The organism is Prauserella oleivorans, from assembly GCF_042685745.1.
GTDB lineage: Bacteria > Actinomycetota > Actinomycetes > Mycobacteriales > Pseudonocardiaceae > Prauserella_A > Prauserella_A oleivorans.
On the sequence record NZ_JBHUNT010000001.1, the window covers coordinates 3208065 to 3320044 of the forward strand.

General features: G+C 67.7%; 112 protein-coding genes, 1 tRNA gene and 4 pseudogenes (2 of these 117 cut by a window edge). 73 read left to right on the forward strand and 44 right to left on the reverse strand.

Annotated features, from left to right (window positions below):
- Positions 1-540 (forward strand): IS5 family transposase gene (locus ACFSZT_RS15700; RefSeq protein WP_377478172.1). Its coding sequence is split into 2 segments (ribosomal slippage): positions 1-74 and positions 74-540, totalling 822 coding nucleotides (it extends 281 nt beyond the left edge of the window); the frame shifts between segments, so codons are not numbered across the junction.
- An 86-nt stretch (positions 541-626) separates the two neighbouring features.
- Here ACFSZT_RS15700 and ACFSZT_RS15705 read toward each other — a convergent pair.
- Both ACFSZT_RS15705 and ACFSZT_RS15710 read right to left on the reverse strand, forming a co-directional pair.
- Positions 627-1013 (reverse strand): BlaI/MecI/CopY family transcriptional regulator, encoded by a 387-nt coding sequence (locus ACFSZT_RS15705; protein WP_377394581.1) that lies wholly within the window; start codon positions 1011-1013, stop codon positions 627-629.
- Complete coding sequence (locus ACFSZT_RS15710; protein ID WP_377394583.1) at positions 1006-1257, reverse strand: SHOCT domain-containing protein; 252 nt, start codon at positions 1255-1257, stop codon at positions 1006-1008. Before ACFSZT_RS15710 ends, ACFSZT_RS15705 begins: the two co-directional genes overlap by 8 nt.
- 197 nt (positions 1258-1454) lie before the next feature.
- Here ACFSZT_RS15710 and ACFSZT_RS15715 point away from each other — a divergent pair, with 197 nt between their 5' ends.
- Entirely contained in the window at positions 1455-3056 is a 1602-nt protein-coding gene (locus ACFSZT_RS15715) for a multicopper oxidase family protein (protein ID WP_377394585.1), read from the forward strand.
- A 53-nt stretch (positions 3057-3109) separates the two neighbouring features.
- Positions 3110-4978, forward strand: coding sequence for a copper resistance CopC/CopD family protein (locus ACFSZT_RS15720; RefSeq protein WP_377394587.1), 1869 nt, complete (start codon positions 3110-3112; stop codon positions 4976-4978).
- Positions 4979-4993: 15 nt separating this feature from the next.
- Here the strand turns inward: ACFSZT_RS15720 and ACFSZT_RS15725 are convergent, their stop codons facing one another.
- The 3 genes from ACFSZT_RS15725 to ACFSZT_RS15735 form a co-directional block, all read right to left on the reverse strand.
- A complete protein-coding gene (locus ACFSZT_RS15725) occupies positions 4994-5317 on the reverse strand; it encodes a DUF1707 SHOCT-like domain-containing protein (protein WP_377394589.1) in 324 nt (107 codons plus the stop codon).
- 14 nt (positions 5318-5331) lie between these two features.
- Entirely contained in the window at positions 5332-5469 is a 138-nt protein-coding gene (locus tag ACFSZT_RS15730; protein WP_377394591.1) for a hypothetical protein, read from the reverse strand.
- A 98-nt stretch (positions 5470-5567) separates the two neighbouring features.
- Positions 5568-5765 carry a hypothetical protein gene (locus ACFSZT_RS15735; RefSeq protein ID WP_377394593.1) on the reverse strand — a complete coding sequence of 66 codons (198 nt, stop codon included), beginning with the start codon at positions 5763-5765 and terminating at the stop codon, positions 5568-5570.
- 119 nt (positions 5766-5884) lie between these two features.
- On the opposite strand from ACFSZT_RS15735, the gene ACFSZT_RS15740 reads away from it, so the two are divergent.
- Positions 5885-6340 (forward strand): hypothetical protein, encoded by a 456-nt coding sequence (locus ACFSZT_RS15740; protein WP_377394595.1) that lies wholly within the window; start codon positions 5885-5887, stop codon positions 6338-6340.
- A 42-nt stretch (positions 6341-6382) separates the two neighbouring features.
- Here ACFSZT_RS15740 and ACFSZT_RS15745 read toward each other — a convergent pair whose 3' ends face one another.
- Complete coding sequence (locus ACFSZT_RS15745; protein ID WP_377394597.1) at positions 6383-6721, reverse strand: four-helix bundle copper-binding protein; 339 nt, start codon at positions 6719-6721, stop codon at positions 6383-6385.
- 297 nt (positions 6722-7018) lie between these two features.
- Here ACFSZT_RS15745 and ACFSZT_RS15750 point away from each other — a divergent pair, with 297 nt between their 5' ends.
- On the forward strand, positions 7019-8188 hold the full coding sequence (locus ACFSZT_RS15750; protein WP_377394599.1) for a prolipoprotein diacylglyceryl transferase family protein: 1170 nt from the start codon (positions 7019-7021) through the stop codon (positions 8186-8188).
- Between the two features lie 12 nt (positions 8189-8200).
- Here the strand turns inward: ACFSZT_RS15750 and ACFSZT_RS15755 are convergent, their stop codons facing one another.
- Together ACFSZT_RS15755 and ACFSZT_RS15760 are read right to left on the reverse strand one after the other, a co-directional pair.
- Complete coding sequence (locus ACFSZT_RS15755; RefSeq protein WP_377478286.1) at positions 8201-8404, reverse strand: hypothetical protein; 204 nt, start codon at positions 8402-8404, stop codon at positions 8201-8203.
- A gap of 71 nt (positions 8405-8475) precedes the next feature.
- Entirely contained in the window at positions 8476-9774 is a 1299-nt protein-coding gene (locus tag ACFSZT_RS15760; RefSeq protein WP_377394601.1) for a M23 family metallopeptidase, read from the reverse strand.
- Between the two features lie 250 nt (positions 9775-10024).
- Between ACFSZT_RS15760 and ACFSZT_RS15765 the strand changes: the two genes are divergently transcribed.
- The gene (locus ACFSZT_RS15765; RefSeq protein ID WP_377478288.1) at positions 10025-10342 is read left to right on the forward strand and encodes a rhodanese-like domain-containing protein; all 318 of its coding nucleotides are present in this window, start codon (positions 10025-10027) and stop codon (positions 10340-10342) included.
- Positions 10343-10643: 301 nt separating this feature from the next.
- Positions 10644-12377 (forward strand): choice-of-anchor B family protein, encoded by a 1734-nt coding sequence (locus ACFSZT_RS15770; protein ID WP_377394652.1) that lies wholly within the window; start codon positions 10644-10646, stop codon positions 12375-12377.
- A gap of 12 nt (positions 12378-12389) precedes the next feature.
- On the opposite strand, the gene ACFSZT_RS15775 is transcribed toward ACFSZT_RS15770, so the two are convergent.
- The 3 genes from ACFSZT_RS15775 to ACFSZT_RS15785 form a co-directional block, all read right to left on the reverse strand.
- Entirely contained in the window at positions 12390-13319 is a 930-nt protein-coding gene (locus tag ACFSZT_RS15775) for a C40 family peptidase (RefSeq protein ID WP_377394604.1), read from the reverse strand.
- 246 nt (positions 13320-13565) lie between these two features.
- On the reverse strand, positions 13566-14813 hold the full coding sequence (locus ACFSZT_RS15780) for an MDR family MFS transporter (protein ID WP_377394606.1): 1248 nt from the start codon (positions 14811-14813) through the stop codon (positions 13566-13568).
- Positions 14810-15901, reverse strand: a complete 1092-nt coding sequence (locus tag ACFSZT_RS15785) for a PLP-dependent cysteine synthase family protein (protein ID WP_377394608.1) — start codon at positions 15899-15901, stop codon at positions 14810-14812. The genes ACFSZT_RS15780 and ACFSZT_RS15785 overlap by 4 nt, the downstream gene beginning before the upstream one ends.
- Before the next feature lie 283 nt (positions 15902-16184).
- Here ACFSZT_RS15785 and ACFSZT_RS15790 point away from each other — a divergent pair, with 283 nt between their 5' ends.
- Positions 16185-16328 carry a hypothetical protein gene (locus ACFSZT_RS15790; protein WP_377394610.1) on the forward strand — a complete coding sequence of 48 codons (144 nt, stop codon included), beginning with the start codon at positions 16185-16187 and terminating at the stop codon, positions 16326-16328.
- A 715-nt stretch (positions 16329-17043) separates the two neighbouring features.
- Here the strand turns inward: ACFSZT_RS15790 and ACFSZT_RS15795 are convergent.
- From ACFSZT_RS15795 to ACFSZT_RS15840, 10 genes and pseudogenes are all read right to left on the reverse strand, one after another.
- Positions 17044-18198 carry a protein-L-isoaspartate O-methyltransferase family protein gene (locus ACFSZT_RS15795; protein WP_377394612.1) on the reverse strand — a complete coding sequence of 385 codons (1155 nt, stop codon included), beginning with the start codon at positions 18196-18198 and terminating at the stop codon, positions 17044-17046.
- 126 nt (positions 18199-18324) lie between these two features.
- Complete coding sequence (locus ACFSZT_RS15800; RefSeq protein WP_377394614.1) at positions 18325-18717, reverse strand: DUF6907 domain-containing protein; 393 nt, start codon at positions 18715-18717, stop codon at positions 18325-18327.
- 107 nt (positions 18718-18824) lie between these two features.
- Positions 18825-19328 (reverse strand): hypothetical protein, encoded by a 504-nt coding sequence (locus ACFSZT_RS15805; protein ID WP_377394616.1) that lies wholly within the window; start codon positions 19326-19328, stop codon positions 18825-18827.
- A 223-nt stretch (positions 19329-19551) separates the two neighbouring features.
- Positions 19552-20247, reverse strand: coding sequence for a DNA alkylation repair protein (locus tag ACFSZT_RS15810; RefSeq protein ID WP_377394618.1), 696 nt, complete (start codon positions 20245-20247; stop codon positions 19552-19554).
- 166 nt (positions 20248-20413) lie between these two features.
- Positions 20414-20842 carry a hypothetical protein gene (locus ACFSZT_RS15815; RefSeq protein ID WP_377394620.1) on the reverse strand — a complete coding sequence of 143 codons (429 nt, stop codon included), beginning with the start codon at positions 20840-20842 and terminating at the stop codon, positions 20414-20416.
- A gap of 382 nt (positions 20843-21224) precedes the next feature.
- Positions 21225-21836, reverse strand: a complete 612-nt coding sequence (locus ACFSZT_RS15820; protein ID WP_112282536.1) for a bifunctional DNA primase/polymerase — start codon at positions 21834-21836, stop codon at positions 21225-21227.
- Between the two features lie 361 nt (positions 21837-22197).
- Positions 22198-22749 carry a DUF5753 domain-containing protein gene (locus tag ACFSZT_RS15825; RefSeq protein ID WP_377394623.1) on the reverse strand — a complete coding sequence of 184 codons (552 nt, stop codon included), beginning with the start codon at positions 22747-22749 and terminating at the stop codon, positions 22198-22200.
- A gap of 163 nt (positions 22750-22912) precedes the next feature.
- Positions 22913-22978 (reverse strand): annotated as a pseudogene (locus tag ACFSZT_RS15830) (hypothetical protein); the annotation flags it as partial.
- Between the two features lie 88 nt (positions 22979-23066).
- Positions 23067-23288 carry a DUF6879 family protein gene (locus ACFSZT_RS15835; RefSeq protein WP_377394654.1) on the reverse strand — a complete coding sequence of 74 codons (222 nt, stop codon included), beginning with the start codon at positions 23286-23288 and terminating at the stop codon, positions 23067-23069.
- Positions 23289-23556: 268 nt separating this feature from the next.
- Entirely contained in the window at positions 23557-23937 is a 381-nt protein-coding gene (locus ACFSZT_RS15840) for a winged helix-turn-helix transcriptional regulator (RefSeq protein WP_377394625.1), read from the reverse strand.
- A 202-nt stretch (positions 23938-24139) separates the two neighbouring features.
- Between ACFSZT_RS15840 and ACFSZT_RS15845 the strand changes: the two genes are divergently transcribed.
- The 14 genes from ACFSZT_RS15845 to ACFSZT_RS15910 all read left to right on the forward strand — a co-directional run bounded on the left by ACFSZT_RS15845 (position 24140) and on the right by ACFSZT_RS15910 (position 38478).
- Positions 24140-24769 (forward strand): prepilin peptidase, encoded by a 630-nt coding sequence (locus tag ACFSZT_RS15845; RefSeq protein WP_377394656.1) that lies wholly within the window; start codon positions 24140-24142, stop codon positions 24767-24769.
- 177 nt (positions 24770-24946) lie between these two features.
- Positions 24947-25471, forward strand: coding sequence for a hypothetical protein (locus ACFSZT_RS15850; protein WP_377394627.1), 525 nt, complete (start codon positions 24947-24949; stop codon positions 25469-25471).
- 113 nt (positions 25472-25584) lie between these two features.
- The gene (locus ACFSZT_RS15855; RefSeq protein ID WP_377394629.1) at positions 25585-26460 is read left to right on the forward strand and encodes a hypothetical protein; all 876 of its coding nucleotides are present in this window, start codon (positions 25585-25587) and stop codon (positions 26458-26460) included.
- A 154-nt stretch (positions 26461-26614) separates the two neighbouring features.
- Positions 26615-27220: an SAF domain-containing protein gene (locus ACFSZT_RS15860; RefSeq protein ID WP_377394631.1), complete on the forward strand. Its 606-nt coding sequence runs from the start codon at positions 26615-26617 to the stop codon at positions 27218-27220.
- A gap of 15 nt (positions 27221-27235) precedes the next feature.
- Positions 27236-28048 carry a hypothetical protein gene (locus tag ACFSZT_RS15865; RefSeq protein ID WP_377394633.1) on the forward strand — a complete coding sequence of 271 codons (813 nt, stop codon included), beginning with the start codon at positions 27236-27238 and terminating at the stop codon, positions 28046-28048.
- Entirely contained in the window at positions 28045-29454 is a 1410-nt protein-coding gene (locus tag ACFSZT_RS15870) for a CpaF family protein (protein WP_377394635.1), read from the forward strand. Before ACFSZT_RS15865 ends, ACFSZT_RS15870 begins: the two co-directional genes overlap by 4 nt.
- A complete protein-coding gene (locus tag ACFSZT_RS15875; protein ID WP_377394636.1) occupies positions 29451-30308 on the forward strand; it encodes a type II secretion system F family protein in 858 nt (285 codons plus the stop codon). Before ACFSZT_RS15870 ends, ACFSZT_RS15875 begins: the two co-directional genes overlap by 4 nt.
- Positions 30305-31198 carry a type II secretion system F family protein gene (locus ACFSZT_RS15880; protein WP_112282543.1) on the forward strand — a complete coding sequence of 298 codons (894 nt, stop codon included), beginning with the start codon at positions 30305-30307 and terminating at the stop codon, positions 31196-31198. Before ACFSZT_RS15875 ends, ACFSZT_RS15880 begins: the two co-directional genes overlap by 4 nt.
- A 31-nt stretch (positions 31199-31229) precedes the next feature.
- Positions 31230-31472 (forward strand): hypothetical protein, encoded by a 243-nt coding sequence (locus ACFSZT_RS15885; RefSeq protein ID WP_112282544.1) that lies wholly within the window; start codon positions 31230-31232, stop codon positions 31470-31472.
- Between the two features lie 22 nt (positions 31473-31494).
- Entirely contained in the window at positions 31495-31905 is a 411-nt protein-coding gene (locus ACFSZT_RS15890; RefSeq protein WP_377478290.1) for a TadE/TadG family type IV pilus assembly protein, read from the forward strand.
- The gene (locus ACFSZT_RS15895; protein ID WP_112282546.1) at positions 31902-32342 is read left to right on the forward strand and encodes a TadE family protein; all 441 of its coding nucleotides are present in this window, start codon (positions 31902-31904) and stop codon (positions 32340-32342) included. Before ACFSZT_RS15890 ends, ACFSZT_RS15895 begins: the two co-directional genes overlap by 4 nt.
- A gap of 56 nt (positions 32343-32398) precedes the next feature.
- Positions 32399-32770, forward strand: a complete 372-nt coding sequence (locus tag ACFSZT_RS15900; RefSeq protein ID WP_245992694.1) for a hypothetical protein — start codon at positions 32399-32401, stop codon at positions 32768-32770.
- Positions 32767-35853, forward strand: coding sequence for a LysM peptidoglycan-binding domain-containing protein (locus ACFSZT_RS15905; protein ID WP_377394641.1), 3087 nt, complete (start codon positions 32767-32769; stop codon positions 35851-35853). Before ACFSZT_RS15900 ends, ACFSZT_RS15905 begins: the two co-directional genes overlap by 4 nt.
- A gap of 2229 nt (positions 35854-38082) precedes the next feature.
- Positions 38083-38478, forward strand: a complete 396-nt coding sequence (locus ACFSZT_RS15910; protein WP_377394643.1) for a hypothetical protein — start codon at positions 38083-38085, stop codon at positions 38476-38478.
- Between the two features lie 8 nt (positions 38479-38486).
- On the opposite strand, the gene ACFSZT_RS15915 is transcribed toward ACFSZT_RS15910, so the two are convergent.
- Entirely contained in the window at positions 38487-38627 is a 141-nt protein-coding gene (locus ACFSZT_RS15915; protein WP_377394645.1) for a hypothetical protein, read from the reverse strand.
- A 65-nt stretch (positions 38628-38692) separates the two neighbouring features.
- Here ACFSZT_RS15915 and ACFSZT_RS15920 point away from each other — a divergent pair, with 65 nt between their 5' ends.
- From ACFSZT_RS15920 to ACFSZT_RS16065, 30 genes and pseudogenes are all read left to right on the forward strand, one after another.
- Positions 38693-38944, forward strand: coding sequence for a hypothetical protein (locus tag ACFSZT_RS15920; protein ID WP_146771046.1), 252 nt, complete (start codon positions 38693-38695; stop codon positions 38942-38944).
- A gap of 48 nt (positions 38945-38992) precedes the next feature.
- Complete coding sequence (locus tag ACFSZT_RS15925) at positions 38993-39331, forward strand: hypothetical protein (protein WP_377394647.1); 339 nt, start codon at positions 38993-38995, stop codon at positions 39329-39331.
- Between the two features lie 343 nt (positions 39332-39674).
- Entirely contained in the window at positions 39675-39971 is a 297-nt protein-coding gene (locus ACFSZT_RS15930) for a hypothetical protein (RefSeq protein ID WP_377394649.1), read from the forward strand.
- 152 nt (positions 39972-40123) lie between these two features.
- A complete protein-coding gene (locus ACFSZT_RS15935) occupies positions 40124-40519 on the forward strand; it encodes a hypothetical protein (protein ID WP_377394650.1) in 396 nt (131 codons plus the stop codon).
- A gap of 27 nt (positions 40520-40546) precedes the next feature.
- A complete protein-coding gene (locus ACFSZT_RS15940; RefSeq protein WP_377478261.1) occupies positions 40547-41761 on the forward strand; it encodes an IS30 family transposase in 1215 nt (404 codons plus the stop codon).
- A 249-nt stretch (positions 41762-42010) separates the two neighbouring features.
- The gene (locus ACFSZT_RS15945) at positions 42011-42388 is read left to right on the forward strand and encodes a hypothetical protein (protein WP_112282552.1); all 378 of its coding nucleotides are present in this window, start codon (positions 42011-42013) and stop codon (positions 42386-42388) included.
- Positions 42389-42733: 345 nt separating this feature from the next.
- Positions 42734-43030: a hypothetical protein gene (locus ACFSZT_RS15950; RefSeq protein WP_377393690.1), complete on the forward strand. Its 297-nt coding sequence runs from the start codon at positions 42734-42736 to the stop codon at positions 43028-43030.
- 213 nt (positions 43031-43243) lie between these two features.
- Entirely contained in the window at positions 43244-44248 is a 1005-nt protein-coding gene (locus ACFSZT_RS15955; RefSeq protein WP_377393687.1) for a DUF4192 domain-containing protein, read from the forward strand.
- A 183-nt stretch (positions 44249-44431) separates the two neighbouring features.
- A complete protein-coding gene (locus ACFSZT_RS15960) occupies positions 44432-44992 on the forward strand; it encodes a hypothetical protein (protein WP_377393684.1) in 561 nt (186 codons plus the stop codon).
- Positions 44989-45849: an ArdC family protein gene (locus tag ACFSZT_RS15965; protein ID WP_377393681.1), complete on the forward strand. Its 861-nt coding sequence runs from the start codon at positions 44989-44991 to the stop codon at positions 45847-45849. The genes ACFSZT_RS15960 and ACFSZT_RS15965 overlap by 4 nt, the downstream gene beginning before the upstream one ends.
- A 110-nt stretch (positions 45850-45959) precedes the next feature.
- The gene (locus ACFSZT_RS15970) at positions 45960-46487 is read left to right on the forward strand and encodes a hypothetical protein (RefSeq protein WP_112282556.1); all 528 of its coding nucleotides are present in this window, start codon (positions 45960-45962) and stop codon (positions 46485-46487) included.
- 87 nt (positions 46488-46574) lie between these two features.
- Positions 46575-47084: a hypothetical protein gene (locus ACFSZT_RS15975; protein ID WP_377393677.1), complete on the forward strand. Its 510-nt coding sequence runs from the start codon at positions 46575-46577 to the stop codon at positions 47082-47084.
- A gap of 267 nt (positions 47085-47351) precedes the next feature.
- Positions 47352-48236 carry a hypothetical protein gene (locus ACFSZT_RS15980; protein WP_377393674.1) on the forward strand — a complete coding sequence of 295 codons (885 nt, stop codon included), beginning with the start codon at positions 47352-47354 and terminating at the stop codon, positions 48234-48236.
- Between the two features lie 94 nt (positions 48237-48330).
- Positions 48331-48609, forward strand: a complete 279-nt coding sequence (locus ACFSZT_RS15985; RefSeq protein ID WP_112282559.1) for a hypothetical protein — start codon at positions 48331-48333, stop codon at positions 48607-48609.
- A 72-nt stretch (positions 48610-48681) separates the two neighbouring features.
- Positions 48682-48972: a hypothetical protein gene (locus ACFSZT_RS15990; protein ID WP_377393671.1), complete on the forward strand. Its 291-nt coding sequence runs from the start codon at positions 48682-48684 to the stop codon at positions 48970-48972.
- Positions 48973-49100: 128 nt separating this feature from the next.
- Positions 49101-49991: pseudogene (gene dprA, locus ACFSZT_RS15995) on the forward strand (DNA-processing protein DprA); the annotation flags it as partial.
- Between the two features lie 134 nt (positions 49992-50125).
- Positions 50126-50452 carry a hypothetical protein gene (locus tag ACFSZT_RS16000; protein ID WP_112282562.1) on the forward strand — a complete coding sequence of 109 codons (327 nt, stop codon included), beginning with the start codon at positions 50126-50128 and terminating at the stop codon, positions 50450-50452.
- A 19-nt stretch (positions 50453-50471) separates the two neighbouring features.
- The gene (locus ACFSZT_RS16005) at positions 50472-51215 is read left to right on the forward strand and encodes a hypothetical protein (RefSeq protein WP_377393668.1); all 744 of its coding nucleotides are present in this window, start codon (positions 50472-50474) and stop codon (positions 51213-51215) included.
- A 311-nt stretch (positions 51216-51526) separates the two neighbouring features.
- Positions 51527-51799, forward strand: coding sequence for a hypothetical protein (locus ACFSZT_RS16010; protein WP_112282564.1), 273 nt, complete (start codon positions 51527-51529; stop codon positions 51797-51799).
- 73 nt (positions 51800-51872) lie between these two features.
- Positions 51873-52693, forward strand: a protein-coding gene (locus tag ACFSZT_RS16015) for an IS5 family transposase (RefSeq protein WP_377478172.1) whose coding sequence is annotated in 2 segments (ribosomal slippage) — positions 51873-52227 and positions 52227-52693 — 822 coding nt in all. Because the reading frame shifts where the segments join, the coding sequence is not laid out codon by codon here.
- Between the two features lie 444 nt (positions 52694-53137).
- Positions 53138-53737 carry a hypothetical protein gene (locus ACFSZT_RS16020; RefSeq protein ID WP_377396396.1) on the forward strand — a complete coding sequence of 200 codons (600 nt, stop codon included), beginning with the start codon at positions 53138-53140 and terminating at the stop codon, positions 53735-53737.
- A 56-nt stretch (positions 53738-53793) separates the two neighbouring features.
- The gene (locus ACFSZT_RS16025; RefSeq protein ID WP_377396393.1) at positions 53794-54372 is read left to right on the forward strand and encodes a hypothetical protein; all 579 of its coding nucleotides are present in this window, start codon (positions 53794-53796) and stop codon (positions 54370-54372) included.
- A gap of 140 nt (positions 54373-54512) precedes the next feature.
- Positions 54513-55004 (forward strand): hypothetical protein, encoded by a 492-nt coding sequence (locus ACFSZT_RS16030; RefSeq protein ID WP_377396390.1) that lies wholly within the window; start codon positions 54513-54515, stop codon positions 55002-55004.
- Positions 55005-55168: 164 nt separating this feature from the next.
- Positions 55169-55396 (forward strand): annotated as a pseudogene (locus ACFSZT_RS16035) (GntR family transcriptional regulator); the annotation flags it as partial.
- A 24-nt stretch (positions 55397-55420) separates the two neighbouring features.
- A complete protein-coding gene (locus ACFSZT_RS16040) occupies positions 55421-55771 on the forward strand; it encodes a hypothetical protein (protein ID WP_377478292.1) in 351 nt (116 codons plus the stop codon).
- Positions 55768-56040, forward strand: a complete 273-nt coding sequence (locus ACFSZT_RS16045; RefSeq protein ID WP_377478399.1) for an AraC-like ligand-binding domain-containing protein — start codon at positions 55768-55770, stop codon at positions 56038-56040. The genes ACFSZT_RS16040 and ACFSZT_RS16045 overlap by 4 nt, the downstream gene beginning before the upstream one ends.
- A 949-nt stretch (positions 56041-56989) precedes the next feature.
- On the forward strand, positions 56990-57148 hold the full coding sequence (locus ACFSZT_RS16050) for a hypothetical protein (protein ID WP_377396382.1): 159 nt from the start codon (positions 56990-56992) through the stop codon (positions 57146-57148).
- A gap of 530 nt (positions 57149-57678) precedes the next feature.
- Positions 57679-58323, forward strand: coding sequence for a hypothetical protein (locus ACFSZT_RS16055; protein WP_377396379.1), 645 nt, complete (start codon positions 57679-57681; stop codon positions 58321-58323).
- Positions 58324-59099: 776 nt separating this feature from the next.
- Positions 59100-59573 (forward strand): hypothetical protein, encoded by a 474-nt coding sequence (locus ACFSZT_RS16060; RefSeq protein ID WP_377396376.1) that lies wholly within the window; start codon positions 59100-59102, stop codon positions 59571-59573.
- 244 nt (positions 59574-59817) lie between these two features.
- Complete coding sequence (locus ACFSZT_RS16065; protein WP_377396373.1) at positions 59818-60804, forward strand: hypothetical protein; 987 nt, start codon at positions 59818-59820, stop codon at positions 60802-60804.
- A gap of 670 nt (positions 60805-61474) precedes the next feature.
- On the opposite strand, the gene ACFSZT_RS16070 is transcribed toward ACFSZT_RS16065, so the two are convergent.
- Positions 61475-62343, reverse strand: a protein-coding gene (locus ACFSZT_RS16070) for an IS5 family transposase (RefSeq protein ID WP_377478175.1) whose coding sequence is annotated in 2 segments (ribosomal slippage) — positions 61475-61975 and positions 61978-62343 — 867 coding nt in all. Because the reading frame shifts where the segments join, the coding sequence is not laid out codon by codon here.
- Between the two features lie 482 nt (positions 62344-62825).
- On the opposite strand from ACFSZT_RS16070, the gene ACFSZT_RS16075 reads away from it, so the two are divergent.
- The 3 genes from ACFSZT_RS16075 to ACFSZT_RS16085 all read left to right on the forward strand — a co-directional run bounded on the left by ACFSZT_RS16075 (position 62826) and on the right by ACFSZT_RS16085 (position 66138).
- Complete coding sequence (locus ACFSZT_RS16075; RefSeq protein ID WP_377390418.1) at positions 62826-63836, forward strand: ImmA/IrrE family metallo-endopeptidase; 1011 nt, start codon at positions 62826-62828, stop codon at positions 63834-63836.
- A 144-nt stretch (positions 63837-63980) separates the two neighbouring features.
- Positions 63981-65006 (forward strand): hypothetical protein, encoded by a 1026-nt coding sequence (locus ACFSZT_RS16080; RefSeq protein ID WP_377390416.1) that lies wholly within the window; start codon positions 63981-63983, stop codon positions 65004-65006.
- A gap of 625 nt (positions 65007-65631) precedes the next feature.
- On the forward strand, positions 65632-66138 hold the full coding sequence (locus ACFSZT_RS16085) for a hypothetical protein (protein ID WP_377390414.1): 507 nt from the start codon (positions 65632-65634) through the stop codon (positions 66136-66138).
- Positions 66139-66470: 332 nt separating this feature from the next.
- Here the strand turns inward: ACFSZT_RS16085 and ACFSZT_RS16090 are convergent.
- From ACFSZT_RS16090 to ACFSZT_RS16105, 4 genes are all read right to left on the reverse strand, one after another.
- Positions 66471-67267 (reverse strand): IS5 family transposase gene (locus ACFSZT_RS16090; protein WP_377478383.1). Its coding sequence is split into 2 segments (ribosomal slippage): positions 66471-66937 and positions 66937-67267, totalling 798 coding nucleotides; the frame shifts between segments, so codons are not numbered across the junction.
- A gap of 578 nt (positions 67268-67845) precedes the next feature.
- Positions 67846-69381: a hypothetical protein gene (locus ACFSZT_RS16095; protein ID WP_377393983.1), complete on the reverse strand. Its 1536-nt coding sequence runs from the start codon at positions 69379-69381 to the stop codon at positions 67846-67848.
- 255 nt (positions 69382-69636) lie between these two features.
- Positions 69637-69984 (reverse strand): helix-turn-helix domain-containing protein, encoded by a 348-nt coding sequence (locus tag ACFSZT_RS16100; RefSeq protein ID WP_377393981.1) that lies wholly within the window; start codon positions 69982-69984, stop codon positions 69637-69639.
- Entirely contained in the window at positions 69981-71087 is a 1107-nt protein-coding gene (locus tag ACFSZT_RS16105; protein ID WP_377393979.1) for a tyrosine-type recombinase/integrase, read from the reverse strand. The genes ACFSZT_RS16100 and ACFSZT_RS16105 overlap by 4 nt, the downstream gene beginning before the upstream one ends.
- A gap of 289 nt (positions 71088-71376) precedes the next feature.
- Between ACFSZT_RS16105 and ACFSZT_RS16110 the strand changes: the two genes are divergently transcribed.
- Positions 71377-72621 carry an IS256 family transposase gene (locus ACFSZT_RS16110; protein WP_110341587.1) on the forward strand — a complete coding sequence of 415 codons (1245 nt, stop codon included), beginning with the start codon at positions 71377-71379 and terminating at the stop codon, positions 72619-72621.
- A 64-nt stretch (positions 72622-72685) separates the two neighbouring features.
- Here the strand turns inward: ACFSZT_RS16110 and ACFSZT_RS16115 are convergent, their stop codons facing one another.
- The 8 genes from ACFSZT_RS16115 to ACFSZT_RS16150 form a co-directional block, all read right to left on the reverse strand.
- Entirely contained in the window at positions 72686-73609 is a 924-nt protein-coding gene (locus ACFSZT_RS16115) for a lytic transglycosylase domain-containing protein (RefSeq protein WP_377390244.1), read from the reverse strand.
- 47 nt (positions 73610-73656) lie between these two features.
- Positions 73657-74700, reverse strand: a complete 1044-nt coding sequence (locus tag ACFSZT_RS16120; RefSeq protein WP_377390246.1) for a replication-relaxation family protein — start codon at positions 74698-74700, stop codon at positions 73657-73659.
- Positions 74701-74737: 37 nt separating this feature from the next.
- Positions 74738-77248, reverse strand: coding sequence for a type IV secretory system conjugative DNA transfer family protein (locus ACFSZT_RS16125; protein ID WP_377390247.1), 2511 nt, complete (start codon positions 77246-77248; stop codon positions 74738-74740).
- 81 nt (positions 77249-77329) lie between these two features.
- On the reverse strand, positions 77330-79213 hold the full coding sequence (locus ACFSZT_RS16130; RefSeq protein ID WP_377390401.1) for a VirB4 family type IV secretion system protein: 1884 nt from the start codon (positions 79211-79213) through the stop codon (positions 77330-77332).
- An 8-nt stretch (positions 79214-79221) separates the two neighbouring features.
- Positions 79222-80331, reverse strand: a complete 1110-nt coding sequence (locus ACFSZT_RS16135; RefSeq protein ID WP_377390249.1) for a PrgI family protein — start codon at positions 80329-80331, stop codon at positions 79222-79224.
- Positions 80328-81815 carry a hypothetical protein gene (locus ACFSZT_RS16140; protein ID WP_377390251.1) on the reverse strand — a complete coding sequence of 496 codons (1488 nt, stop codon included), beginning with the start codon at positions 81813-81815 and terminating at the stop codon, positions 80328-80330. Before ACFSZT_RS16140 ends, ACFSZT_RS16135 begins: the two co-directional genes overlap by 4 nt.
- Before the next feature lie 592 nt (positions 81816-82407).
- A complete protein-coding gene (locus tag ACFSZT_RS16145; RefSeq protein ID WP_377390253.1) occupies positions 82408-82824 on the reverse strand; it encodes a pilin in 417 nt (138 codons plus the stop codon).
- Positions 82825-82945: 121 nt separating this feature from the next.
- On the reverse strand, positions 82946-83854 hold the full coding sequence (locus tag ACFSZT_RS16150) for a hypothetical protein (RefSeq protein ID WP_377478294.1): 909 nt from the start codon (positions 83852-83854) through the stop codon (positions 82946-82948).
- A gap of 1462 nt (positions 83855-85316) precedes the next feature.
- Between ACFSZT_RS16150 and ACFSZT_RS16155 the strand changes: the two genes are divergently transcribed.
- The 6 genes and pseudogenes from ACFSZT_RS16155 to ACFSZT_RS16180 form a co-directional block, all read left to right on the forward strand.
- Positions 85317-86231 (forward strand): DNA methyltransferase, encoded by a 915-nt coding sequence (locus tag ACFSZT_RS16155; protein WP_112282578.1) that lies wholly within the window; start codon positions 85317-85319, stop codon positions 86229-86231.
- Positions 86232-86271: 40 nt separating this feature from the next.
- Entirely contained in the window at positions 86272-86973 is a 702-nt protein-coding gene (locus ACFSZT_RS16160; protein WP_377390258.1) for a recombinase family protein, read from the forward strand.
- A gap of 65 nt (positions 86974-87038) precedes the next feature.
- Entirely contained in the window at positions 87039-88295 is a 1257-nt protein-coding gene (locus ACFSZT_RS16165) for a DNA-methyltransferase (protein ID WP_377390260.1), read from the forward strand.
- Between the two features lie 35 nt (positions 88296-88330).
- A complete protein-coding gene (locus ACFSZT_RS16170) occupies positions 88331-89356 on the forward strand; it encodes a DNA-methyltransferase (protein ID WP_377390262.1) in 1026 nt (341 codons plus the stop codon).
- Between the two features lie 145 nt (positions 89357-89501).
- Positions 89502-89843, forward strand: coding sequence for a hypothetical protein (locus ACFSZT_RS16175; protein WP_377390264.1), 342 nt, complete (start codon positions 89502-89504; stop codon positions 89841-89843).
- A gap of 575 nt (positions 89844-90418) precedes the next feature.
- Positions 90419-91153, forward strand: a pseudogene (locus ACFSZT_RS16180) (recombinase family protein); the annotation flags it as partial.
- Between the two features lie 54 nt (positions 91154-91207).
- On the opposite strand, the gene ACFSZT_RS16185 reads toward ACFSZT_RS16180, so the two are convergent.
- On the reverse strand, positions 91208-91582 hold the full coding sequence (locus tag ACFSZT_RS16185) for a hypothetical protein (RefSeq protein ID WP_377390266.1): 375 nt from the start codon (positions 91580-91582) through the stop codon (positions 91208-91210).
- 158 nt (positions 91583-91740) lie between these two features.
- Positions 91741-91814: transfer RNA gene (locus ACFSZT_RS16190), tRNA-Leu, on the reverse strand.
- 196 nt (positions 91815-92010) lie between these two features.
- On the opposite strand from ACFSZT_RS16190, the gene ACFSZT_RS16195 reads away from it, so the two are divergent.
- The 6 genes from ACFSZT_RS16195 (at position 92011) to ACFSZT_RS16220 (ending at position 98079) form a co-directional block, all read left to right on the forward strand.
- Entirely contained in the window at positions 92011-92625 is a 615-nt protein-coding gene (locus tag ACFSZT_RS16195; protein ID WP_377390268.1) for an ANTAR domain-containing response regulator, read from the forward strand.
- A 398-nt stretch (positions 92626-93023) separates the two neighbouring features.
- The gene (locus tag ACFSZT_RS16200) at positions 93024-94214 is read left to right on the forward strand and encodes a branched-chain amino acid ABC transporter substrate-binding protein (RefSeq protein WP_377390403.1); all 1191 of its coding nucleotides are present in this window, start codon (positions 93024-93026) and stop codon (positions 94212-94214) included.
- A 104-nt stretch (positions 94215-94318) separates the two neighbouring features.
- Positions 94319-95317: a branched-chain amino acid ABC transporter permease gene (locus ACFSZT_RS16205; protein ID WP_377390405.1), complete on the forward strand. Its 999-nt coding sequence runs from the start codon at positions 94319-94321 to the stop codon at positions 95315-95317.
- Positions 95314-96459, forward strand: coding sequence for a branched-chain amino acid ABC transporter permease (locus ACFSZT_RS16210; protein ID WP_377390270.1), 1146 nt, complete (start codon positions 95314-95316; stop codon positions 96457-96459). The genes ACFSZT_RS16205 and ACFSZT_RS16210 overlap by 4 nt, the downstream gene beginning before the upstream one ends.
- On the forward strand, positions 96456-97379 hold the full coding sequence (locus ACFSZT_RS16215) for an ABC transporter ATP-binding protein (RefSeq protein WP_377390272.1): 924 nt from the start codon (positions 96456-96458) through the stop codon (positions 97377-97379). Before ACFSZT_RS16210 ends, ACFSZT_RS16215 begins: the two co-directional genes overlap by 4 nt.
- A complete protein-coding gene (locus tag ACFSZT_RS16220; protein ID WP_377390274.1) occupies positions 97366-98079 on the forward strand; it encodes an ABC transporter ATP-binding protein in 714 nt (237 codons plus the stop codon). Before ACFSZT_RS16215 ends, ACFSZT_RS16220 begins: the two co-directional genes overlap by 14 nt.
- Before the next feature lie 46 nt (positions 98080-98125).
- On the opposite strand, the gene ACFSZT_RS16225 is transcribed toward ACFSZT_RS16220, so the two are convergent.
- Positions 98126-99766, reverse strand: a complete 1641-nt coding sequence (locus tag ACFSZT_RS16225) for a hypothetical protein (protein WP_377390276.1) — start codon at positions 99764-99766, stop codon at positions 98126-98128.
- Positions 99767-99925: 159 nt separating this feature from the next.
- On the opposite strand from ACFSZT_RS16225, the gene ACFSZT_RS16230 reads away from it, so the two are divergent.
- On the forward strand, positions 99926-100735 hold the full coding sequence (locus ACFSZT_RS16230) for an alpha/beta hydrolase family protein (protein ID WP_377390278.1): 810 nt from the start codon (positions 99926-99928) through the stop codon (positions 100733-100735).
- Here the strand turns inward: ACFSZT_RS16230 and ACFSZT_RS16235 are convergent.
- Together ACFSZT_RS16235 and ACFSZT_RS16240 are read right to left on the reverse strand one after the other, a co-directional pair.
- Positions 100704-101666, reverse strand: a complete 963-nt coding sequence (locus ACFSZT_RS16235) for a LysR family transcriptional regulator (protein WP_377390280.1) — start codon at positions 101664-101666, stop codon at positions 100704-100706. The two genes, ACFSZT_RS16230 and ACFSZT_RS16235, sit on opposite strands and share 32 nt — an antisense overlap.
- A 39-nt stretch (positions 101667-101705) precedes the next feature.
- Positions 101706-102149: a PaaI family thioesterase gene (locus tag ACFSZT_RS16240; protein WP_377390282.1), complete on the reverse strand. Its 444-nt coding sequence runs from the start codon at positions 102147-102149 to the stop codon at positions 101706-101708.
- 62 nt (positions 102150-102211) lie between these two features.
- Between ACFSZT_RS16240 and polA the strand changes: the two genes are divergently transcribed.
- Both polA and ACFSZT_RS16250 read left to right on the forward strand, forming a co-directional pair.
- Positions 102212-104935, forward strand: coding sequence for a DNA polymerase I (gene polA, locus ACFSZT_RS16245; protein ID WP_377390284.1), 2724 nt, complete (start codon positions 102212-102214; stop codon positions 104933-104935).
- A 123-nt stretch (positions 104936-105058) separates the two neighbouring features.
- On the forward strand, positions 105059-105652 hold the full coding sequence (locus tag ACFSZT_RS16250) for a hypothetical protein (RefSeq protein WP_377390286.1): 594 nt from the start codon (positions 105059-105061) through the stop codon (positions 105650-105652).
- A 5-nt stretch (positions 105653-105657) separates the two neighbouring features.
- On the opposite strand, the gene ACFSZT_RS16255 is transcribed toward ACFSZT_RS16250, so the two are convergent.
- From ACFSZT_RS16255 to ACFSZT_RS16265, 3 genes are read right to left on the reverse strand one after another with little or no spacing between them, the layout of a single operon-like run.
- The gene (locus ACFSZT_RS16255) at positions 105658-106584 is read right to left on the reverse strand and encodes a GNAT family N-acetyltransferase (RefSeq protein ID WP_377390288.1); all 927 of its coding nucleotides are present in this window, start codon (positions 106582-106584) and stop codon (positions 105658-105660) included.
- 31 nt (positions 106585-106615) lie between these two features.
- A complete protein-coding gene (locus tag ACFSZT_RS16260; RefSeq protein WP_377390290.1) occupies positions 106616-107491 on the reverse strand; it encodes a GNAT family N-acetyltransferase in 876 nt (291 codons plus the stop codon).
- Positions 107488-108345 (reverse strand): class I SAM-dependent methyltransferase, encoded by an 858-nt coding sequence (locus tag ACFSZT_RS16265; RefSeq protein ID WP_377390292.1) that lies wholly within the window; start codon positions 108343-108345, stop codon positions 107488-107490. Before ACFSZT_RS16265 ends, ACFSZT_RS16260 begins: the two co-directional genes overlap by 4 nt.
- Positions 108346-108618: 273 nt before the next feature.
- Between ACFSZT_RS16265 and rpsA the strand changes: the two genes are divergently transcribed.
- Complete coding sequence (gene rpsA / locus ACFSZT_RS16270) at positions 108619-110115, forward strand: 30S ribosomal protein S1 (protein WP_377390294.1); 1497 nt, start codon at positions 108619-108621, stop codon at positions 110113-110115.
- 484 nt (positions 110116-110599) lie between these two features.
- Here the strand turns inward: rpsA and ACFSZT_RS16275 are convergent, their stop codons facing one another.
- Positions 110600-110812: a hypothetical protein gene (locus ACFSZT_RS16275; protein ID WP_377390296.1), complete on the reverse strand. Its 213-nt coding sequence runs from the start codon at positions 110810-110812 to the stop codon at positions 110600-110602.
- Positions 110813-110966: 154 nt separating this feature from the next.
- On the opposite strand from ACFSZT_RS16275, the gene coaE reads away from it, so the two are divergent.
- Positions 110967-111980: the 5' portion of a dephospho-CoA kinase gene (gene coaE / locus ACFSZT_RS16280; protein WP_377390298.1), read on the forward strand. The gene runs 180 nt beyond the window's last position; the window shows 1014 of its 1194 coding nt (coding positions 1-1014); its start codon is at positions 110967-110969; the stop codon falls past the right edge of the window.

Sequence of the window (111980 nt, forward strand, 5' to 3'; positions counted from 1 at the left end):
GCACGCGGCGAACCGGCTGGATTGGTCACGGGCGGCGGTCGATGGATCGCATGTAAGGGCGTTAAAAGGGGGCCGAAAACCGGTCCCAGCCCGGTAGACCGAGCCCGCACTGGGTCCAAGCACCACGTGATCACCGACGGTACCGGCATCCCCTTGGCAGCCACTCTGACCGGTGGGAACCGGCACGACGTCACCCAGCTGATGCCGTTGATCCAGGCGATCCCGCCGGTGCGGGGCCGTCGTGGACGGCCCCGCCGACGACCACGACGGATCTACGCCGACCGCGCCTACGACCACGACAAGTACCGCAAACTCGTCCGTGCCGAGGGAATCACGCCAGTCATCGCCCGCCGCGGCGAGGAACACGGCTCTGGCCTCGGCGTGTACCGGTGGGTCGTCGAGGGCGCGTTCGCCCTGCTGCACTGGTTCCGGCGCCTGCGCATCCGATGGGAGATCCGCGACGACCTCCACGAAGCCTTCCTCACCCTCGGCTGCGCCATCATCTGCTGGCGCCGCCTCAAAGCCCACTCATTGTGTTAGGACCCCTAAGCAACTAAGTTGATTAGTAGCATAGGTCACGAAATCGGCCGCGGCCACCCGGAGGGGAGGAGCTCAGCCGCGATGGGTCAGGACTCGCGCCCTGCGGTTGGTCCGCCGAGTGCCTGGCGCAGTTTGGCGGCCTCCGCGGGGTCCATCTCGGAGAAGAACCTTGCCAGCACGGCCGTGCGGTCGGGCGTCTCGGACAGGATGTCGTCGATGAGCCGTGCGGCGTACTCCTCGCGCGACGCGAGCGGCCAGTACTCGTAGGCGCGGCCGTTCTTCTCGCGCGCGAGCCAGCCCTTGCGGTGGAGGATCTCCATCACCGTCTGCACGGTCGTATAGGCCGATGACCGCGTCGGGCGCAGTGCCTCGACGACGTCGCGGACAGGAGCTGGGCTGTCGCGCGCCCAGAGTACCTCCATGATCGCGGCCTCGAGCTCGCCGAACTGTCGTGTCGTCCGCCGATCAGCCACGAGCGCTCCGTCCCTGCGTCAGGTCGTCGCGTCGCTCGAAGTACTCATCGCGATCGATCTCGCCCGCGGCGTAACGCCGCCGCAGGTCGAGCTCAGCGGCGTCCTCCGTCGGCGCGGACCGCGTCCGGTCCGTGAGCGCACGAACGAGCCACCCGATGCCTACCGCCAACAGAACGAGGACAGCCAGCACGACCAGCACCCAGAGCAACATCCACCAGCCCATGCCCATCATGCCGTCCACCACGCGGACCACCTCCCTTCGACTAATTCACATAGTAGTCCGGTCTCGCCGGCTGTCAGGGCTTCGCCAGCGATCGCGTGCCGGAATGTCGACATTCAATCCACGGGTGGCGCGGCAGGTACGTCTACCGCTACTACTAAGCTGCTACGTAGCTGGTGATGCCGAATTCGGGAGATGGACCGACAATGCCGGAGTTTCCTGTGTCCCGCCGAAGCCTGCTCACGGCGCTCGGCGGCGCGGCGGCCGCCGTGACGGCCGGCGGGGCAGGGCTCGCGCTGCGCGGCGAGGACATGCCGGAGACCGGGCGCGTGCTGGCGACGTCGGACGCCGTGCGGCGCACCGAGCAGGCCAGGCGGAGCCGCGGCTCCGGCCGTGCTGTTCGGTCGGCGCTGACCGCCGAGCAGGCGGATGTCGATCTCGGTGGCTACGTGGCGCGAACCTGGGCGTACAACGGCCGCGTTCCCGGCCCCGCGATCCGCTGTAGCGCGGGCGACCAACTCGAGATCGATGTCGCCAACCGGCTGCCGGAACCGACCACCGTGCATTGGCACGGCCTGCGGCTGCGCAACGACATGGACGGGGTCCCGAACCTCACCCAGGCGCCGATCCGTGCCGGAGACAGCATGCGCTACTCCTTCGTCGCGCCCGATCCCGGCACCTACTGGCTGCATCCGCACGTCGGCTTACAGCGGGAGCGCGGTCTGTACGCCCCGCTGATCGTCGACGATCCGCAGGAACCCGGTGACTACGACGTCGAGTTCATCGTCGTGCTCGACGATTGGATCGACGGTGTCACCGCGACTCCCGACGACGTACTCAGGGCCTTGCGCGCTGGTGGCATGCAGGCGCGATACCGAACGCCGGTACGGGTAGGGCGGATCGCGGACGCGTCTGCTTCGTGGCAGTACCACGTGCCCGCGGCACTGGCCGACCCGCCACCCGGAATCGCCCCCGTGTCGGCGGCGTCGCGGCTGGCGAGCCACGTCGAGTTCCCGTTCTATGTACTCAACGGGCGGCTGCCGACGGCGCCCCACGTGTTCCGGGCCAAGCCGGGCCAGCGTGCTCGCATCAGGCTGATCAACGCCGCCGGGGCGACGGTGTTCCGGCTCGCGCTCGGGGACCACCGGCTGGTCGTCACGCACACCGACGGATTCCCAGTCGAACCGGTCGAAGTCGATACCCTCCAGATTGCCTCCGGCGAACGCTACGACGTGGTCGTCACCCTCGGCGAGGGAGTCTTCCCGCTCGTGGCCGTCGCCGAAGGCAAGGGCGCGCAGGCACTCGGAGTGATCCGCACCGCGGCCGGGCCGATCCCGCCGCCCACTGCGGCGCCCGCCGGGTTGTCCGGCCGACTGCTTGCCCTCACGGACCTGCGAGCGACGCCCGCGGCGCGTATCGGCGACCAGCCCCCCGACGTCAGCCACACCGTGTACCTCACCGGTGACATGACGACGTTCGAATGGCGCATCAACGCCGAGACCTTCAACCATCGGCGCCCCTTCGACGGGATCACACCGATGCCCCTCCACGACGGCGAACGGGTCCGGCTCGTGCTGGTCAACCAGACACCCATGTATCACCCGATGCACCTGCACGGGCACACGTTCACGGTACGTGCCCCTGCCGACAACCCCGGCCGGGGCGGCCCCCGCAAGGACACCGTTCTGGTCGGGCCTGGCGAGCGGTTCAGCGTCGACTTCACTGCGGACAACCCCGGCCAGTGGCTCATCCACTGCCACAACGCCTACCACATGGCGACCGGCATGGCCGGCATGCTGTCCTACCTGCGACGAGACCGATGAGCGACGCTCGCGGCCGCCGGCGCGGTAGGTGTGTCCGCTTCGCCTTTTCCCTGATGATCGCGCTGGCAGTCGTCCTGGGCGGGACGGCTCCTGCCAGTGCCCACCCGACACTGTTGTTCTCCGACCCGCCTGCGGGGACCGCGGTACCCGACTCGCCGCCGGTCATCAACCTGGTGTTCAACGAGTCGGTCACCGTCGGCGGTGGTGCCATCAGCGTGACCGGCGACGGCGGCGACGTCGCGCTGTCGGCGGCGAGCACCGCGCAGGACGGGCGGATGGTCACGGCTCGCACCGAGGAAGAGCTTGGCCGCGGCACTTACGTGGTGCGATGGCGGGTGACCGGGGCCGACGGTGACCTGATGGAGGACGAGTTCCGGTTCGCGGTCGGCGCGGCGCTGTCCGGGGCGAGCGTGGTCGGCGACGGCGGGTCCGGGATCGCCTGGATCGATGCGCTGCTGCGGTGGCTGATGTTCGCCGGACTCGCCGTGGCGCTTGGCGGGGTTGCCGCTGAGCGGTTCACGGCGTCGGCGCGCGCCGAGAAGCCCGCGCTGTGCCCGTTGACCCCGTGGACTCTGCCTGGGGCGCTCGTCGGTCTGGGTGCCGTGGCGGGGCTTGCTGCCCGGCTGGTCACCGACGCGGGCGCGGCGAGTGCGCTGTGGCAGGGCCGGGTTGGTCAGCTGCTCCTCACGGAGGTCGCCGCGTTCACGCTGGCGCTCGGGCTCGTGGTCATCGGGCGGCGCGGGTGGACGGTGGTGCCGCTGCTCGTGGTGGCGGCCGCGGAGGGGCTGCGATCGCATGTGAACGTTGCCGCACCGGGGTGGGGCGCGCTGCTGACCGGTGTGCACGTGGCGGCCGTGGCGGTGTGGCTTGGAGCCCTGCTGCACATGGCTCGTGCCGCACACGCCTGGCGGCGGGAGCGCCTCGCGGTGCTGTGGGTCTTCCTCGGCTATGTCCGGCTCGCGGCGTGGGTGTTCGTCCTGGTCATCGGCACAGGAGCCGTGTCGGCGCTGCTGCTGGTCCCGCTCTCGGCCGTGTTCAGCACCACCTACGGGCAGGTGCTGCTGGTCAAGCTCGGTCTCGTCGTCCTCGCGGCCGGGGTGGCCTTGACTGCGCGCGTGACCGTATGGCGCCGCGAACGGCTGGCCAGGGCGCACACGCTCGTCCGCCTGGAGAGCGCGGTGCTCGTCGTGGTGCTTGCCGCCAGCGCCGTGCTCGTATCGACCCCACCGGTCGGCAGTCAGGCGGCAGCGCCTCCACCCGCTCGCGGTCTTGAGATCCCGTTGGGCGCTTTGGCCGGTCAGGTCGGCGTGACGGCCGCTGCGAGCGAGGGCCAGCTGGTGGTGCGGCTGTCCACACCCCGCCGCGGCGACTACTACGCGCCCGAGGAGCAGCAGGACTACACCCTGTGGGGTGTGGTCGCGGCCGGTGCCGAAGACTTTCCGCTGGCGTTTCGCGGGTGCGGCGAAAGCTGTTTCGTCGCACCGGCGGACTGGCGTGCCGGCGAGAACGTGGTGACCTTGCGGGCCGGGGCCGAAGGATGGCGCGGCGGCGCGGTGGGTCTGCTGGTGCCCTGGCCCGTCCAGCCCGGCGGCGGGGAACTCGAGCGGGTCGTCACCGCGATGCGTGCCCTCGACAGGCTCACGGTTTACGAGGCGGTCACCAGCGACACCTCGGAGCGCCTGCCGACTCCCCAGCGGCTTGACCTCGCCGGTACGTTTTTCCTAGCTCAGGAGCCATACGCTTCCGGCGTGGCACCGATCGCAGTCCGGATCTCCCGGGATGATGAGCCCATGCAGCTCGCGCTCGGGTTCCCCGCCGCGTCGACCACTGTCCGGCTCACGCTCGATGATCAGGGGCGGATCAGCGAGGAAACCCTGACCGACGGCAGCCACCTCATCCACCGCCGGTTCGTCTATCCGTAGCAGAGCTCGGAGCGCTCACTGGCACATCGCGCCCATCATCTGGCCCATCGCCGTGATGTCGGCCGCTGTGAGTAACGCCGCGCCCAGTAGCGCAGCCAAGAAGATCCAGATCAGCATGGGCATCCGCCGAAGCGGCATGCTCCTCGGCGCCGGTGGATCCAGCGGCGGTAGGTCACGCATCAGCTCGTTGAGCTCGTCGCGGGTGCGTGCGCGGTAGGCGGACGCTGCCCGCTCGGAGAACTCGTCCAAGCTCAGGCGTCCGTCCCCGACGTGCCGCCGCAGCGTTGCCACGACGCGGTCGCGGTCCGCGTCGGACGCCCGGATCCACGGTTGGTCCATGAGAGCTCGCGGGATCAGCCGTCGACCGGTGGTGTCGTGGGCTTGTGGCCAGCCACCCGGCCGCTGGCGAGGGCGTCCTGTGCGCGCAGCACGCGAACCTCTTCCCGGAGCTCAGCGATCTGCCGGTCGAGCTCGGGGTCTTTGTGGGACACGCGGCAATGGCCCTGACCTCGTAACGTCGGCCGGATGCAGAAGAAGTACGCGAAAGCCATTGCGGCGACAACAACGAATGCGGTCAACCAGAGAGGCATCAGGACTCACTCCGGGTGCGGTCGGCGGCACGCTCGGCCTTGAGCTGATCGATCTCGGCCCGCAACAGGGCGATCTGCTGCTCCTTCTCCGAGCCCTGGCCGCCGCCCTGACGATGACCACGTCCCATCATCCACATCATGATGCCCATCCCGGCCGGGCAGGCCAACACAGCGAGACCCAGCAACAGCGACTCCATGCTTCCTCCAACGCCGACGCACAGTCGTCTACTATCTTTATTCGTAGATAGTAGCACTGCTGGACCACGGGGAGCCTTCAGCGGATGCTGGCGATACGAACCACGGTTGGAGGCTTGCCATGTCGAGGAAGCGTGTTTTCCGGCGTGATGCAGTAGGAGCTGCGCTCGGGATCGCCGGCCTGGTCCTGGCTGGCTGTGGAGGGCCCGATGGTGCGGACGATGCGGCGTCACAGCCCGCCGGGGACCAGCCGGCAGGGAAACGGGCGACGGTCACGCTGACGGACTTCCGGATCGAACTGTCCCAGAAAACCTTCACGCCCGGGACGTACACGTTCGTCGTGACCAACGACGGGAAGGCACCGCATGCGCTGGACATCGAAGGCCCAGGCTTCGATGAGAACAGCACCGAGACGCTCGACGCGGGCGAGTCAGCGAACCTCACCGCCACGCTGGGCGCCGAAACCTACGACTTCTACTGTCCCGTCAGCAACCACAGGGAAATCGGCATGGAGACCAAAGTCGCTGTTGGCGGCAAGGAAGCCCCGACGACCGACGGCGGAACCAACGGCTACTAGCAGCGAGGGCGCTGAGCAGGCGCGGCGCGGCCCCGCGAAGCCTCATGCCTGCACCCCCGCCATGCGTCGGCAGGCCTGCGCGCAGCGTCGACACACTTCGGCGCACTGCGGCATGAAATTGTCGTCGCTGAGCTGATCGCACGATGTCGCGCAGTGCTCACACGCCGCCGCGCACGCGTCACACACCGTCGTATGAAGGTCGGAGGCGCGCAATATGAATCCGGCCGCCGCCTTGCAGATCTCCGCGCAGTCCAGCAGCGCCTTCAGATGTGCCGGCTCGATGTGCTGCCCACCTCGGTCGGCGCAGTACGCGACGCCCTCGGTGCAGATGTCATAGCACTCGAGCGTCGTCTGGATTCCGTCGCGCATGTCCTCACTCATCGGTCGATGTGTCACCAAATCCTCCTATTGGTCGTAGTTGATACGGGGCGAATGTCGTGTACCCGCGGACGGTCACGGCTGATCGTCGCTAAGGCAACACCTACTATGTGTCATAGTTGGATTGCTCGTACTCGACTGACGGGAAGGACCGCGACGGTGGGGAAGAAGCCACGCAAGAAGGCGGCTGGCAATCGGTCGGCGCGCAAGACGGGGGCCAAAACCTCGGCTTCCCACGCTGGCCGGCAGCAGAACAGCCCTGATGTGCCGCCGGCGCTCGCGCGCCGTGCAGCTCCCGCTATGTCCGCCAGTGCGGCTCCGGCTGTTGCCACCGTTCCCAAGAGCGCACCCGCCGCTCGGGCGACGGTCAAGCCGGCGGGAAACGGTGGCGCGGTCCTGCGGGTGGACGAGGAGCAGCGGGCGGCCAAGGGCTGCCTGCCTGCCGCGCTCGCCGACGTCGAACCGCAGGGACTCGCGGCGACGTACTCGTTCGACGTGCCCGAATCCGGAGAGCCGTACTCGGTGGCGATCCGGTTCGTCGGAACGCGCGTCGGCGTGCGGGGAAAGGCCGAGGCTCGTGACCGGTTCGAGCGCGTCGAGAGGGTTGACCGGCTCGAACCAGGCAGTGGCCGGGTCGCGATCACCACCCGTGCGCAGGGCATCAACGCGGGCGAGTGGCGGGTGACCGCGGAGCCCGTCGAGGAAACGGGCGTGCCGGCGAGGAAGCGTTTGCCTCGACGGGTGATCGCCACGACGACGACTTTCGGCCAGCTGACGCACGGACCCGCGGTGCGGCTCGTGGCATGGCCCGTGCTGGTCGGGTTGGGGGCGCTCGTCGCCATTGTGCTCCAAGCGCTGCTGGCCGGCCGCGCGGGTATCAATGCGGGGGCCGTGCTCGCGGTGTCGCTCATCGGCTGTCTGCTGGGATTCGTGGGCGGGAAGGTCTACTACCTCGTCTTGCATCGCAAGCATCCCCGGCAGTTCCTCACCGCCGGCGCCTGCATTCAAGGCTTCCTCCTGGTCGCCCTCGGCGTCGTCGCGGCCGGCGCGGCGGTGCTGCGGATACCGATCGGAGTGCTGCTGGACGCCACCGCGCCGGGGGTGTTCCTCGGCATGGCGGTCGGCCGCCCCGGATGCTGGCTGACTGGCTGCTGCGCGGGCCGCCCGACCAGTTCACGGTGGGGCCTGTGGTCCTCGGACCGTCGACTGGCCACCCGTCGGTTCCCGGTGCAACTGGTCGAAGCCGCAGTGGCGTTGATGATCGGCATAGTCTCACTGATCGTCGTGCTCACCGTCCGGCCGCCGATCCCGGGGGCGATCTTCGTCGGCGCGACCGCAGCCTACACCTTCGGCAGGCAACTGCTGTTCCCGCTGCGAACGGAGTCACGCACGCGGATCGGACGGTTGGTCACCATGGCGATCTGCGGACTCGTGCTCATTGCCGCAGTGGGCGCGCCGATCTTCGCGTGACGGCCGAGCGCCTCACTGCCCGCGCGCGTCTTGCTGTGCCTTCGCGAGGCCGAGCAGTCGTACGACCGGCAAGAGCTCTCGGATCTCACGCCGGCAGCGGGCACATCTACGTGAGTGCTTGGCGAACTCCGCATGCTCCCGCTCGTCGAGTGTGCCAAGCACATAGCTGGCGGCGGTGATCGTGTAGGGACACTCGGTGGTTGTACGCCCGCGCATGGCCCGCTCCCTTACGACCATGACAGCATAACCTACTATGCTTCTACGTAGACAGTATCGATGTTGGGCACTCAGATCGCGACGCCGTTGGTGCGCAGCCAGACCAGCGGATCGATCTTGTAACCATTCTTGTGCACCTCGAAATGGAGATGCGGGCCCGTGGACTGGCCGCGGTTGCCGATCGTGGCGATCTGCTCACCGGCGGCAACGCGCTGGCCGACATAGACCAGGGTTTCGTTGATGTGACCGTACACCGTGATGATCCCGTTGTCGTGGCGCACGCGAACCCACAATCCGAACCCGCTCGCGGGACCGGACGAGATGACCACTCCGTCCATCACGGACACGATCGGCGTACCGATGCTATTGGCGATGTCGAGTCCGTAGTGGATGCTTCCCCAGCGTGGCCCGTAGGTGGAGGTGATCACTCCCGTCGTCGGGGCCACCACTCCGCTGGAGCCGGGGCGTACCGGGTGATCGTGGGAAGCTGGGCGCGGAGCCGGTGGGCTGGCTGTCGGCGGACGGCTTCGCGCCGCCGCGGCCTCCTCGGCCGCCCGCCGATTCGCCTGCCAATTAGCGTACTCCTGCCGTTGGCCCTGGAGCTCGGCGAAGGTGCGCTGCGCTCGCGCGAGCCGCGTCTCGAGGGATTCCTTACGGTTCAGAAGCTCGGCGGTGCGCCGCTGGGCGGCCGTCTCGCTGGCCGCCGCGGCCTCGTACGCTTGCGTCGCCGCAGTCTTGGCCTGTTCGGCCGCCTCGGCCCTCGCCGTAGCTTCCTGTGTTGCTGCCCGGGCGGCGGCATCGGCGTTGGCCTTGGTGGACATGGCTTGCCGCACGGAGTCGAGCGCGTCCAGCCGTGAGCTGCCAACCGCGTTGAGCATTGACGCGCGGGTCAGCAGGTCTCGCGGACTGTCAGAGCCCAGATAGGCGCCGAGTGAGCCGATGGTGCTGCCCTGCCGAAAGCTGGCCGCGGCGAACTGGTCGAGTTGCCGCCGCGCCTGCTGGAGCTGGGTGATGGCCGCGTCGACCTCCGCGCGAGCGTTGTCGGCGGCCGCCTGGGCGGCTTGAGCCACGGCGCGGGTGGAGTGCACTCGCTGTTGGGCGGCGGTGACCTCGTCATAGCTGGTCGCCAGTTCGAGCTGGGCGGCGGTCAGTGCCGCGCTCGCTTCGGCGACCTGGTTGGCCAGGCTGCTGACTCGCTCAGCGATACCGCGTGCTTCGTCACCGCTCGCCTGAAGCTCCTTATCGCTGGGATTCGGCGGGGGAGGCGGCACGGCCACGGCGTCGGGGACCGTCGCCAGGGTGAATGCGGCGACGAAGGCCACGACGGCGCCGCGAGCCGTGAGGCCGCGCCCGAGCATGTCGTCTCCCATCGACAGAACTATGCAACATAGTACTCACATGGATACTGCGGCAACATCGCTCTCTTTCGCAACACGAATCACTCGAATCGCATCCAGGGACCGCCGACCGCGAGGGCGAGCGGCTATGCTCGGAGGCGTGCGATTCGGCGGGATTCGACTGTCCACCGTGGCCGCTGCGGTGCTGCTCGGAGTTGCCGGGTGCGGCTCGCCAGGAGTGGATACCGAACCTCCGCCGACGTCAGCACCTGCATCGAGCAGGTTGCTGGCGCCCGGCGAGTTCGCCGAGGCGATCGCCGACCCCGCACGGACCACCATCAACGTCCACGTCCCCTTCGAAGGGGCACTGCCCGGCACTGACCTGATGATTCCGTTCGACCAAATCGAACGGCAGGTTTCCGAGTTGCCGCCAGATCGGGCGACACCCATCGCGGTCTACTGCCTGAGCGGCCGGATGAGCGCCGAGGCAGCGCAGACTCTGGAGAACCTCGGCTACACCGACATCGCCGATCTGAAGGGCGGCATGCGGGCATGGCAGGCCAGCGGTCGCACGCTCGCGCACTCCCAGTCTGACGGTTGACGATCCCCGTGATCTCAGGCTGGCGTCGCACGAGCTGGTCAGCTACGATCCGCGCTAGTAGCGGTTGGTCTCGCTCCCCCTCACGCCACCGCTGCTCGCGCGAGGCCCTCCGCCGGAGGTCCCCTTTCCGTGCGCTGGCCCGCGCCTTGCCGCCGGGCGGAGCCTGACCCCCAGGAGCTCCGCCCGGCGGCGATGCCCGCCGTGGCACATCATCCGTAACCCCGGTCACCCATAAGCGTTAACGACTTGTCGGAGCCGGAGAACGCCGGCGGACGGGACCAGGGAGGTTGTCGTGGGCAGGATGATGTCGCCGCACCGAGTCGCCATCGCATCCCGTGAATCCGGCCGATGGCGCCGGCGCGTCACTCCGCTGGCGGTGGGTGTGCTGCTGGTGGGGTTGCTGGGGTCGCCACCGGCGAGCGTCGCGGCGACGCCCTCCGAAGGCACCGTATCCCTCGCGCAGCGCGCCGTGGCGTGGGACGGCCAGCACTATGCGGCGGGTTCCGCGGTGTTTCCCGGTGCGACCTGCGCGGTCCCCACGGGGAGCGCGGTGTGCGACCGCTTCGAGTTGACCGTCGATGTGGACTCCGCGCATTGGGACGCCAACCGGGGCGGCGTAGAGATCAGCATCTCCTGGCCGGACCCGGCAGATGACTTCGACCTGCACGTCTTCAAACAGGACAGTGGCGAGCAGGTCGGACAGTCGATCGGCGACAATCCTTCCTCGGGAGTAGCTGAGGAGCGGGTCTTCATCAGCGCGGCCAGCGGCGTGTACGACGTGCTCGTCAACCCCTACAGCGTGACCGACTCCGCCTACGACGGCCGAGCGGCCCTGCACAGCTTCAAGAAGACCGGCAAGCCGGGTGGACCCGGCGGCGAGGTGCCGGACGACCCGCTGTTCGATGTCGGCTGCGAGCGGGGACTAGCCGGGCCGTTCCCATGCCGGAACGTGGACCTGGCCGCGTACCTGCCGCTCTCGGCGATCGGCGACGCAGGCGCGGGTAACGACATCTGGGGCTGGACCGATCCACAAACCGGCCGGGAGTACGCGCTGATGGGCACCACCAGCGGCACCGCCTTCGTCGACGTCACCGAGCCGACAAAGCCTGCCTATCTCGGGATGCTGCCCTCGCACCAACCGGTGGAAACCCTGTTCGCCTCCTGGCGCGACGTCAAGGTCTATCGCGACCATGCCTACGTAGTCAGTGAGGAACCGTTGCACGGTATGCAGGTGTTCGACCTCACGCGGTTGCGCGGTGTCACCGAGCCGCGTAGCTGGACGGAGGACGCCCACTATCCGCTGTTTGGGGGCGCGCACAACGTCGCCGTCAACGAAGCCACCGGGTTCGCCTACGCGGTGGGCACGGCCACCTGCGATGGCGGGCCGCACATGGTTGACATCCGAGACCCGCGCAACCCGGCCTTTGCCGGGTGCGTGGGCGAGGACGGCTACACCCACGACACCCAGGCCGTGGTGTACGACGGCCCGGACACCCGCTTCACCGGCCGGGAGATCCTGTTCAACTCCAATGAGGACACGCTGACCATCGTCGATGTCACCGACAAGGCCAATCCGGTGCAGCTGTCCCGCGCCACCTACGGGGCGGCTTCCTACACCCACCACGGCTCGCTGACCGAAGACGGCCGGTACTTCCTGTTGAACGATGAGCTCGACGAGCAGACGTTCGGCTTCAACACCTCCACCTACATTCTCGACGTTTCGAGCCTGACGGACCCGGAACTGCGCGGCACCCACGTGGCGGATACCCCGGCGATCGACCACAACCTCTACGTCAAGGGCTCGAGAGTCTACGAAGCCAACTACCGGGCCGGCCTGCGGATCCTGGACACCGCACCCATCAAGTCCGGCAAGCTACACGAGGTCGGCTTCTTCGACGTCTACCCGGCCGATGACGCCGCCGAGTTCAACGGTGCCTGGAGCAACTACCCGTTCTTTGCCTCCGGCACGGTGGTCGTGTCCGGCATCGAACAGGGCTTGTTCGTGCTGCGACCCAGCGGCGCGGCCGTCGGCTGACCCTTATCGAGGTCAGCCGACGATGCGCCGGGCGCCGATCAGGTGCCCGTCGCCCTCCATCGACCGCACGTCGACGAGCTGTCCCTCGGTCGGCGCGTCCACCATCTTGCCCTCGCCGACGTACATGCCGACGTGGTGGATGTTGCTGGGGTTACCGGTGCCGTCGTCGTAGAACAGCAGGTCGCCGGGGAGCAGCGCGTCGAGGGAGACCGGCTTGCCCGCGCCCCATTGCTGGCGGCTGGTGCGGGGGATGGTGACGCCCGCCTGCGCGTAGGACCACGAGGTGAGCCCCGAGCAGTCGAACTCGGTCGGCCCGGTGGCGCCCCACTCGTACTCGGAACCCCGCCGGGACAGCGCGGCCTGGAGCGCGTCGTTGGCCGCGCCAGGAGGGCCGAGGTAGCTGCCGGTGTCCTGAACCGTCTGGAGTTCGGCCTGCTCGGCAGAGCTGAGGTTGTCGAGCGCTGCCCGGACCTGCGCGATCTGCTCGTCGAGCTTGGCCTTGCGGTCCTCGAGGTTGCTCACCGCGCGTTCGGCTTCGGCTTCGGCCTTCCCTGCTCGTTGCTGCGCTTGCGCGGTGCTGGCACGGGCGGCGTTCGCTCGGTCCCTGATGCCGCTGAGTCGGTTCAGGGTCTCGGCGTTGTTGCTCGCGAGCACGCCCAGCGCCGACATCTGGTCCAGGAACTCCTGGCCGGAGTCGCTGGTGAGTATGGCGGACCATCGGGCGATGCGGCCGTTGCGGAAGCTCACGGAGGCGAGGGTGTCGACTTCGTCCCGGAACGCCGCTTCCGCGCGCTGCGCCTGCTGCAGTGCCTGGTTCGCCCTGGCGAGCGCGGTGTCGGCCTTGTCCAGCTCCTGCTGTCGGCGTGCGAGCTCGTCCTCGGCCTGGGACAGGTCTTCCTCGGCATCCGCCGCTTGTGCACCGAGTTCTTGATAGCGCTCCATGGCATCCGACGTATCGTCTTGCGGCTGAGCACTGGCAGGAACCGGGGTCAGCGCGATCGTCAGTGCCACTGCGGCGGCGGCGGTCTTGCTGGTGGCGAAACGACGTGGGTGCGCGGTCACGAGTGCTGCATCTCCTGGTGGTGTCGGCATTTCCTCGCAGGACCGCCCCGCCGGTCCGCGGTCACCGTAGAGTAACGCCGCCGATCTTGTCCACTAGGGGCCCTAGTACTAAACGGGATCAGAGAGTCAGCTCACGGTTACTGGGCGAGGTTCCAGCCGGTCGGAGCGGTTGAGCACATGCACGCCGACCGCGCACATCCCCCCGATCCCGACAAGCACGGCCCAGGGCACCCACGGCACGCCGTTACCTCGCGCGAGATCCAGCGCCGCACCGGTGGCGAGGTTACCCACTGCGATGCCAACACCACAGATCGTGTTGTAAAGGCCGTAGTGGGTCGCGACAAACCGATCGCCGGCCAGGGTGACGATGGTGTCCATCTCGAACGGGAACACCACCACCGTGCCCAGCGTGAGCAGTGCGACGGACACGGCCAGCGGCAGGAACGTCCAGGCCTGCCCCGGCGGGCTGGCAGCCGTCACCAGTGGCGTCGTGAAGGCCAGGCCCATCAGCGCGAGCCCGGCGGTGAGGCAGCGGCCGTGGTCCCACCGGCGCCGACACCAGGCGGTGACCCGTAGCTGCCCCACGATGGCAAGTATCCCGGAGATTCCAAACAGGACGGCCACCTCAATGGTGCCCACGGTCTCCGAAGCGGCGAGCCTCCGCGTCTCCAGCGGCAGTGCCAAGTACACCTGAAACGTCAGCACGTAGGAGCCGATCATGACGGCCGAGAACGCCAGGAACCGGCGGTTGGCCAGCGCGACGCGCCACCCATTGACCAGCGAATCGCGCGCCTCGCTCGAGCGGCGTTCTGGTAGCGACCGGATCTGCAAGATGGTCAGAACCAGGAACACGGCCGCGGCTACCAGGCAGGTGAGCTGGAACGCGATGCCGGTCAACGCCAGTCCGATCAGGGGACCCAGCAGAATACCGGACTGGTAGAACACGTTGAACAGGGCGAAGGCCTCGACGCGGCGAGGGCCGGCGTCCGCGGCGACGTAGGCCCGTACCGCGGGATTGAACAGCGCCCCCGCGAACCCGGTGGCCACCGATCCCACGAGCAGGCCGGGGACGGAGTCGACGAGACCGAGCATCGCGAATCCCGCGGTGCGCAGAGCGCAGCCGGCGACGATGAGGGGCTTGTAGCCGAAGCGGTCGGCCAGGCTGCCACCGAGCAGGAACATGCCCTGCTGGGAGAAGTTGCGGGCGCCGAGGATCAGGCCCACGAGCCAGCCGGCGAGCCCGAGCCCGAGTGACAGGTGCGCCGCCAGGTAGGGCATCAGCATGTAGAAGCCGATGTTGATGGTGAACTGGTTGAGGGCCAGCAGCTGCACCGGGCGGTCGAAGGAGCGGAACTGGCGGACGATGTCGGTCATCGGTCGGCTCCGGCGTGAGCGGCAAGCGGGTTGACGACGGTCGTGCACCGGGTCCAACGCTGGACCTCGCGTTCGCTGGGGTGCGCGATCGTGTCCGGTTCGTCCGGTGGCGGTGTGTCCAGCAATCCGTGTTCGGTGCAGAAGACGTCGTTGTAGACGGTGTCGAAATAGCGCTGCGGGCCGTCGGGGAAGATCGCCGCGATCCGGACGTCCGGGGATTGGGTTCGCGCGAGCCAGCCCGCCACGAGGGCGACGGCGCCGACGCTCCAGCCGCCGGTCGCGTACTGGGCGGCAGCCAAGCGGCGACAGGTTATGACGGACTCGACGGGGCTGACCCAGTGCACCTCGTCGAACGCGGGGTAGTCGACGTTGGCGGGGTAGATGCTCGATCCGAGGCCGCGCATCAGCCGGGTGCGTGCGGGCTGGCCGAAGATGGTCGAACCGACCGTGTCGACGCCGACGAGCCGCATGTTCGGATTGACCCTGCGCAGCTCTCGCGCCACCCCGGCCGAGTGCCCGCCCGTTCCCACCGAGCAGACCAGCGTGTCTATCCGGTCGAGCTGGGTGTTGAGCTCGGTCGCCAGGGACGCGTAGGCGGCGACGTTGTCCGGGTTGTGGTACTGGTCCGGGCAGAACGAGCCCGGGTTCTCGGCGAGCAGTTGCGCAACCCGGTCGCGGCGTGCTTGTTGCCACCCACCGGTCGGGTGCGGTCGGTCCACGATGTCGACTCGGGTGCCGTAGGCGAGCAGGAGCCGGTGCACGATGGGCTCCATGCCGGGGTCGCCGACGAGCGCGACGGGATGTCCGTACACGATGCCGGCAAGGGCCAATCCGAGGCCGAGCGTGCCGCTGGTCGATTCGACGATCAGCCCGCCGGGGCGTAGCTCGCCGCGCTCGCGTGCGCGAGCGACCATGTGCAGGGCGGGGCGGTCTTTCATGCCGCCGGGGTTCTGGCCTTCGAGCTTGGCCCAGAAGCCCCTGCCGTCCTGGGTGAACGGCTGATCGATCCACACCACCGGCGTATTGCCGACGGTTTCCGCGCGACGGGCGCGCGCCTGGACAGGACGAAGTAGGACGGGCGAACGCATGAGGTTCCATTTCTGTGTAGTGCTGAGTTGAGCTGGAGAGAGGCAGGGCGGGACCCTGCGATCAGCTCCTCAACACGCACAGAGCGTGCAGCACATCGCGCCCCGAACAGTGCCCGGGAGCGCGCGATCGGATTCCGCGGCGCGGCGTTCGCCAGATTCCGCCGCCCGCGCCGAGCCCGCCGAGCAGCACCAGCGGCATCGCGGCGGGCGCAAGGTAGGTACCGTCGTGTGCGCGCGATGGGGCGAGATATTGAGGATGTGCCGATGGCTGCGGCTCTGTCTCGTGGCTGCAGTCGTCCGTCTGCTGCTCGTGGTGGTCGTGCGTAGCGACAACAGCATGCGCTGGAACGACATGCTCGTGATCACCGATGCACGGCAACGCATGGAGCGCCAGGAACGCGATGAGCATACCGAGCGCCAACCCTAGATGGGCACACACGCGTGCACGCTTCGCGTTTTGCTGACATCTCACAGTTACTACAACGTACCGGCGACCGCGTCGGTTCAAGGGAGCCAGGCACGCTGTTCACCCGGTCGTGGGTTAGGCTCACCCTGTGTGGTGATGTAGCCGTTTTTCGTTGGAGGTAACGGTTTTTCCAGTTGACTATTCTACTAACCTAGATCGTAAGATCATCCAGAAGGAGTGTGCGCTGAGCATTGCTGCGGAGATGATCCGGGCAGCGGCGTCGGGAGCGCCGTTCATGAGCTGGTGCCCACTGCCGGGCACGAGCAGGTGTATGGAATCGGGGAGTAGGCGCATGGCTATGTCGATGTCGCGGCTCAGGTCCTTCGCGGGCCTGACGGAGACGGATCCGCAGGAACGCTGATTGCTTGCGCTCGAAAACCCGCCGAAGAGTCCCATGCCGTCTCGTCTACTGCCGTCCGACACGATGAGTGTTCTCGCGGGGGCCGCGGAGGGGTGCACGGTCGCCGTTTCGGCAGCGCGCCGGCTGGGGCCGGGGCGAGTGGTGGGCTACTCGATTCGGGTCAATCGTTGCTCGGTAGCACGGCCCGTTTTACTGCGGCCGGTGACGCCGAACTTGTTCTCGACGCGGTAGAGGTGACCTGTACCGGACCACTCGAAACCGGGTGGGAGATTACTCGGCATCCGCGGCTTGATCGAGACGGAGATTGCACTCCGGTCAGAGGGGTAGTCGCCACTGGTAGGGACTTCGTGGGTCGTCGCGCCAGATGATGTGTTCCTCTGGCGTTACCGTGAGTCCGAATCGCTTGAGGTTTCCTGGCGTGGTTTCGCACTGCGGTAGCTGCGGAATGAGGAACCATGGTGGCGGATGCTTCGACTCAATCACCGGTGTTGCCCCGGACAGTCTCGATCGGTCGGCTTGGTGGAAAGGCTGAGTGGCGGGGGTGAGGGCGGGTGCGAAGTGGCCTTGTGCGGTGTCGCCCTTACAGTGGAGCACCACGAGATGGCCGGGGCTGCCCAGCGGGGCGAACTCGGTGATGACTATGCCTTCGAGCGGCAGGATCCAATTGCGGGGGATGGCTGGCACGGCGAAGTGGGAGAGGAGTCGGTCGGCGCCACCATGGATGGTGTCGAGGGAGTCGACGAGTTCAACCAGGATAGGGGCGTAGCCTGCCAGGTCGAGGCGTTGCCGTGCGGCCTCGACGCGACGTGCGTCGATGTCGACGGTGTGGACGTGGGTGCAGCCGACCCGTTCGTGGAGCAGCGCGGTGCCGTAGCCGGTACCGGCGCCCACTTCGATGACGGTGTGATCGTCCTGGATATGCAGGTGTTCCAGCATGCCGAGCATGCGGTGGGGGTGTTCGTCGCCGATGATCGGGACCTGTTGGCCGTCGCTTTCGGTGAGGTCGGTGACGTGGTCGGTGTCGGAGTAGACCAACGCGAGCCACTGGTCCATGTCGTGGCCGGGCCTGGTGGGCTCGGTCCAGGTTCCGTCGGGGCGTGGGGCGAGTATGCGGGGAATGAAGTGGTGGCGTGGGGTGTATTCCACGACCTCCCACCAGGCGGTTGTGTGTAGGGCGCCGGATCGGCGGAGCCGGCGGGCGAGCCTGCGCGCGGCGGGTCTGCCACCGTGGCCGGCGGTATCTCGGCCTGTCGCGGTCGTGCGGGGGCGGGTGGTGAGCCACGTTGACAGCAGGGCGTTGAGTTCTTCGGCGCTCTGCTCGTCGAGGGTGAGGTTCAGGGAGGTGGCGGGGGTGGCGCCGAGGGAGATGCGTACGCCGTGCTGGACGCTGGCGATGTCGATCTGGCAGTAGCGGTGGTCGACGTGGACATCAACGTCGACTGTCATGCCGTCCGGGAACGCGTCCACCATGGGACCTCCTGAGTGACGCTGGGTCCAGTTGATGCCTGGGCACGCAGCAGGTGCGGGTCGGTGGCCTGCCTTGTCTGTGCCAGCCACGCTGCACTCGGCATCGACGCGATGAGCACACGAGCCCGTTCAGCCGTTGGTTTGACCGGTTCTCCCCATCGTGATGAGGCGAGTCAGTGTTGTCGCGACTTGTTCTGCCTCGTTCAAGGTCAAGGCGAACTCCCCGTTGCGGCAGAGATGTTCTTCCAGGTGCAGGCGCGGGGAATTCTCCCGGTATCCCTGGTCCATGCGCAGCTCGAGGCAGTGCGGTATGTGGTCGAACGTGTTATCGCCGTTGATGACTTTATCCGCGGGCATGGTGGATAATTCCACGTGCCCGACGAGATCGCTTTGGTGTCGACGGTCTTCTATGGGCTCCCAGTCGTGGTGGAGCCGGTCGCACCATGCCGGGCATGGCTCGGTCAACCAAAAAGGACGTTCGTCCTCATGCTGTTCGTCGTCGGCTGGTCCCGTCGTGGTCATCCGTGCTCCTCAGATGTCTAAGTCTGGTTGCGTTTCCTATTCGTTCGGTGTCCGTCAGGCGGGCGTCCGTTATCGGCCGGCGTGGGGTCGGCCTGTTTGCTCCGGGGTCATTGCCGCCCGCCATTGTGTTCGGATGCGCAACATTGCTTGGTCTTGTTCTCGACCGGCGCTCTTGTTCGGCACGCTGCCTGACTCTGGACTTTGAGTTGTGACGTGCACGTCCTCGTCGCCGGTGGCGACTGGCGAAGTCGTGACACGTTCGGGAGATCTGCGGTTGGCGCGAACAGGCCGAAGGTGGCGGAGGAGGTGTGGCGGCCGCAGAGATGGGCGACGTGCCAGGCCACGTGACTGACGCTGTCAGGCTTGGTGGGACGTCGTTCCCGGCCCACGAGGATGTAGCCGTCGGCGCTGTCGGCCACGACCTCAGGTATGCCTGCGAGAACAGCGAAGCCGAACACGATGACGTCCGCGCGCAAATCCTCGTCGAGGTTGTCGGCGAGCATGATTATTTGGCCGCTTTCGAGGTCTTTCTCGATGGTCAACACGGCCGCGCAGCCGCTCTCCTTCACCGACGGATGCTCGACGATGGCGATGCCGATTTCGGCGGCCACCCTGTGGAGACGGCCCGTGACTATCGCTGCGGGGGCGGGCGCGTCGGGGTCGCTGCTGGGGGACCAACGTGACGATGGCGGCTGGCAACGTCCGCAGATCGGGCAGGTACTTGACTGAGGGTCGTAGGTTAGTCGTTGCGCCATATGCGGTAGCTCGCTATTTCTTGTGATCGTAGCGGGTTGAACTTGGGAGCCGGGGGAGGCGTTGATCCTCGTTGAACCCTCACGATGGCCTCGCATCGAGGTGCTTGAGCGCTTCGGTGCGGGATAGCGGTGAGAGGGCGGGATTGCTCTTGACGAACGACCTCACCCAGCCCGGCTCGATCGTTGCGTGTTGCTGGAGTGCCCAGCCGATTGCCTTGCGCAGGAACGAGTCGGAGTCGTCGATGTTGGCCTCGATGCAGTAAGCCAGCAGGTTGCGGTTGGTGTCCGTTTTGGAGCTGTTCTGGCAGATGACCGCCGTTCGCCGCTTCCACCGGTCGGCGTCATACGCCCACGCGCGGATGACTGGTTCGACGGTGACGGGGTCGTGTCGGAGGATCGGGCCGACGCGGCGGATGGCGATCTCGTCGACGAAGTCCCACCAGGCTCCGGTGACGATCAGTTCCTCGCATAGCGGCAGCAGCTCCGCCGACTGCCAGTGGGCGTAGGGACCGTGGCCGGTGAGGTCGATGGCCAGGTACCGTTCCTCGCGGTAGGTGGCGTCGCGCCACAGCTCACGCACCGCAGCCAGCCACTCGTCCCTGTCGGCGAATGGGTGCTCGGCGAACACTTGGCGTGCGAGTCGTACTCTCGCGGGTTTCTGCACGCCGCGGAACGGCATGTCGGATTCCATGTACCGCTGCATGTCCAGCGCTTTGGCCGGATCAGCCAGGTCCGCGAGTCCGGCATGTACCGCTCGCGCCAATGGAGATGGCATGGCACAGCTCCTCTGTCTTGGTCTGGGTCGCATGTCGCATTGGCGGGACCTGCTCCGCCGTGCCCCTCGAACGGCGGAGCCGACTCACGATCGCCCCTGGTTTTCGGGGCGCAGTGTCTCGGTTACGCCGTGATCGGTCCCGTCGCCGTGTGTGCGATAGTCGTGTTCACCGTTGCTCCTCTTTTCCTCGCTGGTTCACGGTGTCGGTTTCGCGCTGATCGCTGAGGCGGAAGAGGTCAGTGATGACGAGCAGCAGCACCCGTGCAGCGAAGTCGAGTCGCGCGTGGTGGTAGGGGCGTTCGGCGTTCCGAAGCCGTTGCAAGGTGCCGATGCCCAGGTCACATCGTTGTGCGATCCAGGAGTCCTGGCAGGCTTCGCGGGCCGCTTTGATCGCGGCTGCTCGGTTCGACCAATCTCCGCTGGTGTCGCACGCCATCGCGGCATCGTGCATCCACTCGGGGCTCACCAGGGAGCCCAGCACGTCCCGCGCGGCCTGCCGATCGGCCTCGGGGTTGTCTAGTGCCTGCCACAGGAGCCACCAGTCCGCCATGCTCAGGGGCGAGTCGTCGCTGTCGCGGCTGAACGGACTGGTCACCGTGCTGCCCCCGACAGAGTTGCCGCACGGCGCAGCGTGGGCCGAGCAGTGGCGACCGTGTCTCCCGTGGCCGCGAGCCGATGGATGCTGCTCGTGTCGGCGCCGTGGCGATACCAGCCTGCCGGGGCCGCTCCGACCGGGCGCGGGGAGTCGATCGTGTCGCCGCGCCCGCGCCCTGGGCAGTGGTCGAGCGCTCGTGCTCGATGCGTGCGATGAGGTCCGCAACACCGACCCGGTCGGGGTTCCGTGGTTGTCATCGGCGGCCAGCCCAGGCCAGTAGAATCCCATAGAACGTCGGCGGACTCAGTACCAGCGCGCCGTACCAGACGAGTGCTGTCATGGTGTCTCGGCTCAGCGCAGCGGCGCGTGGTTCGCTTGTTGCTCACAGGGCCACCAGTGCGCGGGCGTGAATTTGGAGTGCTGCGGCGAGCATCTCGGCGTCGGCGGGTCGCCAGCGGCTCTCCTCGGGGGTGACCCACCACGTCGTCCGCAGGCTGTGCTCGAGTTGCGACGGTGGAGCCACGATCACCTCACCGTCGGGCACAAACCTCGCCGTGCGCGAGTCGCACCGGGTCACGACCAACCGGGCATCGTGCGGCTGCATCAGGAAGTAGGCGCGCCGTTCGTCTGGCCGATAGAGCACGGGCCCTGGGTGTTCCCGAAAGAGCAATGTCTGTAGCACGTCGACCGCGATCGTGCGCGGAAGGGACAGCGCGGAGAACGCGGTTCCCGCGCGCAGTAACGCCGACGGTCGGAGCGCGTAGTCGGCGTGCCACCAACGCAGGACCTGTGTGACATTCGTGGTCGCCGCGCCCAGCCCCAGATACGGTTCGATAGTGCTGGTTTTCCGGCGCGTGCCTGGGACAACCCATTTGCGGCCGTCCCACACCGAGCCCGGCAACACGGGCCAGCCATGTCGAGCGTAGGACACCACCTCGCGTTCCTCCACCGAGCACCCGTCATCGTCTTCATATGCGTCATCCACGACGGTCATTACGACTCCTTTGTGCGTACGGGAGAGATCGATGGTTGATCGAATGGGTGGTTGACGACCCTGTCCAGCTCGCCTTCGCTTGCCGGTGGAAGTCCGGTAGCCGCGGGGAGAGCGCGGTAACAGACGGGCGGCCTCAGGAGGAAGCGCCTGGCGCCGGAGCCCAACGTCGAACGCCCCAGTCTTGGGGCGTGGAAGCGAGCGACTCGTACCGTGCGGCGAAGCCTGATCGGAGTACTGGCCGCGCACGCAGCTTTGAAAGGTGGACCGTTCATGCCAGGCACAGTAAGCAGCCCACGCCAGGGCCTCCAGAAATATTCGCGAATCTTCTTAAAGAGGGATTAGGGTCTCGCGTGTGGGGAAACTACGAGCCAGTCTCTGGCTCGTGTGGAGCCAGATTGTCGATCACGCGGGTGATGATCGAGCGGGTCCGCCTGCCGTAGGTGGCCACCGTCGCGAGCGCTTCGAACACCTTGCCATACAGCTCGATCTCCTGGGATTGCGCCAGATTGAGTTCGGCTGAGTACGTTTCGATCGTTATGCACTCGCGATCCCGGATCCAGAAGGCGTGCCAAGGGCCGATGATGTACTCCGTGTCATCGCTGATGATGCCGAACTTGACGTTCGGTAGGGCGGAGAGCGACATCAGGCGGTCGAGCTGCGCCACCAGCACGTCGCGGGAGCACCGACGGCAGGGCAACGCCGCCTCGGTCAACACGAAATGGAAGCGCTTCTCGCGGTGGTAGAGGAGCTCCTGTCGCTGCATCCGGGCGTGTACTGCTTGGTCACGGTCATTGAGTGCCCCGAAGAGCGCAACCCCTTCTGCAACGTGTGCCCGGGCGTAGTTCGCCGTTTGTGACAGCCCGGGGATGGTGCTGGGCTCGAACACTTGAAACAAGCGGGTCTTGGCGTCCAACTCGCCGAGCTTGATCTGGTGCGGGCCGCAGGCCAGGTTTCAGCTGCGTTTGCCACTCGGCGTGCCGCTCTTCGAGGTTGTGGAGTGCGGTCAGGAACGCTTCCGCTTCCTGTTCCGCGCCGCACGCACGCGCCCAACCACGGACATCGTGCTCGGTCGGGATCTGGCGGCCAGTTTCGAGCTTGGAAACCTTGGACGGCGGCCATCCCAGTGCGTCCGCCAGCTGCACGCCGGTAAGGCCCGCTTGCTTGCACAGTCCACGAAGGCGCTCCCTGAGCGCAGCCTTCGTGTCCTGTTTGGCTGCTGCACCCGATGTCTTACCCGGCCGCAAATTGGTTCCGTCGCGTTGCGTAGTGCCACGCAGCGTCGCGCCAGTAGTTGGGCCGCACGACCTGGCTTGGGTCGTCGAGGATCTCCGCTCCAAGGAACCGGTCGTCGTTGGTGAAGCGCATCAGCACCAGCAACCGCGAGTCGAACAGCCAGCAGTCGTGATTTGGGAGCCCTGCCGTGTCTGCCTGCTCGCGCCTGAGGTAGCGGATGTCTTCCGATCGGTGCGGCCAGTAGCAAACAGCGTGGGTGAATCACCAACGTTGGACTGTGGAACTCGCGGCCGGTGTGATGTGGGGTTGTTGCGGCGACTACTGAAACGATCCAGTACCTGGATGCCACGACGTTCGGCCTGCTTGTGCTGTCCCGCCATCGTGGTGGCCGAGCTCGCGTGGCAGATCGAGCGTCGTCGTCGGCGGTTCTCCACACGCCGTGAACTTCAGTTCGGTGTGGACTGCATTGGCAAATACCAGCTTGGGGTCAGCTGAACTCCGTCTTGTGGGTTCGCCGGTTAGTCTTGGCTTTTTCGATCAGGTCGTGATGGTCGGCGACCCATTCGACGGCGGGACGCAGCGCGTTCAGCAGTTGCCGGGCGGTGGCGGTGAGTGCGTAGGTTGCGGCTGGCGGAATGGTGGAAGTGTCGCGTTGGTGGAGCACGAGCCCGTCGTCTTGCATGGCGCTGAGGGTTTCACCCAGCACCTTGTCGGTGAGCTTGCTGCCGGGCCTGCGGTACCACTCATCGCCGACGTTCATCTTCTGGATGGTGTCGCGCAGCTCCGTGTAACGCATGGGTTTCCGGGCCAGCACGGTGAGGATGACCGGCTCCCATTTTCGGTTGAGCCAGCGGTAGAGGTCCCGCATGTGCTGCAGGTACTCGTCACTTCCTGGTTTCACGCCACCTCCCCGTACCGTTTTGCAGGCGCGCACCGGTGTGACGTGCTTCCCTCGGCTTCGTGACTCATCGGTAGGGGATCTGTGCCCTTGTGGGTGACAACCGCTGGGCGGTGTCCGTCGAGTGGCTACAGACTGAGGCGGACCGGGGCCACGGAGAGCGGTGGGATCGATGCACGTCGGTGTCGTGACGGTAGCCGCGGCGGTCGGGTTGCTACTGGGGCCGCTGTTGTCGGCGTGGGTTGATCGTGCGGCGCCGCCGCACGGCGGTTCGCCAGTGCGGCGGAGTGTCGTCATCGGACTGCTGACGAGTGCGCTCTTCGCGCTGTGTGCCTACCGGTATGGGGGCAGCGCGACGTTGCCGGCGTGGTGTTGGCTGTCGGCGACGGGCATCGTGCTCGCCCTGGTGGATGTGCGGCAGCGGAGGCTGCCGTTTCGCATGACCGCAGCGATGACTGCAGGTGGCGTGGTCGCGCTCGCGGTGGCGGCTGCCGTGGAGGACCGATGGACGGACTTTGCCGCCGCGCTGATTGCCGGACTGGCCGGCTTGGTGATCGCGGGGGCCGTCCAGTTGGCTGTTCCCGCGCACACCGGCGGGGGTGATACGGCCCTGGCCGGAGCTTTGGTCTTCTACCTTGGTTGGCTCGGCTGGGCGGGTCTGGTTCAGGGCCTTTTACTCGCCACCGGGCTGACGGCCGTGGTTGGGGCCGCCGTGTTCGTGGCTCGGCGTTGCTGGACGGCCAGCTTTCCGGCAGGTCCGTCCCTGATCGCGGGCACGATCGCAGGCGTACTGCTCGCCTGATTTCACGCTTAGTGTCCGGCTACTTACTTTGCAGTAAGACAACCCCCTGGTGCTACAGTCAGATCACTTTCGGTCACGGTGTTGTCACTGTGGCGGTATACGCATTGCGCCGGACGTGTAGGAGGCGCCATGGGGGCTGGTGGCAGGCGCGCAACACACTTGCGAATAGGTGCGGTTGTGACGACGGCGGTCGTCGCAGTCTTTGTGGCTGGTTGCGAGACCGCGTCCACGGTCGACGAGGCCAACGACAGCGCCACTGTCACCGCTCCCACGACGTCTGCGCTGGCGGCACCATCGGGCGAGGATGAGCACGAGGCGGTGGTCGTCGCGTATGACGCGTTCTGGGCGCGGCATACGCAGATCCGCGACTGGCCAGAGTCCACGTGGGACAAGGAGCTGGGCGAGGTCGCGGTCGATCCCCAGTTGACTCGGACCTTGCAGGCGATGCGCTTCAACCGCAACAGCGGAATCACCACATACGGATCGGTGAGTTCGCGGATCACGGAAGTGGAAGTCGATGGTGATCGGGCCACGGTGACCGATTGCCAGGACGCGTCGAGGTCTGGGCAAGCCGACATGAAAACGGGGGAGAGGAAGACGGTTGGTGTCCCACGAAACCCTGTCACGGCGCGCATGGTTCGCGATGCGGCCGACGGTCGCTGGAAGGTGGCCGAGATCCGCTACCCAGGAGGCGAGTGCTGATGCGGCCGCGGCATGGTCTGCTGCTAGCGGCAACTGGAACGGCGGCTGGGCTCGCTACATTGTTGGCGTCGCCGGTCGCTGCGGACCCTGGTGATCAGGATGAGTCCGGCCAGGTGACCGTGGTGCCCGGGGACCAACTCGGCGAGATCGCGCAGCCCCGCGTGCGGATGGACGCGGCCTACTCGCAGAGAAGTTCGTCCGCGAGTAACTCAGACACCTCGCGCACGATCGGTGGTTCGGCGAACCGGCCGCGTTCGGGTCCTGTCTGCGTGTATGAGCCGTTGACCTGGGATGCGGCGGAAACCGAGGGGCCGGGAGCCGTCGAGGCGCTGCACGCGCTGTTCGGGTCGCAGTATGCCGGGTCGCGAGGCGGCGACGAGAGCCGGGCTTTCCGGCGGATCTGCGATGGCGTGGCCCAGGGATGGGTGACGGGCACGGGGATTCCCGGCGCGCCGGGCGGTACTGCGGTGGTCCTGCCCACGCCAGCCGAATTGGCCGCACGGGCACGCGAGGAGCTGGCGTTGCCGTTGCCCGTCCCGGGGAGGTCGCCGAACGTGCGGCTGGCTGATGGCCGGTCGGCGACGTTGGTCAACGAGCACACCTGGGTGTGGACCGATCCCGCGGCGTGGAGGCCGCAGCGGGAGCGGGTGCAGGTCGGCCCGGTGTGGGCCGAGGTGACGGCCACCCCGACACGGTTGACGGTCGATCCGGGGATGGGTTTGGCGGCAACGACCTGCGCTGGGCCGGGGACGCCGTATGACCGCGCGTACGGGATGCATGCGGCGAGCCCGGATTGTGGGGTGGTCTACGCGCGCTCGTCGTATGGCATGCCTGGCGGGGTGACGACGGCGGAATACGCGATCACCTGGTCGGTGAGCTGGGTGGGCTCGACCGGCGCGTCCGACGAGGGAGGTGAGCTGCCGGACATGATTTCGCGTGCCACGGAGCGGTTCGCGGTAGCCGAGGCCCAGTCGCTGCGTTCACGCTGAGGTTGGCCTGTCTCGGCTCGTAACTGAATCTGGACAACGATTTCTGAGGGAAAGGAATACCTCAGTGGGTACTCCTGTGTCATTTTCGGCTCCGCCCGGGGAAACGGAGCCTGAGCCCGGGCGCGGACCATTGTCAGCAAAGGCGGTTCCGCGGGTGCCGCTGCGGCGCCGGTGGTGGCTGCTGGCGCTGTCGGTGGCGCTGGCCGCGGCCGGGGCGTTGAGTGGGTATCTCGTGATCGCTGCCGCGGACGAGCGGGCCGAGGTGCTGGTCGCTGCGCGCGATGTGGCGTGGGGAGCGCGGCTGACCGATGCGGATCTCACCACGGCGATGCTCACCCCGGATGCCGCGGTGCCGATGATTCCTGCGGCGGAGCGCAGCCGGGTGGTGGGGCAGACGGTGATGGCTGCGCTCCCGGCGGGCAGCGTGTTGGCACCCGGGTACCTCGCCGAGCAGCCCGTTCCGGGGCCGGGGGAGCTGGTGGTTGGGCTGCGCGGTGAGCCGGGCGCGTTGCCCGCGCGCGGGCTGCGTGCCGGGGACTTGGTGGAGGTGGTCCCGGTGGCCGAGACATCGCCGGGCGCCTCCAGCGCCGAGGTGTCCACGTCGGAAGCGGGTTTCCAGGCTCGTGTGACCGGGGTGGGCGCTCCCGACGCGCAGGGCGCAGTGACCGTGGACGTCGTGGTGGCGGCGGCGATGGAGGAGCGCGCGGCGATCGCCGCGGCGGGGCGCGTCGTGTTCGTCCTGGTGGGTCCCGAGGGTTGAGGTGAGGAGCGTGTCATGGCAGTCATCGCGCTGATGTCGGCGAAGGCCGCGCCGGGCGTGACCACCGCGGTAGCCGCGCTGGCGTGGGTGTGGCCGACCGAGGTGCTGCTCGCCGACTGTGATCCGGCCGGTGGTGACCTCGCGGCCGGCTGGCTCGGGCGCTGGCTGCTCGCGGGCCAGCTGCGCGCGGATCGGGGAGTGCTGAGTTTCGCCACGGAGACCCGGCATGAGCGCGGCGGCAGCTGCGGCAGTCTCGATGGGCATGCGCAGCCGGTAGCGGTGGCACCGCATATTCGGCTGCTCGCCGGACTGGCGAGCCCCGCCCAGAACGCCTCGGTGGGCGCGGCGGGCTGGCACCGGCTCGCGCAGGCACTCACCACGACCGGGCCGGCCCGGGATGTGCTGGTCGATCTTGGCCGCTACAGCCCGGCCACACCGCACGCCTTGCTCCAGGCCGCTGACCTGGTGCTGCTGGCGGTGCGACCGCACGCTCGGCATGTGCTCGCCGCACGGCCAGCACTGGCTGAGCTGGCCCGGCAGCTCGAGCCGGATCGGCTGGGATTGGCCGTGTGCGCCACCACCGCGGCGGGCAGTCGTGACGTGAGGAACGCCTTGGGGTTTGCGGTGGGGCTGGAGCTGCCGCATGATCCGCGCGCCGCCGCCGTCCTCTCCGACGGCGAGTACGGCGGGCTACCGGCGGCACGCGCGCTGCTGCTGCGTGCCGCGCGACGCACGGCGCTGCGTCTGCATCGGACGCTGAACCTGCGGCCATCTCCGCCCTCCGCACCTGTCCCGCGAGTGCCGATCGTGACGGGAGGTCGGCCATGAGCTCGCCACTCGGGGCGCAGCGTTTCGAGGCGTCCACACCCCTATCGGGCAATGGGGCCAGCGGGGCACTGGATCCGCAGGTGGTGCGCGAGATCCGGGAGGCCGTGGCCGCCCGGCTCGAACACCCTGACGGCCCGCGGGCCTCGCAGCAAGACGAGCAGGCACGAACCCAACGAGTGGTGCTGGAGGAGGTCGCCGGCTGGATACGGCGCCGCGCCGAAGCGGGGTTCGCTCCACCGCCGGTGAGCGCGGAGCGCGCGCTGGCGCGCGCGGTGAGCGCCGCCCTGTCCGGGCTCGGCGTCATCGCCGACCTGCTGGATCGCACGGACGTGGAGAACATCCACATCCACGGACACGACGTGGTGTGGCTGGAGCGCCACGACGGGACCTTGGAGCGCTGGCCGTATCCGGTGGCCGACTCCGACGCCGCGCTCATCGACATGCTGGCCGAGATGTTCGCCCGGCTGGGCCAGACCTCGCGGAAATTCTCCCCCGCGCACCCCATCGCAAATCTGCGCCTGCCCGGCGGAGGGCCACTGGGCGCACGGCTGGACGCAGTCATCGAGGTCACCGACCGGCCCCGGGTCGCGATCCGCCGGCACCGGCTCGTCGGGACCCGCCTGACCGATCTCGTCGGCAACGGCACCCTGACGCAGATCCTGGCCGATTTCCTCGCCGCGGCAGTGCGCGCCGGCTGCAACATTCTCGTCACCGGTGGCCCCGCCGCGGGCAAGACCACGCTGCTGCGCGCCCTGTGCGCGGCGATCCCGACCCCGGAGCATGTGATCACCGTCGAAGAAGACTACGAGCTCGGCCTGCACATCGACGGCAATCGTCCGCTGGTCACCCCGCTGGAGGCGCGGCAGCCCAACGCCGAGGGCGTCGGCGAGATCACCCTGGACGACCTGCTGAAGCAGGCACTGCGCCATTCACCCCGCCGGGTCATCGTCGGCGAGGTGCGCGCCGGCGAGGTCGCGGCCATGCTGCGGGCGCTGGGCAACGGCGCCGCCGGAGGCATGTGCACGCTGCACGCCGGCAGCGCCGAGGCGGTCTTCGACCGCATCGCGTCGCTGGGCATGCTGGCCCACCCGCCTCTGAGCTCGGAGGCGGCGTTCGCGTGGACGGCCTCGGCGATCGACCTCATCGTGCACTTGACCAAAGTGGACGACCTTGACGCGTCCGGGCGAGAGCGCAGGCGGCGGTATGTCACCGAGGTCCTCGAAGTCGGTCCGGTGGGGGAATCCGGTCGTCCCGATGCGACCCGGCTCTTCTCGCGGGCGGGTTCCGGCGCGGCGCTGCCGGTGTTCGCGCCCACGCTGGCGCTCGCCGGTCGGCTCGCGCACCAGGGGTTCGCTCCCGCGCGGCTGCAGGATCCACCCGACTACCCGACGGAGGCGCCACGATGAGCACCCTTGCGATCCTGCTCCCGGGGCTGCTGATCGGCCTGGCGGTGGCGTGCGCGGTCGCCAGCGTGACAGCGCCCACTCGCGGGCCGCGCATCCGGCGCGCGAGGCGAGCGCGGGACTCCCGGATGTGGCGCCGTGCGGCCGGGGCGGTGGTGGCGGGCGTGGCTGCGGGCTTGCTGACCGGCTGGCCGGTCGCCGTCGTCGCGGCGGCGGCCGGGGCCGTGGCGCTGCCGCCGCTGTTGGCCCGCGACGATGCCCGCGCGGTCATCGACAAGTTGGACGCTCTCGCGGCCTGGGTCCGGCGGGTGGCGGACCGGCTGAACTCCGGCGCGGGCGGCCTGGAACAGGCCATCGCGGCGGCGGCACGCACCGCACCCAGCCCGCTGGCCGACGAGGTCCGCGCGCTCGCCGTGCGGGTCCGCACCCGGGGGCTGGAGCCCGCGCTGCGGTCGTTCGCCGACGACGTCGGCGACCCGGCCGCCGATGAGGTCGTGGGTGCGTTGATCGTGCGCGCTCGCGCCGGTGGACGTGGCCTGGTCGGTGTGCTGGAAGGCAAGGCCGACGCCCTGGCCGCCGCGGTGGGCGACCGGCGGGAGGTGGAGGCCGACCGAGCGAAGCCCCGGACCGACACGCGCATCATCATCACGATCACCGCCACTGTGCTGGCCGGGCTCGTCGTGCTGGCGGGCGAGTTCCTCGCCCCGTTCTCCGGCCTGCTGGGACAGCTGGTGATGGCCGCCAGCGTTGGGATCATGGCACTGGCCTGCTGGTGGATGCACCTGCTGTCCCGGGTCCAGCGGCGAGCCCGGCTATTCGCCAGCCACAGCGGTGCCAGCGGGGTGAGGAATCCATGACCGCGGTGTGGGTGGCGATCGTGCCGGGCGCTGCCGTCGGCGTGGCGGTCGCCTGCGTTGTCGCGGCACTGGCGCGACCGGCACCGATCCATCTGACTGCCGCCCTGACCAGACTCTCGCAGGACGACACCGCCGCGGGCGCGACCCGTCGGTCGCGGGCCGAGCAGGTCCTGGCCAGGCTGGCGGCACGGTCCGCGCGGTCCTCGAACCGGTGGTGGGGCATACCGGCTGCCGACCTCGCCGTCCTCGACGTGACCGCCGCCCGGTACCTGGCCCGGCGTGCCCGGTGGGCTGTGGGCGGTGCCGCATTCGGCGCCGCGTTGGCGATGCTCGCAACCGCCGCAGGGCTGGGCGTTCCACTCGGCTGGAGCGTCCCCGCGGCGCTCGCCGGGGCGGTCGCCGCGGCGATGGTGCCCCCGCTGGCGGTAGCCGATGATGCGGCGACCCGGCGCGAGGAGTTCCGCTCCGCCGTGATCGCCTACCTGGACCTGGTCGCCCAGGAACGGATGGCCGGGCGCGCAGCCGCGCAAGCCCTGAGCGAGGCCGCGGACGTGTTCGACGGATGGGCCTTCACCCGCATCCGTGGCACCCTCGCGCACGCGCAGCGGGCTGGACACCTCCCGTGGGAGGCCCTCACCCGGCTCGCCGACCGCATGAGCAGCCCCGAACTCGCCGACGTGGCCGACATCGCGTCGACCGCGGCCGACGGCGCCGCCGTCCACGCGACCCTGACGGCCAAGGCCACCGGGCTGCGCCGCGCGGCCCTCGCCACGGAAAAGGCCGCGGCCAACACCCGCAGCCAGCGGCTCACCCTGCCGGTCACGCTGCTGCTGCTCGGCTTCCTGCTGCTCGTGCTCTATCCCGCCGTCATCCGCCTGTTCACGACCTGAAGACACCCAGATAGGAACAAGGAGCACCACGATGAGTTTCCCCAACATCCAGCTCGGCAGCCTCACGCGTCGCGGCGTGGCCGCGCTCATCCTGTGGTCGGTCGCGACCGCCGACGTGCTCGCGGATCGGTGGCGTCGCGCGAGGGCCAGCGGCGACTCTGGGTCGGAGAACGTGGCCAAGGCCGTGCTCGTCGCGATCGTGCTGGCCACAGCGGTCGCGCTCGGGGCCGCGATCAAGGCTGTCGTCGCCCGCTACACCGCGCAGCTCCAGTAACGCGGACACGATCATGGGCGCCGTGCCTCGAGCCCGCGACCGACGTCTCCGGGACACCGGTTCGGAGACCGTGGGATTGGCGATCCTGTTCCCCCTGGCGCTGCTGCTGATCCTGACCATCGTGCAGGCGGGGCTACTGTGGCACGCGCGTAACGTCCTGTCCGGTGCCGCGCAATCCGGTGTGGACACTGGTCGAGTCCTCGGCGCTGGCACCGCCGACGCCCAGGATGCGGCGTCGTCGTTCGCCCGCCGTGCCGGTGCGGGAGTCGTGGACGATCCCGCGGCGGCTGCGGTCGTGAGCGCGGAGACGGTGCAGGTCAGCGTATCCGGCACGGCGCAGAAGGTCCTGCCGATCCCCGGTGTGCAGTTCCGCTTCTCGATGCGCGCCACGGCCGCGAAGGAACGGTTCACCGTCCCCGGAAGCGCACCATGACCTCATCTCGGCGGCGCGGCCACGACACGGGTTCGGTCAGCGTGGAGCTGGCCGTCCTGGCCCCGGCGGTCCTGCTGATAGGGCTGCTCGTGGTGGCCGCCGGGCGGATCAGCTCGGCCCAGCAAGCGGTCGACGACGCGGCTACCGCCGCCGCCCGCACCGCCTCCCTCACCCGGAGCGCCAGCGCGGCGAGCACGGCGGCGACGAACGCGGCCACCACCGTGCTCGGCGAACGACACCTGCGGTGCACCGACACGAGGGTGTCGGTCCATGCCGGAGGCTTCGCACCGCCACCGGGCCAGACCGGCGTCGCCCGTGTCGAGGTGCGCTGCCAGGTCGGGCTAGCCGACCTGGCCGGCGTCCCAGGGCTGCCTGGCAGCACGGTTGTCAGCAGCTCGTTCACCAGTCCCGTCGATCCCTATCGGACAAGCCCATGACACCCGTCACGACGCCGACACCGTCTCACGGTCGCGACGACCGGGGGACGGTCAGTGTGCTGATCGCCGTCCTCGTGCCGGCGTTGCTGTTCATGCTCGCCCTGGTGGTCGACGGGGCTGGGCAACTTCGTGCCACGGCCCGCGCTGACGCGATCGCAGCGGAGGCGGCCCGCGCGGCGCAAACCGCGCTCGACACCAGAGGCGCGACCGTTGTCGTCGACCCGGCCGCGGCGGTCGCGGCGGCACACAGCTATCTGTCCGCGGCGGGGGAGAACGGTGAGGTCAGCGTCATCGGGCCGCGGACCGTCCGCGTGACCGTCACCATCGCCGCCCCGGCCGCGATCGGCCTCATCCAGTCGACCCACCACGCCACCGGCACCGCCACCGCGGAGCTCGGCATCGGCACGGACGAGAGAGCCCAGCCATGACCAGCCGTCGCCTCGCGCGCGGGCTGCGGACCGTCAGCGCCGCCGGGACTCTCGCCGGCCTGACCGTGGGCTATCCAGCGGCGCTACTCGGGCTGGGAGCTGACCCCCGTAGCCTCCTGCCGACGACCTGGCCACCCGCCGAGGAGTTCCTGTCCTGGGCGTGGACGGAACTGCGGTGGGCATGGCGGACGGGCGAGCTCGTGCTCGACCTCCTGCTCGCCGCGGGCTGGCTGGCCTGGCTCGTCCTGGTCTACCTGATCGTCACGGAGCTGGCCGTCCAGCTACGACAGGGAACCATGGCGGTGCACCGTCTCCCGGCGGTGTCGGCGCGGCGCTGGATCGCCGGCCTGGTCGCCTCGGTGATCCTGCTCGGCGCTGCCACCCCGGCCAATGCCGCACCAGGTCCAGCCGCCACGGTCGTGGCCACCGGGCCGCAGCGGCCGGACGCACTACCGCAGGCCGGTTTCCCCACCGCACCCACGGCCACCACCGCGCAGCCGCCACCCGAGCCCACCACCGGGCTCGCGCGCTGCCCCCGGCTCACCGTGGTCCACGGCGACACCCTGTGGGGCCTGGCCGAAACCCACCTCGGCGACGGCCGCCGCTACCCCGAGATCGTGGCACTGAACCGCCCTCGACTCACCGCCGGAGCCGACGTCCTGGAACCGGGCTGGGAACTAGCGATGCCCCCGGATGCCGTCAACCTGCCCGATCGGTCCGCGGCACCGTGCGTGGAGCAGCGCACGGTCGAGGTCCACCCCGGAGACACCTTGTCCTCGATCGCCGCCCGCGAACTCGGCGACCCCGACCACTGGCCCGCGTTGTACGCAGCTAACTACCGCCACCCCCAACCGGACGGCCGCGCCCTGCTCGACCCCAACCTCATCCTGCCCGGCTGGATGCTGATCATCCCCACCACGCCCGACCGCACGACCCCCAATACACCCCAGGACGAGCAGAAACGCGCCGACAACGAACGTGTCGACCCCGGCGCCACGGAGCAGCAGGGCGATCACCACGGTCAACCCGGCGACCCGCACGAACCGTCCCGCGACGCCGCCTCGACATCGCCGGTGCCGGAGAGCGACCCTCGTGCTGCACCCGATCCGCATCCGGGAACGGGCATCAGCGTAGGCACCGGCGCGTTCGTCGGGCTGGGCCTGGCGGCACTGATCACCGCGGCGCTCATGACGGTGCTCCTGTGGCGGCGTCGTACCTACCGACCGGGCAGCGGGCTACGCGACGAGACCCCCGTAGCGCCGGTGGTGCGCGCCCTACGCCTCGCCCACGACCAGGCCACCCTGCCGCGCGATCAGGATGGTGAACTGCTCTCGTCGGCGCCCGCCGGCGCCGTCCCAGCAGAGGCCGCCACTCGTGCCCGCGCGCACGACACGGCCACCGCAGTCCTATCGGCCGGTAACGACACAGTCCTCGGGATCCGGGACGGGCAGGCGATCGCCGTGGATTTGGCCCGCACCCGCGGGCTCGGCCTGGCAGGACCGGGAGCCGCAGCAGCGGCGCGGGCGCTGGTCGTGAACCTGCTCGCAGCCAACGCCAACGCCGACGCCACCGCGGCCCGCGTCGTCATCCCCGCAGACGACATCAGGAGCCTGCTCGGTGAGCACGACACCGTCGAACACTCCCCAAGCCGGCTGCGGATCGTCGCCAGCCTCGACCACGCCCTCAACGAGCTGGAAACCGAGCTGCTGACCCGCACTCGGACCGGCGGCCCGACAGCAGCCGACCGTTCCCCAAGCACGGTAGTGCTGGTAGCGACACCGGAAGCTCACGCCCAGCAACGCCTGCAGGCCGTCCTCGAGCACGGCGCCGAACTCGGCCTCGCCACCGTCCTCATCGGAGAATGGCCTCCCGGCGGGACGGTCTGGCTACGCGCCGACGGCACCGTGGAGACCACCAGCCACAACCTCATCGACATGCTCGCCGGCACCCGGCTGTTCACCCTGCCCAGCGCCGACGCCCGAGACCTCCTCGACCTGCTCGGCACTGCCGACCGAACCCAGGAACCCTCCGGCACCGGCGCGGCTGACCCTGACCAGTTCGAATTCCTTGCCGACCCACCAGACCCGGCCACCGAGCACTCTGCCCGGCCCGATCCCGCCCCGACGGCACCCCTGCCGACGGTCGAGGTCACCGTGCCCGAAAGTCCGGCACACCCACACGCCGAACATGCCCCGCACACCCTCGGCGCACCTGCTAGCAACGCCACCGACCCGGGCTCAGACGAGACGGCCATGCGCGTGTCCCTGTGCGTGCTTGGCAGGCTCCACCTCTACTGGTGTAACGGTCAGGACACCACGGACCTGATCGACGCCATCGCCCCGAAACAGCGCGAAATCCTGACCTACCTTGCCCTGCATTCAGGCGGGGCGCGCTCCGACGCCGTGACCGCGGCGATCTGGCCCGACACCCGCGGGCGACGGCCACGCAACACCTTCCACGTCACCGTCTCGCAACTCCGCAAAGGCGTCCGCGCCGCCACCGACGACCCACCGCACGACCTCATCGTCGTCCACGACGGCTACTACACCCTCAACCCCGACCTCGTCACGGTCGACCTCTGGCACCTCCGTGACGCCCTGCGCAGCTACCGCGACGCCAGCGACGAAGCGCATCGACACCAGGCGCTCGAACGCGTCGTCGACCTCAATCACGGCCCCCTGGGCGCCGACATCACCGCGGAATGGATCGAAGCACCCCGCGAAGCCCTCCGCCGCGAGATCCTCGACGCCATCAGCGCGCTGATCCGCCTCCAGGGCAAGGGCCGCGACGAGCGCAAACTCGCCCTCCTCGAACTGGCCCGCGGACTCGACGAATACAACGAGGCCATCTACCGCGACATCGCTCGCACCCTGGCCCGGCTCGGCCAACCCGACGCGATCCCCCGGACCCAGAAACTCCTCACCGACACTCTCGACGAGATCGACGAACGCCCCACCCGCGACACTATCGCGCTCATGCAATCTCTCCAGCGCGCTGCCGAGCCCCAGCCACCGGCGAAACCGGCCCAAACACAAGCCGCCGCGAAACGCAAAGCGGCACCCACCGCCCGGTCAAGCGAATAGCGGAAGAACTGCGCTATAATAGCGTCGCTATTCCGCGATCAAGTTCTCTATTGAAGCGCAATCACATTGCTGGCGACATTTCTCAACGAATGCCATGGCCGTGCTTCAATGCCCTTTTAGGTCTCATTGCCACCGATATGACTGCGCGCCGATCTCCCTTCCGATCCCATTACCAATCCCCTTACGAATGGCCATACCTCCTAGACAAGTAGAGGCACGCCGACAGCCAGAGTGCAGGCCAGGGGAGCGCTGAACCCTACCAACGACACCCCGAACTTAAGTGCAAACAGGAAGGTGAACAGTACGGGATGGGTGCGGTGATAGAGGCGGGCAGGGGGGACGGTGGAGACGGTCGGAAGGTGTAAAACTGCTGGTAGATGACGTGCGTGCATCTGGAAGGCCGTACCTGAAGCCAGGCTTCAAGCCACCCAACTGACCGGCCAAGGACGTCGTTTCATCGGCCCGCTCTCCAGGCTGCCCTTCTTCCTTGCAAATATCCACAGTGGACATAACATCCGATCGTCCAAATGTCAGGTGCGCGTCCGGTTGTACCCATCGGTCGAACCAGGGCGAAAAAATCACAAACAGATAACGCTCTCTCAATAATAGTTGACGATAAAGCACAAAATGAGGGAGTATATAAGTACAGCGGAACACGGAGACGGGAGAGACCGGGGAGGCCCAGTCACCCGATAAATACACGATCCGCTTCTCGCGATCTTTGATAGCCGAATATGCTGAAACCTCGTGGTGAATATGTGCGAGATATGGCACGTGCCGACCGTCATGGTGCGTGACCGATAGCGTCTCACCGCGTGCCCTAGTGCCGATTGACGTCACGAGCGCGATGGCTGAGAAGCCATGCGCGCGTGGATAGATCGGGCGGATTGACAATCCGGACGACGCGTAGCCCAGCGAAATCGCCGCTACGCTTGCAGCGCTAGGGGGACAACCGGTGATGTAGGTACGGGGTAGAGGCATGGTCGGTAAAGAGTGGCCCAGCGGTAACGCTGGATAGCGGCGGCAGTAGCCGCCGCAAGCGGACGGTCCTAACCCGTCCCGCCCGAATATGAGACTCGCCGGAAGATACCGACACCCGATATACCGGGTAGGCGACTAACCGTCACAAGCGGGGCAGGGAACGGCAGGCGAGCGCGGGTATCTCATCACCCGTAATGAGACCAAACGAGAGCGCGTCACCGGTGCGCGTTGTGCGAGGACGACGTACGGCAGGCGACACATACCAACGTGAGACGGTCGGGCACGGTCGGCAGGTAGAGCATGCGAACACGGTTCGCCACTACCGGCCGACCGTGCCCGTGCCGTGTCCGTTGGGACAAAGACATGTCAACTCTGGTTAAGAAACGGGAGGGATTATGTGCGCCATATTCCGCAACCGTAGCGATGGCTGGTGGAAACTGGGCGCAATCCTTGCGCACGGCGACGAGTTCGCGAACACGTCGGGCACGCTACGCGGCACGCGTCGCCCGACGGGTACCGGCAGGCTCCCAGCGCCGTGGGTCAAGCGCTTTCGCCACGACCGCGACGGTCACGGCGTAGGCCCAGGTATCGACTATGTCGTCTACAGCTACGCAACCCCCATAGCGTGGCATATCCCCGGCCAGGGGTGGACTGTGCCCACCGAAACCTATTCAGTGACGACGACCCGTCATCAGCGCGCCGTGAATCTGGCGATTTATCACCGCGCGGACGCAATGGCGGACGCTGCCTAATCGTCGAGTGAGCGTGAGTAAGGGTGAGCACGCAAATACGTGTGCTCGCCCTTAGTGTCAGCTATACCGCATTTCCACGTGAATTGGAATTCGACCCACGGGTGAAGTCTGCCCAAAATCAGAAAGGAATGGTTCGCCGATATGTGCATCGATCCTTTCCAATATCCCGGTCCCCGCAAAGAATGCGAGGCCATTTCGTTCGCGAACGCCCACGGCTATGAGTGGGCTTACCTAGACACGATGCGCCGCGCTGGTCGCAATCCCCGACACGTGCCCGACGGCTGGCCATTCGCGTGGCTGCAATATTGCCGGTCCCGTCGCCGCAGCATGGCAATACGTGAGGCCTTTGACTATTGGCAGGAAAACGCAACATTACCGGGCTTGTCCTAGGGGTTTCGGTGACGCACGGCTAATCCGTGCGTTGGCCGTGACCACTGGGCCAAAAGAAACCGAAATGAAGTCATCGGAATTCAACGCAGGGGAGAGGTGTGCCCACATGCAGTGCGACGTGTCCATTCGATACAACCAACTTGCGGGCGCATTGAGCGTTCCCGACGGCGGCTTTTCGATCATCCCTTCCACGGGCGCGAACGTCACACGCGGGTACGCGGTGTCCGTACATCCCGAATGTGAGCGCGTACTCCCCGGGATCGTTCAGGCAAGCGATCTCGCACGATACGCCGACGAACACGCGGCGACGCTCGCATTGCCGGGCCGTGTGTTCGGTGGATGGCGAGATCCAGAAAGCGGCGCCGCGTTCCTGGACGTGTCCGTTGTCGTGCCAGAACTAGGCGACGCCCTGACGCTGGCGCATGCACACGGCCAACTCGCGGTTTTCGACTTCTTGGCACTGACGTCGGTCCCGGTGACCTCGGTTCCGGCGGCCGCCTGATGCCGCGATCACAGCCAGAGGGAGGAGACGCCATGGCGAAACACGACATGACGTGCGAGGAACGGCAGGTAGCCGAACGTGCACAACGGACGCTCGCGGAAGCGCAGCTCCGATACGGCGTGCGCCTCCCCCGCGAAGCGCTGGAACACCTACGCGCCATGGCTCACGTGAACGCCGACGGAGGCAACGGCGTGTCTGGAGACGGGAGAACGCAATGAGCAATGATCGTGATGCGGCATACCGTATCGGCTGGGTAGCGGGCTACGGGCTCGGTATGGCCACACAGTCAAGCGACGCCACGCCCTACCACGATATGCATACGCCTTGGTCCAACTATGTGCCCGCGTGGATCGACGAGGCGGATAGCAAGCACACGGGCGAACAGCGCAAGCCCTTCGAGGCCTTGTTCCGCGCCGGATTCAACGACGGACTCACGCGAGCGAAAGACCACGGGGGAGCTGCCTGACGGCGGCGCGGCTGAGTGAGCAGGCAACACGCGAGAGGAGATCAGAGCATGGACTACTACGCCGCGCAGGTCGCCCAGCTCGGCGAGTCGGAGAGCTACCGGCTCAAGATCACGAGCGACAACGGTGAGAGCAAGTGGCTGCGCATCACACCCGGCCAGCTCACGCGCATCGCGCGCATCCTGGCCGAGGGCGACGAGGAGGGCCACGAGACGACGGGTAGCGAGCTGACCGTTTACCTGGTCGGCGAGGACGACACAGCCGCCCGGGAAAGCATGGTGTTCGACGACCACGACACGGCGGAGCGCCACCGTGACGAGAACGAGCCCGGGGCAAAGGTCTACAGCGCAAGCGCAACGGTCGACTTCACCACGCTAGAACCCGCGTGATCGACGGAGCCGCACGTCCCGTACGTGCGGTTGGCGGGCTTACACGAACGAGAGGACAGGGCGATGCACAGTGTGCCCATGATTAACGGACGGTGCTGGGAATGGAAGGCGCCAAACGGCTGGGAATACCAGGCTATCTCCCTTAATGGTGTCGAATCGGTCCGGCTCTATTTCAAGACCCCGGGCACAAAGGATTGGTTGTTTGGGCACGAGCGGCCGACCGAGGGCCGTTCGGCGAAATCTGTCGCTGAGGACATGTTCCGGTCTACAACACGTTCGGGATAGCTGTGGGAGCGAGGAAACAACAATGTCGACGCTAGAAAGCAAACCTGCGATGCCAAGGGTGGACGTTGAAATTCACTACGCGCACGGTGGCTTCATCATGCGGGACGACACGTATGGCGAGCAGGACGCCGACAGTGCGGCCGTCTTTGCCGATGACGGCACCTGCATTGTCGCGGTGAACCGCGCTGCACGTGGCGGATGGGCCATTGACTGTAGCGACTTCGGGCACGTGCTGACGCAATCCGCCTACCGCCGCCGCTTCACCACCGTCACCGACGCCGCCGACTACGTGGCTGCGCGGATGGGTGTGATCTTCTGCCCTGTGGACGCGTACGAAGGATCGGCCACCGCGTAATCGTCAGTTGCGCTTAGCCACTAGCCACTGAGCAGGCGAGCGGTTCCAACGGTGGTGTCCGTTGCGCGTCGAGGAGACGCGCACGGACACCACCGTTGGAACCGGTCCACTCGGGCATACCCCGAGTCCTCTAAACACGAAGGGAAAGGCAGATGACGTCCAGCGACGTAACAACGGAGGACCTGACGCTCCAGGTTGAGGCCGCAGAACGAGAGTTGGCCAAGTACAAGTCTCGGGTTCGCGATCGCGTGATCAAGGCATACCTTGACCGTGACCTCAATTTCGAAGCAGCCAATGAGGAGCTTGAGGAATTAGGGCTGGAGCCGTTCGAGATCGAGGACGAGGCCTACGGGTGGGTCAAGGTTTCCTGGCCGGTGACGGTGCGGGGAGTTGCGGATCCCGACGAGGCGCGGCGCATAGTGTCCTCAGCGATCGGGGCGTGGCATCAGGCGGCGGATGAGGTGGCACGCACCGTTGCCGGAATGTCCTTCTCGGCCGGGGAGTCAGCCATAGAGGTCGAATACTTTTCGATTCGCCAGACGGCTTAGGTTCAGGGAGTCAGTGCAACACCCGTCATGACGAGGGGTTTTGTGTTGGGGCGTCCTGCGATATCAGTCGAGGTTCAGCGCTCGTTCTGGGAGTGGATCCGTAGAGGCGAGATCATCGACATCGCTGCCGCGGCGGTCGGCGTGTCGAAGACGGTGGGCTGGCGGTGGTTCCGTGAGGCTGGCGGGGTGATGCCGCCACCATGGTGTGAACCCTCTGGCCGCCCCGCTCGCCTGTCGTTCGCCGACCGGGAGGAGATCGCCTGTCGCCGAGCGGCCGGCGAGGGCGTTCGAGCTATTGCGAGGGCGATCGGTAGATCGCCCTCGACCGTCAGCCGCGAGCTGACCCGTGGTACTCGTCGGCCGAAGACCGGTTACCGGGCAAGTGTCGCTCAAGCACTGGCTGACAAGCGTGCTCGTCGTCCCAAGATCGCGTTGCTTCGTCGTGATACCCGGTTGCGCGCCTATGTTGAGCGACAGCTGGTGCTCAAGCACAGTCCCGAGCAGATCAGTCAGCGGTTACTGATCGACTTCCCTGACGATCCGGAGATGCGCGTGTCCCACGAAACGATCTACCAGTCGCTCTACATTCAAGGGCGGGGCGCGCTGAAACGTGAACTGGCGCAATGCTTGCGGACCGGTCGCGCACTGCGCAAGCCTCAGCGCAAGCCCGACCAACGCCGCAGCCGACATGCTGGTGCGGTCTCGATCAGCGAACGGCCTGTCGAAGTCGAGGACCGAGCAGTACCGGGGCACTGGGAGGGAGATCTCATCACCGGGGCCGGAAACGGCTCCGCTATCGGCACGCTCGTCGAACGAGCAACCGGGTTCGTCATGTTGTTGCATTTGCCGCACACGCACAAGGCCCTCGACGTCCAAGAAGCGATGACGACGACAATGTCCAGGCTGCCGGGGACGCTGCGCCGGACGTTGACCTGGGACCAGGGGCAGGAGATGGCCAACCACATCCAGATCGCCGCGGCGACCGACCTGGAGATCTATTTCTGCGACCCGCACTCGCCCTGGCAGCGCGGCACCAACGAGAACACGAATGGCCTTCTTCGGCAGTACTTTCCGAAGTTCACCGACCTGTCCGGCTACCACCCGGACTACCTCGAGTTCGTCGCGGCCGAACTCAACAACCGGCCCCGCAAACGCCTTGGCTGGCGCAGCCCAGCCGAGGCGCTCGATCGGCTACTCTCGCAACCAGACAGCAATCTACCCGGTGTTGCGCTGGCCAGTTGAATCCACCCGGTGTCGGAGTGAACCAATGGGCAAAACAGCATCAGAGTTGAGCGCAAAGGCTGATCGCGCGCTCACGCGAGCGCAGCTCGCCGACCGGCATGAAGCTGAACGTCTGCGGGCATATGTGAAGAACCTGCGCCGAGAGGTGCTTCGAATGCGGCTATTCGAACATGGAAAGGCCATAGGGCGGCACAACGTGACTCTAGCGACCTTTCGCCAGTACCTACGGACTGTCAAGGGAGTATCGTCGTGACGACCGTTGAACCCGAACTTTTCTCGCTGACAGAAGACCAGCGCCGGGACCAGCTACTCAAGAAACTGGCGCGTACTCGGCAAGAGTTGGAGGCGTTCCGTGATGACGTGCGCCAGCGGATCATCGATCGACATGAGCGGGGAGGCTGGTGCCGCCAGGGAACCGAAGATGCCTTGGCGGAGCTGGATCTCGCGCCCTACGAACTTGTGTTCAGCGGCAGGTGCCGTGTCGAGGTGACCTTTACGGTTCGCGACGCGCCAAACGAGGACGTCGCGCACGAGTGGGTGCATAGCGCTATCAACGTGAGAAGCGACGACAGCGACGTCGAGATCGACAACTACGACACCTCCGTTGAAGAGATTGAGCGCGATTAGGTACATAAATGTCGACACCTAACCTTCCTGAATTTCCCGACGAGATCGGCGCCGACGAGTCGGTCGTGTCCTTCTCTATTATTGAGTGCCGAAGCTGTGGTGAGCGGTCGCCGATGGTACGCACGGACCCTTCTGATGGCTCCGACGAACATGCCTGGGACGCCGACCATATACAGCGCACGGGCCACGGCAGGTACTACGTATGGCGATTGTCTCGCCATACATCACGAACCTTTATCTTCTGACGCTTGCGTCAGAGCGTCGCCGGATGGCGACTGCGGCGGGCAACGTTGATTGAGGTGCTGACTTCCCCGAGTGGGGAGGCTGTCCGGAAAGGAGTCGCAAATGAGTTCCGACGACGTGCCGCGTGACGAGCTGGCAAGGGTGACCGCGACGCCGGACGATGTCCCAGCCGAGAAACCGGCTGACCTTATCAAGGTCAAGGACCTCGTAGACGGCGATGAGTTCTCAGTCGACGGCGGTCTGACCTGGTATATCTGTGCGGTCGTCCTTCCCGGGAACGTCGCGGTGTATATCAGTGATCGGCGCGACGACGACGCTCCGACAATTCGCATCGAGGCTGAACCAGAAGCGCTGATCCTCGTGCGACGAGGCTCGACGGCGGCAGGCGCCAAGGGGTAAATCCGCCTACCCCACGGGAGGGCTTCGTTTGTACTTTCAGGGGCGCCGCATTCCGAGGATGCGGCGCCCCTTTCTTGCACGACACATTGACATATTTGTCTCACGGGGCCAAATGCGGCGGCCATCGCATCGCAGGTCGTCGCGCAGGCTGCCCTCTTTTCAACCGACACCGCGCACCGATACCGGTGAGGCGCAGGGGAAGGACAACCAAAAATGACGAAGACAACGGTCCGCACTAACAATGCGGGCGACCTGCTGGCGTCCATCCCGACGCTTGTCGGGTTCGCCCCGGCCAACTCGGTGGTGCTCATCGCGCTCCACGAGAACCGGCTCGGCGTGACCATGCGTGCGGACCTGCCGCCGACCCAGAACAGCGTCTCGTTCGCGCAACAGCTCGCCCATGGCCTGGAAGTTGCCGGAGTCGACGAAGCCATCGACGAGGCTGTCGCGGTGATCGTCGACGACACCCCGCATCGTGACCTCGTCGACCACCTCGTCGAGCAGCTGGCGGTACGAGGGATCATGCTCGAACACGCGTACCACGTCTCAGAGTTCGCTGCAGGTGCCCGCTGGCAGCACATATGCAACGCCGCGTGGCACGGCGTCCTACCCGATCCGAAGGCCACCGTGGCGGCGGCAACGTTGGCCGTCGCTAGCGGCGTGACGAGGGGCAGCCGCGAGCAGATCGAGGAGTCGTTCCGGTCGGACGACGAGGAAGCGATCGGGCGGCGGGCGGCGCTCCTGGACGGACTGGTGGGTCGCCCGCAGCCATCGCTCGAATGGCAGGCCGGCATCGTCCGCGCCGCGCTGCACAGGTCTCTGACCGGGCAGCTCACCCTGTCCGACGAGGACGTTGCCGCGCTGGCGTACGCGTTGACTGACCCCGGGGTGCGGGACGCGTGCCTCGCGACCGCGCTGCCGTCGACATCGCCGCTGGCGCATGCGGCAATGAACTTGTGGCGGGCGTTGACACGGATGACGCCCGCGCCGGAACGGGCCGAGCCTGCCGTCCTGGCCGGGTTCGCCGCGTACATGCAGGGCGACGGGGCGACCGCCACGATCGCACTCGAGGTGGCGCTGGACGCCAACCCGGACCACGTGCTCGCCGGTCTGCTGAGGCACGCCTTGGACACGGGCGTGCCCCCAGATCGCCTCCACCCTCTGGCCAGCGGCCCCTTCTGCGACCCCGGGGCGGTTGCCGCCGACGGTGAGCAGTAGCTCCCGCTCACCAAAATTTGTCCTTCCTTCTCCGAAGGGGGCCAAATTCTCTGGAATTCAGTCCACTTCCCTTTCCCACCAAGGAGATCATCATGCCTTTCTACGCTGTCGGCGCCCGCCGCATGGACGACCGGCCTGACCCCGGCGGCTGGCAGCTCGACGACCCGTCCGGAGGTGAGCGTCGTGTACACCGTTGACACCTGGACGCTCGCCAACGGCATGACCGCCCGCATCGTTCTCGACGAGCACGTCGAGTCGCCCCGCGAGTGGCACACCGTCGCGACTTTGGTCCAGCTCTCCGACGACTACCTCCAGCCGGACGAACCCAACCCACTCGCCGAGGCGCTACCGAGGGCCTGGCGACGCTGCGGCGACCTGGCGCTCGTGGAACGTTGTGCCCGCGCCTACCTCGACGCCGTCGCCATCGATTGCTGGGACGACGCCACGTCGAGCGGCCGCGTCCTCGGCGTGATCACCGCGCCCGACGCGACGCGCGAACAGCTGCCGGACCCGGCGGCCACCCTGCGGGCCGAACTGGACACCTACCGGCAATGGGCCGAAGGTTGCGTCTACGGCGTGATCGGGTCCGCACCCGACGGCCACGACGCAAGCATGTGGGACTGCTACGACAACGACCCACCCGACTTCCCCTACCTGCACCACCTCGCCGACGACCTCGCCGACGACGTTGCCGCGCGGCCTCTCTGCGACACCACGTGCACCGGGGAGGTGACTGCGCCGTGAGCAACGCCGTCTATCAGGTCATCACCGACCGGATCGTCGCCATGCTGGAAGCGGGAACCGCACCGTGGCGCCAACCGTGGCACGCCGCCACCAGCTGGCCGCGCTCGATCCACGGCCACCGCTACCGAGGCATTAACGTGTTCCTCACCCTGGCTGGCGACCACATTTCACCCTACTGGCTCACGCGCAAAGAGATCCGCCGACGAGGCGGCCGCAGACGCGAGGGAGAGCCCGGCACCACTCTGATCTTCTTCAAGAAGATCGAACGGGAAGATCCCGAGACCGGCGAGAAGATCCTCATCCCGATCGCCCGCTACTACCACGTCTGGAATCTCGAACAGGTTGAAGGGATCGACGCACCCGTGTCGGTCGTCGCGCCGCGCGTGCACACCGCCGACGAGCGGCACGCCGCCGCCGAGGCCATCGTCGCGGGCTACAAGGACCGGCCCGAGATCGTCGAGGCTGGCCGCAAAGCCTGCTACCAGCCCGCGCTCGACCGGATCAAGATCCCGCCACGCGCCACCTTCACCTGCCTCGACGGGTACTACGCGACCCTGTTCCACGAATTGGGGCACTCCACGGCACACCCCAGCAGGCTCGACCGACCGATCGGCTACGACTTCGGCTCCCATCCCTATGGGCGCGAGGAACTCATCGCGGAGATGACGGCCGCGTTCCTGGCTGCCGAGTCCGGGATCGAAACCACTGCCGACAACTCCGCCGCCTATTTGTCGTCGTGGATCACCACGATCCGCGAAGACGTGCGCGCCGTCGTGGTCGCCGCCACTGCGGCTCACCGTGCCACTGACCACATCCTCGGCCGCGCTAACGACCACGCCGACCACCAAGCGGCATAACCCGACCCCTCGCGTGCCCGCCGACGACCGCGCCAGGAACCGGTCGTTGGCGGGCACGCGACGTCCGAGTACCGGGCGCACGGGCACCGACGACGAACAGGAACAACATCATGACCGACATCACCGTGCCTCCGATCCCGGCATGGCTGGCCCATCTGCCGACCGTCGGTGGTCTCGTCGTCCCGTGGATCACACCACGTACCGCAGACCGGCGATACCTCTTCGGCTCCGTAGACCGCGATCGTATGGGGCAAGCGCTGCTGCGCCGGTTGTGCGGCGTGTGCGGGCGCCCCCTGGAAGACCGGTTGGTCCTACTCATGCGGCTGTCCGATCTGCCACGGCGATGCACCAACGAACCGGCGCTGCATCCCCAGTGTGCCACCTACACCATCGCGGCTTGCCCGATGGTCGGTGGACGCCGTGACCACTACCGATCCACGCCGCTAATGGTGGACACGACCATAGTGCCGCCGTCGGATTCGGCTGCCCGCCAAGGCGCGCCAGCTGAACCGTGGTTCGCCGTATGGCTGGCCACCTATGCCGTCATCACCGACCACGGCAACCTCGCCGCGTCCTACGCCGCCACCCAGGCACTGCGCATTCGGCCCATCACCTGGCGACTGCCCGGCATCCCGTGACGACCACGGCTAGCCGCACCCACGACACGCAAACCCTGCCGTTCGCGCGCTGTGTGGCGCGCTCGATTCGAGAAAGGTAAACACGCGATGAGTAAAGGCACCCTCGGGCACGAGTGCGGCACTCGCGGCTGTGATCGCATCGGCTGGGGCATCTCGATTATGGTGTCCCGCCCCAGTATCTACCGGTGCGCAGCGTGCCACGAATGCATCGACGCGCTCGCCCCCGAATGGATACCGGGGATGACCGACCGCGACGCCTACGAGGCCCGTAACCGGGCCATCGGGGAAATGGACGCGGCCACCCTGCGCCGGGATGCCGCCCCGATCCTGGCGCGCATCAACGCCGCACGGGAGGCCTATTTCCGGCTGGCCGACCTCATCGGTGCCACGGCCGCCGAGCAGGCTGTCACCGCGATCGTGGAGGCCGGGGACCGGGTGATCGATGTGACGGTGATCAACTGGTGGCGGCCTACCGCTGGCCCGAGTATCACCGCGCGATGGCCCCGGAACCGGCGCGGTACGCGTTCACGCACGCGTGGCCGATCACTGTCAACGGCCTGCGCATCGGCACCGTACGCCGAGTCCTGGTCGGACTAAACGAGCGTTACGTCGCTCACGATCTTGCGGGCGGCTCCATCCGCCCCGACCTTCATGCGGAGGATCAGCCGACCTTCGACTCCCCGCACGAGGCCGCGCAGGCACTCGCCGCCTACACGTCCCGGATGGGCTGGGACGACCAGACCTAAACCACTCACGGGTCCAAATACGGCGGCCCATGCATCGCGGGTCATCGCGCAGGCCTCCCTCATTTCCACCGACTCCGCGCACCGCGCAGGCGTCTTTCGCAGAAAGGCTGACATCCCGATGAGTAGACACACCGACCACGACCCGGTCACGGCCGCGCGTACCCACGCCGACCGCGAACGCGCTCGCGCCGATGCGGCCGGGGGACTCGCCAAGTTGCAAGCCGCCAGCTTAGCGGAAATGGCACGCTATGCGGAGGAGCTGCGCTGCCAGATATCGGACCTCACCACCGACGCGCACACGCTGTGCCGCTGCTCGCCGTATCCCCCAGACGGATTGCGCTACGTCACCGAGCGCATGGCCCGCATGGCTGACACCATGGCGCGCGCGGCGGCCGGCTACGCCCGCGCCCGCGAGAGCGACATGGCCTACCCAACGATCCTGGCTGATCTCGAGGCCCACGGCTGGATCGCACGCCCCGATCACGAGCTCGATGGCATCCTGCCCCCGATCCCTATCACGGAATTGCGCACAGAGAATCGCGGCTACCGGCGCGGCTGGAGCCGGGGAACGCAGACCCTGACGTTGTGGTTCACCGGTCCCTACGCGCTGGCCTATGCGCACGCCAGCGGACGGGGCCGCCTGCACGACACGACCGAGGTTCACGCTGTGATCACCTCGTCACCGGACGGAACGTTGCGCGGTGGTGAGGGCGCGAGGAGTCGCTGCGCGGCCGACCGCGTGCCATTCGACGCCAACTTCACCCAGGTTGCTGAGTACCTGCGCGCCGCTGGTTGGGGCGAGCCACGCAGCGTCGACCGGTGCGACGAACGCGGGATACACCGAGCCAACGGCCGAGGCACAAGCGCGGAATGGCATCGCCCCGGTGACCCCGACTTTCGGCTCAACGTCTGGGGCGTTGATGACGAGCCCGCCCACGTCCGCTACGGGGCGGGGCCGGTCACCGATCTGGGGCATCTCGAACGGATCATTCGCCACCGCTGACCAGGACGCGACGAGCGGAATGGACAACACCGTCCTGCCGCAGCACAGATGACGGAACCAGCAATCAAATCGATCGGATTCGAGGAGACACACTTTGTACACCGGCGACTGCCGAGTACGGCGGATTGACGTCGACTCGGTGCACGAACTCAACCTGGCCATGTTCGACAACATCCGAAAGGCGGGCTCGGCGGGTGCCGCGCTTGTCGAGTACTCCAAGGCGGTGCGCGGCGAGTCAGAAGACTTCCAGACCTTGATCGCCGACCTGATTGGAGATTTGCACCACCTCGCCGACGGTCTCGGCGTCGACATCGATGCCGCGATTGAGTCTGGCCGTGGCTACTACCTCACCGAATCCCAGGGCCAGCGATAGCCCTGTTGCCCATCATCTCAGCGTGGTGCGCGATCCAGCGCCCCCGCCGTTTTCTTTGCTCCAGGAGGACTCGTGTCCGAGGAACGTCTGCGCATCTCGTGGACTTTCATGCAGCAGTTCGAGATGACCACCACGAAGCAAGCACGTCGACTGTTCAGTGTGGAGCCCGCCGCCGAGCAGCGGTTGCCACGTACGGCATGGATCGAAGCGTGCCGACTCCAGGAACTCGTGGAGTCGGCATCTGTAGAGCGCCTCATCGATCTGATCAAGGAACACGCGCACGTGCTTGACGAGGCCATGTGCTTGATCGAGGACGACGAGGCCGAGCACACACGCCGGATCGACAACATCGAGATTGCCTAGCGACGCCGCTGCGAACTTTCACCGGTGCGATTCCCCGGTCCCCCGGAACTGGGGTCTGCGCGACCCGCCACATATTCCTGTCCCTTACCGCGCCCTGACACATGATTGACGCAACTTGAGGAGTCCTCATGAACGACGAGATTCGACGGGCACGGGCGTACCTGCTCCGCGTCGCGGAACCACCGGCTCCGGCCTTGGCGGAGTTCGTCGCCCAACACGGTCCGGCCACGGCCGCCGAGCAGGTCCGGCGGGGCGACGTCCCGGAACCCGTCGCACGCGAGACCGGCGTACGACGCGAACTTACCCTGGCCGACCGGGACCTGGACGAGGCCGAGCGGCTTGGCGCCCGCCTGGTGATCCCCGAAGATGACGAGTGGCCCACCGGACCGCTCGACTCTCTCGACCGGGCCGAACGCTGGGGCGCCGAGGGCATGGCCGCGCCGATCGCCCTGTGGGTGCGCGGGCCCGCGCGGCTGAACGAGGCCGCCGAGCAGGCCGTCGCCATCGTCGGCTCCCGCGCCGCCACCGAGTACGGCGAGCACACCGCCGGTGAGCTGGCCTACGCGCTGGCGGGCCACGGTGTCGCGGTCTTTTCCGGCGCAGCCTACGGAATCGACGGTGCGGCGCACAGAGGGTCCCTCGCCGCGGGCGGGGTCACGGTCGCGGTGCTCGGGTGCGCGCTCGACGCCGGGTATCCGGCGGGTCACGTCGGCCTGCTCAACCGCGCTGCTGAACGCGGGGCGGTTGTGAGTGAGTACCCGCCGGGCACGCCGCCCGCCCGGCACAGGCTGTTGGTTCGCAACCGGTTGCTCGCCGCGTTGACGGCGGGAACCGTTGTGGTTGAGGCGGGTGTGCGCAGCGGAGCCCGCAACACCGCCGCAGCGGCAGCCGCGCTGGACAAGCCGGTGATGGCCGTGCCAGGGCCGATCAGCTCGGCGATGTCGAAGGGCTGCCACGACCTCATCCGTACTGGCACGGCCACCTTGATCACCACTGCCGACCACATCATCGACGCAATCCGCTAACGGCGACCGCGACGACCACGCGGTCTTACCGGGACGGCCCCGGCACGCGCCATGGGAGCGCGTGCCGGGAGCCGTCCTCACATTGGTCGCGTCACTTCATTCATCCGTATGCGAAAAGGAGATTCGTCATGCTCAAATTCGGATACAACCGTGGGCTCCCGGACGGTACCGACACCGCGTGGGGATGCCGTGCCATCGTCGCGCAGGACGGGTTTGTCGATGTGCCCCCGGATCGCACGGACCTCGCCGGTCCGCGCGCCGATGAGTTGCTGTTCCACCTGCAGCACCACGTCGGTCACGCCTGGCGGGAGCGCGCCAGCGAGCTGTTGCGCGCGGGCGACATCGACATCCGCCGTGGGGGCGACGTCACCTTGTACGAAGACCACGCCGTCGTGATCAAAGCCAACACCAACGGCAGCGGCGGCTACCTCTACGTGTGCGCCTACCTACGTTGAGCCGAAGGGAGATCGTCACATGACCACGCGAACCCTGGGCTGCGCCGAGCTATACGGCCGGTTGCGCCACGTCGTCAACCAGACGGGTCCGCAACGGCGAACCCGTCGGTACACCGACGACCTGTTGCCCTCCTACTTCACCGAGGGCGGAGGACCGGCCGACTTGCACGGCCACGTGCTCCACGGCCTCGGCATCACCGCGGACACGGTAGGCCTCAGCACCCTGAACGTCGAGGGAGCCGAGGTCGCCTACCCGGGATTCGGTTTCACACTCACCGAGAAAGCAATCCGCCTCGCCCAGTTCTCCCAGGAATTCGAAGAGACCTGGACCTGGGGTGATGCCGTCGAGACCGCCACACGCCTGGCGCATCAACTCGACGACACCGCGGAGGACTGCAGACTCGGCGACTTTGCACTCCTTGCCGTACTGCGCCACGTCGCCGACCGGCACCCGCCGGAGATGACGCCCCTGCCGGGTTGGCTGCCCTACGACACTCCGCTGTTCATCGACGGGTATCCGACCACGCTTCTGGGGCACGCTGCTGCCGATCTCCACGTGAACGCAGTCGATGCCTCGCGCCTGGGAGAAACCCGAGCCGTCGACCTCTTTCACACCCTCGGGTGGCAGCTCTCGCCCCGCGCCCAAGCGCTGGCCGACACCGTGCAACACCACGAATCCCACGGCGAGAGCTGGCCCAGTGCCGTCACCTCCGCCGAACACACCTTTCTCGACCACCTCGACCGAGGGGAATGGGACCGATGACATCACACAGCTACGACCCCTACCGGCGCGCGATCACGTGCGCCCGCTTCGAACGCGCGGCCGCAGACCGCGACCGCCGAACTCCGCCGCCCACAACCCCGGCGGCGCGCCACCGTGCGGCGCGCGCCCAGCAAGCCCGCCTTGACAATGCCACCGAAATGGCACGCGCACTGCTCGACTTCGACATCGCCATGCGCGCAGGGCAGGCGCTTCCAGCGAACTGGCTCAGGGACACGCACTCGCGGTGAGCCCGCTGCGCTGGCCCTGTTTCTGACGATGCCGTCCCCTTTCCACGATTCGGAGAACGCACCATGACTGACCCTGACAGCGGGCCGCTGAACGGACACAGCCTCATCCGTGATGACGACCTGGCCTTGCTCTGGCTTTCCACCGCCAGCTTCGTGCTCCAGCAGCTCGGAGCCAGCCGCGTGATCATCCCGTCCGACTTCGAGCGCGTGGGGTGCGTGATCGTGCTCGCGCGGCTCTTCACGGAGCACAAGACGGTGCTGCCCGAGTCAGCGGCACCACTGATCGAACTCCTCGCCTCGGCTGCCATCGACCTCATGGAAGTCAGCGGCCACTAAGGGGTCCTAACATAATGACCTTGGGTGTGGTTTGATGCCGTGTCTTGTTGGTCTTCGGTGAGAGGTGGGCTGGGTGGGGCAGCGGCGTCCGTGGGAGGTCGACGACGGTCTGTGGGAACGGATCGAGCCGTTGTTGCCGCAGGTGGAGCGTCGGTTTCGACATCCGGGGCGTAAGCGGTTGGACGACCGCAAGGCGTTGTGCGGGATCATGTTCGTGCTCTATACCGCGATTCCGTGGGAGTTCCTGCCGCAGGAGCTGGGCTATGGGTCGGGCATGACGTGCTGGCGCCGGCTGCGGGACTGGACCGAGGCCGGGGTATGGCAGCGGCTGCACGAGGTACTGCTGGCGGAGTTGCACGCGGCGAACCGGCTGGATTGGTCACGGGCGGCGGTCGATGGATCGCATGTAAGGGCGTTAAAAGGGGGCCGAAAACCGGTCCCAGCCCGGTAGACCGAGCCCGCACTGGGTCCAAGCACCACGTGATCACCGACGGTACCGGCATCCCCTTGGCAGCCACTCTGACCGGTGGGAACCGGCACGACGTCACCCAGCTGATGCCGTTGATCCAGGCGATCCCGCCGGTGCGGGGCCGTCGTGGACGGCCCCGCCGACGACCACGACGGATCTACGCCGACCGCGCCTACGACCACGACAAGTACCGCAAACTCGTCCGTGCCGAGGGAATCACGCCAGTCATCGCCCGCCGCGGCGAGGAACACGGCTCTGGCCTCGGCGTGTACCGGTGGGTCGTCGAGGGCGCGTTCGCCCTGCTGCACTGGTTCCGGCGCCTGCGCATCCGATGGGAGATCCGCGACGACCTCCACGAAGCCTTCCTCACCCTCGGCTGCGCCATCATCTGCTGGCGCCGCCTCAAAGCCCACTCATTGTGTTAGGACCCCTAATTCGTCGCGCATGAGGCTCAAGAAATCTGCAAACCCGCACGCTTCCGCCCGCGCGCAGACGAAGGTCGCCAGTGGCGAGCGCGGAGGTAACGGCTGGTGGACTGATTGGTCGCGCTGGGCGCCCCGCCACCTCGTCCTGATGACGATCCGACGCAATAGCTCGCGACGGCGCTGCGCCCGATCGGAGCTCGCTGCCAGCGACACCCCCGGAAACACCGGTACGCGATCCGCCTCGGCCGCACCCGCTGGCGAACGGACCCGCACGACCATCGACCTCACCATCGGCCCGTACCCCGAGGCGCGCGCCGCCGCTGCCTGACCGAGCTCCGCGCGAGTTCACCCGCCGCGTAACTGCCATCCGGCGCAGGCCCTCGGGACCGAGCCCGCACTCGCTACAGCGCTGAGCAGAGCACGAGAGATACCGCGCTGGCGCTGATGAGCAAACCAATCCACGAAATCTGGAAGAACGAAAGCGGTCTCCTCATGCCCGAAACAACCAACAACGATATGGTGCTGGACCTTTGGCTCGACGTAACCCGCGCTCTGGAAGGCGTCTCGCGGCAAATCGAGTGGGCCGAAGACGAGATACAGCAAGCGATGGAGCGGCACCCCTCAGAGCGTGACATTCTATACCACAGCTTTCCTCTTCTCAATCCGACACACAAGCTCATGGCAACGGAGTTCGTGTACCGATCGCACTGCCAGGAGATCTTGGAACGTCTGGTCACGGGCGCGGACACGCGACCGGGCACGGCCGCCGAGGTGTGCTGCCTCTGCTGCGACATGAGCCTCCGCGCCCCGCTGAGTTCACCAGCCGCCGGTTTGTACCTTCGCATGTGGACCGCGGCATTCCCAGACCACCCAATGTTCGCAGAACCCAGCCAACACCACGAAGCGTTGGAAGGGTCGACGATCGACGACCTGGAGCGGACCGTACGCCGCAAGTTGAGGGTCAAGGACCGGACCCTCACCGATGTCACATGCACCGGTGAACACAACGGCGAGATCGTCCAGTGCAAGTACGCCGGTACATGACGAACCGGATCAGTTCCAGACGGCTCTGGCCGGCCTCCACACAACAAGGAATAGCGATGAACAGTACGACGCTTCCCACACCCCCGCCACGTCCTTACCGCACCATCCGCGGCGAGGCCGCCAAATACCAGGTCACCTACTACGCGTCCAAGAAGGCGCGGGACAAAGGCGCGAAACGTGATGCCGCCAAAGACGGCGACGTCGTCACGTGCGAGTTCTGGAGCGCGGACAATCCCCGCGATGAACTAAACCAGGGCTGGGCATGTGACCGCTCCGAGTACCCCTACTGGCGACGGGAACCGATGAACCCGTCGGACGTGCTGCCGCAGATTCACCAGCAGCTCGACCTCCAGCGAACGGCCTACTACAAGGCAACCCAGGTTGCCGACTACGACCAGCGATGGCGGCTGTGGCGCGTGGCGGACGACGCCAAGCTGCGAATCACGCAGCTGCTCGCGAGGATCTTTCCGCCACATGGCACAGAGCCGTGGTGTAACCACGACCAGCCAACCGCGCACGAACCGCAGAACGCTCAACTGTGCGAGTGCGGGGCGATCCTCGTTGGCGACGAGGTGTACCTGCCGACAGGGCTGCTCGCGCAGGGGGAGCGGAACCCGCAGATAGGTCGGCCATGACTCGTTGACCAGGCAAAACCGCCCGACCGGGCCATCGTAGAGTACGGTGCCCGTTCGCACCTCCAGGGATCTTCTTGGCCCGTTGGCCGGCACTGTACGGTATTGACGCCGGTCACGTGCGCAGCGTCGGAGGGGACGAGGTGGAAGCCCAGGTCAGTCGGCACAAGAAGCGGATGGGTAGTTACCTGACGGTAACTGCGTCTGACGGTACCGAGGTGGCGGGCAACACCCCTGAGAAACTGGCAAAGGCGTGGTCGAGGCACGAGTTCGGAGATCGCTGGGGTGAGCTGTCTGACAAGGAACGGGCCAGCGACATCGCTGAGCGGCTGGACGCGATACAGGCTGCACTCAAGCCTCCCGAGGCGGAGCCGAAAGCCTTCACCGAAGAGCAGAAGGCGATCATCGCCCGACTGAAGAGCTCACGCGCGCAAGTTACGGCGCTGGTTAGCAAGGTCGACAGCCTGAAACAGCGGCTCAGCGAGGAAGAAGCCAAGCTCGACCAGGCACAGAACGAACGGTGGAAAGAGGTCGAATCGGCTCTTCGAGAACAGATTCCACCTGGAGTAATCATAGATTCATCCGGTATCCCGAGCGCAACCTTCTATCGTCGGATCGATAAGCGCCGCGCATGAGCCAAACGCGCCAGCGCAGCGCGGTGACCTCCATCTGGCGGGTATCGGTAGCGGGTGGGGCACATTTGCCATCCGGATCATGCCTCACCGCCGCCGAGCTGGTGGTACTCCTCGGCCGATGGTGGACCGGCGACGACTGAACCGGAGCCGTCAACCTCGCCAAGCGTATCGAATATCTAGTGTGGCATGGGCAGCTCGGTGTCGGCGTGAAATTGCCGTCGCATCGCGACTTGGCGCGCGAGCTGGGACGGGACCGCAAACTCGTCGCCGCCGCCTACGGTCGGCTCCGCGAGAGAGGAATTGTGTTCACCAATCGGACCGGCGGATCCTGGGTCCTGCACCGAGCGCCATCCGAGTTGACCACTGGTTCTCGAATCCGGTCGGTGAGCTGAGACCACGAAACGGGGAGGGACTCCATGACGGCCCGCGCGGAGGTCGACATCGACCAGATCATCGCCGAGGTCGCCGCGGACTACGGGCTCGACTGGGCGGGCCCGCCGCAGTACGTGGTCGATGTGGGCGTACACGTGCTGCGCGACGCGATGCCGCTGCTCAAGCGTGACGCGTTCCCCACCGGCTCGCTGTGGGTTAGGACCTTCACCCAGGCGTTCATCGAGCGGCACGCGCCGAGCACCACTGGACCACCGCCGGGCAGAAGACGGCTCCCTGACCACCCCGGTATCCCCGCAGACGGCCCGGCCGTGCCTCCCGCACGGCCGGGCCGTCGTTCGCATTCGGGACAGAGTCTGTCGCAATCCGGACACTGACGTCCCCGTACACCGGCCACCCCCTTCATTTGCCGCACGCGGACAGCTGCCTGGACGCCCGGGTCAACAGCCGCCGCTTCGGCGAGACCATCTCCCTCTCGGCTGTCACCTATGGCGGCGAGGTCACTGTCGAGTCCGATGAGCCGCGCCCGTTCTTCGCCCTCGTCGTACCGCTGTCCGGGACTGCGCTGCTGCGGCTCGGCGACGACGAGGTCACCGTGTCCGAATACTCCGGCGCGGTCGTGTCCTTGCCGACCGGTTCTGGATGAGCTGTGTCGCCTTGCATCTGATCTGGCGGTTTCTCGCGTGAGGTGGCGGTACGGCTCGCGGATTCTCACCGCAAGTGGCGGGGCGCCGTGGCGCTTCGCTCGGCCAGACGACCGCGCAGAGTGCGGTGCTGTCCCCGTCGGCCTCCCACCGACACAAAGGGGACGATCAGGACCCGCGGCCTCGCAACGAGACGCACCACCTTGCGAGCGACCGAAACCAAGTGACAAGGAGTGACAGATGTCCCATTTCCCTAAATCCCTGATCGGCTTGCTGGAACCGGACGGCCGGACGTTCCGGGCCCGCTTGCCACAGCGACGGCTACCCGACCTGCCAGGTGCCCGCGCTGGGTGTCGCCCTGCACAAGTACTACGACGGCGATCTCGACTGCTTGGCGCAGGACATCCTGCGCCACAACTGGGACTTCATCGCTCCAGACGAGGCGACGTCGACGCCCAGGACTCCGCCCCCGGCAGCAGGGAGGCGCAGCCCTTCGCCGGGGTCGGCTACTACCTCACTGGATTCGACACGGCCCCCTCGATCGGCACCCTCGATGAGAAGGTCGACGGCATGATCACCTGGCTGTACGTCCTGACCGGCAACCAGGTGCGCGTGTTCCACGCCGACGAGCGCTGGCAGCCTTTCGGCGACTTCAGTGTGCGCTGACCTGAAGCGCGTCGATTACGCCGCGCTGGCCCCTCGCGAGGCGGCCGTCTATAAGCGAACCCTCGCCCGCTAGCACTGACGACCCAATCCGCTACAGGATAACGGGGGTAGGTGGCGGATTCTCAGCGAAGGTGGCGGGGCAAGATCGCCCGTATGGTGCCGAGGAGACACGAGAAACAGGTGGGATGATCCGGGCGCGGCGGAAGGGTTCGAGGCGGTGTTCGTCGCTGAGGACGGCGTCGAGCAGCGCGTGCCGTGGGCCTTCATCGCGTGCCATGGGCCTACATGCGGGACGTGCTGGCCGAGCTGGGTCGCGCGGCGCTGTCGTTCCCGTCGTACCGCAGCCAGCGGAACTACCCGGGCTGGTACTGGTCGGCCACGATGGGCGGCCGGATCGGGTTCGTGTCGTGGGTGGAGCGGGACCACCTGGTTGCGCTTATCTGAGGTGAGAATTGGTCTGAGTAATTCGTACGCCGAGGGCGTGTCGAGCCAGCCCGAGCGTCACCGCCGTGTGTGAGCTCAATTCTTGTGCGACCCAGGATGAGGTCATATCTTCACGGGTGTGAATCTCGTCTGATTGTAGGGTCTCGCCACGTGTGAAATGTCGATCTTGTGCGACCTGCGGCTTCTCGGTTGTCTCACGACGATGTCACCCAAGATCAGTCTCCGGCGCGTGTCAGTTCCGCGGCCACGCGGGCTTGTCATGGCGCCACCGAGTGCCTTTGACCTATTCCTCGGCTACCACACCGAAATTTCATCATGATCAGTCTCAAATGCGTGCAATTTCTGGCCCCAATATGGCTTCTCGCCCTTCAGGCCCAGCGCGCTGGCCGGCGAAGTCTCAGCCGGATGGCGCGTCGGGGTCAATCGGGTCGAGAAAAGGCCAGCAGCGGGATGAGACAAGTGGCAGTGACAGCTCTCCCTGCGGGTAAACGCAGGCAAGACACGTTCGGCACGCTCGACGCTGCGGCGGTATGATCTATTCACTGAAATGCCACAATGGAGAGCCGATGACTTCTTGGTTGGTCGAATGGCGATTGCGGAGGGCCGCCGCACCACACCTGGGGCCCGCGCGTCGCGACCTGGCCCAGCAGGTGGCGACGTGGGCCGAGGCACTCGACAGTGTGTTGAGCCCGCTGCTGGCGTCCGATCGGGCTCACGTGCTGGCGGCTATGCATGAGCCCGCTGACGAACTGGAGCCGGACACCTACATGGCGACGTTCACCGACGAACTCGACACCGCGTTGGGTCGGCTGCCGGAGTCCGATCGAGCTCAAGTGCTGGCGGCCATGCATCAGCCTGCTCGCGAACTGAAACCGGACATCCTGATCATGGTACCCCGATGCCTGGTGCACGTGGCCCGTCCAGGAGGCTTCGATTGCTATGCGATCACATGGTCGGCTAGAGCGGATTTCCCGACAGCATCCGAGGCGACCGGAGCCATGCATGAACAACTTGACGTTGATGCCTTTTGTCGCGCCGTACTGAAACTACGGAGGCGCAGTCAGAAAGCTCAGCGCGCTGATCAAACTCGGATGCGACGTACGTCGCATCGAACCCACCGATATCGACAAGAGTTTCGCCATCGTCTTCACTCTTTTCGATGGCCGCGTGCTTGAACGCGTCATCTACCGATGACAAATCCGCCAGCAAAATGAAGCACCCGTGGCCAGTTCGTCGACACCCGGAGACAAACAGCGAGCATCCAACACAAGCGATAACTGAATCTCCTTTAGCGTAATGCGATTCTCACCATGATGTCGTATACGACATCGGTACGAGATCACCCGTGAGATTACGACATCGCCCGTGAGACCCTACACTGATCGAATATTTATTGGCGGAGAGCCATTTTTATAGGTGGCGAGTTCTCTGAAGATCAGCTTCGGCACGCCGCGAACTTGGTAGGGATCCCGGGGAGGCTGCTCAGTGCAGCAGCGACCGCGGCATGGCGCGCCTCTCGGCATGGGACGCCGCGGCGCCAGGCGTGCGCCTGTCGACGAGGAAGAACATCTCGCGCTCGCTGACCTGCGTCCTTGCTTGCTGTCTTAGTTGGCAATAGCTGGCTGCTGGACTGTCATGGGAGCCGAGCGATTCGCGAGTCGAGCACGTGCAAGACTAACCTCTTGTGGTTGCCTGGGACATCGATGGTCTACTGCAGCGGTTCGACCAACGTGCAGACTGCTCTTCGACCGCCAAGCTTAGCGCGTTCCTCGGCGAGACGATCACGCTCGACGTTTTGATACACGCGCTCCGCGGTAAGGGCCAGAAAGTCGAACGGTTGCCGGGGGTGCCCACCCGACGCCAGACGCGGTCCACACTTCTCCTCTGGCCGCAAGCAGCGAGTACACGGTCCCACTCTGCGCGACGCGGCGCCCAGGATCTTGACACGTGGATGTGGCTGGACGGCAAACAACTCATGGCGACCGAGTGCAAGCATTGGTCCTCATGCTCGCGCGGATTCGTCACCGTCGGAAATGTCGAAGCTGCAGCCCTGCGCGCGTGGGAGCTGCTGCAGGAACACCTTGGCCAAGACGTGTGGACCGAAACCAACAAGATCAGCATTCCCCTTTGTCCACCGGTCGACCCTCCGTGGGGGACAGACGAGCACGCCGCTGCGAAGATCATGCGCTCGCCGCGGAGGATGCTTGCGATTTGGGCGCCTATCTCGGAAGACGGCGTCAGCTTCTTTTCAAGGACCACGACTCCTGGTGATATCGCTGGAATGCCAGTACAAGTTCGGATCGAAGTCTTCTCCGTCTCGCTCTATCTACGCCACCTACAAGGTCACGGAATAACGCGCCTCCCGAGCGGGCTTCCCGACATCGACGACACGCTAGCAGCCATCGACGCGATGACTATTCGCTGACAACAGACAGCGTTGCTCCCCTCGCAACCTCTTCCGGCCCACCACATTCTGGCCTCCACAAATATCGTAGCTAACGGACTCGCCGCGACGTCGGCTCGCGCCCTGCCTTGCCAACGCGTCGGAGACGTCTGCAGCGCAGAGCAACGAGTGGGTCACGATGGATAACAACGGCTTTGCATCCTGCGACGTGACCGTTGAGAAACGGTCAATTGGCCGTGGAGGGTGTGCTGCACAGGTAGGCCTGGTGAGGGTTGAGCTGAGGAGGCGGGTCATCTCCGCGTTTGACGAGATACGAGACCTCGGGCATCTGGGCCGCGAGTGCCTGAAGTTGATCAATAAGCTGACTCGGGAAGAAGTCGCGCGGTTCCCTGCGCTCACGCCGGAGGCTGGTTGGCAGCCGACAGACTTGGAAGATCTGGTCGGGAAATTCCTCACTGAGCGTTTGGAGAAGGTCACAACCAACCTACTAGCCCTGGCCACTGACGATGCCTCGGTGGGTCGGCTACTGCGGAAGTCGATCCGCTACTGGTTAATCGATCAGGCTCGTCAGACTGCTGTCGGGGCTGTCCGGCGCGCGGTGGAGAAGGTCTTGGCCGATGAGGAGGGTTTCGAGCTGGTACCTTCAGGCGAACTGGGTGCAGGCCGATGGCGGCTGGCTGGCACGGCAGTAGTGCCTTGGTCAGGTGCCGTGGGCGGTCTCGTGGCGGCGGCTCGTGCCGTGCCGAATGTCAAGATCCCGAAATGGTCGAGTACGACGCGCCGCCGTCCGATGGCGAACCGAGCATCCATCGCGGCGGTGATACGTGCGGTGCTGACGGCAGCGGAGGGTTCATTGGAGGTCGCCCAGTTGGTCGAGGTGTTTGTCGCTCGGTTTCCGGTGGTTCTTGATCCGGCAACTGTCCCACTCCCGGACGCTGTGGAGTTCGACGCTCCCGACGGAGCAACGTTGACTCCGGAGGAGCAGGTGATCGCGATCGAGGAGGAGGTCGATCTCGCGGCGAGCGCGGTAAGTGTCGTGGCGATGCTGTCTCCCCAGGAGCGCGAAATCGTGCGTCGTTTCGGTGATATCCCCGCAATCCGGGCTCTGGTCGACTGCGGCCGGACCCAGGCGTATCACCAGGTGAAGCGGCTGCGGGAGAAGCTCTCGCAACTTATCGGAGACAGCGACGATGTGCGCGCAATCGGGCTGGAGGTGATCCGGCTGTGTGGCGGCCCGGCAAGCGAGGAATGATCATCTGCGTGTCCGGACACCTTCCGGGTTGTGACGTCAGGTCTTGGTGGCGACCTACTCGGTCGAGTGATGCGGGAGGACACCATGAGTGACCCTGACGTGCCACAGAGGTTGCTTGGTCTTGCTGAGCAAGCTAGGCCGCGGGCACTAACCGGCGCGGGCCTTCGAGAGCGATTCGGCGAACCGGGCGAGGCGCAGATTCACGCAGGTCAGGTATGGCGGGCACGGTGGGGTCAGGTCAGCGTCCTGGTGCTGGTCTTGACCGTTGAGGACCGCGAGGTCTTGGCTGCGCCGGTGACGGTTGATCCACCAGTTGAAGACAGTCATTGTCTGGTGGTGGATGGTTCGTCCACCGCGTTCGGAGTCGATGCGACGGTGTGGGCTGCCCTGACCGTGTCGGTGCCTATCCGAGTGCTGGATCGGGTGATAGACACATGGAGCGGCGAGATTGCTCACTGGGCCTCGGCGACGACGCAGGGGCGGTCGGAGCCGGCGCCAGCGGGCACGCGGCACGGTCATGGGGGTGAGTCGGAGCTTGATCCTGTCGCGTCGTTCCGGGCGGAGCTTGCGGATGACGTGGAATCGTTGCAGCAGGCCCCAGGGCTGCCTGCGGAGGCCCCAGGAGCGGCAACGCCGGACCTGGCCTCGTTGCTAGGTCGTGTCCTGCAATTCATCGTAGCCAGAGGATGATGGCGGCGATGGTGAGTTCTGCCTGGTAGTAGGCGGCGCGTTTGGCGTAGCGGGTGGCTAGGTCGCGGAACTGTTTGAGCCGGTTGAAGCAGCGTTCGACGACGTTGCGCTGCTTGTACAACTCGGCGTCGAAGGCGGGCGGGCGTCCGCCCCGTGAGCCGTGCGCGGCGCGGCGGGCGATTTGGTCGTCGCGTTCGGGGCTGACGAACCGGATCCGGCGTTGTCGCAGGGCGTGGCGGGTCGAGGGGTGCGAATAGGCCTTGTCCGCGATCACCACCTCGGGACGGCGGCGTGGGCGGCCAGGCCCGGTGCGAGCGACACGGATCCCGTCCAGCAGCGGCACCAATTGTGGATTGTCACCAGCCTGCCCCGGGGTGAGCACAACCCGCATGGGCAGCCCGCGTCCCTCGACCACGAGGTGGATCTTGGTGCTCAATCCGCCGCGGGAACGTCCGAGTCCTTCGCCGTCGACCGCGATCGCCTCGATGGCGGGCGTGCAGCCCCCTTTTTCCGGGCTCCCGCAGCATGCTGGTGAGCCCGGACCACCGAGGAATCGACACTGATCACCCACTCCACGTCCCCGACAGCGTCGTCTTTGACGATCACCTCGTCCAGAATCCGCTGCCAGGTACCGTCCTTGGTCCACAACCGCAGCCGCTCATGGGCGGTCTTCCACGGCCCATACCGTTCGGGCAGATCACGCCAGGGCGCGCCGGTCCGAAGCTTCCACAGAATCGCATTGATCACCTGCCGGTGATCCCGCCACCGCCGCCCCGGCCCCGACACCGCCGGCAGCAGCGGCTCAATCCGCGCCCAGGCCCGATCCGTCAACTCACCCCGACCAACCACGGACAAGATCAAACCCCATCCGCAGCTAGATCATTTACAGGACACGCCCTAGGCGATCAGATGGATCTCGCGTTGTTGTGTTCTTCGCTGGGTATGCGTCAACAGGAGGTAATGAAACTTCTCAGAGGCAAGGTCCCGTTGACACCCGAACAGGTCAACACCATTGCGCGAGTCACTGGCTTGGCCGCGGAGGAGATCGCACAGACGGTGCGCCCCTTGCCGTTCGGCCTCGTGGTCACTGCGGAGCATCCTCGATGGCGACGCGTCTGGCACGAGCGAGCTCGTCGACAGCACATCAGTGAGGCGGAGGCCCGGCTCTCGGGAAGCTACGGGACTTTCGCCCTCGCTGCGCGGGAGACTGGCGGTAAGGAGCGAAACTGGGACGAGAGGCTTCGGCGCTTTCTGTCCGACGAGGAACTCGGCCCAGGCGGTGCGTGATGCGAGGCCGGTTCGCAGAAGAGGCCGTTGGTCAAGCCGAGGCCATGATCGCCGTGGTTGAGCGGCTCCACCCCGGCGCGCTGGTCGCGCTGCGGGAGAATCCCCTGGATGAGCTGGCGAACTGGCCGGATGTCGTTGTCGAGCTGGTTCCTGAAGGAAACGACGGTGGTCGGTGCTCGGTTGCTGGCAGCTACCGGGACGACACAGAACCACCTACCCTCGTGGTCGGCGCGTCCCGGTCACATCGGCGCCGTGGATTCACCGGGCTCCACGAGCTTGGCCACCACCTTCAGCAAACCGATCCGGACCTGGGGCAGCGCCTATTCGCTTACCAGGACTCCGAGACATTCGAAGACGCCGCGTGTGACGCCTTCGCAGCTGGGGTCCTCCTTCCTGACGATCGCGTCCGGGGCGTCATCGACGTTCCAGGACCAACGGCACCCGCCGTCGTCGAGTTGTTTCATAGCTCACGGGCATCTCGTGAGGCATGCTGTGTCCGTGCCGCCGAGTACCTGACGGGCGGTGGCGTCGTCGCACTGCTCGACGCGACCGGCACCGCGATCTTCGCCGCGCCGCGAGGAATGCTCCCGCCTGCGAGAGGCTCTGACCAATCCGCCACCCCGCTGATTGCCGCAGCGCTGCACGCCTCGGCCACGGTCGAACGCGACAACACCTTCGTCGCGTTCCGCAACGGCTCCACCAGCGACAGCCTGTACGGACAAGCGACCTGGTACGACCAGGATTACCTAGTCGCGGTACTCGTCTTGGACAACGCCGCGTGGCGTCCCTTCGCGCCACCGCGACCGGACACGGCTCGCTCCCGCTTCGGCTCATGGTGGACCTGCGAGACCGAGACCTGCATTGAGACCTTCCGGATCATCGAGCCGGCCTGCACACGCTGCCGTACCCCTCAGTGCCCCAACGGTCACTGCCGGTGCACATCCGCCCGCGCGCAGAAGGATCGCCAATGCGATACCTGCTTCCTCAAGTGGCCGCCCTCACGCTTCGACGGCAACAGCGCAACCTGCCGCACCTGCGTCGAGGAATTGATCTAGCACGCGGAAGCCTCCCGGTGTACCGGCATCCGGACGATTCACACGGTGTGACGTCAGACAGGGGTGAGCCGCCAACCTGCGGCTCACCCAGCCCTGGCTGGGTGACACGGCGTCCCCGACGCCCAACCCCGAGCGAGTACACGAATGGGTTACACCGAAGACGCACTTAACGAGATCCGCGGCCAGATCGATGCGCACGCGGAGCCCTTGGCCGAGGCACGTACTCGGCTGGCACTGGTCCGTTCTGCGGCCGAAACGTTCCCCGGAGCGCTCCGTACCTATCGGAGCGGTTCTCTACCGCAGCACACCTTCATCCATCCAGTCGGCGACGGCGATGGCGGGCTCGTGCTCGACCGTCGCGTCTATCCCGACCTCGGCCCCGAAGGCGGCGGTGAAACCCCATCAAAGATCACCGAGGACCTGTGTGCACTGCTTGGCCCGGCGGTGCGCGAGGTGTACCCGAAAGCCCGCTGCAGCACGTCCAAGCGCGGTCCGAAGATCTCCTTCGGTCAGCCCATTGACGACCAGGACCCCACCGTAGACCTGGTTGTGGCGTTGACCCGCAAAGAGGGTTCGGGCCTGTGGATCCCGAACCTTAAGGCGAACACTTGGGAGGCATCGCACCCCGAGCGCCACGTCGAACTGTTCACCGCCGGCAGCCAGTCGCTGCGCCGCACCCGCCGCCGCGTGGTCCGCCTGCTCAAGGCATGGAACAAGCAATACAACCAGCCCGGCTTCTCCTCCCACAACCTCACGGTTTGGGCCTGGGAGTTCATCACGCCCGGCATGGGAGTGGCGACGGCGTTGAAGTCCGTGCTGGCCAGCGCTGCCGCCCGCGTCGATGCTGGCCAGGCTACCCCCGATCCGGCAGGAGTATCGCCCAACGTGAAACTGCTGGTGCCGCGCTCGACCGCGGCCAAGCGGCTCAGCACGGCAACCAATGCGGTCACCGAAGCTCTGGAGCACGACGATGACCGAGACGCGGTGCTCTCCGCCCTGTCCCGCGTCTTCTACAACTACGTTGACGATCCGACGCCCAGCGGTTTGGCAGGCAAGGTCGCTGCCCTGCGCCGCAACATCCCAGTGGCTACGGCCACCCTGGGGCTGAGCGGCCCGTCTAGCCTGGTACGTCCCACACGGGCATACGGCACCGCGGAGCCCGTGGAGTGAGGCGCGCACCAGCGTGGCGAATACCGGCCTGGTACGCCAGGCCGGCCCCGCGCGTCCTCTTCCAGCGCCAGCTCGCCGCGTGCGGCCTCGCGGTGCACATGGTGCGCCCACCACGACGTCATCGAGGCGGCTTCGCCCTCGCCGTCCAACTGTGTATCCCTGACGTGCCGGACCAGACAGTTACGGTTGTCTTCGGCCCGGCAGCGCCCACCGTCCCGCACGTCTACACGGACCGACCGTCAGACTCTCCCCACCGGTACTCGGATGGCTCACTCTGCATGTGGTACCCCGGCGACCCGGCAGAACAGCGATGGACCCGCGGGAACGGACCAGTGGCACTTCTCGGACACATCGTGGCTCACCTCCTCCGTGAAGAATGGTGGCACCTCACTGGCGAGTGGCCCGGCGAAGAAGCCCGGCACCGTCTCACGCCCATCACGACAAGCAGGACCGACGCAGAGGCCGCATGACACACAGCCCAATCACGCCCACGCCGCCGAGCCCGACATTCAACGCCAGCTGGCCCGCAACAGGCCCAACCGACGTGACCGCCATGACGGTAACCGCCAGCACACCGACGCCTGGTCAGGGCGGAGCCACGTCAACCTCAGTGTGTGGCCCTGGCGTGCTGGTGACCGCAGTGTTATCCGGTGCGTTTCTCGCCGCCCTCATCACCGCAGCCATCAATATCTGGCTGGCCCGCAGGAGAACCCGCGAAGAGGAACGCAACCGGATCCATACCACCTTCGCCGAAGCGTTCGCGGCATACACCGCCTACAAGGAGTTCCCCTACGCTATCCGGCGGCGCCGCGCCGACACCCCCGGCGAAGAACGCATTAGACTGTCCGAAGCGCTCCGCGAAATACAAGCAAGCCTTGCCTATCACCTTGCCTGGACCGCCGCTGAATCCGAACAAGTCGGGAAGGCATACGCCGAGTTGGTAAAGCAGGTTCGAAGCACAGCCGGGAATGCAATGCATGAAGCGTGGGATGCGCCGGCGAACGACTCCGATAGTGCGATGAACATCCCTGCAATGCTTGTCGACCTCAGCGAATTGACGACACGCGAGGCTGCGTATATCGACGCCGTGCGCAGTCACCTTCGGAAGCTCGCTCCGTGGTGGGCGCGATAAGCGAGTTCAGTTGCACCCCTGGGGGAATCTCGTTCTGGCACCCGCGATATCCAATCCTGTAAAAGCGCAAGTCGCACGGTCTCGTCCAGCACAAACGAGCCAGTCGAACGCGCTCGGAACTGAGCTTGGCCAGTTGACTCTGGACGCGTGCTTAGGGCGCGTGCGGTCGGTGCAGGCGCATTGGGCGCTCTGATCGCTAGGCTGCCTTATATGGATGCCACCGCGATCACCGCTGTCATCGGCCTTCTCGCCACTATGTCTACGGCAATTGGGGTGCCGTTCATCCAGGGCCACATAGCTTCCAAGCGCAACTTTGCGACTAAGAGCGTGTCTCATTTGGTGAGTTTCTTGTGGCAGGTGATGGCGGCGCCCAGGGTGAGGAAGGCGAGGTAGTGGCTGGGTTTGTGTTCGTAGCGGATGGTCAGTCGCCGGTAGCCGGTTAGCCAGGCGATGGACCGTTCGATCACCCAGCGGTGTTGGCCGAGTTTCTCGGCGGATTCGATGTCTTTGCGGGCGATACGTGGGATGATGCGGCGCTGACGCAGCCAGTCGCGCAGGGCGGGGATGTCGTAGGCCTTGTCCGCGTGCAGTTTGGCCGGTTTCCGGCGCCGGGGTCCCCGGCGGGATCGGATTGCCGGCAGCGCGTTGACCAGAGGCTTGAGCGCGTGGCTGTCGTGGGTGTTGGCCGCGGAGATCCCGACCGTCAAGGGCAAGCCGGCCCGATCAGACAGCACGTGGATCTTCGAACCGGGCTTGCCGCGATCGACCGGGCTCGGACCGGTCAGACCGCCCCCTTTTTGGCCCTGACGGATGCTCCGTCCAGGACCGCACGTGACCAGTCGATCATGCCTTGGCCACCCAGTTCGTCCAGCACCGCCTGGTGCACCTGTCTCCATAACCCGGCCTCGGTCCACTCGGTGAACGTCCGATGCGCCGTGGGTACCGACACCCCGAACGACGGCGGCAGGTGCCGCCACGCACACCCGCTGGTCAGCACGAACACGATGGCCGTGAACACCGCCCGTGGATCCCTCCGCGCCCGGCCGCCACCCTGCGGACGCTCCTTCGCCGGTGGGATCAGCGGTTCCACCAACGCCCACAGTTCGTCGGGCACCAACCGTTGCGACAGCGAGTCGATCACAGCGCAAGATCATGACAGCGCAACAACAGAGAACCAAACGAGACACGCTCTAAGCTGCGGGATGAGCGGATCGCGGCCTACGCCGACGCGATGGTTTACTTGCGCGCGGTTCAAGGCCGTCTGGACGAGACCGTTGAGGACCCCGCGTATCGCCAGCGGTACACCTGGCCAAGTATGCCCCATCGGGACCTGATCAGCGCACGACTCGGTCTCATTGCACCCCTCGGACTGGTGGAGCATTGGGACGCGCTTATTGTGGCCTGGGACGCCCTGTCATGGAACCTTCAACAAGACGGTCCAGCGACTGAGCATGGCGAGTACTATGTCGATTCCAAGTCGGCCGACGTTACCCGTGTGCGGAATGCGAGCCAAGCCCTCACTACCCAGCTTCGGCAGGCAGCGGGTGCAGAACGAGTGTTGTGACGTGAAGTGCTACGTCGGTCCAACATCGCGATGCGATCAACAGACGAACAAATCCATCGTGCGGCTGACCTTGTTCGTGGCACGAGTGCTCGCCTGGTGGGTCCCTGGACACAGAGAAACGCGGTCACAACTGACGGACAAAGTCAGTGGTGGAGCTGGTGGGTGGCGGCGTAGCGGGCCCAGCTGCTGCCGGCGATCTCTGCCCACTTGGCGGCGGTGCCGGGGTGGAGTCCGAGTAGTTTCCCGACGACTGCGGGTGGGAGTTCGCGTGCGAGCTCGAGAAGTGCGCTGTTGCGGTCGGGTCGGGGATCGACGCCAAGTGTGCGGATGCGGGCCGAGAGGCTGTGGGCGTGTAGGTGGTGGCCGGGTCGTCGGCCGGGGAAGAGCCATGTCCCGTGGGCGAGGTTGCGGGCGGTTCCTTGGGGTAGTTCACAAGGCAGCTGGGTGAGGAGTCGGCCGAGCGCGGGTAGCACGGCGAGGCTGGCGTGGCCGAGCTTGAGCTGGACGGTACCGTTGTCGGCCTGGTGGATGTGCTCGGTGGTGAGGGCGGCGATGTGGGTGACGGGCTGGGCGTAGAGGAGGATGAGGCAGGCTGCGACGCGATCGGGAACGCTGGCCGTGTCGTCGTCGTGCAGCAGGGAGCGTGCGTGCGCCCAGCGCTCGTCGGCGGCGCTGAATAACTTGGGCGAGCTGGGCCGCCCGACAGGGATAGTGAGGGCTCGGCTCAGTCTGTCGCGTTCTCGAGCCCAACGGAGAAAAGCCTTGCTCGACGCACTGATGTGCTGGCGTTGGGTGTCGAACCACGCGTCGAGGTCGGCCTGGCGACAGTTATCCAGCTGGCGGGATCGTTTGCGCAGGAAGCTGAGGAACCGGAGCGCTGCGGTGAGTTGGTCGCGGCAGCCGTGGGCAGCGTTTTCAGGCACGGGTTGTTGGGGGTAGCGGTGGCGTAGTCGTGGGATGACGTGCCAGCGGGCGAACGCGTGGAGCAGACGCCGGTCGCCGGGGTGCGCGACGCCGTCGACGAGTTCGTTGACGAAGCGCTGCAAGCGGGCCAGGTTCTCGTCCCGTTCCGGAAGTGCACCGGCGGCGACGAGGAGCGTGCGGAGGTGTTCGACCGACCAGAGACCCGCCTGCGCGTCGAGACAGTCGTGGGACAGTGGCCGTTCGCCGCGGGCGATGCTGCTCAGCAGGGCGAGGCCCTTGTTGCGCGTGAAGTTGTTCAGGACTGAACGCGGTTTCTCGGCGGAGACGATGGCGTCCCTCACAGGCTTCAAGGGTGCGGGGATGGTGCCGTCTGGGCCGGTGAGGGCGGCGTCGACGCGTTGGGTGGCCTGGCACCGAAAGCACATCGGCTTGCCGTTAGCGGTGGACCGCCGCCCGAGCGCGATGTCACCACAGAGCGAGCAGATGATCTCGGGGGCCTGAAAGCAGGAACGGCAGATGTCCGGGCTGGTGGCAGTGGCGCGAAGTCCCACCCTGCGGATGCGGCCGCATATCCCGCATCTGCGCTCGGGATGGCGGTAGCACTTGCCGCACAACGCAGTGTCGTCGCGGCGAGAGACGATGATGGCGGCGGTGCCGCAGCCCGTGCATTTCTCACGTGGTGCCAGGCCCTGGCTTCGATAGCAGCTGCCGCAGAAGCCGCGGCCATCGTCATCGCGCGCGTTGACTGGGCGCATGTGCCCACAGCCGGCGCATTCCTTGAGGTGGTTGCGAGCTCGGCAGCCGCGACAGTACGGCTTGCCGTCGATCCTGCTGATGTTGAACGGACGGATCCGGCCACATCCGGCGCATGCCGTGCTGCGGGACTTGTGCTGACACGATTGGCAGCGAGGTGCCCCGCCGTCAAGGCCGTGAACCGGCTTGAGCTGGCCGCACGTGCCGCAGACCGCAACCCGGTGGCCGCTACGTGATGCTGGCATCGCCTGGTGGGATCACGTCTCATCCCGGTCGACGATCCGCGCCCGGGTGGGGCGCAGGCCCCGTTCGCGTGGCGCGGACGGTGTGACACGCTGCCCGGCCACTTTGCGGACCTTGCCGGTCCTGGCGTCCACGTACGGCTCGACGAGGTCGCCCGGTGCGCAGTCCAGGATGTCGCACAGCGCGGCGAGCACGGGCAGGCTGAGTCGCTCCGGGGTGCCGGTGACCAGGCGGTGGACCTGGGAGGCGGATAGCTCGATCCCTCGGTCGGCCAGATGGGGCTGCAGCTCGGTGGTGGAGAACATTCCGGCCTTGGCCATCAGTTCACGCAGATGCCAGCGATAGCCGATGGACCGGGTCATCGTGCGCCACCCTCCGTGCCGTCGGCCAGCTTGCACTGCAGGACGTCCCGTAAAGCGCTGTTCATGTAGTCCGATCCGACGTTGGTGTAGAGCGCGGTGGTGCTGCCCCAAGCGTGCCCGGCCTGGGACTGCACGAAGAACGGGTCCGCGCCGTCCTCGATCAGATGCGTGATGTAGGAGTGACGCAGGCAGTGCGGGTGCAGGATCGGGTCGAGACCAAGATCCTCGCGGTAAGCGGCGAACCGGCGCGTGATGTCGCGCGGCGCGAGGCGAGCGCCGCGCTCCGTAGGCCACAACAGCTGCCGCTTGCCCACCCCGAACAGCGGGCGCACCTCGGCGACGTACTCACGCAACGCTTCGACGGTCCAGTCCCACACCGTCCACACCGTCCGCCGCCGCGGCGGCGATCCTTTCAGCGCCTTGCCATAGCGCACGTAGCACGCGCCGAGCTCGCCGAACTGCGGGGCATTCGGGTTACGGCCGAAGTCCAGCAGATCGAGCATCGCCGTCTCCCGCCGGCGCAAGCCCCACCCGTAGCAGACCTTGAAGACGGTGGCGTCGCGGAATGCGGTGAGCCAGCCCTTGCGGCCCCGCGCCTGGGCATGGGCGACCTGGTCGTCGGCGTAGTCGAAGAAGTCCTGCAACTCCGTGCGCGACAGCGCCCGCATCTCCGGGCGGCCCTCATAAGGGGCACTGTGGCTGGCGATGTTCCACTCGGTGCAAATCTGCGCTGGATGCGCGCCGAACCGCCGCTCGCACTGTTCGGTCCAGCCATAGCGCGGATCGGTCACGTACGAGCAGAACATGGCCACCTGGTTCTGGTAACCACGAATCGTGGAATGCACCAACGGCCGTGGACCCGACAACAGGTGACTGGTCCAGTCCTCCACATCGGACGGCGTCCACTGCCATGGGAACGCGTTCGTGAACGCCTGGAACCTCTTCACGATCGACTCGCGATTCTCCACCGTCCCCGGGGACAACAGGCGGCTGCGCTGCTGCCGCCGCCAGCCCAGCAGCATGCCGTCGAACACCGCCTCCTCCGGGTGCAAAGGCACCACTGCGTCGGTCAGCACCAAATGCGCTGCGCCCTCAATCTCCACCGGACGAACCACCCCAACAGCACCTCCTATCTGATGCGAGATCCTCGCATCAGATAGGAACAAATGCCGTCCGGGACGATAAGTGCCCAGTTCAGAAGGCGTGTCACAAGAGGGCCATTGCGATCGGCATTGATAGCGTGAACTCGCACGTAACACTGGATGCCGCCCTATCTCAACGGTGCGAATCTCGCATCAGAGGGACTGTAATTTCGTTGGTGTAACTCCTGAGGTGAAGGAGACATCTGTGACTGATGGGACGGGCAACGGCGGCGAGGCGAAGGCTCCGGCGATGGCGGATGGAGTGGACGATCAGCTGGTGCAGCAGCTGGCGGATCGGGCGCGGGCCGAGGGTCTGCAGTTGACCGGTGAGGGCGGCCTGCTGGCGATGCTGACCAAGAAGGTGGTGGAGTCGGCGTTGGAAGGCGAGATGGACGACCATCTCGGCTATTCCAAGCATGACCCGGCCGGCCGCAACGGCGGGAACTCTCGCAACGGCCGGCGCGGCAAGAAGGTGCTGACCGAGGCCGGCCCGGTGGAGATCGCTACCCCGCGGGATCGCGACGGCAGTTTCGAGCCGCAACTGGTGGGCAAGGGCCAGCGCCGGCTGACCGGGCTGGATGATCTGGTGATCTCGTTGTCCGCCAAGGGGCTCACGCATGGTGAGATCGCCGCGCACCTGGCCGAGGTGTACGACGCCGAGGTGTCCAAGCAGACCATCACCACCATCACCGACCGCGTGATGGACGGCATGGCCGAGTGGCAGAACCGGCCGCTGGATGCGGTGTATCCGGTGGTGTTCATTGACTGTGTGAATGTCAAGATCCGTGAGGGCAACGTCGCGAACCGGCCGATCTATCTGGCGCTCGGCGTCACCGTGGAGGGCACCCGCGACATCCTCGGGCTGTGGGCTGGCGAACACGGCGACGGCGAGGGAGCCAAGTACTGGCTGCGGGTCCTCTCGGAGATCAAGAACCGCGGCACAGCCGACGTGTGTATCGTCGTGTGCGACGGACTCAAGGGCCTGCCCGAGGCCATCGAAACCGTGTGGCCGCAAGCGATCACCCAGACCTGCGTCGTCCACCTCCTGCGCAACAGCTTCCGCTACGCCTCCAAGCGGGACTGGGCGGCGATCGCGAAGGACCTCAAGCCCCTCTACACCGCGCCCAGCGAGTCGGCGGCACTGGACGCGCTGGCTGCCTTCGGTGACAAGTGGGAGGCCCGCTACCCGGCGATCATCAAGCTATGGGAGAACAGCTGGGCGGAGTTCGTGCCGTTTTTGCAGTTCGACGCCGAGATCCGCACCGTGGTGTGTACCACGAACGCCATCGAGTCGATCAACGCGCGGATCCGACGGGCGGTCAAGGCCCGTGGCCACTTCCCGACCGAGGCCGCCGCGCTCAAGTGCGTCTACCTAGCGTTGATGAGCCTCGATCCCACCGGCACTGGGCGCAAACGCTGGGTCGCCCGTTGGAAGGCGCCGTTGAACGCTTTCGAGCTCACCTTCCCCGGACGCCTGACCACGAACAAGAAGTAGAACCGACAAGATCAGTTACACCAGCTTCTTGACAGACCCGCATCAGATGCTATATGGCACCTTTTTAGTACATGGAAATGTGGATGTGGTCGTAGTGGCATCCGGTTACGTTGGCCGGGTTGGGGCAGCCGTAGACATTGGATTGATAGGGCACCCAGGTGGGGTTCTCGGCGGACCAGTACTGGCCTTGCCAGATCAGGTAGCGCACGCCGAAGTGTGCTTGGCGGGCGATGAGCCAGTTCGCCACGCCCCAGCCGCGTTCGACGTCCGCGGGGTTGTCGGGCTGGAAGAAGACGTCGCAGGCTTTGCCTTTCGGATGGTCGGATGAGGGGTTCCAGGAGTGTGGATCCCAGCAGGACGCTCCGCCCGATGCCATGCCTTGCGCCTGCAGCACGCGGATGACTGCGTTGGTGCGCGGGGTGATCAAGCCGCCGTCGCGAGTCGGGTCCGGAATCGTCGCTCGCTCGATGGGCCATTCGGTCTTGAGCTCGCCGACCGGAGGCCGTGCTCGGTAGGTTGTTGCGAGTTCGAGGACGTTCTGGACGTAGGCTTCGTCGTGGTTGTAGGCGAAGAGGGCTCGTCGGAGGTCGCCGTCGCGGGCGCCGGAGTCGCACAGGTAGAAGGCCGCGGCGTAGATCGCGTCGTGTGGGTCGTATCGCGATGGTGGTGTTTGGCCTCCTGGCGGGAGCGTGTGGCGGGCGATAACTTCGTCGAAGGTTGGTTGGAGGAACTGCATGGGGCCGCCGGCGCCCTTGTTGTTCTCGCCGCTGCGGACACCGCGCATGTTCGCTTGGCCATGGTTTGATTCGATCTTTCCGACTGCCGCGAGTACTGCCCAGTCGAGCCCGGGGCATACCGTCGCGGCGTACTGGTAGAGAGCCAGGTATTCGGCGGGTATCTCCGCCTTCGCGGTGGCGCTGGGCGCGCCCTCGCCGCCGCTGAACGTCTGCACGAAGGTTTGCGCTGCTGCCGCGACGAGGAAGATCACTACGGCGAGCATGGCCGCGCAGGCGCCAGCGAGTTTCCCCATCGCGCTCAGCGCCTTCGCCGGTACGCCGGCAGGGGTGGAGGCGTCGGCGTCGGTGGTGGCATCTCCGCACGATCAGGCAGGTCGATGGAGTCTCGTGCCGATGTTGTTGTATCCGGTGTTCCTGTTGACGATCGTGGCCATCGGGTGGAGAGGTCCGCGAGCCGGAGCCGGCCTTCGGTGGCTTTGCCTTGTAGGGGTAGCCAGCGAGCGGCGTTGGCGTCGAGGGCCTGTTCGGGCCGGACGAGGTCCGTGGCGGTGGTGGCGACGGGTACGCGCTCGCGGTGGTCCAGGGACCGGAGGGCGTCGGCGAGTATGCGCCGCGCCCCGGCCTCGCGCCGTGTGCTCGGCAGCCAGATCAGTACCGGGGTGATGATGCCTGTGTGCTCGGCGAGACGCTCGTATCCGGCGAGTTTGAATCCGAGACGTGGCAGGCGTTCGGTGCCGAAATCCCATTCGATGAACCACTCGACGTCTCGTCCGGCTTCGCGCCAGCGGCCGTATCCGTCGGGGCGCACGATGTCGCCCCAGTGGTGCGCGCAGCGGGCCGCGGACCACCAGGAGATCAGTTCTCCAACGCCGCGTTGGCGTGTTTGGCGGACCAGAGTGGTGAAGACGCTGTTGCATCCGACGGTGTGGGCGAGTTGGAGGGAGTACGCGCGGCCGATTTCGCGGTCTCGCCGGTAGTTGAGGTCGTGCGGGTCGATGCCGTGTTCGTGCGCGAGGAGGGCGGCTCCGGCGGTGTCGAGGACGTAGTGCAGGGGGTGCGATCCGCGGTCCCGGTGCGGTTGGAACCGATGGACCACACCCCAGCGGTAGAGGCTCATGAGCCGGAGGCTGGCCGCGCGCTGGCTGGGGAAGGCGAGGTCGACGATCTGATGTGTGGTGAAGACCTTGTGCTCGTAGAGCATCCGCACGAGCCAGCGGTCGCGTGGGGTGAGATGACCGGCCAGCCAGGCTTGATGTTCGGCGCTGTTGACGACCCGAGGAGACGGTCGTTGCGGGCGCTGCCCTCGCAGCTCCCGCTGCGGCGTGGGATTGGAGACCGCCATGGAAACTCACCTCCTGGTAGTTGTGGAATAGGTCGGGTCAGGCCGCGCGGCGAGGATCGACGGCAGGCCGCACGGGGGGAGCGCCGCCACGGTGCTCGGTGGGGACGCTGGGGCGGGTGTTGATGCGGGCGAGTTTGCGGATCTGCCTGGCGCGTCCCGGTATGGCTTGGGGCAGTTTCTCGGTGCGTGCGGTGAAGGGTGCTGCTTCTTCGCCAGCCACGACGAGCCGTGCTGCGATGTGAAAGGCGCCCAGGTTGGCGAGGTCATGTTCAGACAGTCGTGGCTGGGTGTGCCTGGCGAGGTCTCGAGCGTCCTCGGGGGAGGCGTTGAAAATGATCTTTGTGCGGGCGTTGCTGGAGATGCCTTCCGCGAGTTCGCGAGGGAGTTGGCGGAGGTATTGGTGTGCGAGCACGATGGACATGTGGTAACCCCGCGCCTCGGCGAGCATGTCCTCGATCGGGTAGGCGAGGTTCAAAAAGCTGTGGCATTCGTCGATGTAGAGGGCGGCGTCGTGGCGTTGCCGCTGGGGGATGCGGGCACGGTTGGTCGCGGCCTGCCAGGCTCGGGCGACCACAATGGATCCGATCAGGCGCGCGGTGTCGATGCCTAACGCGCCTTTGGAGATGCGGACTAGACAGATTCCGCCGTCGAGCACGGTGTCCATGTCGATGGTGGACGGTCCGCCGGCGATGGCTGCGTGAACGAAGGGGCGCAGCAAGAGTCCGCGGATCTTGTTCATCAACGGGGCGACGACCTGGGATCGGCTGGCGTCAGAAAGTTCGTCGTACCACTTCCAGAAGCCGAGGAGCACGTCGTCGTCGATCTGGTCGAGGGCACGTTGCCGGAACGCGGGCACGGCGAGGAGCTTGGGCAGATCCGCGAGCGTGGGCGTGCCGGGTATTGCGCGCAGGGTGAGCAGGCCCGAGCGGAGGACGTCTTCGGTGCGGGGTCCCCAGCTCGCGGCGTATACGCGGGAGAAGATCGACACCAGGTGGTCGACGGTGCGCCCGGTGTCGGCGCCTTCCAGGGGATTGAGTATCGGTGGGCGAGCGCGGCTGTCGGCGTCGAACAGCGCGACGCGCTCGCCGAGCCGGGCTGGCAGCCGGGTCAGGACATCGGTGATCAGGTCACCTTTGGGATCGACCACAACCAGGCCCCGGCCGGCGTTGGCGTCGGCCAAGATCATGCGCGCCATCAGTTCCGACTTGCCGGAGCCCGTCGCGCCGAGGATGTGCACGTGATGGCGAGCGTCGGCAGCCCGTAGTCCCACTGGCCGGGAGTGCCCGGAATCGGTCAGGCCGAGCGGTTTGATGTCCGGGCCGCTGGTGGGGATGCCGGGTGGGGGCGGGACGGCCCGGGCTCCCGCGCGCTGGAGCCCGGGAACCGCGTCATCGATGGGGATGTGCGCGAGCGCGGCGAGTTCGGGTATCGAGAGGAGATCGCCGGCGGGGAGGCGTCGTTCGTTCAGCACTGTCAGGGGGTGGCGCAGCCTGGCCCTGCGGTAGTAGTTGTGTTCGGTGAAGGTCGCGAAGGCGCTGGCGAGGGCGTGTGCTCGGCCACGCACGTGGTCCCGGATGGCCGCTCGCTCGGTCGCGGTGGCGTCGGTGGGCGTGGTGGTGGCGATGGCGTAGCGGATCCGGGTCTCGTACTGTGGTCCGCGTTGTTTGGTCACGATCGCCCGGTCTTGGGCGTTCCACGCGAGCGAGGTCTGGTGATCAACCACGGGATCTATGGGCGTCGCGCGGCGCAGGCCGGTGCGCGGGGTCAACAGGTCGAGGAGTCGGCTGAGGAGTCGTACCGGGCTGCCGGATCGTACCCGGCGGGCGGCGCGGCGGGCGCGGCGGACGCGGGCGCCGGTGACCGGGCGGGCGAGGATCTGGACTGCGGCCTGTTCGTGGGCGGCGAGTCCGGTCGGGGCGCCGAGGAGGGCGCGGATCGGGTCGGTGGGGAAGTCGTACCGAATGGGCAGGGCTTCGCTGCGCGCGAGCCGCAACTCGCCTCCGGCCGTGTCGATGCTCGTATCGGGTGGCGGGGTTGGCGGAATCGGTGGTGTTGCTGGTGTGGTACGGGTGTGGGCGCCGGGCCACGCCGCCTCGATCGCGCGCTCCACCATGCCCGGCGGCACGATCCCGGGCACCCAGATCTGCACGGTGAGCCCGGTGTTGGTGAAGAGGTATTCCCACGCGATGTGGGGCTGGCCGTGGAGGCGTCGCGCCCATCCTGGTCGAAGCAGGCCGACCACGTTGGAGTACAGGGCGCTGGCTCCGTCCGGGTCGACGCTGGGCGGGGCGAGGACGCGCACCACGCGCGCGTCCTTTGCCATCCGATCATGGCGGCGTCGCCGCCACCAGCGTTGGCCGGCGAAGGCGACGGTCGCCGCGAGTGCGCCGGTCGGTCCAACGATCGGCCCCCAGGACAACAGCCAGTGCTGGAAGGCCTCGAGGATCGCGTGCAGCCCCGCGCCGGGATCGCGGAGGTAGTCCTCGAGTGGTGACGCCAGGTCAGGCACGGCCTGGCTGGCGAGCGTGGTGGAGTGGGAGAAAGGCATCGTAGCTCCCCTGCGGTGGGCCGGCCGGTGGAACGGTGCACCTTCCTGGTGGACAGCGGCGGGTTGTCCGGAACGCGCGAACTAGCCGGCGTCGAGGTCGATGGAGACGTGCCGCTCGTCGCAGTTGTCGTCGTCGGGGAGGGCGATGTCGACGTAGACGTCGTCGGAGTTCCGCTCGGACTCCGGCAACGTTGCGAGGAACTCTGGGGAAGTCGTGACCAGGACGTGTTCTTGGGGCGAGGCCAAGGATTGGAAGGCGACGCGCTGATTCCCTGTGGAGAGCAGCGCTTGTCCTTGATCGGCACTGAGGAGGAATTGCTTCTCCCCGGCTGAGAGGTTGAAGGTTGTCGCGACCTCGTCGATGGCCTGGGGTGCCTGCCGCAGGAGGATCTGGGTGGCGCTGTTGGAGACGATCGACTTGCCGAGCTCGCTGCCGAGTACGTCGCCGACATCCTGCGTCGCGAGCGTCAAGCCGGCCCAGTGTTTCCGGAAGGATTTTCCCATCCGGAAGAGGAACTCAGCGCCGGTCTGGTTCTGCAGGAGCAGCCAGCCCTCGTCGACCACGACGATGCGCGGACGCCGGATCGTGGGATGGGATATGTGGCGCCACAACCGGTCCAGCACCAGTAGCGTGCCGATCGGCTTGAGTTCGGGCGCGAGATCCCTCAGTGACCAGACCACGAGATGCCCCTCCGGGCGGGTCGTCGTCGGGCCGGAGAACAGGTCCGAGAAGCTGCCCTCCACAAAGGGGTGCAGTCGACCGGCTAAGTCCCGAGCGGTCGCGTTATCGGTCTGCGCAAGAGTGTGGGCGAGGTCGGCGAGCAACGGTGCACCACGTGCCCACGTTCGGGGGTCGGCGGTGATACCCGCTCGCTGGTAGGTGGCCGTGATGGCGCGGTCGAGCACGGAGCGCTCTGGTGCGGTGAGCTCGGTGCCCAGGAGTACCGCGGTCACCGTGTGCAGGAACAGCGACCGGCGGGTGAGCGCGTCACGCGGTGCCGTGCGCTGGCCGTCGGGGCGGGTGTGGATGGGCAGATCTAGCGGATTGAGCCGGACGTTGTCGGCGCCGAGGTGCACGTAGGTGCCGCCGACCGCCTCGCAGAGCCGCCGGTATTCGTCTTCGTGGTCGACGACATGGATTTCGATGCCGCGATACAGGTTTCGTAGGAGCTCCAGCTTGACCAAATAGGACTTTCCTGCTCCTGATCTCCCTAAGATTACGCTGTTGTGGTTGTCCAGGCCGGAGAACCGGTCGTGGTGCACCAGGCCCTGGCTACCGACGTTGAACCCGTAGAGCACCCCGGAGGGCGCGCTGACCGAGGCCGGGTCGGGCGGCGGCAGGTCGGGGGACACAAAGGGAAAACCGGCGGCGAGCGCGCTGGTATCCAGCGTGCGGCGCATGCCGATGAGGTCCAGAGCAAATGGGAGCGTCGAGACCCACCCCTGTAGCGCGCGATAGGTGGTGGGTTGGGCATCGAGCAGCAAGCTGGCGGCCAGCGAGCGCACGGCGCCGACCTCCTCGGCGAGCAGTGCTCGGCTGGGCGCGTGCACCGTGAGGTAGAGCCCGAGTTTGAACAGCTTGCCCTCACCGCGCGCGACCCGGGCACTGAGGTCGTAGGCGTCCTCGGTGGCCACTTCCACCGCGGGATCGTGCAATTGCCCCTTCTCGCTGGTGCGACGGCGGCCACTCTCGAGTTTGGCCAGCTGGCGCTGCAGCCGCGCGGCGGCCGTGACGGGGTCAACGGGTTCGATGTGCAGGCTGACATCCAGCCGCCCCGGGTAGGTCAATAGTGGCTGCAGCCACCCCGCGCGGACCTCACGGGGATAGCCGGTGATCGCGAAGGAGGCCACGTACTCGCCGCCAACCTCCAGGTACCGCGAGCTGATCGACAGCGAGTCCGGGGTGAACGCTGCCGCGCGGCCGGGCTGAGCGTCGGTCAGGGTGCCGCGGGCCTTTCGCCGCATGACGTCGATCACGGGTGCTCCCTCCCTTCGTGCGCGGGCTGGTCGGCGGCCGGGTCCGGCCAGGTGTCGCCGGTGGGTGCGGTGGTGATGACTTCGTCGGCGCCCCCCAGTTCGGCGGAGGGCGGGATCAGCGAGTCGGGCTTGCAGCACGCGGCCAGCACCGCGGTCGCCGCGCCGGCATCCAGCGGCGTAACGGCCAGCCCGGTCGCCGCCAGCATCTCGCTGGCCTCGGCCAGGCGCCTGGCCAGTCGGGATTCGGCCGCCTGCCGGGTCGCCTCGCTGACCGGCTCGGCCCTGTTGCGTGTCTTCCGCTTCGCCAGGATCGCGGCAAGCGGCGAGTGCCGGGTGAGCGCGTCGGAACCGGGTGTCGACCGCAGCGGTTCCCGCACCACCAGCAGCACCTGCCGGCGCAGCAGGGTGGTGGTCGTGCCGAGTTGGGTGAGGTAGTCGGCGTGCTCGCGCGCGGCGTGCTCCAGAGCGGGGTGGGGAAGGCCGCCGGCGTTCTCCCGTAACTCGGCGATTTGGCCGGAGAGATCGAGCCGCGCGGTGCGGATGAGCACCTGGATCGGGGCGGTCAGCGAATGCAGATACCGCGCGAACGACGCGACCAGCCCCTCCTGCTCCGCGGGAGTGCGCAGTTGGAAGTTGATCGTCGAGACGGCGAGAATCGCGGCGACCCCGTCCAGGCCCAGGTCGACGACCCCGGCCTCGGTGACCCCGTCGGCCGGTAACCGCAACGGGGCGGGCGCGATGTCAGCAGCCGAGTCGGCGGCGTGCTCGCCGTCGGTGCGGCTGCTGAGCCATGTAGGGGCGGGCCGGATGCCTTCGGGGGCGGCAACCCGGTGACGGGGACCCAGCCGCTGCCGGAGCGCGGCCAGCAGCAGCCGATCCAGAGGGAGCCCGTCGCGCCGCCCGAGGACGAGAGTGGCGGCCGTGGCGCCGAGGGGGATCGCGACGACGAGATAGCCAGCGAGCGGCACGAATGAACGAGTTACGGACCACAGGCTATACAGCAGCAGCCCCGTGACGCTGAGGATCAGGACCTGGCGGGCTGTAAAGTTGGCCAGCACCCGATCTTCCCGGTCCACATTGGAGGGTATGCGGATGTTGTGGCTCATGGCCGGTCACCTCCACGATCGGGCTGCGACGGTTGCGGCGGGGGCGGTGGGTGGAACCGCACCGGCGCCGGAGCCGACGGGCGGACATGGCTGCCGGGGAAGGGCGGCTCCGGTGTGGGCGGGCGGAACCGCGCGGCCAAGGGCGGGCTGCTGGCGCGGTGTGGGCGGGACGCGCTCGGCGGCGCGGGACGCGGAGACTGGAAGCGCAGGTGCGTCGGCACGGCCGCGGTCCGGATCGGTCGCGGGGGTTGCGGGTCCCGGGAGGACGCGCCCGGGGCCCGGAATTGCGGCGGGGTGGGCGGTGTGCTTGCGGCCCCGGCTGGCGGAGCTGGGAGGGTGCTGCGCGCGGAGCTGAATTCGGGCATGGCGGCTTTGCGGGTGGCGTGGCCGGCTGCGGATTCGCGGGGCGGGTCTTGGGGGACCGGCTGCACGAACCTGGGTTGTGCGGGCGGCGTGCGCGGCTTGCGGGCGACCCGGAGGCGTTCGGCGTCGCGTTGCTGGAGCAGACGGCGGTGCAGCGCGTGGGGAATCGCCGCGATCCTCGGCTGCCGGGGCCAGGGCGGATCGGCGGCCGATGCGGACCCCGAGGCAAGGGACGGTGCGGCGGCTGTGGTGGCGGTCGCGGATTTGCCGAGGCCGGACTTGCCGCCGAGGAACCCGAGCGTCTTCGCGAACAGGTAGGTCTTGGCCAGTCCACCGAGCAGCGAGCGCCCGTTGCCGAACTGGGCGGCGCGCAGGGCCCAGAACGGAATCTTGAACAGGATGTAGAACAGCGCGAGCGCCGCGATGATCATGCCCAGGGCGCTGCTGGTGGAGAACAGTTCGGTCTTGCCGCTCTGGATTCCGCCGCTGAGGAACGTGCGGGTGGCGGTGATCAACACCAGTGACTGGGCGATTTGGATCGTCAAGGTCAGGCTGAAGGCGCGCCACCACCAGCGTGCGATGCCGTCGGTGTGCGGCAGGGCGTGGCATGCCAGAAACAGCGGGGCCGCGATGAGCAGCAGGAGCGTGATCACTACGCGGACGGCGTAGACGAGCAGCAGGCCGAGCCCGATGACCACCAGGACGATGGCGAGGATCAGCAGGAACAACCCGCCGGTGAGCGCGCTACCCACCGCCTCGCGCAGGTTCTCGCCGAGGGAGGGCGGGTTGATGTCGTCGCCCAGCACCGCCCGGGACAGGGCGTTGGCCAGCCGGATCATTTTGTCGGCGGCGAAGAGCGACAGGGCGGAGGCGACGAAGGCGACGACGAGGCGCGGGGCGATTTCCTTGATGCTGTATCGGGTCTGGAGGGTCTCGTGGGTCATCACGACGATGCCGCCGACGAGGACGAACAGGATGTAGCTGGCCAGGATGATCTGCCAGGAGTTGTTCCACAGCGCTCCGACACCGGGCAGTTGGTCGAGCGTGGGTGTGGTCAGAGCGGCATACCCGAGGAGGTCCAGGATCGGGGAGATGGCCGACTCCACGATGTCGGCAAACACGTTGTGCACTGCTCTGGCCAGGCACCCGGAGATGTTGGTGATCCCGCAATCCGGTGCGTCCGCACCAGCGGCGGGCCCGTTCTGCCGTGTATCCGGGGAGTCGGGTGCGGCGGTGGTGGGCTGCGGGATGCAGTCTTCGCCCACACACGGCTGGGTCGTCGTGGTCGTCGGCGGGGTGGTTGCCGGTGGCGTCGTGGCGGGGGCGGTCGTGGTCGGGGGCGGGGACGGCGTCGCGGGGCGCGACGGTGAGGGCGGCGGGATGGTCGGTATTCCGTCGGCGCAGATCGACGGTGGGTTCGGGCCCTCGCAGGGGCCGGGCTGCTGGGCTGGAGAAGGAGCCACACCGAGTCCGGCCGGCTGAGCCTTGGCGGCGAGCGCGAGGGAAGCCCCGAGGAGGAGCAGCAGGCTGGACAACAGCACCCAGGCCACGCGTCGACGGCGGCCTCGTCGGGCCCGGGGCGGCTGTGCGAATGCGCGCCGGGCACCGCCACGGGGGCGTGGGCCGACGGCTGCGCCACGAGCAGCGTGCGGCGGGGCCGGATCCGACGCCTGCGGCGGTCGGACCGAGGGAACACAGTCCGCGCGCACCGCGCTACGCCCCCACGATCCGGGCGAGGATGTCCACGACCAGCGGGGCCAGCGCGGCGAGCGCATAGCCCCAGCCGGCTGACCGGAAGGCCTGCTTGGCCTTCTCCACCTCGGATGGATCGCCCGCCGCGAGGACGTAGCGCACTCCGCCCACGGTGAGGAACACGGTGGCCAGCGCCGCCAGGATCCCCATCAGCCAGCCGCGCACGTTGTTGAGCACCTGGGTGACGCTGGAGGCCTGGGCCAGGACGTAGGCGGCTTCCGCGTGCGCGGCCGGCGCGGTGACGACCAGCAGCACCGCCACGAGCGCACCCAGGAGCCAGCCCCCGCGGCGACGTATCGCGCGTGGGCGGGTGGTCGCGGGCCGGGGCGGCGTGCCCGTGCGAGCGAGCGCGCCGCCCCGTGGAGATGACGGTGTCACGCGCATCGGCGCACCTCCGAAGTCCCGGTCGGTCGAGGTTCGCGGGGCGGTGGGTGGGATCTCCCCGCACCTCAAAAGGCGGGATTTCGGGGCCGGTTTTGGACACCAAGCGTGACGATTTCTATGTCGAGGCTGGTCGTCCATTGCGACGACGCCCGCTTACGGCCCGTGACTGATCCGCGTGGGCGTCGGCTGGTGCGGGGCTCCTGGTCGGTGCGGTAGCGGCCAGGGCGGCGTCGGCGACGGGGTCGTCGTGAGTCGAGGCGACCGCGTCATCGCGGAGGTAGTCGACCAGTCGGGCTTCGGCCCGCTGTCGCATCTTGTACGCCGCCCAGTACGTGGTGCCGTGCGTCGCCGCCCATTCGGTGAGCGACACCTCGCCGACGCGGGTCGCCGAGATCACGTCCGCTTCGACCGGGGTCAGGACCTCGTCGCCGACCGCGCGCGCCAGAACGAGGTCGGGGTGTCCCCACGGCGCCTGGGGAACGATCGGTCCGAAGCCCAGTCCGGCGGGCATCGGCGCGTCCAGCGACTCTTCCAGGGCCGCCTGGCCGACTTGGCGGGCACGCCAAATGAGACGGTTGAGCACGCCGGAGTCGGCGATGTCGACCGTGGCCAGTGCCTCGAGGAACCCGCTCAACACGACGGCGTGCGCATCGGCGCGCTCGCCGCGGTAGCGGGCAGCCAGCCACCGGGCGGTCCTCGCGAGGGCCGGTAGCGCCATCCCGACGCAGGCGACGGTCCAGGTCGGCCCGTCACGCCGCGAACGCCGCACCATATGGGCCCACACGGCATCACGGGTCTCGCGGGGACAGCGGCGATTCAGCAGCCGGTCGCGCAGTTCGTCCAACGGCACCGGCCGGTTGGGCAGACCCCGAAAGCGGCGCCCACTCACCGACAGTGGACGCGGCCCCGTCACCAACCACGCAAATGAATTCCGGGCCGAATCCAACGGCAGCCACTCATGCTCTTCCCGGTCGTGCTGACGCTGGCTCTCGGCATTCCCGCAAATCATCAGATTCAACTCCACAGAGGGTGCGGTCACATGACCATCCGAGGAAATCCAATGTCGGCCGAAGAAATGATGAGCGAGGACATAAAGACGGCTGAACGGTCGATGAGAAAGGGCTTAAAGCGGTCCGCGTGATCGATTCAGAAATCACGTGCGCAGATCTTCGATCGATGCCCGATGCGGCTGATCGATGGCTCTGTTAGCTGGAGTTTTAAGAGCCTTCTGGTGTGCTGATGCGATTTCAGTAGCGACTGGAGATGATGCTTTTGGGGCGGTGAGAGATTCTTCGTGATTGGGTGTGAATCGCGTGGCGGCGAGATCGTCACACATGCTGTGACCGAAACCGGGTATGTCGCCACCTTGGGAAGGGGTAACGGCAATGGCGGTTTTGTTGATTCCAGCCGGGCGATCTGGCGAGCCGCCGAGAAAGACAAGATCTCGGTGTCCAAAACAGGGGGGTTTTGACTGCCTTTTGAGGTGACCGCGCAAACCCTGCCGAGCCGCCTCACAGGGAGGCCACCATGACACCTAAACCCGTCGACCGACGCCGCGACGCCACGCCGCTTCCGGTGACCGCCGCGGCCGCACGTCACCGGAGCCGGGGCCGCCATCGGACCACCGGCTCGAGCCGAGCCCGGGCGCTGCCCCGGCCGACCCGACGCACGACCGTGTGGCCGTGCGCGGACGGCGAGCAACTCGCCGGCACGGCCCGCCTGGCCGGGTGGCTCGCACGCACCATCATCACGACCGTCACCGCCTACACCGTGCCGGGGCAACGCGTCCTCCTCCTCGCACCACCCCCGTCAGCGACCCGTCCCCGAACCGACTCGTCCGTGGGCGGATGGCGTACTCACAACCCGTACACCGGACTCCACGAGGCGGCCTGGACGGTGGTCCGTCTTGGCCGCAGCGTCGACACCGCCACCGCATCACCACCCGCCGCCACCGCCGTGACCTCGAGGCAGGCGCCCGAGTCCGGGTCCGGACGCCGCCCCGCACAGCTCGGACTGCACACCCCGACAAGCCCCGACCCGGACCGACGGGCCGAGCGCACCGAGCCGACCGGACGCGGCGAGGACAGGTTCCACTTGGTCATCACCGCGGTCCCACCACGGCCCCTCGACTGGGTTCGCACGACCGACTGGTCCCGACTCCTGACACCGTCCGGGACCCTCGCGATAGTAACCCATAGTAATCGCGAGGAGAGCCGGTTCATCGACCCCGTCTCCGCGCTGGTGACTACATTCCGTCACAACGGTTTGGGGTGGCTCGACCACGTCATCGTGCTCACGGCGCCGCCCCAACCCGCGGCGCAAACGGGCGCCGTGGGGCGCGCGAGCGGGAATCATGCCAACGCCGATGCGGTCGGCGGGGACGCACTGCTGGGCGGGCACCGTGGGGCGCACCATGACTTGTTGCTGCTCGTGGCCGACCCCGCAGTCGAGGACGATGGTCGCGGCGAGGCGTCGAGGAGCCACGCATGACCAACCGGAACCCTGGTTCCTTCGGCCCGGCTGTCTCAGTCTGGGCCTGCGGCGATGTCGACGTCCCGACACAGCTGTCCCGCCGCGGCTACTGCGCCGAGACACACGCGGACGCCGCCGCGCTACCCCCGGCCATCGCCGAGCACATCGTCGCCACCTACACCCGGCGAGGAGACATCGTGCTCGATCCGGACTGCGGCGCCGGCACGACCATCGCCGAGGCGCTCCGCGGCGACCGGCATGCCATCGGGCTGACGGCCGACCCGACCTGGTGGAGCGTGGCGCGCGCCAACATCGCGGCCGTCAAAGCCGCCGGCGCTGCCGTGGACGGGATGGTCCTCGTCATGCAACGCGGGCCCGCCACCGTTCCCAGTGCCCATGCCGCCGGGCTGGCCGACCGAATCGACCTCGTGGTCAGCGCCCTGCGCCCGGACACACAGCAAGACGATCAGTCCGCGGCGTCCGACGGCGCGGCCGCGATCGAGCGGTTCACCGACCTGCTGGCCGCGTGCCGACGGCTGCTGCGCCGCGGCGGTCACGTGGTCATCGCCACCGCCCCGATCCGGCGCGACGGCGAGCTACTCGATGTGTGCGGACCGCTCCAATCCGCAGCCCTGGCCTGCGGCCTGACGCCGATCGAGCGATGCGTCGCCCTCACCGCACGGCTCAAGCACGGCCGCGTGGTCACGCACGCATCCCTTCCATCGCGGCGTCAGCGGACCCCAACTCACGGTCCGAGCGGCCATCAGATCTGCCTGCCCGCGCATCACGACGTCCTTGTCTTCCGAGCCGACCACCCCGTCGAGGCCGGGGTGAGCCATCGCATCCCCGCACACGCCTCACCGTGGCGGTGGCGGCGCCGGTCCGCGCCGCGCGACGACGTCACCCCTCTCGCCGCCCTCGCGGCGTGACTTACCTCGGCCACAGCGCTTCACAGGGAGACCTCCTGCCATGTCTGCACGCCATCGTGACCGACCCCGCTGGCGCCGCGCGCTGCGCTGCCGGCGCAGGCTCGAAGCACCCGCCCGCCCGACACCCCCGCGCCCGGGCGACGTCAGCGATAGCTTGCGCGCCCGGGTCATCGACGACTACCACGCCATGACCAGCCGATGGGCGCGCGAGCGGATCATCGAACTCGTCCGCGCCGGCTATCACCTTGGTACCGTGCCGTACGGGTATCGCGCGATGCGAGCCATCCCCGCCGGTTCGATCCGCACCTTGCCCCGCCTCGTGCCCGACCCTGCCACGGCGCCCGTCGTTCCGCTCATCTATTGCTGGCGCCTCGACGAACGCCTGTCGTTGACCGGCATCGCCGACCGGCTCAACGCCGATCCCACCCGCTATCCACGGCCAGTCCACGCCGCCACCGGACACCCACGTCCGTGGACACCCAAGATCGTCCGCAATATCCTGACGAATCCTGTCTACATCGGACGGACGGTGTGGGGTCGCACCCGCGACGGCCGCCCCGTCCCGGCCCAGCAATGGATCATTTCCGGGCCACGTGCACATCGCGCCCTGGTTGACGACCGCGCCTTCGAGCACGCAGCCGCCACCCTCGCCAAGCCGCGTGGGCGCAGGAGTGCAGGGGCGGGCGGCGTGACGTTTCCCAAGACCGCGATTCGCCGCTGTACCAGCCCGGGATGCAGCTGAGCGAATGTCCTTGACGACCTCGTCCGTTGACCTCCCACGCTGCTGTAGATGGAGAACCCGACCCGATGCTTAACCCGTACTATGAGGACGCCACCGTCACCCTGTACACCGGCGATGCCACCGATACGCTCGTCGGACTTCCTGACGCCTCAATCCATTGCGTGGTGACTAGCCCGCCCTACTGGGCCCTCCGTGACTACGGCACCGCACGCTGGGCTGGGGGCGACCCACGCTGCCGTCACTCAACCGGCCGTGCCAGCGGCGTTGCGCAGGCCGAGAACCGCAGTGCCGCCTACCTGGCGTCGGCCGCGCATCGCGGCGGGCAGCCGGAGCGGTGCCGGTGTTGCGGCGCACGTCGCGAGGATCGTCAACACGGTCTGGAGCCCACGCCCGAGGGCTACGTTGCCCGGCTCCGAGGAGTCTTCGCGCAACTGCACCGCGTCCTCGTCGACAGGGGCACCGTGTGGTTAAACCTGGGCGACTCCTACTCCGCCGAACCGCCCGGCCGCACCCGGGACCCGATGCGGACCAGCACTTTGTCCGGTGCCACCGCCGCAGTGCCCTTGCGGGAATCGGTGCGCAGTGCCGGGGTACAGCGCACCCGTATGCTCCCTCGCAAGAATCTGATCGGCATGCCCTGGCGTGTGGCTTTCGCCCTGCAACAAGACGGCTGGATTATCAGAAATTGCATCATCTGGCATAAGCCGAACGCGATGCCCGAATCTGTGCGGGATCGCCTGTCCAACCGCTACGAGATGATATTTCTGCTCACCAAACAACAGCGCTACTACTTTGATCTCGATCCTATTCGGGCGCCAGTCGCGCGCCCGGAAGCCCTCGGCGAAGACCTTGTCATCGGTGGCTCCAACAAAGGACGTCACGCCGGGATCGACGCCACCATGCGTCGCCGGGGACACACCGTGTACGGCAAATACGCAGACCCCGCGCCGTTCCCTGGGAAAACTCCCGGCGAGGCCATGCGGCCGACCGGGATCCGGCACAATGCTGGCCACCTACGAGGCAAGAACCCGGGCGACGTGTGGTCCCTGCCCACCCGTCCGCTGCGCGACGCGCACTTCGCCGCCTTCCCGATCGACATCCCACTGCGCTGCATCGCCGCCGGATGTCCCCCCGGCGGTATCGTGCTCGACCCGTTCAGCGGAGCAGCCACTACGGGGCTTGCTGCTCATCAACTCGGCCGTTCCTACGTCGGCATCGATCTCAATCCGGAGTTTCACGCCATCGGCAAACGTCGGATATTGCAGCAAACGCGACAACGCGGGCTCGGCCTCGCGCCCGAGCAGCGGGACGCCGCGGCATGACCGGGTCCAATGACGACTCCCGACCGCCGCAAGCAATGCCGTATCACCGCGGTGACGGGGTTACCCTGTACACGGGCGACGCGACGGCCGGAGTCGCCACACTTCCGGACGCCTCGGTGGACTGCCTCGTCACGAGCCCGCCGTACTGGCGCCTGCGGGACTACGTCCCTGACTCCCGGACCGGAGGACAGCCCGGCTGTCGAATCCGGCCGGCGAGTCGACGCGGCCGGGAGCGGTGCAAGTGCCGGGATTGCGCGGTCCGCGCACATGCCCAGATCGGATTGGAATCCACCGCCGCCGACTACGTCGCCGCGCTGCGCGAGGTGTTCACCGCCGCGCGCCGGGTCCTCACTGCGCGGGCCACGGTGTGGATCAACCTCGGCGACAGCTACTCCACCAACTCCGACGGCTACTGGTGTAGCGGACCCGGCCAGGCGCGCCAACCCCGCTATCGGCCGCCAGCGGACGTGCCCCATAAGAACTTGCTCGGCATGCCCTGGCGCGTCGCTCTCGCGCTGCAGGACGATGGGTGGATTCTGCGCTCGGCGATCGTCTGGCACAAAGCCCACGCCACCCCGACGTCGATTCGGGACCGGCTGGCCTGCCGCCACGAGACGATCTTCCTACTCGTCACCCAGCCCGACTACTACTTCGACCTCGACGCGATCCGCCAGCCCTACACCGGCGACCGCGCACTATCCCGGCGTGCCCACCGCGGCGGCAGGAAACCCAACACCGCCCCAGGCACCTGGCCCCGCACCGCGGCCGACGCCCAACGCGGACGCAACCCCGGCAACGTGTGGACCATCCCACCCGATCGCAGCCGCACCGGCCACCCCGCGCCCGCGCCCCTCGAGATCCCGCGGCGGTGCATCGCCGCCGGATGCCCACCCGGCGGGCACGTGCTCGACCCCTTCAGCGGCGCGGGCACCACCGGCCTGGCTGCCCACGAGCTTGGGCGCACGTTCACCGGCATCGATACCAACCCCACTTACCACGAGATCGCCGTGCGCAGGTTTACCGAGCAACAGGTTGCGGCCCAGGAAGGACGACGGGAGTGACAGCGATTACAGCTGTGTCCCACTCATTTGGGGCCTCCGTTCTACCGAGGCCGGCGCTATCCTTCCGGGCCCGAATGGGCGGCGATGCGCGGTACACAGCGGGACTCGCGCACCCGAGCAGGAGCTGGCTCGGCACAAAGCTGAGATGGAGGACGAGGACATGGCCAGCAGCAATCGTCTCGACCTCACCGAAGCATCGCCAGGGCGGCCAGCCATGACCGGCGCGGGCTCCTCACATCGAGCGAACAGAGCGGCTGGTCGGGGGCACGGCGAGGGCGGTCAGATCATTCCGTTCCCGCGGGGCGGCGATGGCGTCCCACTCGATGATGACCGCTGGGAGTTTCGAACTGAGGTGCATTGGGTGGGCGGCGCGGACGGCAAGTGGCTGCGCCGCGAGCTCGCCGGTGTGCTTCGAGAGCTTCTGACCTGGGCGCGAGACGATATGACCGGTGACTTCGAGAATGACGGGGAGGAGCAAGCCGCGTGACAATCAGCGAGTCGAATCCGCCGTCACCCGCGGTGGAATCCCGTGTCAGTCGCGCGGGGTTAAGTGATCTGGCAGTCTCGCCGTTCGGGCTGCCTCTGGCGCTGCACGCGAAGGAAGTTCGCGTTGCGTGGGTCGGGCGTACCTCGACCGAGGAGAACCAGGATCCCCGGCAGTCCCTGTTGCGGCAGCTGGAACGCTCGAAGGTCTCGCTGCCAGAGTCGTGGGTTATTGTCTGCCATTTCTACGACGTTGAGTCCGGGCGGATGGAACTGGAACAACGTGGCCGCGCCACCGACTACGAACGCTTCGACATCCCCATCGCCCGCGACGGTGGCATCGCCGACTTGTTGGCAGAAGCACAGCAGGCAGATCGTCGATTCGACGTGGTGATCTGCGAGTCGATGTCGCGGACCGCCCGCAAGATGTATGAAAGCCTGTCAGTCGAGCGGGCATTGGAGCGCGCCGAAGTGCCGGTGTTCGCGGCCAATGAGCCGATCATGCTCTCCGGCGGTAGGGCACAGCAGATCCTCCAGCGGAGGATCAACCAGTCCGTGGCCGAGTACGAAGTCCTGAACATGTTGGAGCTGTCGTGGGGCGGCACTTGCACACACGTACGCGAGGGCTACAATATCGGCAAGCCCTGCTACGGATACAGGGCGAAGAAGATCCGCCACCCCAACCCCGCCAAAGCGGAAAAAGGGCTGACCAAGACGCGGTTGGAACCCGACGGAGCTCGGGCCGAAACGGTCACGTTGATCGCCAAGTGGCGCTACCACAAAGAACTCGGGTACGACACCATCGCCGAGCGGCTCAACGCCGACCTGGACAAGTACCCACCGCCGGAACCGCCGGGCAAGTCTCGAGCGCGGGGCGCGTGGTCGAAGTCCAGCGTCGCGGAGGTCTTGAAGAATCCGAAGTACACCGGCTATCAGGTCTACAACCGGCGTGCCCGGCGCAGCCGGGGTGGCCGCAACAAGCCGAACCCGCCGGAGTTGTGGGTGTGGTCGGTCGAGCCAGCGCACGAGCCGTTGATCCCGAAATGGATGTTCGATGCGTTCAACGCCGCGAGTGGGCAGAAGACGGGCTCGCGCGACGGCCCCGAGCCGAACGTGCACCGGTACACCCGCCGCACGTATCGGTATCGCAGCCGTGTGATTTGCGATTGTGGACGGCGGATGATGGGCCACCGTCATAAGCGGGGCTACACCTACTACCGCTGTTGGCCAACTAACAACAATCGAGGCCGCCCGGACAAGCACTCCGGGCATCCCCGCACGGTCTACGTCCGAGAAGAAGCGATCAATGCCGTGGTCGAACAAGCCTTCAGCGAGTTCCTGTTCCATCCCGATCGGCGGGCTCTCCTGCTAGGAGACATGGACCGCGCCGAGGAGCGGGCGAGCCAGGAACGGGCGGAGCGGCGAGCTCGGCTTCAACGGCGCACGGCCGACTTGGCCCGTCGGCAAGACAACGTTCTCGGCCAAGCCGAGAACGCCGACCCGGCTGACCCGTTCACCCAGGGGCTTCGTGAGAGGTACAACGATCTCCAAGCGGAACGACAGCTCGTCCTTGACGAGATCGCCGAACTCGACGCGCAGGATCCGGCCGAGCCTCGTAGGGCAAGTGACGCCGACCTGGATGTACTGGACGTGCTGCCGCACCTCGTCCTCAACCTGAGCCGAGCACCCGAGGGCCATCAGCAGCGGCTCTTCGAACTGACCAAGCTCCACGTACAGGTTCATTACCCGACCCACGAGGCAACACTCGTGATCACACTACCCAGAGAGGACCTAGAAATGATCTCCACTGCGGCGACCGCCCTGCAACGGCCGGATCACTCGCCCACACGTGCCTGCATCGCTGCAAAACCGCAGGTAGAAGCGAGTGTGAATGCTGTACGTGCCCCCGGTGCGACTCGAACGCACACTGGACGGATTTTGAGTCCGCTGCCTCTGCCGATTGGGCTACGGGGGCGTGGACCGAAACTGTACTCGGCGTGGTCTACGTCATGGCATTCGGGTTACCACGACGCGCGACGCGTGTCCGCGCGTCGGGCCGATCACCTTACGTGGCGAACGCCATCGTCACCAGCGGGCGGAGAGCCGGTAACCTTCAGATAGCGGTACCCCGCTAGATATCCCTGCCCGTCGATCGTCCCAGGAGGAGCCCGGTGACCGAAGCGGCTACCGAGGCCAGCGAAGTCGTCGCCGCACCGCAGCGCAGAGTGCTGGTCGCGGAGGACGAGGCATTGATCCGCCTCGACCTCGTCGAGATGCTTCGTGAAGAAGGCTACGAGGTGGTCGGGGAGGCCGGCGACGGGGAAGAGGCCATCAAACTCGCCACCGAGCTCAAGCCCGACCTCGTCATCCTCGATGTGAAGATGCCCAAGCTCGACGGCATCGAGGCGGCGTCCAAGATCACCGGCGACCGTGTCGCGCCCGTTGTCATCCTGACCGCGTTCAGCCAGCGTGAGCTGGTCGAGCGGGCCCGGGACGCGGGCACGATGGCGTACCTGGTGAAGCCGTTCGCCAAGCGTGACCTCGTCCCGGCCATCGAGCTGGCCGTGAGCCGGTTCGCCGAGCTGCAGGCCCTCGAGTCGGAGGTCGCCGGCCTCACCGACCGCCTGGAGACGCGCAAGGTGATCGACCGAGCGAAGGGCCTGCTCATGACGCAGCAGGGTCTCACCGAGCCGGACGCCTTCCGCTGGATCCAGCGCACCGCCATGGACCGCCGTACCACGATGAAGGCCGTCGCTCAGGCGGTCATCGACAACATCGCGAAGTAAGCGCTCTTACCAGACAGAACACCCCAGGTATTGTGACTCCGATCACAGTTCCTGGGGTGTTCTGCGTATCCGGGCACTGCGGACTGGTCAGGCTGCTGACCGGGCCACCGAGGAAGGCCTTCCGCTGCTCGCTCACCCGAATGCCCGATTGACCTTCCCTTGCTCACCCGCTGTCGCCGTCGCGGTGTTGCATTGACTCCACCGGGTGTGACAGGCCCGTTAACGTTCCGCGGAATCGTCACGATGTGGATACAACAACGCGAGCGGCCGGGGCTACCGCCATTCCTGCGGCTACGTTTTCCGCCCAGTCAGGTTCTCGGCTTGTCGGGGTTCGCGTCCTGCGCGTGTGAAGGACAACGGGAGGAAAAGTGTCAAAAGGACGGTTGGGGCGGGTTGTGCTGTTCGCGGCGGCGACGTCGCTGGCCCTCAGCGCGTGCGCCGCGCGCACCGAGACCGGCTCCGGAGGGGACACCGGCTCGCAGCCGCAGGCCGAGGCGCCCGCTCAGGCGGCCAACGCGGCAGACCCGGCGGGTGACGGCACGGCGAAGTGCGATCCGAACACCACGATCGCCTACGCCGGCACGATCAACGGCGCCAACGCGGCACTGGGCCAGAACATCCTCAACGGCGTCAAGGTGGCCGTGAAGCGGCACAACGACAACAACCCGGAGTGCCAGGTCAAGCTGCGCGAGTTCGAGACCGAGGGCACGCCGGACCGGGCGCCGGGCATCGTCACGCAGATCGTCAACACCCCGGAGGTCATCGGGGTGGTCGGGCTGCCGTTCTCGGGTGAGTCCAAGGCCGCGGGCAACATCTTCAACGATGCCGGCCTGGTCCAGGTCTCGCCGTCGGCCACCAATCCCGCGCTGAGCGAGAACGGCTGGAAGACGTTCTTCCGGGGCCTCGGCAACGACAACACGCAGGGCCCCGCCGCCGCCAAGTTCATCACCGGCGAGCTCGGCGCCCAGTCCGTCTGTGTGGTGCGCGACGACTCCGAGTACGGCATCGGCCTGGCCAACGCCGCCACCCGCGCGCTCGGTGACGCCGCCACGTGCCAGCAGGAGGTCAAGACCAAGCAGACCGACTTCTCGGCTGTGGTCAACGAGATCAAGGGCGAGAATCCGGACGCGATCTTCTACTCCGGGTACTACCAGGAGGCCGCGCCGTTCGCGCAGCAGCTGTTCGACGCCGGCGTGCAGGCGACCTTCGTCGGCCCGGACGGCGTCAAGGACGACGAATTCGTCAAGGGCGCCGGTGACGCCGCCGAGGGCGTCTACTTCACCTGCCCGTGCGTCCCTGCCGACCAGTTCACCGACTTCACATCCGCCTACAAGCAGCTGGCCGGCGGCAAGGAGCCGGGCACGTACTCCCCGGAGGGCTACGACCTCACCACCATCCTGCTGAAGGGCATCGACTCCGGTGTCACGGACCGGGCGGGAATGCTCGACTTCGTGCGCAACTACGAGGGTCAGGGCCTGACCAAGCACTTCAAGTGGAACGACAAGGGTGAGCTCGCCGAGAGCACCGTGTGGACCTACAAGGTCGAAGGCGGCAAAATCGTCCGCAACACCGAGATCAAGCCCGACTGATCTCCGGCCCTCGCATCCTGTAGCCGGGGCGCGTGCCGGGCGGCGAACCCGCCCGCGTGCGCCCCGGCGCCCACGTGGAGTACGCATTGTCCATTCATCATGTCCTGTCACCGGTGTATCTCGCGCAAGGTGAGGGCTGGATCAAGTTCGACGTCGAGGGCCTGGCCGATCAGTTCTGGAGCAACACCGTCGACGGCCTGTCGCAGGGCAGCATCTACGCTCTCGTCGCCCTCGGCTACACGCTCGTCTACGGCGTGCTCAAGCTGATCAACTTCGCCCACTCCGAGGTGTTCATCTACGGCGCGTACGCGACGTGGTTCACCTTCTACGCCCTCGGCTTCCGGCCCGGGCCGACGGCCGAGGTGCCGATCTTCGAACTCGTCGGTTTCCTGTTGCTGGCGCTGCTCGTGGCGGCGATCGCCTCCGGTGCGACCGCCGTGGTGCTCGAACGCGTGGCGTACCGCCCGTTGCGCAATCGGGGCGCCCCGCGCCTGGCGTTCCTCATCACGGCGATCGGCGCGTCGTTCGTGCTGCAGCAGCTGATCTTCATCTGGCGTGGGGGCAACCCGGAGCAGGCGATCCGGCTGCTGCGCCCGGAACCGGTCTTCGAGGTCTTCGGCGCGCCGGTCACCAACATCACGATCATCATCATCGTCGCGTCGATCGTGCTGTGGCTCGTCGCGGACACGTTCGTCAACCGGACCCGGTTCGGCCGCGGCATCCGCGCGGTCGCGCAGGATCCGGACACGGCCACGCTCATGGGCGTCAACAAGGAACGCATCATCATGATGACCTTCCTCATCGGTGGCCTGCTGGCCGGTGCGGCGGCGCTGTTCTATCTCATGAAGATCCCGCAGGGCGCCTGGTACCAGGGAGGGTTCCTGCTCGGGCTGAAGGCGTTCACCGCCGCCGTGCTCGGCGGCATCGGCAACCTGCGCGGTGCGCTTCTGGGCGGGCTGCTGCTCGGGCTCATCGAGAACTACGGCCAGTCGCTGTTCGGCGGGGAGTGGCGCGACGTCGTGGCGTTCGTGCTGCTGGTGCTCATCCTGATGTTCCGCCCGACCGGCATCCTCGGCGAGTCGCTCGGAAAGGCACGCGTATGACGGCGACCCAGACGACATCGGCGACCACACCGTCCACGCGGCGACGGTCGATCGGCGAGTGGTGGAACACCCTCAACCGGCCGCAGCAGTGGGCGGTGCTCGTGCCCGTGGTCGTGCTGATCTACGCGCTGCCCGTGCTCAACCCGCCGATCCTCACCACCGAGCCCGGCTACGACTTCCAGATCGCGATGTTCGAGGTGGCGCGCTACGCACTCATCGCCATCGGGCTCAACGTCGTGGTCGGCCAGGCCGGCCTGCTCGACCTGGGCTACGTCGGGTTCTTCGCGGTCGGCGCCTATGTGGCCGCGCTGTTCACCAGCCCGGACTCGTCGCTGGCGAAACTGCCGTTTCTGGCGGTGATCCCGCTGGCGATGGCGATCACGATGGTGTTCGGCGTGATCCTCGGAACGCCGACCCTGCGCCTGCGCGGCGACTACCTGGCCATCGTCACGCTCGGCTTCGGCGAGATCGTCCGGCTGTTGGCCGACAACGTCGATCCGTTGCGCGGCAACCAGGGTTTCCAGCAAGTCGGGCACCCACCGGGCACCCGGGAGGACGGCACCGCCCTGTTCAACAACACCGACGGCACGCCGTGGTACTGGCTCACGGTCACGATCATCATCGTGACGCTGCTCGTGGTCGGCAACCTCGAACGCAGCCGGGTCGGCCGCTCGTGGGTGGCCATCCGCGACGACGAGGACGCGGCCGCGCTCATGGGCGTCAACACCTTCAAGTTCAAGGTGTGGGCCTTCGTCATCGGAGCGGCGATCGGGGGTCTGTCCGGTGCGCTCTACGCGGGCCAGCTGGCGTTCGTCAACAACCAGAAGTTCGACGTCGTCACCTCGATCCTGTTCCTGGCCGCCGTGATCCTCGGCGGCTCGGGCAACAAGGTCGGCGTGCTGCTGGGCGCGTTCGTGGTGGCCTACGTCCCGCTGCGGTTCCTCGGCATCGCCGAGTACAAGTTCCTGATCTTCGGGTTCGCGCTGATCGTGCTGATGATCTTCCGCCCACAGGGACTGCTCGGCGCGCGCCAGCGCCTGCTCACCTACGGCAGGCAGGCGTACCAGCGGTTGCTCGGCCGCGGTGAGGTCGTCAGCCACGACGCGGCGGTGACCTCGGACAAGAACGGGGGTGCGCGATGACCGGGCCCGGCAACGGCCCCGAGGTGCCCGCGGAGGGCGGCCTCGTCGCCGAGTTGGAGCACATGACCGAGGCCGAACGGGCCGAGCACGACGCCCAGGTGGCCGACGCCGTCGCGCCCGACCGCGACATGGCCGTCGAGATCGGGCAGACCCTGCTCGAGATCGACGATCTCACCGTCCGGTTCGGTGGCCTGACGGCGCTGGACTCGGTCTCGTTCGCGATCCGGCGCGGTGAGATCCTCGGGCTTATCGGCCCGAACGGCGCGGGCAAAACCACGTGCTTCAACGCCATGACGGGCGTCTACCGGCCGACGTCGGGCCGGGTGCTGCTGGAGGGCAAGCCACTGGGCAAGCTCGCCAAGCACAACATCACCCGGCGTGGCATCGCGAGGACGTTCCAGAACATCCGGCTCTTCGCCGAGATGACGGCGCTGGAGAACGTGGTCGTCGGCACCGACGCTCGGCACAGAACGAGCGTGCTCGGCGCGATCCTGCGCTCGCCCCGGCACCACAGGGAAGAGAAGGCCGCCGTCGAGAAGGCCATGGCGTTGCTCGAGTTCGTCGGCATCGCCGACCGGGCCGCCGACAAGGCGAAGAACCTGCCCTACGGCTACCAGCGGCGACTCGAGATCGCCCGCGCACTCGCCACCGAGCCGAAGCTGCTCTGCCTCGACGAGCCGGCCGCGGGCTTCAATCCGGCGGAGAAGGAACAGCTCAACGGGCTCATCCGCAAGATCCGCGACGACGGGTACACGGTGCTGCTCATCGAGCACGACATGAAGCTGGTCATGGGTGTCACCGACCGGATCGTGGTGCTGGAGTTCGGCAGGAAGATCGCCGAGGGAGTGCCGTCCGAGATCCGGGAGAACCCTGCCGTGATCGCCGCCTACCTGGGAGTACCCGACGATGACCTTGCTTGAGCTGTCCGGTGTGTCCGTCCACTATGGCCGGATCAAGGCGGTGTCGGACCTGACGATCACCGTGGACGAGGGCGAGATCGTCACCCTCATCGGTGCCAACGGTGCCGGCAAGTCCACCACCATGCGCGCGATCTCCGGGATCCGGCCGGTCTCGTCGGGCACCATCACGTTCGCCGGCGAGGACATCACCACGCTGCGGGCGGATCTGCGGGTGGTCCGCGGCATCTCGCAGGCACCGGAAGGGCGCGGGATCTTCCCCGGCATGACGGTGTACGAGAACCTCGACATGGGCGCCTACGCGCGCAAGGACCGCAAGAACATCGCCGCCGAGATGGACACGGTGTTCGAGCTGTTCCCCCGCCTGGCGGAGAGGCGGGACCAGGCGGGCGGCACGCTCTCGGGTGGTGAGCAGCAGATGCTCGCCATCGGGCGGGCGCTCATGGCGAAGCCGAAGCTGCTGTTGCTGGACGAGCCGTCGATGGGCCTGGCGCCCCAGTTCATCCAGCAGATCTTCCGGATCGTCACCGAGATCAACCAGCAGGGCACCACGGTGCTGCTGGTGGAGCAGAACGCGCAGCAGGCGCTGTCCCGCGCACACCGCGCGTACGTGCTGGAGACCGGCACGATCGTCAAGTCCGGCACCGGTCCGGAACTGCTCGCGGACGCCTCCGTCAAGGAGGCCTATCTCGGCGTGGCCTGACGCCGGCGCGGCACCGCCTCGGCCCGGGCGGTGCCGCGCCCGCGGGTCACGAGGTGGCGCGGTCGGCGGCCCGGAACGCGCCCTTGCGAGCCGCCTTGGCCACGCCCTTGTCCGGGTGGTAGGTGCCGAGCATGGTCAGCACCTCGTGCGTGGCCGGGTGATCGAGCCGCCACAGCCGCTCGACGACGTCCGGGCCCGCGGGTTGGAACACCGCCGCCAGCAGCGCGGGCAGTTCCTCCTCGGGCACCCCGCTGGCCGAACCCGCGATGGAGTCGACGAGCAGCCATCCGAGGTCCTCGTCGGTGTTCTCGAACTCCGGCGCCGGGCCGAGCAGCATGGCCAGCGCCAGCTTCGCGTGCCGGCGCAGCACCGGAACGTCGAGCGCGCCCCGCCATTGCGCCTCGGCGGCGGCGCCGAGTTCCTCGCGCACGAGCCGGGTGGCGATGATGCGTTCCGCGGGCCCGCCGGCCGCGGCGACGGTAAGCAGCTCGTCCGCGGCGGCCTCCGGGCCACGAGCGGCGAACCAGGCATTCGCCTCCGCCTCGAGCTCCCCGTCCAGTCCGTCGCGGCCCAGCTCGATCAGGTCGGCGGCCGTCATCTCTTCCACGGGCGGCAGCAGCGGGACGTCCACACCGGACTCCACGAGCTCCGCCCGGATGGCGTGGGCGGCCAGCGGGGTCGCTCGGACGACCTCACCGTCGAGCTCCACGGCACCCAGCTCGGCGAGCCTGCCGAGCAGCGCGTCCGCCGGGTCGCCGTGGGCGGCGACCCAGGTCTCCCAGGCCTGCCGCGCCCGGGGTTCCGGCAGCTCCTCACCGGCGAGTTCCTCGATCATCTCGCTCACCGCGGGCACCGGAAGCCCGCGGTGCCGGGCGAGGAACAGCGGCACGAACCACGCGCCCGCCCCGCTGAAGTCGAGGTCGCTCTCCCCGGCGTGCTCGGCGTCCGTGAGCAGGCTCCACGCGAGCGTGGAGTTGAAGGCCTGCCGCCATACCGCGAGCACCTCCCCGTCGCTGCCGTCCGGCCACTCCTGCAGCCCCGGGCCGGCGATCACGGCGCCGGCGTCGCCCACGTCGAGGAACGCGAGCTCCTCGGCCAGCGCCGAGAGCGCCGCGAGCTCGTGCTCGCCCACACCCAGGGCCAGGGCCATGGCGGCGGCGTCGTTGTCGGCTCCGGAGGCGAACCGCAGCGCCAGTTGCCGGACGCGCTCGAGCGTGCGGCACTGCCGGGCCGCCGCGGCGAGTTGAGAGTCCGGGGGAAGCCGAATAGGGCCGATCCGATCGGGCAGCCCGTAGGCCTCCTTGAGGTCGAGCTCCCCCTCACCGGAGAGCGCGTCGAGGAACAGCGGCTCCACCGCGTCGAGTTCCTCGCTGAGCGACGCGTGCGCGTCCTCGCCTATCCGGTGGCTGTCCCGGGCGAAGTCGAGCAGCGCGTGCACGGTCGGCACCACCGTGGAGGGGTCCTCGAGTTCCTCGCCCTCCTCGGCCAGGACCTGCGGGTACACCCCCAGCAGCAGCGTTTCGAGATCGCCATCGCGCAGTTCGCCCAGGTCGGGCACCTCGAGTTCGTCGGAGAGCAGGCACAGCACGTTCGCCGCCTCGGCAAGGTCGACGGCCGGCTCGCGCCGGGTGCGTTCGGTCCACTCGGACAGGTCGGCGACCATCGCCGAGACGTCGGCTGACTCCATCGGGTCAGGCTATCGGCCGCCGTACCCCTGGCGGGAGCGGGTGCACGCCGATCGATCACAACCGTCGGTTGTCACCGGACACCGCACGGCTGTTGGACGAACACGGATCCACCGGCTTGGCTGGACACCGACACCCCGACGACAGACCGGAGAACGATCATGCAGGCCTCGTCAGCCATCAGAGGACACGCCGCCGGAGTGCCCTTCGTGGCCCTGCCGCCCGCCGCCGAGCCGCTCGACGGGCCCGCGCCGCTCGTGGTCACCTGGCACCTCATGGACCCGCCGCGGAGCGAGGAGGCGATGGCCGCCGCGCTCCCGATGTCCGGGCTCGGTGCCTGGCGTGTCTACTTCGGACTCCCGATGCACGGGGGCCGCGCGCCCGAAGGTGGACCCGAGGAGTTCTGCCGGCTGGCGGGCGAGGACTACGTGCTCAACGTCGCCGAACCCGTGACCGAGCAAGCGGCGACCGAGTTCCCCGGAGCCGTAGCCGACTTGCGCCGGCAATTGTCCCTCCCGGACTCACCGGTCGGCGTGGCCGGAGGGTCGGCCGGCGCGACGGTCGCGTTGGAGGTGCTCGCCCGAGCGGAGGTGCCGATCGGCGCCGCGGCGCTGGTGAGCCCGGTGACCCAGCTGGGGCCTGCCGTGGGCGCCAACGAAAGGCAGTTCGGCGTGACCTACCGGTGGAGCGAGCGGTCGCGCGCCGTCGCCGACCGGTACGACTTCGTCCGGCGCGCCGGCGAGCTGTGCGCGCCCGTGCTGCTGGTGGTGGGCGAGCACGACGACGAGGCGTTCCGGGAGCCCGCCGCCGCGCTGAGCGAGGCCCTCGGCGACGCAGGCAGGCTCGTGACCGTGCCCGGCATGGCACACGCGCTCGCCGACGAGCCCGGCATCGAGGCCGCGCCCCAGACCGGGCACGCGGCCATGGTCGACACCGAGTTCACCGCGTGGTTCCAGCAGCATCTGCGCTGACGTCGGCCCGCCACACCCGGGCCGGGTCGTGCTCGCACCAGCCCTCGGCCCGGCTCGTGGCGAGTGCGAGCTCGACCAGCCTGCGGACGGCCGGACGGCGATCGTCCGCCCGCCACACGATCGACCAGGGGAACAGCGGCGAGGGCTCGAACGGCAGGACGCGCAGGTTCAAATCGGGCGCCAGCTCCATGTCCGCGCCGGCCAGGGTGACCCGACGCCGGCCGTAGCGCGTCTGCTCCAGGGTGTGCCGGAGGTCGTAGCTGACACCGGAATCGTCCAGCGGGACACCGAGCGCCTCGCTCATCCGGCGCAGGAACGCCAGCCACTCCACCGGTCCGCCGAGCGACGGCAGCCAGATGCCCTCGTCGCGCAGGTCCGCCATGCGCAGGACCTCACCGGAGGCGAGCGGATGCTCCGGCGCCAGCAGCGCCACGAGCGGTTCGAGTCGCACGAGCCGGTGTTCGAGGCCCTCGGGCAGCTCCCGGCCCAGGTCGTGCACGCGGCCGAACGCGACGTCGACCTCGCCGCGCAGCAGCGGGTCCACGGTGTGCGCGAAGCCGTGCCGCCAGCTGTGCTCCACCCGCAGGGCCGGCTCCCGCGCGGCCATCCGCCGCAGCAGGTACATCGGGGAGAGGCGGTTGTCGACGAGGTCCAGCCGCACCGGCAGGTCGTCCACGCCGACCGCCGCCACCGCCTGCTCGGCCAGCCGCAGCAGTTCCCGCGCGTGCGGCAGGAAACGCTCGGCCTCGGCCGTGGGCTCCACCGCACGGTTGGACCGCACGAACAGCGGCACGCCCAGCGCGTGCTCGAGCCTGCTGATCCGCTTGGACAGCGCCTGCTGCGTCAGGAACAGCCGCTCGGCCGCCCGGCTGAAGTTGCGCAGCTCCGCGGTGAGGACGAAGGCGCGCACCTGCGCCAGGTCGAGGTCCATGCTCGTGAGTGTCGGGCCGCCCGCGTCCGCGGGCAACGCTCAGGCGCCCGGCGGCTTGTCGCGCACGACGCAGGTGAGCCTCGCGGTGCACGTGCGGCGGCCGGCCTCGTCGGTGATGACGATCTCGCTGGTGATGGTGCTGCGCCCCACGTGCAGCGGGGTGGCGACCCCGGTGACCTCGCCCTTGAGCGCCGCCCGGTGGTGCGTGCACGACAGCTCGAGGCCCATCGCGACCCGGTCGGAACCCGCGTTGAGCGCGGCCACCGTGGAGCCGAGCGCCTCGGCCAGCACCGCGTTGGCCCCGCCGTGCAGCAGCCCGTACGGCTGCAGGTTGCCCTTGACGGGCATCGTGCCGACCACGCGCTCGGCAGTGAGCTCGACGAACCGCAGACCCACCTTGTCGTTCAGCTGCTGGTCGGCCACCTCGGCGTTGATTCCGGCCAGCTGCTCGCGGATCTGCTGCTCATGCACGTTCTCGGTCACCCACTGCTCCTTGCTCGACACGACAGGCGGCACTGTCTGCCGCTCACCCTAGACTCACGACCGTGAGCCCCAACGCAAACACTTCCGTAGCGAACGACACACGGCGACTGCTGCTCATCGACGGCCACTCCATGGCCTACCGGGCGTTCTTCGCCGTGCCCGCGGACCGCTTCCGCACCTCCACCGGGCAGGTGACGAACGCGGTGTTCGGGTTCACCTCGATGCTCATCAACCTGCTGCGCGACGAGAACCCCACGCACCTCGCGGTGGCCTTCGACGTCTCGCGGCAGACGTTCCGCTCGGAGACGTTCGCCGACTACAAGGCCAACCGGCTCACCACGCCGGACGACTTCAAGGGCCAGGTCGAGCTCATCAAGGAGATCCTCGCCGCGCTCGCGATCCCGGTGCTGGAGAAGCGCGGCTACGAGGCCGACGACATCATCGCGACGCTCACCACGCAGGCCACCGGCGACGACTACGAGGTGCTCATCTGCACCGGTGACCGCGATGCGCTGCAGCTGGTGACCGACTCGGTGACCGTGCTCTACCCGCGCAAGGGCGTGTCCGACCTGGTCCGGTTCGACCCGGACGCGGTGCAGGAGAAGTACGGCCTGTCGCCGTCGCAGTACCCGGACTTCGCGGCGCTGCGCGGCGACCCGTCGGACAACCTGCCCGGCATTCCCGGGGTGGGGGAGAAGACCGCGACCAAGTGGATCCGGCAGTTCGGCTCGCTCGGCGAGCTGGTCGACCGGGTCGACGAGGTCAAGGGCAAGGTCGGTGACGCGCTCCGCGCCCACGTCGATGCCGTGCTGCTCAACCGCCAGCTCACCGAGCTCGTGCGGGACGTCCCACTGGAGACGGGACCCGGGGACCTCGAGGTCCGGCAATGGGATCGAGACGCGGTCCACCGGCTGTTCGACGAGCTCGAGTTCCGCGTCCTGCGCGATCGCCTGTTCGCGACGCTGTCCAGCGCCGAGCCCGAGGCCGACGAGGGCTTCCAGGTGCGCGGGGGCGCGCTCGCGCCCGGCACCGTCGGCTCGTGGCTGTCCCAGCACGCCGGCCCCGGCACCACGGTGGGGCTCACCGTGCGCACGACGGGCGCCTCGGTGTCGGCCGACGTGGTGTCGATCGCGCTGGCCGCGCCCGACGGCGAGGGCGGCTACGTCGACGTGACGACGCTGGACCCGGCCGACGAGGAGGCGCTGGTCGCCTGGCTCGCCGACCCCGCCGTGCACAAGGTCGGGCACGCGCTCAAGATCCCGCTGCACGCCCTGCTGGCGCGGGGCTGGCTGCTGCGCGGGCTCGCGATGGACACCGAGCTGGCGGCCTACCTCGTGCGGCCCGGCCAGCGGTCGTTCGAGCTCGCCGACCTCGTGCTGCGATACCTCCACCGCGAGCTGCGCTCGGAGGAACCCGCCGACGGCGGCCAGCTGTCGCTGCTCGACGCGGACGGCGGCGCGGAGGACCCCGCCGCGGCGATCGCCCACGACGAGCTGGTACGCGCCCGCGCGGTCGCCGAGCTGGCGGGCGCGCTCGGCGGCGAGCTGGACCGGATGGGCGGCAGCTCGCTGCTGGCCGAGATCGAGCTGCCGCTGCTGTCGGTCATCACCGACCTGGAGGCCGCGGGCATCGCCGTGGACCTCGAACAGCTCACGACGCTGGAGGCGCACTACGCGAGCCGGGTCAAGGAGGCCACGGAGAACGCCTACAGCGTCATCGGCAAGCAGATCAACCTCGGCTCGCCCAAGCAGCTGCAGGTGGTGCTCTTCGACGAGCTCGGCATGCCGAAGACCAAACGCACCAAGACCGGCTACACCACCGACGCCGACGCTCTGCAGACGCTCTACGAGAAGACCGAGCATCCGTTCCTGCAGCACCTGCTGGAGCACCGGGACGCCACCCGGCTGCGGGCCACCGTCGAGGGGCTCATCAAGTCCGTGGCTCCCGACGGGCGCATCCACACCACGCTGCACCAGACCATCGCGGCGACCGGCCGGCTGTCCTCAGTGGACCCGAACCTGCAGAACATCCCGATCCGCACCGACGAGGGCCGCCGGATCCGCGAGGCGTTCGTCGTCGGCGACGGCTACTCGCAGCTGATGACCGCCGACTACAGCCAGATCGAAATGCGGATCATGGCGCACCTCTCGTGCGACGAGGAGCTGATCGAGGCGTTCCAGTCCGGTTTCGACTTCCACGCCGCCACGGCCGCCCGGGTGTTCGGGGTGGAGCCCGCCGAGGTCACCGGCGCGCAGCGCGCCAAGATCAAAGCGATGAACTACGGGCTTGCCTACGGCCTGTCCGCCTATGGCCTGTCGCAGCAGTTGCGGATCTCGACCGAGGAGGCGCGCGGGCTGATGGACGACTACTTCGCCCGCTTCGGCGGCGTGCGCGACTACCTGCACACGGTCGTCGACCGGGCAGCCAAGGTGGGATACACGGAGACCATCTTCGGCCGCAGGCGCTACCTTCCCGACCTCACCAGCGACAACCGGCAACGCCGTGAGATGGCGGAGCGGATGGCGCTCAACGCGCCGATCCAGGGCAGCGCCGCCGACATCATCAAGGTGGCCATGCTGGGCGTCCACCGCGCGCTGTCCGCGTCGAAACTGGCCAGCCGGATGCTGCTGCAGGTGCACGACGAGCTCGTGCTCGAGGTGGCCGACGGCGAGCACGCCGAGGTGGAGGCCCTCGTGCGCAAGGAGATGGGAGCGGCCTACGAGCTGGCCGTTCCGCTCGAGGTGTCGGTCGGGTTCGGCCGGTCCTGGAACGACGCCGCGCACTGACGGGACTTCGGGCCGGTCCGTTCCATGGGAGCGGGCTCGGGGACGGGAACCGTTGACCGGAGAACCCGTCCCGCAGCCCACTCGTGCGCTGCCGAGACGCCGCGCGGCGGCTAGCCTCGCACCATGACGGCCCGCAGCGCGCTGATCCTCGCCGGCACCGGGATGCTCCGGGTGGTGGCCAGGGAGCTCGCCGTCGACGGCTGGCAGGTGGTGCTTCCCAGCAGGCGTCACGCGCCGCTGCCCGTGGACGATCCGGAGCTGCGGTCGGTGCGCTGGTCGCGGGGACGCCGGCACACCCGGGTGGGTGCCGGGCGCGCGATCTGGGTGGAGGCGCACTGGGACCGTCCGCGCGAGCTGGCGCGGAAGGCCGAGAAGGTGCTCGCGGGACCTGCCGAGCTCCTCGTCGCGTGGGTGCACGAGTCGTACCGGCGAGCGGTGCTGGGTGCCGTGGAACCGTTGCTCGCCGAGGACGCCCCCGTGGTCGAGGTCCGTTCGCTGGCCGACCTCGCCGGCCTCGCCGAGGAGTCCGAGGGGTTCTATCCGGATCACCCCACGCAGCAGGTGCTGCTGGGGTCGACCTCGGACGTGGACCCGTCCCGGCCGCTCGGCCACGACGAGATCGGCCAGGGCGTGCTGTACGCGGTGCAGCGGGCACTCGAGGGCCGGCCGTCGTCGGTGCACCAGATCGGCGAGCGCAGGCCCGTGCACGGAGCCTGACCCCGTCACCGCAGCGCCGTCGCGGGCCGCGCTTCCCAAATCGTCCACAGCGGCCGGTAGCCCTGCCGGTGCCAGAACACCGACGAGAGCGGGTTCGGCGGGTTGTAGTACAGGTACGTGCCCCGGATCCGGCGGCGGGCGAGCGTTGCGTGCGCCTCGGCCGTGATCGCCCGCCCCACGCCCCGCCCACGGGCATCGGGCAGCACCGCGACGCTGTGGAGGTACCCCCACCGCCCGGCGGGCAGCAGGCTCGCCGCGCGTGTGCCGGCCACCACATCGGTCCAGCCGCCGTCGGCGATCCCGACCGCCGTGCCGTCGAGCTCGGCGATCCACACCGGCAGTCCCGCGACGAGCTGCTCGCGCAGGGTCGCGCGGCGACGCTCGGCGGCGCCCGGGCGGGGGCGGATGTTGCCGACCCGGGTCGAGTACTCCATCTCCACCCGTTCCAGCCGCACGACCGTCTCGGTGTCCTCCGCCCGCGCGCGCCGGACGACGACCTCCGGGTTGCCCGGAGCCGTCCGGCGCCGCCCCGTGCGCACGGCCAGCGCCGACAGCGGCACGAGCCCGTGGTCGAGCAGCGCGCGCGTCGCCTCCGCGTCCCGGCTCGGCCACGTCACCACCAGCGCCGAGTCCAGGCCGGGAGACGCCGCGTCGAGCCGGGCTCGGCAGGCCCGCAGCAGCGCGTCCATACCTTCCGTGCCGTGCTCACCGGGAAAGGGAGTCAGCTCCCACGTCTCCAGCGCCGACCACAGCGCCTCGGGTGCGTGCGGATCGGTCAGCGTGACGCGCAGGACTCCGGTGACCCGGCTGCCGTCGGCCAGGGTGGCGACGAGCGTTTCGCCGTCCACAGGTCCGGCGGGTGCGGGCAGCAGCGGATCGATCGCGGCGAACCGGTCCGCCTGGCCGGCGACCGGGTCAGCGCTCTGCCTCATCGCTTTCGCCTCATTCCCCCTCGGCGTCCCCTCACCGCAGCGCCGTCGCGGGCCGCACCTCCCAAACCGTCCAGAGTGGACGGTATCCTTGCCGGTGCCAGAACACCGTCGACAACGCGTTGTGCGGACTGTAGAACAGGTAGGCGCCGCGCGCGCGGTCTCGCACGAGTTCGCGGTGCGCCGTCGCCATCAGCGTCCGGCCGATGCCGGTACCCCGCGCGGCCGGCGCCACCGAGACCGTGCCGACGCGGGCCCAGAGTCCGTCGGCGATCCGGTGCGGTATCGGGGCGGGCCACGCGCACACCGCGACCCCGACGGGCACGCCGTCCGCCTCGGCCAGCCATACGGGCTCGCCCGCCCGTACGGCCCGGCGGAACTCCGCGGCCAGCCGGTCGGCGGCCCCGGGCCGGACGGTCGCCGGGCCGACCAGCGCCGAGTACCGCAACTCGGCCAGCCACAGCGCCACCGCCTCGCCGGTGTCGGCCTCCGTCGCCCGGCGCACCGTGACGCCGGCCTCGCCGGGTACATCGGCCGCGGTGGGCTCCTCGCACACGGCCAGCACGATGCCGGGCACCAGCCCGTGCCCGATCAGCGTCGGCGCTACCGAGACGTCACGGCTCGGCCAGGTGACCGTGCACGCCGAGTCGGGTCCGCACGGCCGCGCGCGCAGGCGCTCGCGGACCGCCGCCAGCAGGGCGCCCATGCCGGCCTCTCCCACGTCGCCGCTCAGGGGCGTCAGGTCCCACACCTCGCGGGCCTGCCACAGGCTCGCCCAGCCGTCGTTGCGCAGGCGGTAGAGCACGCCCTCGACCTCGCGTCCGTCCGCCAGCCGCCGCCGCAGCCGCTCGCCGCCGCCCGCGCGAACGCGGTCCGGCAGCAGCGGATCGAGGGCGGCGAAGCCGGTCATGGGTCCAGCACGGTGCGGAAGATCGCCGTCCCGGGAAAGAGCCTGCCGCGCAGCGGGCTCCACTGGCCCCAGACTCGGGTGTGTCCCTCGGGCCACTCCGGCTCGACCAGGTCGGTCAGCCGGAAGCCGGTGGCGTTCAGCGCGCGGACGTAGTCCCCGAGCGTGCGATGGTATTCGACGTAGGTGGCCGCACCGGAGGAGTCCTCCTCGACATAGGGCGTGCGGTCGAAGTACGGCTGGGTCGCGGTGAGCCCCATGGGCCCCGGGTCGTCCGGGAACACCCAGCGCATCGGGTGGGTCACCGAGAACACCCAGCGCCCGCCCGGCCGCAGCACCCTGGCGACCTCTGCGAACACCGCCTCCAGCGACGGCACGAACGGCACCGCGCCGAACGCCGAGCACACCACGTCGAACGAGCCGGAGGCCAGCGGCAGCCGCTCCGCGCTCGCCTGGAGCAGTGTGGGCCGCAGGCCGGTGCGCGCGGACGCCTCCCGCGCGTGGCGCAGCATCCCCGCCGAGAGGTCCAGGGCGACGACGCGCGCGCCCTGCGCGGTCAGCCAGCGCGCGCACGGGGCCGAGCCGCACCCGACCTCGAGCACGTCGGCGCCCGCGATGTCGCCGAGCAGCCGGGCGTCCTCCTCGCGGAGCCCTTCCGGACACCAGACGAAGTCGGCGGCGCCGAGGAAGTCGCCGTGTTCGGCGTGGTAGGCGTCGGCGTCGGCGTCCCACCAGGCCAGGTTGGCCATGGTCGCCTCGGCGGAGCCGACGGGACGGTAGGCGACGCCGACGGTGCCGAGCTCCCGCTCGGCGCGGTCGTGCCGCCGGGAGCCGGTCGCGGGAGTCTCCTCGGGCACGGCCGTATCCTCTCCTCCGGTGACGGCATGATCGGCGCCGGACCCCTGATTGTGCGGGTCACGGGGTGCCGCGTACGATGTTCAGTAGCGCAGTGGGTTCGCGCTGCCTGTCGCCTCCGGACTACACGTGAGGTGGTGTGGGTCGCGCACCACAAGGTGATCCTCGCGGCCGTTCTTGGCTGAACGATTGCATGGTCATCGCCTTGTCCCATCGATGCGCTACGCAAACTGCACATCTTCGACACTCAATCCGCTACCGGAGCAACCCACCTAATGACCATCGACACCACCACCGCCCCGAGCGCCGAGCAGGCGAAGCAGGTCGCCGTCAACGACATCGGGACGGAGGAAGACTTCCTCGCTGCGATCGACAAGACAATCAAATACTTCAACGATGGTGACATCGTCGAAGGCACCATCGTCAAGGTCGATCGTGACGAAGTGCTGCTCGACATCGGCTACAAGACCGAGGGTGTCATCCCGTCTCGCGAGCTGTCCATCAAGCACGATGTCGACCCGGCAGAGGTTGTCGCCGTCGGTGATGAGGTGGAGGCCCTTGTCCTGCAGAAGGAGGACAAGGAAGGCCGGCTGATCCTGTCCAAGAAGCGCGCCCAGTACGAGCGCGCCTGGGGCACCATCGAGGAGCTCAAGGAGAAGGACGAGCCCGTCAAGGGCACCGTCATCGAGGTCGTCAAGGGTGGTCTCATCCTCGACATCGGTCTCCGTGGCTTCCTGCCCGCCTCGCTCGTCGAGATGCGCCGTGTGCGCGACCTCCAGCCCTACGTCGGCCGGGAGCTCGAGGCGAAGATCATCGAGCTGGACAAGAACCGCAACAACGTGGTGCTGTCCCGCCGCGCCTACCTGGAGCAGACCCAGTCCGAGGTCCGCAGCGAGTTCCTCAACAACCTCGCCAAGGGCCAGGTCCGCAAGGGCGTCGTGTCGTCCATCGTCAACTTCGGTGCCTTCGTGGACCTCGGTGGCGTCGACGGTCTGGTGCACGTCTCCGAGCTGTCCTGGAAGCACATCGACCACCCGAGCGAGGTCGTCGAGGTCGGCCAGGAGGTCACCGTCGAGGTGCTCGACGTCGACATGGACCGCGAGCGCGTGTCCCTGTCGCTCAAGGCCACCCAGGAAGACCCGTGGCGCCAGTTCGCCCGCACCCACGCGATCGGCCAGATCGTGCCGGGCAAGGTCACCAAGCTCGTCCCGTTCGGCGCGTTCGTGCGTGTCGAGGAGGGCATCGAGGGCCTGGTGCACATCTCCGAGCTGGCCGAGCGTCACGTGGAGATCCCGGAGCAGGTCGTGCAGGTCGGCACCGAGGTCATGGTCAAGGTCATCGACATCGACCTGGAGCGGCGCCGCATCTCGCTGTCGCTGAAGCAGGCGAACGAGGGCTTCACGCCGGACAGCGAGTTCGACCCGACGCAGTACGGCATGGCCGCCGAGTACGACGAGCAGGGCAACTACATCTACCCCGAGGGCTTCGACCCCGACACGCAGGAGTGGCAGGAAGGCTACGAGAAGCAGCGTGAGGAGTGGGAGCGGCAGTACGCCGAGGCGCACGCTCGCTACGAGCAGCACATGCGCCAGGTCGCCGAGGCGGCCGCGGCCAACGCCGCTGCCGCGGCCGATGGCGCGACCGGCATCGAGGGTGGCGAGCAGAGCTACACCTCGGGCGGCCGCTCCGAGCAGCAGGCCGAGAGCGGCGGCACGCTCGCGAGCGACGAGCAGCTCGCGGCGCTGCGGGAGAAGCTCTCCGGCGGTGCGTGAGTGACCCGGGCGCCTGACGGTGCCCGTTGACGAACGACAGCGGTGGCCCTGGTTCCGCGGAACCAGGGCCACCGCTGTGTCTGTTTCTGGTGTGTTTGCCTCGGCGAACAGCCGAGGTGCGGCTGCCGTCGTCGGTGCTCCCGGAGGCGGCGGCTGCCGCCGCGTCGTCGCCCGGACGGCGAGGTCGGGGCGCAGCAGCCGTCCTCGTCGTCGACGGGGATGCTCCGGCTGCCGGCGCCGAGGCTCGTCTGCCAGGACAACGGCTCCGGCTGCCGGCGCTGGTCTGTCGCCCGGACGGCGAAACGCCGGCCGGCGCTCCCGGGCAGCAGACTCAGTGGCCCTGTGCCGGGCGGCAAGCGGCCCAGGGGCCCGGGCGGGTCGGGCAGGTTCCGCGTCAGTGGCCGACCCGGGTGGTCCCGGAGTGCCGACGACAACGGCCCGCACCCCGGCGAGAGGTGCGGGCCGTTCGGCTCGGATCGGGCGGCTACGTCGTGGCCGGCGCCCAGGCGCGTTCGTGTGCGGCGGCACGGGCGCGGCGGCGGAGGCCGGCGAGGCTGTGCTTCGCGGGCACGAGCAGCGCCGTCAGCCAGTTCCGCCGGTATTCGTCAAGCGCCACCGCGACGGGCCGATGCATGACGCAGTGCACCAGGCCGGGCGTGCCGAGCCGGTGCCTCCCGACGTACGTGCTGGCTGGCATCGTTCCTCCGTGTGGGCGATCGCCTTCGCTCGGCACCGTACGCAACCGATGCCTTCCACGGTGGGAGGTGCTCGGCGTGTCACCCGAAAACGCGCATTACGTTTTGGTAGAGGGCGCAGCGTCAGCGCGGGAGGGGAACTGGTTGAATGCGCCCATGCTGCGAGTGGGGTTGACGGGCGGAATCGGGGCGGGCAAATCGACGGTCGCGGCCCGGCTGGCCGAGCACGGCGCGATGGTGATCGACGCCGACCGGATCGCCCGGGAGGTCGTCGAGCCGGGCACCGAGGGCCTCACCGAACTGGTCGCCGAGTTCGGTGAGGACATCCTGACCCCGGACGGGGCGCTCGACCGGCAGGCGCTTGCCGCGAAAGCCTTCCGCGACGAGGGCTCCCGGCTGCGGCTGAACGCGATCATGCATCCCAGGATCGGCAGGCGAACCCTCGAGCTGATGAACCAGGCCGCGCCGGATGCCGTGGTGGTGCACGACGTACCGCTGCTCGTGGAGGGCGGCATGGCGACGAACTACCACCTGGTGCTCATCGTGGACGCCGACGAGGACGTGCGCGTGAAGCGGCTCGTCGAGGCGCGCGGCATGGCCGAGGACGACGCGCGCGCCCGCATCGCCGCGCAGGCGACCCGCGAGCAGCGGCAGGCCGTGGCCGACGTGTGGCTCGACAACAGCGGCACCTCGGAGGAGGTGCTGGGCCAGGTCGATGCGCTGTGGCGGGAGCGGCTGGTGCCGTTCGAGGAGAACGTGCGCCTGCGCCGGAGGCGGCCGCCGCAGCCGCCGGTGATCTCGCCGCCCGACGAGACGTGGCCGGCACAGGCTGAGCGGGCGCTCGCCCGGATCCGCGCCGCCGCGGGCGCCCGGCTGGTGCGGGCCGACCACATCGGATCCACGTCCGTGCCGGGGCTGCCTGCCAAGGATGTCCTGGACCTGCAGGTCACGGTCCCCACACTCGCCGACGCCGACGCCCTCGCGGACCCGCTGTCCGACGCCGGTTTCGTTCGCGCCGAGGGGCACTGGTTCGACCAGCCGCAGGACGGCGCGCCCGCGGATGCCCTGTGGGACAAGCGTTTCCACTTCGGTGCCGATCCCGGACGTCCTGTGAACCTGCACGTGCGTGCCGCCGAGGGACCGGCGTGGCGGCTGGCGCTGCTCTTCCGC

Excerpts from the sequence above, each read along its gene's own strand:
- ACFSZT_RS15810 (WP_377394618.1), bottom strand. The coding sequence starts at position 20,247 with ATGCCATCTCCATTGGCGCGAGCGGTACATGCCGGACTCGCGGACCTG.
- ACFSZT_RS15865 (WP_377394633.1), top strand. The coding sequence starts at position 27,236 with ATGGCAGTCATCGCGCTGATGTCGGCGAAGGCCGCGCCGGGCGTGACC.
- ACFSZT_RS15920 (WP_146771046.1), top strand. The coding sequence starts at position 38,693 with ATGAGCAATGATCGTGATGCGGCATACCGTATCGGCTGGGTAGCGGGC.
- ACFSZT_RS15975 (WP_377393677.1), top strand. The coding sequence starts at position 46,575 with ATGAGTAAAGGCACCCTCGGGCACGAGTGCGGCACTCGCGGCTGTGAT.
- ACFSZT_RS16260 (WP_377390290.1), bottom strand. The coding sequence starts at position 107,491 with ATGACCGGCTTCGCCGCCCTCGATCCGCTGCTGCCGGACCGCGTTCGC.
- ACFSZT_RS16110 (WP_110341587.1), top strand. The coding sequence starts at position 71,377 with ATGGCGGATGGAGTGGACGATCAGCTGGTGCAGCAGCTGGCGGATCGG.
- ACFSZT_RS15950 (WP_377393690.1), top strand. The coding sequence starts at position 42,734 with ATGAGTTCCGACGACGTGCCGCGTGACGAGCTGGCAAGGGTGACCGCG.
- ACFSZT_RS15755 (WP_377478286.1), bottom strand. The coding sequence starts at position 8,404 with ATGCGCGGGCGTACAACCACCGAGTGTCCCTACACGATCACCGCCGCC.
- ACFSZT_RS16155 (WP_112282578.1), top strand. The coding sequence starts at position 85,317 with ATGACCAACCGGAACCCTGGTTCCTTCGGCCCGGCTGTCTCAGTCTGG.
- ACFSZT_RS16220 (WP_377390274.1), top strand. The coding sequence starts at position 97,366 with ATGACCTTGCTTGAGCTGTCCGGTGTGTCCGTCCACTATGGCCGGATC.
- ACFSZT_RS15745 (WP_377394597.1), bottom strand. The coding sequence starts at position 6,721 with ATGAGTGAGGACATGCGCGACGGAATCCAGACGACGCTCGAGTGCTAT.
- ACFSZT_RS15875 (WP_377394636.1), top strand. The coding sequence starts at position 29,451 with ATGAGCACCCTTGCGATCCTGCTCCCGGGGCTGCTGATCGGCCTGGCG.
- ACFSZT_RS16095 (WP_377393983.1), bottom strand. The coding sequence starts at position 69,381 with ATGCGCCCAGTCAACGCGCGCGATGACGATGGCCGCGGCTTCTGCGGC.
- ACFSZT_RS15750 (WP_377394599.1), top strand. The coding sequence starts at position 7,019 with ATGTCCGCCAGTGCGGCTCCGGCTGTTGCCACCGTTCCCAAGAGCGCA.
- ACFSZT_RS15895 (WP_112282546.1), top strand. The coding sequence starts at position 31,902 with ATGACCTCATCTCGGCGGCGCGGCCACGACACGGGTTCGGTCAGCGTG.
- ACFSZT_RS15785 (WP_377394608.1), bottom strand. The coding sequence starts at position 15,901 with ATGCGTTCGCCCGTCCTACTTCGTCCTGTCCAGGCGCGCGCCCGTCGC.
- ACFSZT_RS15775 (WP_377394604.1), bottom strand. The coding sequence starts at position 13,319 with ATGGAGCGCTATCAAGAACTCGGTGCACAAGCGGCGGATGCCGAGGAA.
- ACFSZT_RS16160 (WP_377390258.1), top strand. The coding sequence starts at position 86,272 with ATGTCTGCACGCCATCGTGACCGACCCCGCTGGCGCCGCGCGCTGCGC.
- ACFSZT_RS15845 (WP_377394656.1), top strand. The coding sequence starts at position 24,140 with ATGCACGTCGGTGTCGTGACGGTAGCCGCGGCGGTCGGGTTGCTACTG.
- ACFSZT_RS16210 (WP_377390270.1), top strand. The coding sequence starts at position 95,314 with ATGACGGCGACCCAGACGACATCGGCGACCACACCGTCCACGCGGCGA.
- ACFSZT_RS15820 (WP_112282536.1), bottom strand. The coding sequence starts at position 21,836 with ATGACCGTCGTGGATGACGCATATGAAGACGATGACGGGTGCTCGGTG.
- ACFSZT_RS16100 (WP_377393981.1), bottom strand. The coding sequence starts at position 69,984 with ATGACCCGGTCCATCGGCTATCGCTGGCATCTGCGTGAACTGATGGCC.
- ACFSZT_RS15870 (WP_377394635.1), top strand. The coding sequence starts at position 28,045 with ATGAGCTCGCCACTCGGGGCGCAGCGTTTCGAGGCGTCCACACCCCTA.
- ACFSZT_RS15760 (WP_377394601.1), bottom strand. The coding sequence starts at position 9,774 with ATGGGAGACGACATGCTCGGGCGCGGCCTCACGGCTCGCGGCGCCGTC.
- ACFSZT_RS16075 (WP_377390418.1), top strand. The coding sequence starts at position 62,826 with ATGATCGCCGTGGTTGAGCGGCTCCACCCCGGCGCGCTGGTCGCGCTG.
- ACFSZT_RS15720 (WP_377394587.1), top strand. The coding sequence starts at position 3,110 with ATGATCGCGCTGGCAGTCGTCCTGGGCGGGACGGCTCCTGCCAGTGCC.
- ACFSZT_RS16135 (WP_377390249.1), bottom strand. The coding sequence starts at position 80,331 with ATGAGCCACAACATCCGCATACCCTCCAATGTGGACCGGGAAGATCGG.
- ACFSZT_RS15970 (WP_112282556.1), top strand. The coding sequence starts at position 45,960 with ATGACCGACATCACCGTGCCTCCGATCCCGGCATGGCTGGCCCATCTG.
- ACFSZT_RS15880 (WP_112282543.1), top strand. The coding sequence starts at position 30,305 with ATGACCGCGGTGTGGGTGGCGATCGTGCCGGGCGCTGCCGTCGGCGTG.
- rpsA (WP_377390294.1), top strand. The coding sequence starts at position 108,619 with ATGACCATCGACACCACCACCGCCCCGAGCGCCGAGCAGGCGAAGCAG.
- ACFSZT_RS15925 (WP_377394647.1), top strand. The coding sequence starts at position 38,993 with ATGGACTACTACGCCGCGCAGGTCGCCCAGCTCGGCGAGTCGGAGAGC.
- ACFSZT_RS16080 (WP_377390416.1), top strand. The coding sequence starts at position 63,981 with ATGGGTTACACCGAAGACGCACTTAACGAGATCCGCGGCCAGATCGAT.
- ACFSZT_RS16250 (WP_377390286.1), top strand. The coding sequence starts at position 105,059 with ATGACGGCCCGCAGCGCGCTGATCCTCGCCGGCACCGGGATGCTCCGG.
- ACFSZT_RS16020 (WP_377396396.1), top strand. The coding sequence starts at position 53,138 with ATGAGCAAACCAATCCACGAAATCTGGAAGAACGAAAGCGGTCTCCTC.
- ACFSZT_RS16165 (WP_377390260.1), top strand. The coding sequence starts at position 87,039 with ATGCTTAACCCGTACTATGAGGACGCCACCGTCACCCTGTACACCGGC.
- ACFSZT_RS16000 (WP_112282562.1), top strand. The coding sequence starts at position 50,126 with ATGCTCAAATTCGGATACAACCGTGGGCTCCCGGACGGTACCGACACC.
- ACFSZT_RS15795 (WP_377394612.1), bottom strand. The coding sequence starts at position 18,198 with ATGGTGGACGCGTTCCCGGACGGCATGACAGTCGACGTTGATGTCCAC.
- ACFSZT_RS15735 (WP_377394593.1), bottom strand. The coding sequence starts at position 5,765 with ATGGAGTCGCTGTTGCTGGGTCTCGCTGTGTTGGCCTGCCCGGCCGGG.
- ACFSZT_RS16130 (WP_377390401.1), bottom strand. The coding sequence starts at position 79,213 with ATGCGGCGAAAGGCCCGCGGCACCCTGACCGACGCTCAGCCCGGCCGC.
- ACFSZT_RS15740 (WP_377394595.1), top strand. The coding sequence starts at position 5,885 with ATGTCGAGGAAGCGTGTTTTCCGGCGTGATGCAGTAGGAGCTGCGCTC.
- ACFSZT_RS16225 (WP_377390276.1), bottom strand. The coding sequence starts at position 99,766 with ATGGAGTCAGCCGACGTCTCGGCGATGGTCGCCGACCTGTCCGAGTGG.
- ACFSZT_RS15780 (WP_377394606.1), bottom strand. The coding sequence starts at position 14,813 with ATGACCGACATCGTCCGCCAGTTCCGCTCCTTCGACCGCCCGGTGCAG.
- ACFSZT_RS16255 (WP_377390288.1), bottom strand. The coding sequence starts at position 106,584 with ATGAGGCAGAGCGCTGACCCGGTCGCCGGCCAGGCGGACCGGTTCGCC.
- ACFSZT_RS16050 (WP_377396382.1), top strand. The coding sequence starts at position 56,990 with ATGCGGGACGTGCTGGCCGAGCTGGGTCGCGCGGCGCTGTCGTTCCCG.
- ACFSZT_RS16235 (WP_377390280.1), bottom strand. The coding sequence starts at position 101,666 with ATGGACCTCGACCTGGCGCAGGTGCGCGCCTTCGTCCTCACCGCGGAG.
- ACFSZT_RS16055 (WP_377396379.1), top strand. The coding sequence starts at position 57,679 with ATGATCTATTCACTGAAATGCCACAATGGAGAGCCGATGACTTCTTGG.
- ACFSZT_RS16275 (WP_377390296.1), bottom strand. The coding sequence starts at position 110,812 with ATGCCAGCCAGCACGTACGTCGGGAGGCACCGGCTCGGCACGCCCGGC.
- ACFSZT_RS16230 (WP_377390278.1), top strand. The coding sequence starts at position 99,926 with ATGCAGGCCTCGTCAGCCATCAGAGGACACGCCGCCGGAGTGCCCTTC.
- ACFSZT_RS15940 (WP_377478261.1), top strand. The coding sequence starts at position 40,547 with ATGACGAGGGGTTTTGTGTTGGGGCGTCCTGCGATATCAGTCGAGGTT.
- ACFSZT_RS15800 (WP_377394614.1), bottom strand. The coding sequence starts at position 18,717 with ATGACCACGACGGGACCAGCCGACGACGAACAGCATGAGGACGAACGT.
- ACFSZT_RS15840 (WP_377394625.1), bottom strand. The coding sequence starts at position 23,937 with ATGCGGGACCTCTACCGCTGGCTCAACCGAAAATGGGAGCCGGTCATC.
- ACFSZT_RS16175 (WP_377390264.1), top strand. The coding sequence starts at position 89,502 with ATGGAGGACGAGGACATGGCCAGCAGCAATCGTCTCGACCTCACCGAA.
- ACFSZT_RS15910 (WP_377394643.1), top strand. The coding sequence starts at position 38,083 with ATGCAGTGCGACGTGTCCATTCGATACAACCAACTTGCGGGCGCATTG.
- ACFSZT_RS16185 (WP_377390266.1), bottom strand. The coding sequence starts at position 91,582 with ATGAACCTGTACGTGGAGCTTGGTCAGTTCGAAGAGCCGCTGCTGATG.
- ACFSZT_RS15725 (WP_377394589.1), bottom strand. The coding sequence starts at position 5,317 with ATGGACCAACCGTGGATCCGGGCGTCCGACGCGGACCGCGACCGCGTC.
- ACFSZT_RS15770 (WP_377394652.1), top strand. The coding sequence starts at position 10,644 with ATGATGTCGCCGCACCGAGTCGCCATCGCATCCCGTGAATCCGGCCGA.
- ACFSZT_RS15980 (WP_377393674.1), top strand. The coding sequence starts at position 47,352 with ATGAGTAGACACACCGACCACGACCCGGTCACGGCCGCGCGTACCCAC.
- ACFSZT_RS16040 (WP_377478292.1), top strand. The coding sequence starts at position 55,421 with ATGACGGCCCGCGCGGAGGTCGACATCGACCAGATCATCGCCGAGGTC.
- ACFSZT_RS16120 (WP_377390246.1), bottom strand. The coding sequence starts at position 74,700 with ATGGCGGTCTCCAATCCCACGCCGCAGCGGGAGCTGCGAGGGCAGCGC.
- ACFSZT_RS16125 (WP_377390247.1), bottom strand. The coding sequence starts at position 77,248 with ATGCCTTTCTCCCACTCCACCACGCTCGCCAGCCAGGCCGTGCCTGAC.
- ACFSZT_RS15955 (WP_377393687.1), top strand. The coding sequence starts at position 43,244 with ATGACGAAGACAACGGTCCGCACTAACAATGCGGGCGACCTGCTGGCG.
- ACFSZT_RS16060 (WP_377396376.1), top strand. The coding sequence starts at position 59,100 with ATGTGGCTGGACGGCAAACAACTCATGGCGACCGAGTGCAAGCATTGG.
- ACFSZT_RS16025 (WP_377396393.1), top strand. The coding sequence starts at position 53,794 with ATGAACAGTACGACGCTTCCCACACCCCCGCCACGTCCTTACCGCACC.
- ACFSZT_RS15905 (WP_377394641.1), top strand. The coding sequence starts at position 32,767 with ATGACCAGCCGTCGCCTCGCGCGCGGGCTGCGGACCGTCAGCGCCGCC.
- ACFSZT_RS16215 (WP_377390272.1), top strand. The coding sequence starts at position 96,456 with ATGACCGGGCCCGGCAACGGCCCCGAGGTGCCCGCGGAGGGCGGCCTC.
- ACFSZT_RS15885 (WP_112282544.1), top strand. The coding sequence starts at position 31,230 with ATGAGTTTCCCCAACATCCAGCTCGGCAGCCTCACGCGTCGCGGCGTG.
- ACFSZT_RS16005 (WP_377393668.1), top strand. The coding sequence starts at position 50,472 with ATGACCACGCGAACCCTGGGCTGCGCCGAGCTATACGGCCGGTTGCGC.
- ACFSZT_RS15935 (WP_377394650.1), top strand. The coding sequence starts at position 40,124 with ATGACGTCCAGCGACGTAACAACGGAGGACCTGACGCTCCAGGTTGAG.
- ACFSZT_RS16170 (WP_377390262.1), top strand. The coding sequence starts at position 88,331 with ATGCCGTATCACCGCGGTGACGGGGTTACCCTGTACACGGGCGACGCG.
- ACFSZT_RS16010 (WP_112282564.1), top strand. The coding sequence starts at position 51,527 with ATGACTGACCCTGACAGCGGGCCGCTGAACGGACACAGCCTCATCCGT.